Here is a 115,343-nt window from a genome sequence, read left to right as displayed (position 1 = left end):
ATTATTTGGTAGGTGTGCTTGTTTTATTGATATTGATTATGCTGCTTAATCTGGAAAGCGGCTTGGGGCGCATACTTTATCTGGGTGTGATTGTGTTATGTTTGGGCGTACTGGGGCTGGTTTTGGGGACTGTTCTGCTCATGGTACTCACTTTTACTTTTATTCTTTATGCTGCAGTGAAAGCCATTCGGAGCCAGCATCAGTTACCTCATTAAAATGCTACTCTAAGATGTTCAAAAACAAGAAAATGCAAAATAACCATACACAGCTAACTACTTTGTCTAGAGACAAACAAAAACGTGAGACTTCAAGTCTCACGTTTTATCAGCCTATTACAGATTCAGACAGAGGATATACAGGTTTGATTGATTTAAAACACATGCAACCAGTCACGTTTATTATGAAAATCTGCCTGAGGACTACTATGCTGCATTGCGTAGTACTGGTCACCTTGCGAGGTTTTTAAAACAGCAGATAAACCCAGGAATAAGTTTTCCCATTTGAGTTTATGTGTTGCCATAAAATCGGTCAGATCCACACTGACATTGAGACCATAATGGGTACGTTTGAGCTGATTCAGCTCAATATCATCTGCAGCTTGTGGTGGCATATCTTCAGGATAGCGGTATTCTTCAAATTGATAAGCCTGCCAGGCCTGAGAAGGGGAGAGATTAATCTCACGATAAAAATCTTCACCCTGAACCCCAATAAAAATTTCAAAGCAGGTCTGTTCCCACAAGAAATCCTGACGGGGATGTGCAGCTACCATGTCTGGCCACAGGATGTAATGATTCGGATCGCGGATCCAGAAGCCCACATTTAAACTACATGGACCTTGCTGTTCAATGGCAGCAACCAGAGAGATGGCCTGAAAACGGCGATCAAATGCGCTAAGTTCGTAACTTGCCATAAGTCCTGTACTTAGTTAGACAAATGAGCGAAACGAACAAGATTGGACAATTTTTGGTTCTGTTTTGCCGCTTTCTTATAAAGAAGTGCAATTTTACCAATAGTTTGAACCACTTCAGCACCAGTCGCTTCTGAAATTTCAGCAATCAGCGCTGCACGCGCTTCACGATCTTCAGCGACAATTTTAACTTTAATCAGTTCGTGATCGTTTAAAGCACGCGCTAATTCTTCGATGACATTTTCCGTCAGACCTTTGTCACCTAGCATCACGACTGGGTTAAGTGTATGTCCGATTTGACGTAAACGCTTACGTTCCTGAATAGATAAAGCCGCCATGAGAGATAACCTGAATTTTAAAACGGCTTAGTATAGCAAAAGCAAAAAATAAACGCTGTAAATTATCAGGAAATAATCATATTCAATCTGTCCACGGAGAGAGCAAAAGCCTTAGATTTAGATACACATGTATACTGCAAAATAAGTCTTTTTCACGTACAATTAATAATGAGACATTTTTTTATTTAGAGAGTTATGGCTACACGCATTACCAACCAAAAGTTATCTAAAAGTAGTCGTGATTGGATGAGAGAGCATTTAGACGATCCTTATGTGAAAAAGGCACAAAAGGAAGGCTATCGTGCGCGTGCAGCATATAAGCTCTTAGAAATGCAAGAAAAGTATAAAATCATTAAACCTGGTATGACTGTGGTCGACCTGGGCGCAGCGCCAGGCAGCTGGTCACAGATTGCCGGTAAACTTGTTGGCGATAAGGGTTTATTGATTGCATCTGATATTTTACCAATGGATGCTTTACCAGATGTCACTTTTCTGCAAGGTGACTTCCGTGAAGAAGAAGTTTTCCAAAAACTGCTAGAAATTTTAGATGGTCGTACTGTAGACGTTGTAATTTCAGATATGGCCCCCAATACATCAGGTAATAAGGCTGTAGATCAACCGCGTCAGATTTACTTGTGTGAACTTGCACTGGATTTTGCCAATAAGGTGCTAGGCCCTAAAGGTCAATTTGTGGTAAAAGTTTTCCAAGGCTCAGGTTTTGATGAATTCCGTAAGCAAGTGGTTGATAGTTTTGATATTCTGAAAACATCTAAACCCTTGGCATCACGTGCTCGCTCTAAAGAAGTTTTCCTGATCGGGCAGGGACGCAAGAAGGCTTTAAAATAAGTCTACTTGCCAAGTCGTTAAAAATTGTGCATTTTGTACGTTTTCAGATAATTGTAAGTTAATTTACAGCTTAAGTATTAAGGTCACCCTGAACAGGGCATGATCAAATTAGATTGGAATGGGAATAAAGCTTTGAGCGATCTTTTTAAGAATGCCGTATTGTGGCTCGTGATACTGGGTGTGCTGGTGTTAATCTTCAGCAACGTCAGTGACCGCAATCAACCGACTACAATGAACTACTCAGAGTTTGTTGCCGCGGTCAATGCTGGCCAAATTAAACAAGTTGTTATTGACGGCGAAAGAATTCGTGGCGAAAAATCAAACGGTTCAGAGTTTGAAAGTATTCGTCCGGCAGTTCAGGATCCTGAGCTGATGCCAAGCCTCATTAAAAATAATGTTGTGGTCGAAGGTGAAGCACCACAACGTCAAGGCTTGCTCATGCAGTTGCTTATTGCAAGTTTCCCTGTGCTTTTAATCATTTTGTTATTCATGTTCTTTATGCGCAACATGGGTGGCGGTGCAGGTGGTAAAAACGGCCCAATGAGTTTTGGTAAGTCTAAAGCCAAAATGTTGTCTGAAGACCAGATTAAAGTCACTTTCGTCGATGTTGCCGGTTGTGATGAAGCCAAGCAAGAAGTGGTTGAAATTGTCGACTTCCTGAAAGACCCAACCAAATTTAAACGTCTCGGTGCAAGTATTCCACGTGGTGTTTTGATGGTCGGTCCTCCAGGTACAGGTAAAACCTTGCTTGCCAAAGCCATTGCCGGTGAAGCTAAAGTGCCATTCTTTAGTATTTCAGGTTCTGACTTCGTGGAAATGTTTGTGGGTGTTGGTGCATCGCGTGTGCGTGACATGTTCGAACAGGCAAAACGTCATGCACCATGTATCATCTTTATTGATGAGATTGATGCAGTCGGTCGTCACCGTGGTTCAGGTACAGGCGGTGGTCACGATGAACGTGAGCAGACGCTGAACCAGATGCTGGTGGAAATGGACGGCTTTGAAGGCAATGAAGGTATTATCGTGATTGCTGCAACCAACCGTGCAGATGTACTGGATAAAGCATTACTTCGTCCAGGCCGTTTTGACCGTCAAGTTGTGGTTGGTTTGCCAGACATCAAAGGTCGTGAACAAATCCTGAATGTGCATTTGAAAAAACTGCCTTCAGTCACAGGGGTCGACGTTAAAGTACTTGCACGTGGTACACCGGGCTTCTCGGGTGCGCAATTGGCCAACCTAGTGAATGAAGCTGCTTTATTTGCTGCACGCCGTAACAAGAATACTGTCGATATGCATGACTTCGAAGATGCAAAAGACAAACTGTATATGGGGCCTGAGCGTAAGTCGATGGTGCTGCGTGATGAAGAGCGTCGTGCGACGGCTTATCATGAAGCAGGTCATGCGATTGTTGCTGAAAGTTTGCCGGGTACAGACCCTGTGCATAAAGTCACCATTATGCCGCGTGGCTGGGCATTGGGCGTGACCTGGCAGCTACCTGAATTTGACCAAACCAGCCATTATAAAGACAAAATGTTGAATGAACTTTCTATTTTGTTTGGTGGTCGCATTGCAGAAGAAGTCTTCATTAACCAAATGTCGACAGGTGCTTCAAACGACTTCGAACGTGCAACTAAAATGGCACGTGCGATGGTGACCAAATACGGTATGTCTGACAAAATGGGCGTCATGGTCTATGAAGAAGATGCACAGCAATCGTTTATGGGCAGTATTGGTAGCCGCAGTATTTCTGAAACGACCCAGTTAGAAGTCGATCGTGAAATCCGCCGAATTCTGGATGAGCAATATAAAGTCGCACGCGATATCTTGGAAAGTAAAAAAGATATTGCCCATGCGATGGTCAAAGCCTTGATGGAATGGGAAACTATTGATCGTGATCAAATCCGTGACATTATGGAAGGTCGTGAGCCTCAACCGCCAAAAGTCTATGTTGCAGAAAATCCTGTGATTGATGTAACCCCAGATGATGGCCCGTTGACGCCACCGCCATTGCCAGCCAACTAAGTTAAATAAAAAACCACCTTCGGGTGGTTTTTTTATGTCAGTCATTTTTATGATAATTTCCTGAATGCTATATTTAACTCAAAACTAATGGGCAAATGTCTTATCGAGCTTTGCTTTATTTCTCTATCCATAAGACAATATTCGAATTATTGTGAACGAGGATGGAAACATGCAGCTGATGCCTTTACGACCACATGTATGGACATTTGGTGAGTTAAAACTGGACTTATCTCAGCCGCATGTGATGGGAATTCTCAATGTCACCCCCGACTCATTTAGTGATGGTGGTCGGCATAATCAAAAAGAAGATGCAGTTGCACGTGCGCTGGAGATGATGGCTGAAGGTGCGACCGTAATTGATATCGGCGGGGAATCGACCCGTCCGGGTGCTGCTGTGGTAGACGTAGAGGAAGAGATCCGCCGCGTGGTGCCTGTGGTTGAAGCCTTAGCAAAACATGATGTTATTCTCTCGATTGATACTTCACAACCAGAAGTGATTCGTGCAGCGGTTCAGGCCGGAGCGCATATCTGGAATGACGTCCGTGCTTTGACCCGCCCCAATGCTTTAGTAACAGCCGCTGAATTGAATATTCCGGTAATCATTATGCATATGCGTGGTGAGCCGACCACCATGAACAATCTGGATCAATATGAGGATGTCACTACCGAGGTGATTGGCGAACTATCTCAACGTGTGCAGGATGCATTGGATGTAGGAGTAAAAGCCGAAAATATCATGATTGATCCGGGTTTTGGTTTTGCCAAGAATGCCCAGCAAAATCTCAAGCTGCTTCAAGAGTTTTATAAATTGACAGAAATGGGTTATCCGATTTTATCTGCTTTATCACGGAAACGTTTTATTGGGGCTGTTTTAGATGGCGCAGAACCACAGGCGCGTGCGGTGGGGTCGGCAACAGCACATTTGCTCAGTATTCAGCAGGGCGCCTGTATGGTACGGGCACATGATGTGAAAGCGACAGCGGATGCGATTAAAGTCTGGCAAGCCATGCAGATGGCGTAGACATTGATGGCGGGAAAGTAAGCATCTGGCAATGTTGTTTGGCTTTCAGGCAACAATATGCTATATAGGCACGCTTAGATTAAATTGTCATCTTTTAGAGTGCCTGTAATGTTTGCAGATTTACTTCTCCCCATGTTCGATGATGCGTATTATCCCGATATTCTGGTTGCTGAAATCAAACAGCACATCGAACATTTTGCCCAAAAAGTCGCTAAATCAACTTTGTCAGATCAAGAAATTTACCAGCTTGCCCATCTGACCGTTGCTGATATTAATGCCATGAAACCGCAGTTTGAAGATCTGGATTCATCTCTGGATGATACCGCTGCAGATTATATTGCCGAAGCCATGATGATGGTGGTGCAAGAGCACGGGTTGTTCGAGATTGAAATGGAAGAGCTGATTACCAATCGTGAATGGTGATCGATAAAACCCTGCTACTGCAGGGTTTTTTATTATTTGTAGAAATAGTCTTTAAAACTTTTAAAGCGAATCGAGCTGAGTAATTTTTGCTCTTCATGCATGCATTGCTGATAAAGATTCTGGTAATAAGCTTGCAGATTTGACTGGTCCTGAATCGGTTGCGGTGTTTTGGATCTGGACTGTTGATAGGCCCAAAAGGCCAGCTGCCGCAGTTTTTGCAGTTTGATCTGATCAATTGCACTACAAGAACTTTTAAATAAAGGTTCTAAGGTGACAGCGCCAAAAGAGGAAAGCGCTAAAATGATCATGCTGATGATCACCAGCATATCTGAATGAATTACATACAGATTCAGCAATAAAACCAGAAAAATCGGAATTTGCAGATACAGACAGTTCTGCAAACGCTGACTATAGGCTTTGGAGCTGAATTGTGCCTGATATTGTGCATACCAGATATAGGGATAAAGCAGGGCCATTAACATGATCAAGGTGACATTAAAGGCGATCGTGGCATTCTTGAAAAAATAATATTCCAGAAGTACTGAGCTGATGCTACAGGCCACGCAGATTAAAAGAGACAGTAAATTAATCGCGATCACAAACTGGAGATTTTGCAGGGCATTAAATTTGAAGCGGCTATAACGCAGCTTCAGGAAAAAAGCGTCTGGATGGCGTAATTGTAATGTGGCGAGATCGAAGTATTTTAATTCTGACATGAGGATTTCGCGCTAAAAGAATAAAATTCAGGCACAAAAAAACCAGCCTAATGCTGGGTTTTCTATTGCACCATTTTAATAAAGATTAAAATGGTGCCCGAGGCCAGACTCGAACTGGCACGCTTTGTGGGCGGGGGATTTTAAATCCCCTGTGTCTACCGATTTCACCACTCGGGCATGTGCGCAATAATAGAGGACGAAATAAAGCTTGGCAAGCACATTTCTAAATGATTGCTTTCTTTTCAAGCAATTCCGTGGCTTCTCTCTAAAAAATTAGCAGATCAATCTGTTTTTAAGCCCCTTATTAGAAATATTCAAGATGGCTAATCAAAATAATAGAGCGAACTATGAGTTCTCGTCCAGATAACTGTCGACATCCAGATGCTTGATGGTTTTACAGTATTGATGCTCATGTTTCAGCAGTTGGATATATAACTCGGCATAGTGATTTAATTGCTGTTTTAGTTCGGCATGCTGAGGATGATTGTTTGAACAAAAACGTAATTTTAGTCGAAGCATACAGGTCTGTTTATAAGCCCAGAAGCAGATTCTACGTAATTGTTGCAACTGATAATGTTCAGTATTTTGGCTGTTTTCCCGGAACAAGTTTTCCCGATAAAAACGGATAAAGCCAAAGCTGACTCCAAAAAAGAATAAACTCCACATCAGCAGGCTACTTTGTACAAAAAACAGATTTAAGGTTTGTAGTATAATCACCACAGCCATCTTGATTGGGGTATGGCGTAATAACTGATATAGCGAATAAGAAGAATGCTGAACCTGTTGCAGAATTAAGGTGAGACTCAACATCAGGAACAACAGTATCGCCAAAATGGCATAACTTTGCGCCTGAAATTCGCTCACTTGCACAAAAGATTGCTTTATGACGTCACCGAACATCAAACTGACGGGAATAAAAATCATGGCCGCCAAGACCCAGGGAATCAAAAGCTTGGCTTTATCCCAGATCCCACGGATTTTGATCTGGCTATAGAACAGGTAATTGCCTTTAAATGCAGTCGGATACTGTTGTTGAAGTTGCTGCAGCAACAAAGTCACTTGGGTAGTGGGCATCATCCAGAGATTGATTCAGAAATAGACACAGGCACTATAGTCGATTTGACGCAGAATCACAGGACAAATCCATTTTCAGCGCTTATCATTGCTTTAATCACGAAGATTTTAGTTTTTTAGCCACGAATTATGCGAAAATAGCCGATTCAAGATTTATTTTTTTAAGGACAGTTTATGACTGATCAATCTCCTGAGGCGTTAAGCGACATCGAAATTTTAGACATCCTGCAAAGCATGAAAAAGGATGAACTAAATACTGAGGCGAAAGAAGTGATTCGTCAGGGTGGTAAAGCTGGTCGTCAGGAAGCGCATAAAGAAGCGTTAGTGGCATTGAATCAGTCATTTGAAGACAAATTTGTCGAAGCGGTATCTTTGGCTTTGGGCCTGAATACGGCACAAATCAAAAAAATCCGTTATAAAAAAGACCGCGTCCGTATTTTAAAAGCGCGCGGAATTGATTATATGGCGATTGATGGTGCTGAAACTGCACAGGTACTGTCACAAATTGCCCAAGCAATTGTGCGTGAAGACGCGATTGTTACCCATGACCTGCATAATATTTTCCCATTCTGGAAAGAAGGCTGGCCTATGGTGCAGTTCGACAATGCTTACAAGATTCTAGAAGATGATATCCAGATTCACTATCAAGCTGTTTTAGATGCATTGTTAACAGAGATCTAAGCACCTCAATAGATGTAAAAAAGCACCGTTAGGTGCTTTTTTATGATTGAATTTACTGGTTTGAATAAAACAAACTTAAAATAAAACTGATAGGAACGATAAATAGTCGTCCCCATAAAATCAAAGGTATGGCTAAATACTGTCCCCAACTCATGGTTCGGTCATAATGGCCACGGTGACGCTGGTAACCATAAGGGGTAATGATGCAAGCAAAAATCAATAAAATGATCGCTAAAAACAAAAACAGCGGATTTTGTTGTTGAGCAAAAAAGAAATAGATTAAATACAGTCCTGAATAAAAACTAAAACAAGCCAATAGCGCAGAAATGGACATCACTCTATCCTTATGATTTTTATTTTAAAATAGAAGAAGAATCAGATTATTCTGATTCTTCCTGAATTAATGGATTGATTTCAATGATCCGAGTCACCAGCAACTGGTCAATCTTGAAATGATCGACATCGACGACTTCAAATTTATAACCGGCATGAATGACGGTATCGGCAGGACGCGGAATTTTACGCAGCTTGAACATCATAAAACCAGCCAGTGTTTCGTAATTTTCCTCATCTGGCATTGAGTCGATTTCAAGCGCATGTTTCATGTCTTCAATTGGCGTGCTGCCTTCAATCAACCAGGAATTATTGTCACGCTTAATAATTTGCTGATCGGCTTCAATTGGTGTCACCCAGTCGCCCATTACAGTAATCATAATGTCGGAGAGGGTAATTACCCCAACCACCAGCGCATATTCATTAATGACGACGGCAAATTTTTCCTTGGTCGAGCGAAAACGGTCCAGGACTTCCGATAAAGTTAAAGTATCCGGAATGGTCAGGACATTACGGATGGTATTTTCATTTAACTGTAGCAGCGACTGGTTATTCAGAATCCGCACCAGAATATCTTTGGCATCGACATAGCCAATCACACTGTCGATATCATTGCTACACACCAGAAACTTGGAATAGGGATATTCCGCCAGCTTTTGCCGAATACTTTCTTCTGGTTCATTTAGGGTAAAGAACACCACATTCTCACGGGTAGTCATACTCGAAGGTACATTACGCTCTTCCAGCTCGAATACATTTTCAATGAAATGATGTTCCTGTTTTTGCAGTACGCCAGCCTGTGCACCTGCATCCATCACTGCGGAAATATCATCAAAGGTAATATTATCATCACGAATGGTATTCACTTTAAACAGACGGAACAGCATGTTGGCAATAACATTAATGAGCCAGGCCAAAGGCTTACAGACTTTAATGAAAATCTGAATGGGTTCAATGACCGAGACTGCAATCTTTTCTGGCGCAATCATGGCCAAACGTTTCGGCATCAAGTCTGCAAATAGAATAAATAAAGAAGTGACGACAGTGAAGGAAAGTGCAAAGCTAATATTTTCAGCCCAAGGACCCTGGTAAAAGCGGGAAACAAAATTAAAAATATAAGGACGGAAGGCTCCTTCACCTAAAATACCGCCAAGAATGGCGACTGCATTTAAACCGATTTGAGAGGCTGCAAAGAAGTCAGCAGAATTTTCTTGTAGATCTAAAACTTTTTGAGCGCGATGTTCACCCGATTCAGCCAGAATTTTCAGTTTGACTTTACGGGCACCTGCGAGGGCGATTTCTGTTAAAGATAAAAAACCGGCCCCCGCGATGAGTATTAAGATAATCACGATATTTTGTAAGAGGCTCACAAATCCACCTGTGGATGAATAGTATCTTGGGATATTTTTAACACAAAAAAAGGCTTGAGGTGTAAAAACTACCTCTCAAGCCTTCAAAGTATAATCTTAAAAAATAAGAATTTAGAAGAATTTGAGTTTAATAGTGTGAAAATTGAGAATTATTGCTCAGGAATTCACGATTTTCTTCCTCAATCATTTGACGCGCAACATACAAAATCAGCTGACGTAACCAGCGATGTGCAGGGTGATGATGCAATAGAGGGCACCATGCCATTTTGAGTTCAAATTCGGGAATATAAAATGGAGGATCTTTCAGAATTAAATTATGATTCTTGGCTTGCAGGCGTGCGATCCGTGAAGGCAGGGTTGCCACCAGATCGACATTGGAGGCCAATAAACCTGGCATTTGATAATGACGGGTAAAGACCGAGATTTTACGTTTCTGGCCAATACGTTCCAAAGCCTGATCGATCCAGCCTAAACCGGCCTGTTTCTCCGGGTTGACCCCGAAGCCCACACCCATACCGGTTTTAGAGACCCAGATATGCTGTGCATCCAGATAGCTTTTTAAGTTCAGGTTGGTTGCAGCGGGGTGTTTATTGTTTAATAAACAGGAAAAACTGTCACGCCAGACCAGAACCTGATGAAAACTTTGCGGTATTTCATTAAAACGGTTAATCGCCAGATCAACTTTGCCTTGTTCCATGTCACGATAAGACACATCACTCGGGGTTAGAAAGTCCAAGACCACGTTCGGTGCTTCTGAGCGTAAGGCTTTGACCAGCCGAGGAACCAGTGTCGCTTCGGCATAATCCGAGGTCATAATCCGGAAGACACGATTTGACGTATAAGGACGGAACTCGGTACGCGGTTCCAGAATCATGGACAAGTCAGCCAGCGCATCGCGGATACGTGGCTGTAACTCAAGTGCACGTTCTGTTGGTGTCATGCCTTCAGAAGAACGGATCAGGAGAGGATCATTAAATAAATTGCGTAATCGGCGTAAAATATTACTCATGGCAGGCTGGGTAACGCCCAATTGTTCGGCTGCACGGGTGACATTTTTTTCGCGAAGAAGTACATCAAGATAAATTAATAGATTGAGATCGACCCGCTCCAGATTCATAAAAGAAATACCGAGAATAAATACAAGAAATTATGCTGATTATGCCATAACTGCCGGGCTTTGTGTAAAGCGCCGATGAAAAAAAAGCCATGATAAAGCAGATAAAATCTAGGGAATTTATGCAGGTTTAAGCTGAATAATTAACGATTTTATTCGACTGAGTAGAAGCACGGGCTAAGCAAAGATTCAGTATTTTCATGTATGCAGATCAACAGCTCCATAACCAAGCTTTAAACTTTAAAAATACAGGTGTGAGTGCGTGAATAATTGCGTGAAAAGTATGCTATCTTGATAAATGCTTCAGCCTAAGAAATAATTCAAAATCATGATTATTTTTTAATAAAAGTGGATTTGAGCCAAGCCCAGACTTAAGTCTAATGAAGTATTTTTAAGCAGTATGAGTGAAAAACGATCAGTTTTATTTTAGTAAAATATAAAATAAAACAATATCTTATTTTAACATCACAGGATTATACTAAGACTTTCATCTACTCATTTTTTAAATAAATACTGAAGATTCTTGCAGACTATTGGATTAATTTTCATAAGCCCACTAATCTTTAGCTATCCCAACGGACCGGCGAAAATCTAAACAAGTTACTGAGGGTGTGATTTGAACGGTTCGTTGCAGAAAAATCCTAATATTATTACAGGAAAATATCATGACTACATACCAAACAGCGATTGATGCAATCCGCGAATTGAAAGCGAAATTCGGTAACACTTGGGCAGACATCAGTCCTGAAGATGCTGCGCGTATGCAAATCCAAAACCGTTTCAAAACTGGTTTAGACATTGCGAAATATACCGCGGCAATTATGCGTCGTGATATGGCTGCTTATGATGCAGACTCTAGCAAATACACTCAATCATTAGGTTGCTGGCATGGTTTCATCGCACAACAAAAAATGATTGCGAACAAAAAATACTTCGGTACGACTGAACGTCGCTACATTTACCTTTCTGGTTGGATGGTTGCAGCACTTCGTTCAGAATTTGGTCCACTTCCTGACCAATCTATGCACGAAAAAACTTCTGTTCCTGCATTGATCGAAGAAATCTACACATTCTTACGTCAAGCTGACGCGAAAGAATTGAACGACTTGTTCCGTGCACTTAAAAAAGCACAAGAAGCAGGCGACACTGCTAAAGCAGCTGAATTGACTTCACAAATCGACAATTTCCAAACTCACGTTGTGCCAATTATTGCGGACATTGATGCGGGTTTCGGTAACGAAGAAGCGACTTATCTTTTAGCTAAGAAAATGATCGAAGCGGGTGCATGTGCACTACAAATCGAAAACCAGGTGTCTGACGCGAAACAATGTGGTCACCAAGCTGGTAAAGTAACTGTGCCACACGAAGACTTCATCGCGAAAATCCACGCACTTCGCTATGCATTCCTTGAAATGGGTCTTGACGACGGTATCATCGTTGCACGTACTGACTCTGAAGGTGCTGACCTGACTCAAAAAATCCCAGTGGTTAAAGAGCCAGGCGACATCGCTTCTCAATATATCAGCTACTTGGAAACATCTGAAATTGATATCGCTGATGCACAAGAAGATGAAATCCTGATCAAACGTGATGGCAAACTTCACCGTCCTAAACGTCTTGCTTCTGGCTTGTACCAGTTCCGTGAAGGCACGCAAATTGACCGCGTTGTACTTGACTGTGTAACCAGCTTGCAAAATGGTGCGGATCTTCTTTGGATCGAAACTGCGACACCAAACGTTGCTGAAATCGCTCACATGGTAAACCGTGTGAAAGAAACAGTTCCAAATGCGAAACTTGTATACAACAACTCACCTTCATTCAACTGGACGCTTAACTTCCGTCAACAAGCGTATGACCGTTGGGTTGCTGAAGGTAAAGACGTTTCTGCTTACGACCGTGCTAAGTTAATGAGCGCTGAGTACGATGCAACTGAACTGGCTGCTGAAGCTGACGAAAAAGTTCGTACCTTCCAAGCAGATGCTGCGCGTGAAGCGGGTGTGTTCCATCACTTGATCACACTTCCGACTTACCACACAGCTGCACTTTCTACGCATGAACTTGCTCAAGGTTACTTCGGTTCTGAAGGCATGTTGGCTTATGTTGCTGGCGTACAACGTAAAGAAATCCGCGGCGGTATCGCATGTGTTAAACACCAGGCAATGGCTGGTTCTGACATCGGTGATGACCACAAAGAAATCTTCGCTGGTGACAATGCATTGAAAGCTGGTGATGACGCTAAAAACACAATGAACCAGTTCAGTGCTTAATCTGCTGAATTGATTCACCAAAAAACCCTGCATCTGCAGGGTTTTTTATTTGGAAAAATGCTATTAATAAATAGGAAATGGCAACCTCAAGAAAGTATTCAAGTGAGATCATCCATAATTTCTCCATGATTGGTTTTTATCACAGTTATTATGTGTTTAATTCTTGCATTCTACTGCTATGTCACTGAATATTTAGATATAGCTTGCTCGTATTTGGTCTAAATTCATCCCTCTTTAATTAAAAAGTGACTCGGACTTATGCTGTCTAAATTTTTTATCCACCGCCCGATCTTTGCTGGGGTATTGGCGATTGTCGTGATGGCGATTGGCCTGTTCGCAGTGATGAACCTGCCAGTGGAACGTTATCCGGACATTGCCCCGCCACGGATAACGGTGGCAGCAACCTATAGTGGCGCTTCTGCGGAAACTGTGGAAGAAAGCGTGACCCAGGTGCTGGAGCAGCAGATTAAAGGGATTGACCATTTACTGTATTTTAGTTCGAGTAGTGATTCTTCAGGGCGCAGCCGGGTCAGCATCAGCTTTGAAAATGGTACCGACCCCGATACAGCACAGGTTCAGGTACAAAATGCGATTAATGGGGTATTGAACCGTTTACCGGAAGATGTCCAACGCCAGGGCGTTAACGTGTTTAAATCTCTCGGCGATACCCATATGGTGATCAGCCTGTATGATGAGTCCGGCCGCAGTAACAATATTGAACTTTCTGATTACTTGATGACACATCTGGAGCAGGACATTTCCCGGATTGAAGGCATTGGTGAAGTCGATGTTTTTGGTTCTCAATATGCGATGCGGATCTGGCTGGATCCAGGAAAACTCAAACAGTATAAGCTGATGCCAAGCGATGTTCGTGCCGCCATTGAAGCTCAGAATACTCAGGTGGCTGCGGGCGCGATTGGGGATTTGCCGGCAGTGGATGAACAATACCTGAATGCTAAAGTCACCTCGGGTTCCCGTCTAAAAACCGTTGAAGAATTCCAGAATATTATTGTCAAATCGGATCGTGCCGGTAGTTTTATTTATTTAAAAGATATTGCACGGGTCGAACTTGGTGCTGAAAGTTATCAGTCTTATAGCACCAATAATGGTTATCCTTCGGCAGGTCTTGGAATTTCTCTGGCCTCAGGTGCCAATGCCATTGCCACCTCAAACTTGATTAAAGCTGAAGTTGCCCGTATTTCCCAGCAATTACCCGAAGGCTATAAAATTGCCTACCCACGAGACAATACACCCTTTGTACAAGAGTCGATTAAAGAGGTGGTCAAAACCCTGATCGAAGCGATCATTCTGGTTATCATGGTGATGTTCATTTTCTTGCAGAACTGGCGTGCTACTTTGATTCCTACCGTAACGGTGCCGGTGGTGATTTTGGGAACCATGGCGGTGCTTTATGCACTGGGCATGAGTATCAATACCTTAACTTTATTCGCTTTGGTTCTGGCCATTGGTCTATTGGTTGATGATGCGATTGTGGTGGTAGAAAACGTGGAACGGCTGATGCATGAACAGCATTTGTCTGCCAAAGAGGCGGCGTTAGAGTCCATGCAGGAAATTAGTGGGGCATTGGTCGGAATTACCTTAGTTCTAACCGCAGTCTTTATTCCGATGGCGTTCTTTGGCGGTTCTACCGGGGTGATCTACCGACAGTTCTCCATCACTTTGGTTGCGGCCATGTCCTTATCCTTATTGGTGGCCTTGATTCTAACCCCAGCACTGTGTGCGCTCATTCTGAAACCGAATCCAAAACCGGCAAAATGGGCGGCATGGTTTAACCAGAAGCTGGATCATTTAAAGCATCGTTATCTGCATCTTTCCAAAGTCACGATTCAGCATCAGGTCATTTGTTTACTGCTTTTTGCCGGCTTGATCTGTGTCTTTGCACTGTTTTACCGTGCTTTGCCAACCAGTTTTTTGCCGAGTGAAGATCAGGGGATTTTAAGCCTGCAAATCAAAGTGCAGGAAGGTGCTCCGATGAAAAATACCATTCAGGTCGGAGAAGAGGTTCGTAAATATTTTCTGGATCAGGAACAGGCCAATGTCAGCCTGGTGATGATTCGTTATGGCCGCAATTTCTCGGGAACTGGCCAGAATCTGGCCACCGGTTTTGTGGCATTAAAACACTGGAATGAACGTTCCGGTCAGGACAATACCGCACCCGCGATTCGTGAACGGGCTTTGAAGCATTTTCAAAGTAACCCTAATGCACAAATCAACGTATCCATGCCCGCGTCAGTCAATGGTCTGGGACAAACCGATGGTCTGGATTTCTGGATTCGGGATATCAATGGTAATGGCCGGCAGTATCTGGAACAGCAATTTCAGGCACTGGAAGCTCAGGCTGGCAATTATGCAAGCTTTGAAAATCTGGGTAAACGTTCTAATCCTGAAAAAGCCGAACTACGCGTCAATATTGACCAAAAACAGGCCATGGCCAATGGTCTGACCCAAACGGCAATTAACAGCACCTTATCTAGCGCTTGGGGTGGCAGTTATATCAATGACTTTATTGATCGCGGCCGGATTAAACGGGTGATCATGCAGGGCGATGCCGAATTTCGTTCCAAGCCGGAAGATCTGGCACAATGGCATGTCCGTAATGACCAGAATCAAATGGTGCCTTTTAGTAACTTCTCGCAAGTGGACTGGAGTGGTGGTCCGGAAGTGGTCAACCGTTTCATGGGCTATACCGCACTACAGATGGAAGCGGATCGGGCTCAAGGCAGCAGCTCCGGTCAGGCCATGCAGGATGTAGAGGCGCTGATTGCTGAACAGGACGGCGTAGATGTGGTCTGGAGCGGTTTATCCTTTGAAGAAAAACAGTCCAATAATCAGGCCATCTGGCTGTATCTGATTTCGATAGGTTTTATTTTCCTGTGTCTGGCCGCATTGTATGAAAGCTGGAGTATTCCAACGGCGGTAATGTCAGCAATTCCTCTTGGTATTGGCGGCAATATTATTTTCAGTTATTTGGCTGGCTTCCCGAATGATATCTATTTTCAGATTGCCTTGCTGACCACCATTGGCTTGTCCTGTAAGAATGCCATTCTGATTGTGGAATTTGCTTCGCTGGCACAGCAACAGGGCAAATCGGTGGTGGAGGCAGCATTAGAAGGTGCTTCCTTGCGTCTGCGTCCGATCCTGATGACTTCCTTGGCTTTTGGCGCCGGGATTTTACCTCTGGTCTTTGCCACGGGAGCAGGTGCGGTAAGCCGTCAGGAAATTGGTGTCAGTGTATTCGGCGGCGTAATTTTTGGAACCGTGCTGGTGCTAATTTTTATTCCCTTTATGTATGTGATGATTCGAAGTTTAATGGCTAAAAAAGAACCGGTTGATTCATGATCGTGCGCTCAGAAAAACAATCCATAGCCTGACTCAATCCGGCTGTGATGATTTAGATGCACTGAGAGCAGGGGTAATGTTCGGAGGATGATGCTAAAATCCACGCCTTTGCGCTTATAACCATGGACTGCCTATGCCGAAAATTTCAGAAAAAATACAGCATATTCAACAACAGATCCGTTCTGAAAACCATGCTATGGCGATTGGCTTATTAAATGAGCTGAATGTCGCCGATCAGGCCAGTATTTTAAAAGGTTTGAAGTTAGAAGAACAGATCCGGATTTTTCAGGAACTCAAAGAACCGAGCCGGGTATTCGAGTTTATGCCACTCAGCCAACAAGTCAGTCTGGCTGAGCAATTACCGGTCGCACAGATTATTGCGATTTTAAATGCGCTCGATTCGGACAACTTTGTCGATGTTTATAAACGATGTTCTCCACAGCTGCAGCAGCAGCTCATGGCAAAATTGTCCGAAGCGAGTCGGCAAACCCTAAAAGATCTGGCGATTTATCCTGAAGGGACTGCTGGTGCGCTGATGAGCTCCAGTTTTGTTTCTTTGCATCAGGATCTGTCGATTCATGACGCTATCCAAATGTTGCGTGTGGTGGCCGCAGATCAGGAAACCCTGTATCTGATTTATATTGTTGATGAGCAGGACCAGCTGATCGGGGTAGTCTCTTTAAGGCAGATGATTCAGGCCAGTCCTGAAACCAGCATTGCCGAGATCATGCAAAGAGATGTGATTTACGCCAAGATTGGGGATGACCAAGAAGACGTCGCAAAAACTTTAACCTATTATGATTTTATGGCTTTGCCCATTGTCGATGAGCATAAAAAAATTCTTGGAATTGTCACTTATGATGATGCCATGGACATCATGGAAGCCGAAACCACCGAGGATATTTTAAAGTCAGGGGCGGTTGAGCCTTTAACTGAGTTAAGTTTAAAAACTGCGCCTATTTTTACACTGTACCAGAAGCGCGTATCTTGGCTGGTGATTCTGGTCTTTGGCAGTCTATTGTCCGGCATTGGCATTGCACATTATGAAGAGACCATTGCCGCGCATATTGTTCTGGTTTTTTTCCTGCCATTGCTGGTGGGCAGTGGCGGTAATGCCGGCTCGCAGTCGGCGACCTTGATGGTGCGTGCTTTGGCCACCGGTGATGTAGAGTTTAGAGACTGGTTTAGCCTGCTCAGCCGGGAAACCTTGGTGGCGTTGTGTCTGGGTGGCACCATGGCACTGGCTGTCTCGGTGTTGGGTTATGTCCGAGGGGATATCATGGTGGCTGTGGTTCTAGCGATCAGTATGCTCGGCATTGTGCTGATGGGCTGCCTGATTGGCATGAGTCTGCCTTTTATTCTGAACAAGTTTAAGATGGATCCGGCCAGTGCCTCTGCACCTTTGGTGACCTCTATTTGTGATGCCACCGGTGTGATTATTTATCTATTTGTTGCTTCCAAATTATTGTTTTAATTCACAGATTGCTACAACTTTGGTCTCAAAATAATTTATGCTGATGAAAGTCAGCCCTATTTTTGGAATCACATATGCCTGAGCCTGGACAAAAAACAAAACTGAGTCAACAAGAGGTCATTCGTCTGGAACGTGATCTGGCCAAGTTTGCCAACATGATGGATTCAGTGGTACGTATTCCATTTACCAAGCAAGGGGTAGGGGTAGATGCCGCGCTGAGTACGATTCCGGTCGCTGGAGATATCGCCGGCTTTGTATTGACCTGTTATGCCATTCATAAGGCCAAACAGATTGGGGTGCCGAGTGCCAAGCTGAATCCGGTCATGAAACTGGCGGTGATGGATGTGGTGGTTGGATTTATTCCAGTGGCAGGCACCATTTTTGATATTTTTATTCGTCCCAGTCGCAAGGCGCTTGATGTGGTGCATGTTCATATTCGTGAAGAATATCAGATTCACAGTGATCGACATGTGGTACACCCTTTTTTGCATGAAAGCCTGGAACGCAAACAGCAGCAGTCTGTATTTTGGCGCAATCCTGTAGTGGCCTGGATCTGGATTCATATCCCGGATATTTTAGGCGCCTTGTTCCTGATTCTATTTGTTTTTGCGATTGGGTGGGGTGCGATGGCGTTGTATCAGTGGATCAGCGCATAAAGGCCTATATAAATAATGAATAATTGAATCCAATAAAAAAGCCTGCAAGTGCAGGCTTTTTTCAATCAATGAATAGTATTACTTAAGCACAATCAAGCTGTTGTAGTGCAGCAACACGTTGTTCGATGCTTGGATGCGTCTGGAACAAGGCAGCAAGGCTAAAGCCTTCTTCTTTACCCGCAGAAATCGCAAATGCTTTCATTTCTTTCGGCATGGCATCTGGCATTTCAGACTCTGCCTGTAAGCGCAATAATGCTGAAATCATAGCCTGTTTACCTGCCAAGCGCGCACCTGCTTCATCGGCACGATACTCACGCTGACGGGAGAACCACATCACAATCGACGACGCCAGAATACCGAATACGATATCCAGTACGATGGTAATTACAAAATAGGCAATACCCGGTGCTTCACCTTCTTCACGACCAAAAACGTTACGGTCAATAAAATCACCCGCGACACGTGCGAAGAACATGACGAAGGCGTTCACAACACCCTGAATCAGTGCCAGAGTGACCATATCACCATTGGCGACGTGACCAATCTCATGCGCCAATACTGCACGAAGCTCGTCTTTGTTCATACGCTCAAGCAGACCAGTCGATACGGCTACTAAAGCATCGTTTTTATTCCAGCCAGTGGCAAAGGCATTGGATTGATAAGATGGGAAAATACCCACTTCCGGCATTTTAATGCCTGCACGCTGAGAAAGTTGTGCAACTTCATGGAGCAACCAGGCTTCAGCTTGGTTACGAGGTGCATTCGGGTCAATCAGTTCAGTACCCGTGGTCTTTTTCGCCATCCATTTAGACATGAACAGGGAAATCATTGAGCCAACCATACCGAACACGAAACAGATGACCAGCAGGTTGCCTAGATTCAAGCCACCTGCGCCATGGTAACTACCGACACCGAAGAGTGACAAGATAATGCCAGCTACAACCAGTACCGCGAGGTTGGTTAGCAAGAACAAACCAATCCGCATCATTGAGAAATCCTCTTATTACAGAAAAATAATCTGATTATTGAATGTAAATCATTGAAATCAATATGAGGTGAAATCGATAAGATTTCAAGAAAAAAATAGCAATTCGCTACAAAAAGACAGTATGTTTTTTGTCCATATTGAAAGATAGGTCTTTAAAAACAAAGCTGTTTCAAAATTACTCACTTAAATATATTTTTGCAGATGCTGTCGCATTGGCAGTGGCATAAGAACCCATCGGTGCATCAGTGAAGCTACCATCTGCTCGTGCAATGATCTGACGCTGATATTTTGCCGCCTGAACATTGGATGCCGTCGTGGTTTCAGTTGAATAATTGGCAGAGCTGGCAATGACACGACCAGTATCAGAGGAAGCGGTATATGTACCACTGGTGCTGCCCAGTCCCTGTGCGTACAAGTTCTGATAACGGCTGCTGACACGGCGGACATAGTCCTGAGTTTCACGAAAAGGTGGCACACCCTTATATTTGGCCACATTGCCTTCGCCGGCATTATAACCTGCCAGTGCCAAGGTGGTATTGCCATTAAAGCGTTTCAATAACCAGGCCAGATATTTGGCCCCGGCCATAATATTCTGCTGCGGGTCATAGGCATTGCTGACATTAAAACGACGTGCTGTCGCCGGCATGAGTTGCATCAGGCCTTGTGCACCGACTGGAGAGCGAGCCTGTACATTAAAACCGGACTCGGTATGCATCACGGCTTTGATCAGGCCTTCAGAGACACCATAGGTTTGCGCTGCCTGGCGAATAATCGAATCATAAGCATTTTTATTTCTACTATAGCTCGGCAAGACCGAAGCTTCACTGGAACCCCAATTGCTATAACTATGAATATTACTGTCTGGATAATAGGTCTTCTTTTCAACCTGAAGATGGTTATAGCGACTTTTCTTATTGGTTAATAAGGTGCTGCCATTGCTATCGCGCAACTGATAAATGGTTTGACCGGCATAGACCAACTGGCAACAACTCGCCAATAGCACAGCACTGATTCCATGACACCCCAAAACACGCAAATTTATTTTCATTGTTTATATTAGGTAAACACAATCGAGAAAAATTTAATGATGAGTTTAACAAAAAATTACGGAATGAAAAGACTTGTACGCTGCATTTATAAACGAGTTTGTAAGTGCAAGCCATTTTTTACATTTTAGAGTTAGAAAAAAAATATGATTTAATTTAAAACCTTAGGGTTGACAGGTTTAACTAGTTGATTTTTATTAATAATTAAATTGGTTAAAAAGTGATCAATTTAAAGAAAAGCCTTATCTTTTGAGACGAAGAACTTGTCAAGTGCGTTTCAATCCACAAAGTTATCCACAGCTTTTGTGGACAACTGTGGAAAAGTCCAAAAACTAGGCATCTTGCTGATTAATTGAACTGAAACGTTCAATATATCAATCTAAATAAAACATGAAAATGAAACTAATATGACATTTGCATGAAAATAAATTCTTTTGATGCGATGCGGGCCTGAATCGGCTAAAATTGCGCGGTATTTTTATTTATGGGTGAATCTCGTCTATGTACTCGCCAGTTGAGTCCGAACAAGGATTTAATTTCAAACCTGAACTGCCAACAAGCTCAGCCTACTATCGTTTGTTGAAGAAGCTGCGTCGCCAGGTCGGACATGCCATTCGTGACTTCAAAATGATTGAAGAAGGCGATAAGGTCATGGTGTGTATTTCAGGTGGTAAAGACAGTTACACCCTGTTAGATATCATGTTGCAGTTCAAGCGTATCGCACCGATCAACTTTGATGTCGTGGCGGTGAATCTGGATCAGAAACAGCCAGGCTTCCCGGAAGATGTATTACCACGTTATTTAGAAGAAAATAACATTCCGTATTACATTCTGGAAAAAGACACCTACAGCATCACCAAAAAGTTGACCCCGGAAGGTAAGACTTATTGCGCCGTCTGTTCGCGTCTGCGCCGTGGCTCTTTGTATGGCTTTGCCCAGGAAATTGGTGCGACCAAGGTTGCGCTGGGGCATCACCGTGATGATATTCTGGCGACCTTCTTCCTGAACCTGTTCCATGGCGGCAGCTTGAAGGCCATGCCACCAAAACTGTTGTCTTCTGACAAAAAGAACATTCTGATTCGTCCACTGGCTTATGTGGAAGAAAAAGACATCATCAAATATGCAGAAATGCGTCAATTTCCAATTATTCCATGTAATTTATGTGGCTCTCAGGCGAACCTGCAGCGCGCAATTATCAATGACATGTTACGTGATTGGGATAAGGCACATCCAAAACGTCTGCACAGTATTTTTGGTGCATTGCAAAATGTCTCGCCATCACAGCTGGTCGATCGTGAATTGTTTGACTTTGAAGTGCTGGACAGCCAGCGCGAATTTGACTTCAAAGACAGCTGTTCGACTGAAGAAGCGCTGGAAGGCGAGAAACGCCGGATTAATATGGTCAATCTGGGCTTTGCCGCAGAATAATTTCAGCACACAGATATCAGCCTTCGGGTTGATGTCTGTATGAAAAACAAATAAAAATAGAACTACAAAAATTGAACGACGCGTACAAAATTCGTTAGCCTTTGCGCTAATGATCATGATATAACAAAGCACGAGCATAATAGCTTCAACATGATGTCGTCTGGATAGTCGACACAAATGAACAAATAATTTGAGGAAAGATCATGCCTGCTTTTTTAACTGATGATTGGTTTTCAACTGTAGAAACACTTACTGCGCAAGCTGGTGATTTAAACTTGCCACCAGCTTTGGCGAACCTGGCGATTAATTTGGTTGTAGCGGACACTACAGGTAATACTGAACTATCTTTAGATGGTGGAGCAATTAAAAAAGGTTTGTCTTCAAATGCCAAAACGACTTTGAATATGGACGGCGAAACGTTACGTAAAGTTTTTCTGGAGTTTGATATGGCCGCAGCCATGCAGGCATTTATGACCGGTAAAATCAAAGTACAGGGTGATATGTCTCAATTGATGGCACTTCAAACTGCCAAACCGAGTCAGGAACAAAAAGATCTATTCAAGAAAGTACTTGAAAATACGACAGCTTAATTTTGCTGAACATCAGCTGAAATGAGCACAAAAAAAGCTTACCTTTGAGGTAAGCTTTTTTATCGCCGGATAGAATAAAATCCAGCTCATCAGACCTTAGATATTCACCAATTGTGGTGTGGTCTTGATGTGTTCCAGATAAGCACGAATACGGGTTACATATTGTACTGCCTGACGATAGCGGCCGTTATTGGCTTTATTCTGATCCAGATAGGCATAGAGGTTGACCCAGTTATTTGGATTCTTGCCTTGTGACTGAATGCGTTTTTGTAACTGATTCACTGCACCTGGGCCCATATTATAAGCGACCAGTGCAAACCAGTTGCGATCTGGATAAGGAATATGCTCATAGCGGCTCAGCATTTGATCATAATACTTGGCACCACCCTGAATGCTTTGGGCTGGATCGGTACGATTGCTCACACCCATTGCTTTAGCAGTGCTATTGGTCAGCATCATCAAACCGCGAACACCTGTCGGAGAGACTGAGTTCGGTTTCAGATAAGATTCCTGATAACCAATGGCAGCTAATAAATGCCAATCTAGATCATATTGCTGCGCTGTCTGTTTAAAGCTTGCTTTATAGATCGGTAACCGGTTGCTCAAATCACGTTGAATGGCTGTCCAAGATTCCTCTTTCACCACATTCTGATTATAAAATGAAGCAAGCTGCTTGATGGCACCACTTTGTTTGCCTTTACAGATAAAAGCACTAGCAGTCTGGCTCAAGGGATCTGTGGCAGATTTAAATACCAGATTTAAATTGGTATTCAAGCCATTACTCACCAAAATAGACTGATCACCACAGGTGGCGGAGAATGAAGTCAGGCGCTTATTTTCAATTTCACCTAAATCGGTGGTGGTCATGGCCAGATTGGCTTTGCCCTGAGCAACCCATTGCAGTGCAGTGGCATTATTCGGGACAATTTTAAAATCCAGTTTCACATTCAGACTGTTGGCATAGTTGCGCACCAGGTCATAACCGAAGCCATGCAGATGTTGTCCATCCTGAAATACGGTGGTCGGATTTTCGACTGCAACCACGGTCAGCTTATTGCTATTGACCACATGATCAAACTGAAGTGTGGTCTTACTTGCATTGATACTGTGAAAGGGAATAAATGCAGTGCTCAGTACAAGTGCTTTCAAAGGGAGAGAAGAAATTACAGATCGTAGGCAAAGCCTCGACCCAGTGGATGAACTACTGTGCATGTTGTCTCCGCTACAAGTAATTTATGCCCTAAAAATCACAGCCAACATAGCCAGAAATTTTAACAGTTTGATAAATTCAATAAGGGTTGGGCAGTCATGACGTCATTCAAAATGACAAGAGATTTACGCATCATTATGTAGAAAAACTACATAGATTAAAAAGTAAGCATTTCCGGAAGTAGGTGGCATATTAATGATCTAAAAAACGATTGTCAAATTTTGTACACAAATTATTATTAAAAATAATTTTAAGATACTGAAATATAATGTGATTTTTTTTGAATTTTTTCATTGTTTTGAAATGGTAAATAAAATAAGCTGTTTGTAAGTTAATACACTGAAAATTTGATCAGCACGACGTATGAAATCCAACTTAATCACCCGTGGTGGACACGATAAATTGGTGGCAGAACTTAAGAATCTCTGGCATGAAGAGCGTCCGGAAATCACCAGAAAAGTGAACTGGGCAGCGAGTCTCGGCGACCGTTCGGAAAATGCCGATTACCAATATAACAAGCAAATTTTGCGTAAGATTGACCGCCGGGTCAGATACCTAGGCAAGCGTCTTGAAGAGCTAAAAATCATCGATTTTTCTCCAGAGCAGGAAGGCAAGGTCTATTTTGGAGCTTGGGTCGAGATTGAAAATGAAGAAGGCGAGCAGAAAAATTTACGTATTGTCGGAGTCGATGAAATTTATGATCATCATCCGCAGCATATCTCGATCAGTTCGCCCATGGCACGTGCGTTGTTGGGCAAGCAGGTAGATGATGAGGCTGAAGTGCTGACACCTTCTGGAAAGAAACGCTGGTTCATCAATTCAATTCGTTATGAAAAACCAGAAAATTCAGCAAATTAATGGAATTGATTTTATTTTGTGCAATTGATGCAGTGAAAGCATGAAAATATTTGCCAAGCGTGATTTTTGTTTATATCATGTCGGCCATGGAAGCGTGGCAGAGCGGTTTAATGCACCGGTCTTGAAAACCGACGAGGGTGTGAGTCCTCCGTGAGTTCGAATCTCACCGCTTCCGCCAAATTCTAAAAACCCAGTCAATTGACTGGGTTTTTTTATGCCTTTATTTTTATATTCATTATCAAGCTAATTCTGATTCATGTCGTTGCTTTATCTTGAATTAAATACCTCTTGGCATCGTTTAAGTATTAACTTCTTTAAATAAAAATACATTTCAGCTTTTGTTTCGACTGATTTTTAACTGAATGAACAGCTTTTGCTAAAAGTTTTGCTAAATTTTATTGCCAAAAATCCGATTTATTTATATGATGGCGGCCAAGGAAGCGTGGCAGAGCGGTTTAATGCACCGGTCTTGAAAACCGACGAGGGTGTGAGTCCTCCGTGAGTTCGAATCTCACCGCTTCCGCCAAATTCTAAAAACCCCAGTCGAAAGATTGGGGTTTTTCTTTTTAGGCAGCAATGATTCAATACTTTATTCATCAATAACCAGCTCATAGCTTAAAACTTGAAAAATGGACGCATGTGCCAAATATAGAGTCAGAGACATCAACGCGCTATCATATGCCCAAGCATCATATGGATCTCATTATGAAAATTGTCGCAGATGAAAATCTGGCATTTACCGATTATTTCTTTTCTGAATTTGCAGACATTCGTCATTGTCCAGGCCGTAGCTTAATGGCACAGGATGTTCAGGATGCAGATGCATTATTGGTACGCTCAGTGACTCAGGTCAATGAAGCACTGCTACAGAATAGTTCGATCAAGTTTGTAGGCAGTGCCACTATTGGTACAGATCATCTGGATATTGCTGCATTGGAACAGCATGGGATTCAGTGGAGCAATGCAGCCGGCTGTAATGCACAAGCTGTGGCTGAATATGTCATTACCGCATTACTGCATGTACGTCCTGAGTTAGTAGATGCCAATGCAACATTTAGCCTGGGTATAGTCGGTTTGGGTAATGTTGGAACCCGTCTGGCTTATATGGCAAAACTTTTGGGCTGGCGCGTGATTGGCTATGATCCTTTGGTTCAAAGAACGCAGGTTGATCAAGTTGAATTTAATGAATTGTTGCAGCAAGCAGATGCGATTTCGATTCATGTCCCTTTAACTCAAACGGGTCTTTATCCAACTTACCATTTATTCAATACGGCTACATTGGCGCAAATGCAGCCTGATGCAATTCTGATTAATTCTGCACGTGGGCCAGTGATTGAAGAGGCCGCCCTGATCCAGGATCTTAAAGCGACACAACGAACCGTGATTTTAGATGTTTTTGAACACGAACCGGTTATTTCAGCAGAGCTTCTGGATCTGCTGACGCTGGTGACGCCGCATATTGCCGGTTATAGCCTGGAAGGCAAGGCGCGTGGTACTCAAATGAACTATGACGCTTTCTGTCAAACTTTTGCTTTTGCAGCACATAAACAGTTCGAAACCCAGCTTCCGGTCTGCGAGCAGTTTTTCCAAAATCAGGATTTAAAAATGGTGCTAAAGCAATATTTAACGCAAATTTATGATATTGCCCGTGATGATCAAAATATGCGTGCTTGTGTCAAGGATGGCAAAGTGGATCAGCAGGCTTTTGATCATTTAAGAAAAACCTATCCGCTGCGTCGTGAATGGGCTGCACATGGTGGGCCAAAAGCATGAATAGCACTTATCAGCCGACGTGTGACCTGAATGCCATGCGTGCACGTGCCACCTTATATGCACAAATCCGTCAATTTTTTGCTGAGCGGGATGTATTAGAAGTCGAAACACCAATTTTATCTCAAGCCGGTGTGACCGATGTGCATTTGGCTTCAGTACAGGCGCAGCGTCATGTACTGGCTAAAGCACATACGCATTATTTACAGACCTCACCTGAATTTGCCATGAAGCGTTTATTGGCCAGTGGCAGCGGGCCTATTTACCAGATTTGTAAAGTCTTCCGTGATGATGAGCATGGGCGTAAGCACAATAGCGAATTTACCATGCTGGAATGGTATCGTCCGGGCTTTAGCTTAAAAGATTTGATGTTCGAAGTAGCCGATCTGCTTAATGTGACGCTTAAAGCACGTTTTGCTGAAATCCGTCCAACCATTTTGAGCTATAAACATGCCTTTATGGATCGTCTGGATATTAATCCATTGCAAGCGACCTTGCAGGAACTGAAAGACTGCTGTCGCCGTGTCGGTCTAAATCTGGATTTGGGTGAGGATCGGCTCGGCTATATCGACCTGTTATTTTCACATATGGTGGAGCCAAGTCTCGGTTTTGATACCGCAGTATTCCTGACCGATTTTCCGCCTGAAATGGCCTCTCTGGCGAAAACCCGAATCGATGAAGATGGGGAACTGGTCGCTGCACGTTTTGAGTTGTATATCGAAGGTTTAGAATTGGCTAATGCCTATGATGAGCTGATTGATGCCGAAGTTTTGCGCTCACGCTTTGAGGCGGATAATGCAGAGCGGGCCAGACTTGGGCTGCATGTTATGCCTATTGATGAGTATTTACTGGCGGCTTTACCGAATATGCCGGAATGTTCAGGGATTGCTTTGGGAATTGACCGCTTGCTCATGATCGCGACCAATCAGATGAAACTGGAGCAAGTGATTAGTTTCCCGGCGGATATTTCCTGATCGGGATTTGATTTTCCTTAAGCTCTTTAGAGGGCTGGGTCTCTGCACTAAATGATTGAAGCAATAAAAAAGCACCCTCGGGTGCTTTGTCTTTATTCAATAGATACAGTTTGTTGGGCTTTAAGTTCACCCAGTGCCTGAATACGCCGTTCAATCAGCATTTCGCCAATATCCGGGCCTTGAATATCGGCAGGCAGGTCTTGTGCTTTAATGGCACGTACTATCTGCATGGCATCAAGTACATATTGTGCTTGTGGATAGGCACGATCTTCCAGTCCTAAACGGCCACGTGAATCACATTCACAGGCCTGTACAAAAGCTTCGACACGCTCGGGACGACGTAAAACGTCCAGACGCTGCAATAATCGCCATAAAGTACCGGGTTTGAGATTAAATGCCTGATGACATTTCAGATGCTCTTTACATACTGCCAACGCCAGTTGCTTGGTATAGGTCGGTACTTTTAAGCGATCACACAGATCATTGACCGGCTTGATGCCACGTTCTTCATGCATGATATGCCGCGGTAATTCTTCAACCGGGGTTAATGCTTTGCCCAAATCATGCACTAAAACGGCGAAACGTACATCCAGGCTATAGTTTTGACGACACGCCTGCTGCAAGGACATCATGGTGTGAATGCCGCAGTCAATTTCCGGATGATATTCAGGGCGTTGCGGAATACCATATAAGGCATCTATCTCAGGAAATAAGACTTTTAAAGCGCCACATTGACGCAATACTTCAAAATACACATCAGCATGACGTTCTGTTAAGGCACGTGAAGTTTCTTTCCAGACCCGCTCCGGTGTTAATGCATTCAATTCACCGGATTCCGTCAAGCGCTGCATGAGTGCTAAAGTTTCATCCGCAATCACAAAACCTGCACTGGTATAGCGGGCCGCAAAACGGGCAATTCGCAGCACCCGTAATGGATCTTCGACAAAAGCATCGGAAACATGACGCAGCACCCGGTTATTCAAATCTTGCTGACCGCCATAAGGATCATAAATCTGACCGGCATCATCCATCGCCATGGCATTAATGGTCAGGTCACGACGGATCAAATCCTGTTCCAGGGTCACACTGATATCGGTATGAAAGTCAAAACCATGATAACCGGTGCCGGATTTACGTTCGGTACGGGCCAGTGCATATTCTTCTTTTGTTTTGGGGTGTAGGAAAACAGGAAAATCTTTGCCTACGGGCTGATAGCCTAAGTCAAGCATTTGCGCCGGAGTTGCACCAACGACCACATAATCTTTTTCGTGATAGGGGTGTCCGAGCAAATGATCCCGAACTGCACCGCCTACTAAATAAACTTGCATGAAAAAACCTCTATTCTTACAAGCATCATGCTACAGAATAGAGGTTTTCTCAAGTTAAGAAACGAGGCGGATGCGTCGTTATCTTGTCATTGGATTAAAGCGCGTCTTGTTCCGCTTGCTGGATTTCTGCAACGGTAAGTGCAGTCATGTTCACCACGCGACGCGTAGTCGCAGTCGGAGTCAAGATATGTACCGGCTTCGCAGCACCCAACAGAATTGGGCCAATCGTCACGTTGTTGCCTGAAGTTGCTTTCAACAAGTTAAACGAAATGTTGGCAGCATCCAGATTCGGCATGATCAGTAAGTTTGCAGAACCTTTAAAACGTGAGTTCGGGAAGGCAAACTGGCGAATATTTTCATCCAGTGCAGCATCACCGTGCATTTCACCTTCAACTTCTAGCTCAGGCGCGATTTCAGACAGGATGTCATATACCTTACGCATTTTTTGCGCGCTGGCATCATGCTGGTCTGAACCGAAACTTGAGTGAGAAAGCAGGGCAATACGTGGGGTCATACCAAAACGGCGCACTTCTTCAGCAGCCAGAATGGTCATTTCCGCCAGCTGTTCAGCCGTTGGATTGGTGTTGACATAGGTGTCGGCAATGAACAGGTTGCGATCTTCAAGCATCAAGGCATTTAGGGTAAAGAAAGTGTTATGACCTTCTTTTTTGCCAATGATGTTGCTGACGAAGTCCAGATGAATGTCGTAGCTTGAATAAGTACCACAGAGCATGCCATCTGCCATGCCATGTTTGACCAGCATCGATGCAATTAAGGTAGAGCGACGACGCGCTTCACGCTGTGCATATTCAGGCGTTACGCCTTTACGCTGCATGATCTGGTAATAATCGTCTGCAAACAACTCATAATCCGGATTCTTTTCCTGATCAACAATCGTGATATTCACGCCATCTTCAAGACGTAGACCCAATTTTTTGATATTGGCTTCAATCACGGCTGGACGACCGACCAAAATAGGGATCGCCAAACCATCATCGACTGCAATTTGAACGGCGCGAAGTACACGCAGGTCTTCACCTTCCGCATAGGCAATACGCTTAGGATTCGATTTTGCCTGTTCAAAGATCGGTTTCATCACGAATGCCGAGTTATAGACAAACTCAGACAAACGTTGACGATAATGCGAGAAATCTTTAATTGGACGTGTTGCTACACCCGAATCCATGGCTGCTTGTGCCACTGCAGGTGCGATTTCAAGAATCAGGCGCTGATCCAGTGGACCCGGAATCAGGTATTCACGGCCAAATGATGCCGATTTCTCACCATAAGTTGCAGCATCCGCTTCGACGTGTGCCATACGCGCAATTGCATGTACACAGGCAATTTTCATTTCTTCGTTAATCGTGGTTGCACCAACGTCTAATGCCCCACGGAAGATGTACGGGAAGCAAAGTGCGTTATTGACCTGGTTTGGATAGTCAGAACGGCCAGTGGCCATGATCACATCATCACGAACTTCGTGTGCATGTTCAGGCAGAATTTCTGGATCCGGATTCGCCAGCGCGAAAATGATCGGATCTTTGGCCATCACCTTAACCATTTCTTTGGTCAGGATGCCGGCAGCAGAAAGACCAAGGAACATGTCTGCACCCGCGATCACATCACCAAGCTGAGTGGCTTCAATGTCCTGTACATACGCTTTTTTAGATTCATCCAGACCTTCACGATGCGTGGTCAGCAGACCACGTGAATCGGCAACGATGATGTTTTCTTTTTTAGCGCCCAAAGCACACAGCAGATTTAAGCAAGATAGCGCTGCTGCACCCGCACCTGATGCCACAATCTTGATTTCGTCAATTTTTTTGCCATTAATTTGCAGGGCATTCAGTAACGCAGAACCGACAATAATTGAAGTACCGTGCTGATCATCATGGAATACCGGAATATTCATGCGTTCACGCAGTTTTTGCTCGATGTAGAAGCATTCTGGCGCCTTGATATCTTCAAGGTTAATCCCGCCAAAAGTCGGCTCTAAGGATGCGATAATGTCTACAATTTTATCTGGATCATTTTCAGCGATTTCGATATCGAATACATCAACACCGGCGAATTTTTTAAATAATACGCCTTTGCCTTCCATGACTGGTTTAGAAGCCAGAGGACCAATATTACCCAGGCCCAGCACCGCAGTACCGTTGGTCACTACAGCGACCAGATTACCGCGTGCGGTATACAATGCAGCAGTTGAAGGATCGCGTTCAATCTCAAGACATGGTGCAGCTACGCCAGGCGAGTAAGCAAGGGCTAAGTCACGTTGGTTGACCAATTGTTTGCTTGGTGTAACGCTGATTTTCCCCGGGGTAGGAAACTCGTGATAGTAAAGGGCCTGTTGCTTTAAAGATTGTTCGTCCATCAGTCTCTCGATCGTTGTAAAGATTACCCGGTCAGCGGGTAAAAAATTTATTTATGTCCCCGAATATACCATTTGTTCGCCAGTTCGCACAGCCAAAGACGGCCGTTTTTCCAACAATCTTATTGGGGTAGGGTATAAACTTAGACTTGATAAGTATAAGAATCATTGGTCATATTTTGTGTCAAATACGCAGTGGCGTCCTCTTCTGGCAGCGGTTTGGAGAATAAATATCCTTGAGCGATATCACAGTCTAAATCATGTAGATATGCTAACTGCTCTTCAGTCTCGATGCCTTCCGCGACCACGGTCATGCCCATGGCTTTACCCATCGCCACCATGGCACTGACAATGGCTTCCTGTTTGTTTTCACCAATCTTGGACACAAAACTGCGGTCAATTTTTAGGGTATCAATCGGGAAATCAGCAAGATAGGACAGGGATGAATACCCCGTGCCAAAATCATCCAGAGCAATATGGATCTGTCGCTGTTTGATTTCGTTCAGCAGGTTTTTGACTGCTTCCGAATTTTCAATTAAAGACGATTCGGTAATTTCCAGTTCCAGACTGGCACCTGAAATCTGGTTGTCGGCAATGGCCTGATCCAGGTCATCGAGTAACTGACCGCGGCGCAATTGCTGCGCCACGACGTTGACTGATACACAAATATGATTAAAGCCCAGGTTGTTCCATTGGCGAATCTGTTTGGCTGTCTGCTGGATGACCAGACGGCCAATATCTGAAATCAGGCTGGTCTGTTCGGCTAAAGGGATAAACAAGCCGGGTGGAATAATGCCTTTTTCGGGATGATTCCAGCGAATCAAGGCTTCAAAGCCATAAATGCGCTGATCACTGAAATTAATTTTTGGCTGATAATAAACAATCAGCTCATTATTCTGGATGGCTTTACGCAAATCCCGTTCCAGAAAAATCCCCGTTTCTTGTAGACCATCACTTTGATTAGAATAAAAGTGAATGGTATTGCCGCCCAGATTTTTAGCTTCGTTCAGGGCCTGTTCGGCACAGTTGTTTAAATAATCGAGTTGACGACCATGATCTGGATAAAATGCCACGCCCATGGAAAGCGTGATCACATAATCCTGACCGTAAATATTAAATGGAGTGGTAAATGCCTGCGCGATGCGTTCACAGTGTCGCTGTACTGAAGGGCGAATATGTGAAATCTCATAGATAATCGCAAAATCATCACCATTCAGATGCGCCACAAACAAGGCTTCTGCATTGTTCATGCGCAGGCGCTGCGCGACCTGACGTAAAAGTTCATCCCCGCCATTATTGGATAGATATTCATTTAATGGACGGAAGCGATCGATATTCAGGCGAATCACGGCCATCTGCTGAATGGAATCTTTTTGCGAGACCAGATATTGATGCAGCTGATAGTTATAATAGAAACGATTCGGTAAATCGGTCAGTGGGTCATAATTTTCCAGATAAGACAGGCGCTGTTCCTGTAATTTGCGTTCGGTCAGATCCGAGACAATCCCGACATAATGGGTAATCCGGCCTTCATCATCGGTGACGGCATTGATGTGTAACCATAAGGCGGATTGTTTGCCCGACATGAATTTGGCGTATACCTCGCCATCATAGGAGCCAATCTTTTGAAGCTGTTTGATAATACTGGCATGGTTGCTGCGCTGTTCAGCTTTATTTTGTGCAACAAGATCGAATAAAGACTTACCGATGATCTGCTCACGCTCAAAGCCACTCAGGTATTCATAGTGAGGATTGACATCAATATAATACAGTTCAGGATTAAGAATAAAAATCCCTTCCGCGGCCTGTTCCAGTACACTGGCAACCAGTTTTAAACGTTCTTGAGAAATACGTTCCTGCTGAATATCACGACGAATACCCACCATTCGCAAAGGTTTGTTATTTTTAGGATCACGGCTAATCACGCGGCCAATATCATGCACCCAGTTCCAGCTGCCATCACTGAGCAGAATCCGGTAAGTGGCATCATAACGCTCAATCTGGCCACGTAAATGCTGTTTCATGTTGCGCTTAAAATAGTCCAGATCATCGGGGTGAATCAGATGCTCTAATTGCAGATGATGATCTTTGGAATCACGCAGAATTTTTTCATCTTTATGATTGGTTAATGTAATGAGACGGTCTTTGATATTCCAGTCCCATGGGCGAATGCCGGCAATCTCATGGGCAAGATCCAGGTTCTGTTGCTGATTTTTCAAATGATGATTAATCTGTTCAATATCATAGGTACGTTCCCGTACTTTTTGTTCCAGTAATTGATTGTTGAGCTGTAATTGTAATTCAATATCTTTGGATTTATTGACTTCAGTTTGCAGTTGCTGGCACAGCTCATCAGTCCAGGCCACTTGCTGTTCGGCATTTTTAACCAGCAGACTGTTTTCTGCATACAAGCGCGATGTCCGGCGATGAATACGATAACTACTATTGGCACACAGCAGAATGACAATCACCGCAAAATTTAAGGCCAGACCGAAGAAGGGATTGGAAAGGCTGACATGATAAATTTGCGACAATAAAAAAGGGAATAAAGAGGGTAAAAATACCAGGCAGAAATAACTGAGTTTTTGGGTCAGATAAGTCAAGCCAAATGCCTGAGTCACAATCAGGAGCAGAGCAGACAAGGTCAGTGCTTCAATATCTTCGAATGCAGGATTGGCCTGCGGCAAATAGTAATAAATTGTATAAATACCGACAGCAATACAGCTCCCGACGGCAAGACTCTGAATCTGTAACCAGCGATGTGCGCCTTTCAAATCATATTGTTCAGGCTTAAAATAAAGTGTGCTCACCAACCAGCACATACTGACCAGTAGCTCGGTCAGAATAAACCAGGTATTAAAATAGGTATTGGAAGGACGATATTGAAGGTGATAAATACAAAAAATATAAAGGCAAATCACCATTATACTGATTAAAAAATAGCGACTATGGCGAAGTGTGTTCGCAATCTGAGCATGATGCAAATGCTGCTGGATATAGTCGTCTTGCTTATCAACCATGTGATTCAATGCCTGTATTCATCCTAAACGTTTTTCCCTATGTATTGTTCTTATAAAAAAACTCCAGGAAATGTGTAAAATTAACTCATCAATAGTTATTATTCTTTCGTCGAGATTAGAGGTCTTAGGAATAAAAATCAACAAAATTAAAGACAAATTTTTACTGGCCTGATGAACTAGAGATTATAGTTCAAAATTGAAAGGGCCACGACAGGGGCTGTTTCGGTACGTAGTACGCGTTCACCAATACACCAGTTTAGAAAACCTTTTGCATTTGCCGCTGTAATTTCTGCCTCACTGAGACCGCCTTCAGGGCCAATCAGCAGGGCAATATCTAGGGTCGCATCTGCCAGTACATCTGTTTCATCTTTATTGGGGGCCAAAACCAGTTTGGTCTTGGGTAGCTCGGTTTCCAACCATTTTTCAAGTGATATTGGTGCTAAAATTTTAGGCACAATATTCAGTCCACACTGTTCACATGCTGCAATCGCGATCCCTTGCCAGTGATCCAGTTTTTTCTGGTCACGATCATACTTCAAGCGCATTTCACAACGATCCGAAGTCAGCAGCTGAATTTCGGAAACGCCCAATTCCACAGCTTTTTGAATCGCGTAATCCATGCGGTCGCCTTTGCTCATCACCTGACCGAGAAAGGCCTGAAACTTGGGTGTGCGATTGGCCGGATTAAATGTATTGACCGATACTGTGGCTGATTTTTTAGCAACCTCAGTTAAGGTCACTTCATATTCGCCACCCCGTCCATTGAACAGGGTCGCGGCTTCGCCCGCTTGAGCACGTAATACCTTTACCCAATGATGAAAAACGGTTTCCGTTAACTCAACCGTAGTATCAACATTTAAGTCTGCTTCAATAAAAAAACGTGGCATGTAAGGATTACTCTCAGATGGAACAAAACAAGACTGCATTGCTATTTACACCCTCTTTGTGTTGTTCCCAAGGGGAGAAAATGGGTGAAATCAATGCAGCCTAAAAACTTATGCTAGACCTAAGTCTTTTACAAGTTGGCGTGTAGGATCAGTGGTGTTCATGGTGTAGAAGTGCAAGCTTGGTGCACCACCTGCAAGCAGACGCTCACAGAATTTAACCACAACTTCGTGGCCAAAGGCTTTGATGCTGGCAGTATCATCACCATAGGTTGCCAGTTGCTTGCGAATCCAGCGTGGAATCTCGGCACCGGTACCGTCCGCAAAGCGGATCAGGTTGCTGGCATTGGTGATTGGCATAATGCCCGGCGCCACAGGAATATCAATTCCGGCTTTCTGGATGCGCTCTACAAAGTAGAAATAAGCATCTGGATTGAAAAAGAACTGGGTTAATGCTGCATTGGCACCAGCTTGTACTTTTTCAACAAAGTGCTGGATGTCTTGATCAAAGCTTTCTGCCTGAGGATGCATTTCCGGATAAGCTGCGACTTCAATTTTGAAATGATCGCCTGAATATTCACGGATAAAGCGAACCAGATCAGCGGCATAGGGTAATTCACCCAAACCAACCTGACCTGATGGCAAGTCACCGCGGAGGGCAACAATACGGTCAATGCCTTGTGATTTGTACAGATCAAGCAGTTCTGCAATACGCGCTTTGTCATCGCCGATACATGACAGGTGAGGGGCAACCGGTGCACCTTTGCCATTAAAATCGTTGATGGTAGACAGGGTGCGTTCACGAGTTGAACCACCTGCACCATAAGTTACAGAGAAAAATTCTGGATTGAGCAATTGTAGTTCTTGATGAACCACTTTGAGTTTTTCCGCACCCACATCAGTTTTGGTCGGGAAGAATTCAAATGAAATTGGAATCTGTTTAGACATGTTCAAATCCTTTTTATAAATACTTTTTAATTAGTTTTACCTCTCCTAAATCCTCTCTTGCGCTGAGCTTCAAAGCAGTGCTTTAAGCACGCTCAGGAGAGGATTTACCCTCGATGACATACATTTGGTAATGAATGTTCCCTCTCCCTATGGGAGAGGGTTAGGGAGAGGGTGGAGTTTAATTAGTATTTATAAGCATCAGACTTGAATGGACCTTCAACTTGAACGCCTAAGTAATCCGCTTGCTCTTGAGTTAATTGAGTCAGAACACCACCAAAACCTGCAACCATTGCAGCAGCGACTTCTTCGTCTAATTTCTTAGGAAGAAGCTCTACACGAATTTGCGCAGCTTTTTCAGATTCTGGAAGATCAGCAAATTTCTCAGCGAATAAATGCATTTGACCCAATACCTGGTTGGCAAATGAACCATCCATAATACGTGATGGGTGACCAGTCGCATTACCAAGATTCACCAAACGACCTTCAGATAAAAGGATGAGGTAATCGTTTTCATTTTCTGAACGATATACTTGGTGTACTTGTGGCTTCACTTCAACCCACTTGTAACCACGTAAGTAGTTGGTGTCGATTTCAGTATCAAAGTGACCGATGTTACATACCACAGCACCCGCTTTTAGTGAATCAAGCATCGCTGCATCACAAACATGGTAGTTACCAGTTGTTGTTACGATCAGGTCAGTGTTTTGAAGAAGGTCAGTATTTACGTCTTCTTTCTTGCCTGTTTGCACGCCATTTTTGTATGGAGATACAACTTCGTAACCATCCATGCATGCTTGCATCGCACAGATTGGATCAACTTCAGTAACACGTACAATCATGCCTTCTTGACGAAGTGATTGAGCAGAACCTTTACCCACGTCACCGTAACCGATCACAAGCGCACGACGGCCAGATAACAGCATATCTGTACCACGTTTAATTGCGTCGTTAAGTGAGTGACGGCAACCGTATTTGTTGTCGTTTTTAGATTTAGTAACAGAATCGTTTACGTTGATTGCAGGAACTTTCAACGTGCCATCACGAAGCATTTCGTACAGACGTTGAACACCTGTCGTGGTTTCTTCAGTCACACCGTGAATTTTAGCAATCACTTCTGGGTATTTTTCATGAACAAGTAGCGTTAAGTCACCGCCATCGTCAAGAATCATGTTGGCATCCCAAGGCGTGCCATTGACATTGATTTGTTGTTCAAGACACCACATGTATTCTTCTTCAGTTTCGCCTTTCCAAGCAAAAACAGGAATACCCGCAGCAGCAATTGCAGCAGCAGCATGGTCTTGAGTAGAGAAGATGTTACATGAAGTCCAGCGAACTTCGGCGCCCAATTCAACCAGTGTTTCAATAAGAACAGCAGTTTGAATGGTCATGTGGATACAGCCGAGAATTTTCGCGCCTGCAAGTGGTTTAGCAGCAGCATAGCGTTTACGCAGACCCATAAGGGCTGGCATTTCAGCTTCTGCAAGTTTAATTTCTTTACGGCCGTAATCAGCAAGTGAAATATCAGCAACTTTGTAATCTGTAAATGAAGCAGTAACCGCGTTCATCAGGATCTCCTAGGAAAAAATAGATTGGATCGTTCTGTTCGCGGATGCCGTTGTTGATCAGAACGAATGTCTGACCGATGGTCGAGCCTAGCGATTTTACATTTAGTACCTGTAAAACGTCGCAGCATCCCTCGACTAGCGCAGTATTGTACTTGGAAAATGATTTTGTTCCAATCTTAAATTGATTAATATCTGACTAATAAGAAAATTTTGAGAATAAACTATGACTGATGGTTTTGAGTATGCAATCAAAGACTGGGCTGAAATTAAAGATGATTATAAGAATGGCAATTTAATTATCGGGAATGGTTCGAGTATTGCTTTGCATCAAGATTTTAACTTTCGTTCTCTAAAAGAAAAAGCGGAAGAATTAAAGTTATTTGATGAGGATATAGCAAAATTATTTAAAGAATTTGAAACTGATGATTTTGAATTAATTTTACGATTGGTTTGGCATACGAAGCTAGTAAACAAGCATTTGGGAATAATTGATCAAAAAATTGATTCAGCTTACGAAAATATAAAAGAAGCTCTTATTAAAGTGGTGAAGGAAGTTCATTGTGTACATTCTGATATCGCGGATCAATTACCTCAGCTATATCAATTTACAAAACAGTTTAAAACTATAGTCTCCCTTAATTATGATTTAATTCTGTATTGGATTCTTATGTATGGGAATCGGGAAAGAGACGGTCATAAATTTAAAGATTGTTTTCAGGATGGCGGTATCTTTAGCAGTAGTTGGCAAGATATGCGTGAACCGATATATGATCAAAAAGAAGTAACTTTGAGTCTTTATCAACATGGTAGTTTATCTATTTTCAGAGATGCAAAAAATACCGAAACTAAAGTTCAAAGAGGGGATTTTGAGGGTTTGTTAGAAGTTATTACTTCACAATGGGAAGATAATAAAATTCCTTTATTTGTTGCCGAGGGTACGGGAACTAAAAAGCTTGAATCTATAAAAAGTAGTCCCTATTTGAGTACTATTTTCTATGAAGTTCTACCAGATTTAATAACTCAAAAAGCTAATTTAGTCATTTATGGCTGGAGATTAGGCGAGCAGGAATCACATTTGGTAAAGTAGATATTTAAGAACAAACAATCAGGTAAGGTGGCTATTTCTATATTTCAAAATAATCAGGAAGAGTGCCATCGAATTTATAGGCTTATAAAAAATGAAAAAGTAGCTCCAAATATCGAAATAGAATTTTTTGACAGCCAAAGTTCAGGTTGTTGGAATAATCCTTAAATAAAAAGCCCATCATCTGACGGGCTTTTTTTACTTATTTAGCTTCAGCAGCATCTGCTTTTTGAGTCCAGAACTCGGCCTGTTCTTCATTACCATCTACGCCTAAACCATTGGCATAAATAAATGCAAGATCGCGCATCGCTTGAACTTCGCCCCATTCCGCAGCCTGTTTAACTAAAGAGATTGATTTTTCTACATCTTTTTCAATCACATCACCGCGACGGTAAAAACCGGCCAGCTCTAAAGTCGCAGCAGGGTGCTTCTCGATATTGGCCTTACTTAACCAGTAATAGGCTAACTCAAAGTGAGCTTTAGATTCTTCCGGATCTTCTTCAGTCAGTTCTTTGGCATAAACGGTATAACCTTCACCTAACCAGTACATCGCATCAACCAGTCCGCCGTTGGCAGCTTTCAATGCCCATTCTTCAGCCAGAATGATGTCATCATCATGCTCGCTTTGCATATACAGTTCAGCCAATTCAAATTGCGCTTCAGCATTGCCTGCTAAGGCAAGATTGGTCAGGGCAGCAGAGGGAGAAACACGCTGGGTCATATCAACATCTCAAAAATATTATGCGTAGACTAAAGGTTTAAATTAAAAAAGCCAATCCGAAGATCAGCTTTTCAAGTATGAGGGGGTAAATTAGAATTTTAGACCAAGCAAATGATTGCTGAAATCACGGCGATTACCACACAGATTGAGGCGATTACTTTAATTTTACTTTCCAGATAGCTCAGGCTTAAACCAACGACCAATGCTGCAAAAGTTAAACTGCCCAGCCAATAACTGATCATGTTACTGATTGTACCTGCGAACAGGCACAGGATGAGCGCAATCGTTAATATCACCCAGCCAAGAATGCTGGCTATTTTGGTTTTGGGAGCATCTAGCTCTTTAGCAAAGATCTGTTTCTGATGTTTGGACATCGACGCGGCAAGTGCAAACATACCGAGAGAAGTCAAAGCCCAAATCAATAAGAAGAACATCATGCCTGATTCTCCTTGAGCATCACTTTAGATTTTTTAGGCGGCAAGCCTTTATGGTTTTTCACTTTCTTGAATGCAAACCAGAACAGGATCGCGAGCGCCCACATCGCCAGATCAAAAGAAGCAATCATCCACTGACCATGCATGATGCTGTTCCAGATTGCCTGACCGCCGGTCAGGAAGTTCACAATTGGGAGTAGGGCAAATGCTGCTGTTGCAAGCAGGAGCAGCTCTAGCCAGGCCTGACGATTGCTACGAATCATGGCATAAACTAAAGTCAGCAACCAGATGATAAAGAAGCTGCGAATTTCCCAGTTCAAACGCATGTCCATGTCTGCCGGAATAAAACGGTTGGCATAAAAGTAGGCAGCACAGGCAATCGGTAAACCGATAATTGCCGCGATATTAGTCACTTCCACAAGACGATAACCAAAAGATTTATAGCCTTGCTTTTGTTGTTGTGGTGCGCGTTTGACACACCACAGAATCAAACCAGTCGCAATCATGAATGTGCCGACCACACCAGACATGAACAATAACCAGCGTAGAGCCAAGTCCACGCCACGTGCTTCATGCAGTGTGGTAAATACGTTATAAATACCGTTTGCAACCGAGGGTGTTTTCAGTGTGGTTTGATCCGGCTTTAATTCACCCGTCACGCCATTGAAAGCCAGACTCGGATAAACATTGCGATAGGCTACGCTGACCCCATTTAAGGCACGAAGCTCAATTTCAGCTTTGGCGGTATTTGGCTGGATGATGTTAATTGTAGTAACCGGATTGTTTTTCCATTGCTTTTCTGCTGCTGCAAGAATGGGCGCTAAGTCTGCCAATGGCGCAGGGCGGGCAGGTGGCGCATCACCACGTGAACGGCGAGCTTCACCCCGTGCAGACATATCACCACGTTCACCACGACTCTCTCCCTCGCCACGCAGTCGACGCTGGTCACTATCACCGGATTCAGCCTGAACGCTATTGTCCTGAATCAAGCTCTTACGCTGATCTTGCAGAAATGCACCTCGATTTTCATAAATCTGGTTGACACCCCAAGGCATCAGGGTAAACAGCAGCAGTAACAAACCGCTAAAGGTAATCATGATATGGAACGGCAGGGCAAATACCGCCGTTGCATTATGGGCATCCAGCCAGGAGCGCTGACCTTTGCCAGAACGGAAAGTAAAGAAATCCTTAAAAATTTTCTTATGGGTAATGACACCGCTGATAATCGCCACCAGCATGAGCAAGGTTGCAATGCCGATAATCCAGCGCGCCCAGATTCGGGGCAGTCCGTACAGTTCAAAATGAAAACGGTATAAGAATGAACCACCGCGTGTTTCACGGGCTTGCAGCACTTCACCGGTTGCACTGTCAATGGTTAGGCGGGTACCGCCACGACGGGCACGCGGATCTTCACCGGCACCGCGAATATTCAGTATGGTGGTATTCTGGCGTGAGTTAGGCAGCTGAATCGCCCAGCTGCCGGCATCCGGATGATGCTGTTGCAGATAAGCCAATGCGACACGGGTCTGTTCGATTTGGGACTTTTGTGGGACTGACTGATGAAATTCCGGTTTCATCCAGATGCTGATTTCATTCTGGAAAAAACTTAAAGTTCCAGTTAAAAAAATCGCATATAAAAGCCAGCCTAAAATCAGACTGGCCCAGGTATGCAACCATGACATCGACTGGCGTGGCCCTTCCTGTTTTGCATCTACTCTCATCTTAATTTCCTAGGAATTTATAGCTGATATAGAGCAAAACACTGGGAATTACGATTCCGAGCGTTGCCTTGATAGTTTTGTTGACCATAAATACCCAAATAAAGGCTGCGGTATTCAGGCTAAAACCAATCAGGGTGGCTGACATGGCAGCACTGCTTCCTGCATCCATAAACATCTGGGCAATCACGATGGCAGCCAGCGAGGCAAGCATATAACCGCCGACACCAGCCAGAAGAAAGCGATATAAAATCATCCCACGATAAACCAGCAGATTTGCTTTAACTTTATTTTTGCTCGATGGACTCGGTGCAGTAACTGTTTCAGTCGCTATTGCATGCATATTCGGACTACTCATCATCGAAAATTCTATCTATTAAACTTGTTAAGCTATTTCGATGCGAATGATAACAATTATTGTTTATATTTTAAATACGAAACATCAAACTATTTATATGAAAAATAAAAAGAACTATTGGACAGGCTAAAAGGGGGGTATTAAAAAATATAAGCTTTAAAAATAAAAACAGCGGCTCGAAAGCCGCTGTCTAAATATTATCTGTTCAGAATTAGTCTTGCTGAATACCTGCAACCACCCAGTCCTGATTTGAACCTGCTGGTTTAGTGAAATGCCAGATTTCTGCAAACGGTTGTGGCAAGCTGTTCAAGTCTTCGCTTACCGTACCGGTAAAGCGTACGCTGACAATATACTGACCATTGTCAGTCGATGAATCTACCACCATGGCATTCAGATTTGAAAACTCGGCAACATCCTGATCCTGATTGCTCATGATGTCATTACGCATTGACTGATAAAGATCAGGAGTTAGGTAACGCTGAATTTCCGAAATATTGCTTGCCGTATTCATAGACTGAATGTGGTTAAAACGCTGACGTGCGACACGCAAGAACGCGGCAGGTTCAGTACCATCCGGTAACTGGCTACCACTTTGGGTATAAGCCGTGCCGAAAGGCGCCGTATTTACCGGCGCAGAACCAAACGGTGCATTAGTACTTGGCGTTTGACCACCAACATTCTGACCAAAGATATTGCTATTGTCACCACCGCGAGGTGCAGTCGGTGCTTGACCAAAAGGTGCTGTATTACCAGCACCGCTATTTGGTGCAAATGGATTAGAAGCTACTTTTTTTTTTGCGCCCATCTTACGGAAAATGAAGAAGGCAACAGCAGCAGCAAGCAGGATCCAGATCCAGCCTGGAATACCACCTTTTTCCTCTTCTGCTGGAGCCGCCTGAGCTTCAGACGCTGCCACACTTTGATCATCGGCCAATGCATTGGCAGCTACGGCACCAATCGCAGCACCCGCTACACCGGCAGCAACCATACCACCCACACCTGGGCCAGATTTTTGCTGGGTTGCAGCACCGGCAGCTGGCGCTTGTTGAGCAGGCGCAGCTTGACGAGGTTGTTGATAAGATTGGGTAGGCTGTGCAGAACGTTGCATACCGTGACTTTTACCGCCACCGGCACGTTTTGCTTCAGCAGCAAAAGGCGCAACCAATAATACTGCTGTCAAGATACCTGTAATCAAACCGCGCTGTCGAACTTGCATTCATTTTTCCTATGAGAATAAAACCTATTTGTACAGTCTATTTATATAGGCTTTGTGTGGAATTTCAATCAAAAATCTGTATTTTTTTGCGCTTTACTGCAAATTCACTGCCTGATGCTTAATTTAGCTCATCACTTAAAGACATGGCTTCACTCAGGGCTTCATGCAAACGGGCAACAGCAATAATCTGCACGCCTGCAATGGTTTTTTGCGGTGCATTGCCACGCGGCACAATAATGTATTTAAAACCATGCTTGATCGCTTCTTTCAGACGCTCCTGTCCATTTGGCACGGGACGAATTTCACCAGACAGCCCGACTTCCCCAAAAACAGCCAGTTGTTGTGGTAAGGCCTTGCCACGAATACTGGAAGCGCAGGCCAGAAGTACCGCCAGATCGGAGCCGGTTTCTGTAATTTTAAGACCACCAACAATATTGACATACACATCCTGACCTGAGGTTTGTACACCACCATGCCGGTGCATGACGGCCAAGAGCATATTCAGGCGGTTCTGGTCCAGACCCAGCGCGACCCGTCGTGGCTGACCATGCGCATCATCGACCAAAGCCTGTACTTCGACCAGGAGTGGACGCGTGCCTTCACGACTGATCATGACAATCGAGCCCGGAATCGCTTCATCATAACGGCTTAAAAATATTGCAGATGGATTGGACACTTCGCGCAGCCCTTTGTCGGTCATGCCAAACACCCCGAGTTCATTCACCGCGCCAAAACGGTTTTTGACGGCACGGATCATCCGGTAACGTGAATCGGACTGACCTTCAAAATACAGTACACAATCGACCATATGCTCAAGTACGCGTGGGCCTGCCAAGGCGCCTTCTTTGGTGACATGACCGACCAGAAATAAAGAGGTACCGCTGTTTTTGGCAAAACGGGTCAGCAGGGCAGCGGATTCACGAATCTGCGAGACTCCACCTGGAGCCGATTGTAAGGTCTCGGTATACAGGGTTTGAATTGAGTCCAGAATTGCGACGGCAGGACGTTGCTGGGCCAATACTTCACAAATGCGTTCGACACAGGTTTCTGCCATGACCTTGAGCTGATCGGTTGGCAGATCCAGACGCTGGGCACGTAATGCGACCTGAGACAGGGATTCTTCGCCGGTGACATATAAGGCCGGATTTTTGGCAGAGGCCATATGCGTGGCTGTTTGCAGCAAAATGGTTGATTTACCAATGCCGGGATCACCACCGATCAGAACCACTGAACCCGTCACCAGTCCGCCACCCAGAACCCGGTCAAACTCACTGATACCGGTCGGTAAGCGTGTTTCATGAGAGACTGAGACCTGATTTAAGATGGTGATTGTGGATGCCTGACCTGCATATCCACCCGCGATTTTTGGCTGAGCCCGATGTGTAACCGCAGGTGCAATGCTGACCTCAGTCAGGCTGTTCCATTCCCCACATTCCGAACATTGTCCCGACCATTTCGGATGATCTGCACCACATTGTTCACAACGATAGACACTTTTTGCTTTAGCCATATTTTAAGATGAAGCGATTGAAATTGACTGACAGCATAGCGGTGAATGTGATCTAAAACCAAGCCTTTCACCTGAGAAATCATGGTTTTTACGACAAGGCTTGTCGTTTTTATTTGTGCTTATTCGGATGTTGTGTATCAACGCCGTCTATAATGCCCGTCTTGTTATGCTGAAATGGAACAGATCTTGTCACAATTGCTGAAACATATTGATGCGATCGCACGTGAAAAAAACCGTGATGTGCTGTTTGTGCATTTTGAACAGTATGTATACCCAGATCAGGACGCTCACTCGGTTCGGCAAATGTTTATCGGCTGGTTAGAGCAACAGGGTATCCGTTATATACCGTGTTTGGGCATTGAGCCCACAGTCCGCAGTGACGTGTATTCGGGCAGTCTATATCTGGATGTACCTTTTGACCTGCAGCATAAAACTTATCAAAAACTGAGCGAGTACTTGGAAGATGATCAGGGCAATATGAAAATTGAAGGCATTCAGTTTTTTGTTTTATCTTTAGGACTGGCACTTGAACTCGAATCTGACGGCAAATTACCAGAATGGGGCGGTTTACGCTCATAGAACATGAATATTGGATTTGAATTTCGAATAATTAGTAATAAAAAGCCACAATTGATGTGGCTTTTTATTCTCTTGGTTCGGGATTTAAGCAATAAGGTAGTTAATAAAGTTCACCAGATTTACGCCTTGCGATGAAGTCTTTCGATTCCTTGGCAATCACGCCAGACAATAACAGCAATGCAATCAGGTTGGGAACCGCCATCAGACCATTAAAGGTATCGGCAAATAACCAGACCAGATCCAGTGTCGCGATACAGCCGACAAAAACCGATGCAATATAAATAATACGATAGGGTAGAACGAACTTTTCGCCGAGCAAGTAAGTGGCACATTTTTCGCCGTAGTAGCTCCAGCCTAAAATCGTGGAATAAGCAAAGAAAATAATTCCGAAGGTGACGACCCAGCCACCGACACCGGGCAGGAGTTTGTCGAAGACGCCAATCGTCAGTACTGCACCGGTCTGATCGCCAAATGAATTACCGGCCATGATGTAGCCCATGACCAGAACAATACCAGTAATTGAACAGACAATAATGGTGTCAATAAAAGTACCGGTCATAGAGACCAGACCCTGACGGGCAGGATGGTCGGTTTTTGCTGCTGCGGCTGCAATCGGCGCAGAGCCCATGCCGGCTTCATTCGAGAATACCCCACGTGCTACACCATAACGAATCGCCGCACCAATCGCACCGCCTACTGCAGCTTCACCGGTAAAAGCATAGGTGAAGATCATTTTTAGTGCAGGCGCTACCAGTTCTAAATTGTTGAGAATAATGACCAGACCACCAGCCACATAGCCTACCGCCATGATTGGAACAATCACCGAAGATGCCTTGGAAATCGATTTAATCCCGCCCAGAATCACCAGTGCTGAAAAGGCAGTAATGATAATACCGGTCATCCAGGTTTCGATCCCCAAACTGTTTTCAACTGCCAGTGCAACAGTATTGGACTGCACTGAACTGCCGATCCCAAAAGAGGCCAGTGTCCCGAACAAGGCAAAAATCAGCGCCAGCCATTTCCATTTCAGGCCACGTTCGATGTAGTACATCGGACCACCCGACATTTCACCTTTTTCATTTTTAATTCGGTATTTGACTGCAAGGACACCTTCGCCGTATTTAGTCGCCATACCAAACAGGGCAGTCATCCACATCCAGAACACCGCACCCGGACCACCCAGCACACAGGCGGTGGCTACGCCGGCAATATTACCGGTACCAATCGTGGCAGACAGTGCAGTCATCAGTGAAGCGAACTGGGAAATATCACCTGAGTGCTCGGGATGCTTGCCAAAGACCTGTTTGAAGGCCAGTGGCAACATACGGAATTGCCAGAACAATAAGCGGAAAGTGAGGAATATCCCGGTGCCGACAATCAGTACCAGCATATAAGGGCCCCAGACCCAGCCGCTTAAAGTCTCCATTAAACTTTGTAAATTTTGCATAAAATTCTTCTTATTGATCCATGTCTATGTAATTCGAGATATTGATTAAAAAGCAATTATTGTGCCATCAGTATTCATCCTGAATACTTAAAATGGCGGAATTGTGTTCTAGTTTTTACATGGTTTTGCTGCTTTGACAAGAAGTTTCTTGAATCTCGGGCGTCGAAAAAATAAGCGTTAAGCTGGCGCGAGTGAGATATAAGAAAAATAAATGAACTTTACAGTTTAGGCAGAAAATACAAATGATGTGATTTTTCTTTTTGTATTCAGGCTTTTTTACGTTAATTTGTCGCGAGTAAAACTCGAAGTTGAAATCAATAATGTCAGAAAAATATAACAGTTCATCGGCAGAGCACGGTGAGTTACAGCGAAGTTTATCCAATCGGCATCTACAGCTTATTGCCATTGGTGGCGCCATCGGAACCGGCCTGTTTATGGGTTCGGGCAAGACCATCAGTCTCGCAGGTCCTTCTATTCTGGTGATCTATATGATCATCGGTTTTATGGTATTTCTGGTAATGCGTGCACTCGGTGAGTTGTTGCTCTCGAATTTGCAATATAAATCATTCATTGATTTTGCCACGGATCTGATCGGGCCTTGGGCCGGATACTTTGTTGGCTGGACCTACTGGCTGTGCTGGATCACTATCGGGATCGCAGATCTATCCGCGATTATTTATTACCTGCAATTCTTCAATAATGGCTTGCCCTTTAGTCCTGAAGAAGGAGTGATGATCAGCGTTGCCGCGATTGTGTTTATCATGGGTTTGAACCTGGTCACGGTCAAACTGTTTGGTGAAATGGAATTCTGGTTTGCTCTGGTCAAGATTATCGCGATTGTGGTGCTGATTGCCGTTGGCCTGTGGATGGTCTTTACCGGGTTTACCTCGGATGCCGGCACAGTTGCGTCATTTAGTCATATCTGGTCACATGGCGGTATCTTCCCGACTGGAGCGATGGGCTTCCTGGCCGGGTTCCAGATTGCGATTTTTGCCTTCGTGGGTGTAGAGCTGGTGGGTACGACCGCAGCTGAAACCAAAGATCCGGAAAAGAACCTGCCGAAAGCAGTGAACTCGATTCCGATCCGTATCATTATTTTCTATGTACTGGCACTTTTGATTGTGATGTCGGTAACGCCATGGAATCAGATTGATCCAAATATCTCGCCCTTTGTGAACCTGTTTAGTCAGGCTGGTATTGCCGCAGCTGCGATCATCATGAACCTGGTGGTGTTGTCCTCGGTGATGTCATCGATGAACAGTGGGGTATTCTCGACCAGTCGTATGCTGTTCGGTCTGTCGCGTGAAGAGCAGGCACCACTTGCCTTTGGTCGCTTAAACCGTCGTGCAGTTCCGGCAAATGCCTTGTATTTCTCTGCGGTATGTTTGTTGCTGGGTGCAGCACTACAGTATTTCGTTCCAGATACCGTCCGCGCTTTCACTTTAGCAACGACTTTATCCACGATTCTGTTTATCTGTGTCTGGATCATCATTATCTGGAGCTATATCGTGTACTACAAAACACGTCCAGAATTGCATGCCAAATCGACCTTTAAGTTGCCGGGCGGTCTGGTGACCTGCTGGATTGTGATCGTATTCTTCCTGAGCATGATCGTGGTGTTGGCGCTGGAAGACGATACCCGTCAAGCACTGATGGTCAGCCCGATCTGGTTTATCCTTCTGGTTATTGGCTATTTCGGTTTCTATAAACAGAAACATAAATAAACCTTATCAATAAAAACGTCAGCGATCTGCTGGCGTTTTTTTATCGCTAAAGATAATCTCTAGGCTTTAGCGCTTTGGTCATGGTGATCATCGCGTTATACTTCATCGAAACACTATTCAATTAGGTGGTCAGATGCATCAAGTCATTTGCTACATCAGTATCTTGGCGACAAGTCTTGTTCTTGCAGCTTGTGGGCAGTCAGGTGCGTTGCACTTGCCGAATGATCCAGATTACGACAAGCGTGCCAAGTATTTGTTATATAAAAATACCGAAGCTGAATCCAAAGCCTCCGATGAAGAACGAGATGCCCCTGTGCAACAACAGTTTGCTGCGCCTGAAGCATCAGATTCAACGACTACACCTTAACGCTTTCAAAGAAAGGATACCTTCATGAGTTTCACCCGCATTAATGGGGTATTGCACGCTGAGCAATGTTCATTACAACAGCTCGCAGAGCAATTTGGCACACCTCTCTATGTTTATTCCAAAGCCACCTTGGAAAAGCATTTTTTAGATATGGACCGTGCTTTTAACTTTATCGATCATCAAATCTGTTTCGCGGTAAAGTCCAACTCCAATCTTGCGGTATTGAATGTATTGGCCAAACAGGGGGCCGGTTTTGATATTGTGACCGGCGGTGAATTGGCACGTGTACTGAAAGCCGGTGGTGATGCCGCAAAAATTGTATTTTCGGGTCTGGGTAAAACTGAAGCAGATATTAAAAAAGCCTTAGAAGTGGGCATTGCCTGCTTTAATGTGGAATCTCATGCCGAGCTGGATCGTATTCAAAAGGTTGCGGCTGAATTGAATGTTAAAGCGCCGATTTCATTGCGCGTGAATCCGGACGTCGATGCCAAAACCCATCCTTATATTTCAACCGGTCTAAAAGAAAATAAATTCGGTATTCCATCTGATAGCGTATTTGCAACCTATCAATATGCGGCGTCACTGGCCAATCTGGATGTGGTCGGGATTGACTGTCATATCGGTTCACAGCTCACCGAAACCCAGCCTTTTGTTGATGCGCTGGATCGTGTCATTGTCATGATTGACCAGCTCAAAGAAATGGGTATCCACCTCAAACACATCGATATTGGTGGTGGTCTGGGGGTGACTTATAAAGATGAAACCCCGCCATCGGTTGAAGAATATGCCAATGCGCTACGTCCAGCATTAGAAAAATTGGGCCTGAAAGTGTATATGGAGCCGGGGCGTAGTATTTCTGCCAATGCGGGTGTATTGCTGACCAAAGTCGATCTGCTCAAACCGACCAATCATCGTAATTTTGCCATCATTGATGCGGCGATGAACGACCTGATTCGTCCGGCTTTATATGAAGCATGGATGGACATTCAGCCAGTGACGCCGCGTAATGATGCTGAAACTAAAGAATGGGATGTGGTAGGTGCGATCTGTGAAACCGGTGATTTCCTCGGTAAAGAGCGTGAATTGGCAATCAAAGAAAATGATGTACTGGCAGTCTTGGGCGCAGGTGCCTACGGTTTTGTGATGAGCTCAAACTACAACAGTCGCGGCCGTGCGGCTGAAGTGATGGTTGATGCAGATCAGGCACATCTGATTCGTGAACGTGAGACGATTGAATCACTCTGGGAACGTGAGCGTTTATTGCCTTAAGGACTAAATCGAGATGTTATTAGAATTTACCAAGATGCATGGTCTGGGCAATGACTTTATGGTGGTTGATCTGATCAGCCAGCGCGCTTATTTGGATCCGGTCACCATTCAGCGCTTGGCCAATCGTAACTTTGGTATTGGTTTTGATCAGCTGCTGGTGGTTGAACCACCAGACGTACCGAGTGCAGATTTTAAATATCGGATTTTTAATGCCGATGGTTCGGAAGTAGAACAATGTGGCAATGGCGTGCGCTGTTTTGCCAAGTTTGTACATGACCGTCAGTTGACCAGCAAAACCAAAATCAAGGTACAGACGAAGTCTGGTATTGTTGAACCGGAATTGGGTGCCAATGGCTGGGTGCGGGTCAATATGGGCTATCCGAAATTCCTGCCACAGGACATTCCATTTTTGGCCGATGCACCGGAAAGCCTGTATGACATTGAGCTTGCTAGCGGTGAAAAGCTGAGCATTGATGTGGTGAATATGGGTAATCCACATGCGGTGACGATTGTACCGGATGTGATTGCTGCCGATGTGGCACGTATTGGCCCACAAGTTGAAGCGCATGCGCGTTTCCCGGCACGGGTCAATGCTGGCTTTATGCAGATCATTGATGAAAAACATGCGCGTTTGCGTGTGTATGAACGTGGGGTCGGCGAGACTTTGGCCTGTGGTACAGGTGCCTGTGCCGCAGCCATTTCCGGTATGCGCCGTGGTCTGCTGTCGAGCAAGGTTGAAATCGAGCTGGCAGGTGGCAAGTTGCAGATCGAGTGGAAAGAAGGCGATGTGGTCTGGATGACCGGACCAACGGCGACCGTGTATGAAGGGCGTCTGGATTTGCGTTATTTTCAGGGTTAATCGGCATTAAGTTTTAAAAAAGCACCGTGCTCAGAACGGTGCTTTTTTTATGTTAGGATGAAACTGAAATTTAATATGCATGATTATGCCTTCATGAATCAGCTTGTATTTTTACCGGGTGCATCTGGCAGCCAAGGTTTTTGGCAGCCGTTAAGGGCAGCATTAACCGAATATCCAGATCAGCAGGTCATTGCCTATCCAGGATTTGATGGGGTGACGCCAAATGTAGCCATTCAAAACCTGTATGATTTGCAAGAACTAGTAAATAGGCAGATTCAGGATGACTCCATTCTGATTGCCCAGTCGATGGGCGGTGTACTGGCAGTTGGGTTAGCGCTTAAGCATCCGCAAAAAGTCAAAGGGCTGGTATTGTTGGCGACATCAGGCGGTTTAAATTTGAAGAGATTTCACTGTGCCGACTGGCGAACAGATTATCGTGAACAGTTTAAAGCAGTACCGAACTGGTTTGTACAAGATCACACTGAATTTAATCCTGATCAGCTCGCCGGTCTTGAAATTCCCATTTTGCTAATTTGGGCAGATCATGATCCTCTAAGCACGATTCAAGTAGGACAATACTTAGAAAAAATATTTAAACATGCAAAACTGCATATCATCCAAGGCGGAAATCATTTCTTTGCCCACACTCATGCAGATCAGGTGGCAGCACTGATTCAAGATTATCTGGAGCAACTTTAAATGGAGCAGGCAGTGACTGTGCCCCCTCAACTTTTGCTCAATATGTGGCTGAAAGAACGTGAAATCCAGAACCAGTCTAAACATACCTTGCAGGCCTATGCTCGTGATGTCTCGGATTTTTTAGAATTTTGCCAGCGTGAGCAGCTCAATTTAAACGATGTAGAAGCCACAGACCTGCGCCAGTTTCTGGCTGAAAAAGTTGAACAGCATCAGCTCAGTCCCAGCAGTCTGCAACGTATGCTTTCAGCCATTCGCCAGTTTATGAAATGGGCCGAGCAGGCTCAGCATATGGCTTTTAATCCGGCGGATGATTTTCAATTAAAACGTCAATCGCGTCCTTTGCCGGGCATGGTAGATATTGAAACCGTCAACCAGATTATTGATCAGCCTGCGCCCGAAAATGAAATACAGCAGCAAATGTGGCTCCGGGACAAAGCGATTTTGGAATTGCTTTACTCTAGTGGTCTACGTTTGGCAGAACTGCAAAGCCTGAGAATTAAAGATATTGATTTCAACCGGCAGTTGTTACGCATTACTGGTAAAGGCAATAAAACCCGGATTGTGCCTTTTGGCTCCAAGGCCAAAGACAGCGTGATGGCCTGGTTGCAGATTTATCCACGCTGGAATGGTGATTTTGTGCCGGAGGCGAATGTATTTATTACCCAGAAAGGCAATCCGCTCGGTGCACGGCAAATTGAAAATCGGGTCAAGTTTCAGGCGCAGCGCGCAGGCGTGAATGTAGATTTACATCCACATCTATTGAGACATTGCTTTGCCAGTCATATGTTGTCGAATAGCCGGGACTTACGCGCGGTGCAGGAAATGCTGGGACACAGTAATTTAACCACCACGCAAATTTATACTCATGTCGATTTTGATCATCTGGCCCAGATTTATGATCAAGCCCATCCACGTGCACAGCATAAAGAAGATTGATCATGTGCCAAGTGTTATAGAATAAAAATCATGAAAATTGTATTTTTGGCACAAAACTTTCATATATAAACCTTAAAATGGAATTGAACTGAACATTGGCGTTCGGGTAAGCATTTCACTATTGTCTTATTCGTTAAATGCGCCATTTCAGGTATAACAATAAATAGTATTTAATATTTAAAATGAAATATTGCTGAGCAGCGTCTCAGCATTTGACCGATGGGAGGTGACATGGACACACTGGTAATTGCAGATATAGAGCAAAAATATGCACAGTTAAGTGAAGCTCAAAAAGAAATTTTTGCAGGTTATGGTCTGCGACAAATCAAACATTTTGTGGACATTAGCTTACCCAATCTTGAAGCGACCTTACCTGAAGGCGCCATCATTCAAGGGATTAATGCTGATGGGAAAGTTCAGGCATTTAATGCGGCGACTGGACAATACTATTTATGGATTTCTGACTTGCAATGGCAATTGTCGAATCGTGCGACCCAGGCAGTCGATTTAAAAGAAGATGCGATTGCAATTTGGCAAATTTTTAAATTGTCAGACTATGAATTGGTGGATTTAAGCCATGTCCATCGTGATTTTTTAGCACATGAAACTGAGTAAATTCTGAAGTATCCCCACAGCATAAAAATAAGACTCAGTCCTGTGGTTTGGCTTTGCTCAAGAGGAAAAGGTGGTCTGCTATAGGCAGCCTTTCCTTATGGTAGAACTTACCATCTATGCGCTTGTAGCACAGGTTATGGTTTAAGCAAGCTACGATTATTCAAATCTTAAATTAAGAACATAGCTTCGTTATCTAAAATCAGTTTGTCTATAAATCTTCTAAAGGTAGCTGGAAACTCTGTTTAATAATCTGACTCGGTAAATCTGTTTTGACACTGGTAATACCATTTTTTTTGGTCAGATGGGTTGACTGGAATTTACGGTAACTTTCCAGATCAGGCACCACGACTTTCAACATGGCATCACTTTCCCCCAAAATAATGTAGCACTCCATTACTTGCGGCAATTCTTTCATGGCCTCAATAAAGGTGTCAATGGTTTCAGCATCTTGACCGACCAGCCAAATCCGTGAAAACAAAATCAGCTGAAAGCCAATTTTCTGTTGATCGACAATGGTGGTGTAATTTTGAATCACGCCTGCATCTTCCAGTAATTTGACCCGCCGCAAACAGGAGGAAGGTGAAAGTCCAATTTCCCGCGCCAGATCATTATTCTGAATACGGCCATTGGCTTGTAAGTGTCGAATGATATTTTTATCAATTCGATCAAGTTTTACTCGCACAGACTTGGTGGATATTTTCATAAATTAGAATAATATTCGAAAAATAAGACTTATTATAAAATAAATTGAAAGCCAATTTTGTAAAAAATCGCAGATACTTGTTTCACTTTCTGGAGTTTGAAAGGAAAAGGAAATGTCTGTATTTGTACTCTTTGCACTGACCGTGCTTCCCCTGATTTTTACGCCTGGACCCGATATGTTATTTATCCTGTCTCAAGTGATGGGTAAAGATGCAAAAGCAGGCATGAAGGCAACCTTAGGGGTATGTTGCGGTTATCTGGTGCATTCTATTCTTGTGGCACTCGGGATTGCGGCTATTATTGTTTCTTTTCCGGTGCTGTTTGAAACGATTCGCTGGCTCGGAATTGCTTATCTGCTGTATCTGGCCTTTGGCCTGTTCAAGTCAGTATTCAGTAAAAATGTGCTGAACATTGAGAAAAAGACGTCAGCCAATCCGATTCAAAAAGGTTTTTTTACTGCGTTATTAAACCCGAAAGGCATGCTGATTTATTTTGCGATTTTGCCGCAGTTTATTGATAAATCGGCCAATACTGTCAGTCAAGGTTTGATTCTGTCCTTTATTTTTATTGGTCTGATTTTTGTGGTGTATTGTGGCTTAAGTATTTTGTTCAGCAAAATCAGCCAGAAAACCCAGATTGATGAACGTAAACAAAAATGGGTAGACGGAACTTCTGGTGGTTTATTGGCGCTTGCAGCAAGCTGGCTCATCATCAATTAAGCCCGATTCAAAAAAGCATACTTTTCACAGTATGCTTTTTTTATAGTTAAAAGCACTTGAAAAAGAGATGACTTTTCCAGCATATCTATAAGTGAGCGGGTTGCTTATTCAGTCAATTGGTCTTTTTAGTGGGCCAAATCCGTTTCAAAGAAGATTTCTGTCTAAAATGACAAATATGATTGTGGGTTCATCCTGCCAGTTTTGCTGCCAACTACTTTCATTTTATTTTGCGTACAGCTTTTCAATCAGAACTATTGATGTGACTAATCAAATAAAAAAATAATATAAATCAATGCTTAAATTTTAAGTAAATGTTTATACATTTCATTGTAATAAATGGATAACAATTAATTGTGAACGCATCGTTCAGGTAAATTTACGCATTTTTACAGCTCTTTGTTGAATTGTGACTTGACCGAAATGCCGTACACATTGCAAGATAGGGCACCTAAAAAAATTTAAGTGAAGAGTTACACTAACTTTTCTCAACATTTACATTTGCTAAAACAGCCGAGGATTACATGAAGGCTCTTGTTGCTGTAAAACGTGTGGTTGATGCCAACGTTAAAGTTCGTGTTAAACCGGACAACAGTGGTGTTGACTTAACCAACGTTAAAATGTCAATTAACCCATTCTGTGAAATCGCAGTGGAAGAAGCGGTTCGTTTAAAAGAAAAAGGAACTGTTTCAGAAATCATTGTTGTTTCTATTGGTCCTAAAGAAGCGCAAGAACAGATCCGTTCTGCAATGGCGCTTGGTGCTGACCGCGGTATTCTGGTTGAAGCTGATGACAGCCAGCTCGGTGCGCTAGAAATTGCTAAAATCCTGAAAGGTGTTGTTGAAGCTGAACAACCACAATTAATCCTTCTAGGTAAGCAAGCCATTGATGACGACTCTAATCAGGTTGGTCAGATGCTTGGCGCTCTAATGGGTGCGGGCCAAGGTACATTTGCTTCTGAAGTGAAAGTAGATGGCGACAAAGTACAAGTAACACGTGAAGTAGACGGTGGTTTACAAACTGTTGAACTTGCACTTCCAGCCATTATTACCACTGACTTGCGTTTGAACGAGCCACGTTATGCAGCGCTTCCAAACATCATGAAAGCGCGTAAAAAACCGCTTGATAACAAGTCGCCTGCAGATTTTGGTGTAACGACCACAACTAAACTGAAAACAGTAAAAGTTGAATCACCTGCAGAGCGTAAAGCTGGCGTACAAGTGAAGTCTGTAGACGAGCTTGTAGAAAAATTGAAAAACGAAGCGAAAGTGATCTAATACAGAAGGATAAAAATCATGAGTATTTTAGTTATCGCTGAGCACGACAACAAAGCATTAAACGCTGCTACTTTAAACGTTGTTGCTGCGGCGCAAAAAATCGGTGGTGATATCACTGTATTGGTTGCTGGTTCTGGCGCTCAAGCAGTTGCTGATCAAGCAGCGAAAGTTGCGGGTGTAAGCAAAGTCGTACTTGCTGATGATGCTGCTTATGCAAACCAGCTGGCTGAAAACGTAGCGAAACTGGTTGCTGAATTAGGCAAAGGTTATAGCCATATTCTTGCTGCTTCGACTACCACTGGTAAAAACATTTTACCACGTGCAGCTGCGCTTCTTGATGTGAGCATGATTACGGACATCATCGCAGTCGATGGTCCTAAAACATTCAAGCGTCCGATCTATGCAGGCAACGCGATTGCAACTGTAGAGTCAGGCGAAAATGTCGTACTGGCAACTGTTCGTGGTACAGCATTTGATGCTGTTGCTGCTGAAGGCGGTTCTGCCTCTGTAGAAGCTGCGACTGTTGCTGGCGATGCAGGCATTTCTAAGTTTATCAACGAAGAAATCGTAAAGTCTGAGCGTCCTGAATTAACAGCTGCTCGCATCGTGGTGTCTGGTGGTCGTGGTGTGGGTTCTGGTGAGAACTATCACGCGATCCTTGATCCATTGGCGGACAAGCTTGGTGCTGCACAAGGTGCATCACGTGCTGCAGTAGATGCTGGCTTCGTTCCTAACGATATGCAGGTTGGTCAAACCGGTAAAATCGTTGCACCTGACCTGTACATCGCTGTCGGTATTTCTGGTGCAATTCAGCATTTGGCCGGTATGAAAGAATCTAAAGTGATCGTTGCGATCAACAAAGATGAAGAAGCGCCAATCAATGCAGTGGCTGACTACTGGTTAGTTGGTGACTTGAACACTGTTATTCCTGAATTGGTTTCTAAAATCTAATTCCTGAATACAGTTTAAAACGCCTCTTAGTCTCTGTACCAAGAGGCGTTTTTTATTGGAAAATTTTTAAAGATACTCGGCAGTCGAAACTAGAGTATGTGATTTGGATGAAAAGTGATAAAATCCTGCTTTGCTTTTTCTCCTGTTTTGATCATGTCCTTTTCCAGAACCGCTCATATCCTGTTTATTAGTTTCCTGCTGATTGCGCTCTATGTGAGTATTTGTGTGCATACTGCGTTGAATGCACCGCTGTCAGTAACCCAGTATTTATTCAGTGAGTCGGGCGCTTTTGAAGTGCTTAGTCCTTGGCTATGGTACTTGCTGGCCATGCTGTGTCTGCTAAATACTGAAATTAAACTGAATACCCGGATATTTACCGCTGCTGCTGCGATATTGTTGGGCTTCAGGGAAATGGACTTTCATAAGCGACTGTTTGACGACAGCTTTATTAAAACCAATTTCTATCGCAGTGCTGAAATTCCGCTCATGGACAAGCTGCTGGGCTTTATTTTATTGCTCGGGATTATTTTTGTCTTTATGGTACTGGCAAAAAAATTGGTAAACACCATACGCAGCATGAAAGATTCTTTGAATATTGCGCATTTTTTTATCTTCCTGACCATTGCCTGTGGCGGACTGAGCAAGGTTCTGGATCGCACGACGTCAACCCTCAGGGAGGAATTCAATATTCAGCTCATACCACATACCCAGGTCATGATCATGACCATTGAGGAAGGGGTGGAGATGCTATTGCCGATTCTATTGATTGTGGCGGTGCTGACTTATCGCAAGGTACTGAATCAAGCGCATTAAAAGACAGATTAAATCTAAGGAAGATGCCTATTTGTGTGTGCATCTTTTTTTTGCACTGCTGTTTTTATGTATATTTCGGGTGCGAAAAAATATGGATGTGGTGCACTTGTTTTTGACGCTGAAATAACAGGAAAATGACCACTAAAATGAAGATAATTAAGAAGGTTAAGCTGAATATTTCGACACAAAAATACAAGTGTTTATGCTATAATTTAGGGCTGTATTTTAGTTTTTAACTCAGTCGTTTGAGTTAATGATTTTGCTAGTTTTACGACATATAAATACAAGCCGAAACTGGCTTGTAGAATAAGGAGTATGCATGAGCGTATCGGAAATTAGACCGATTGCCATTGAGGATGAACTTAAAAGCTCATATCTCGATTATGCGATGAGCGTGATTGTGTCACGTGCATTGCCCGATGTACGAGATGGTTTAAAACCTGTTCATCGTCGTGTGCTTTTCGCAATGCACGAATTAGGCAATGACTATAACAAAGCTTATAAAAAGTCTGCACGTGTCGTCGGTGACGTGATCGGTAAATATCACCCGCATGGTGACTCTGCCGTATACGAAACCATTGTACGTATGGCACAAGATTTCAGTTTGCGTTACCAGTTGGTCGATGGTCAGGGTAACTTTGGTTCGGTCGATGGCGACAGCGCAGCAGCGATGCGTTATACCGAAGTGCGTATGCGTAAACTGACCCACGAACTCTTGGCGGATCTTGAAAAAGATACCGTCGAGTGGGAAGACAACTACGATGGCTCTGAGCGTATTCCTCAGGTGATGCCCACCCGTGTACCGAACTTACTGGTTAATGGTGTAACCGGTATTGCGGTGGGTATGGCGACCAATATGGCGCCGCATAACATGACTGAAGTTGTGAATGCGTGTCTGGCCTATGCCAATGATCCCCAGATCAGCATCGAAGGGTTGATGGAACACATTTCTGGTCCGGACTTCCCGACAGGTGGTATTATTTACGGTAAATCGGGCATCGTGGATGCCTACCGTACCGGTAAAGGCCGTTTACACATCCGTGGCAAGTATCACTTCGAAGAAGATCCAAAGAATGGCCGTACCACGATCGTGTTTACGGAAATTCCATATCAGGTCAATAAAGCAAAAACCATTGAGCGTATTGCTGAACTGGTTAAAGAGAAAAAACTGGAAGGTATTTCCGAGCTGCGTGACGAGTCGGACAAAGACGGTATGCGTATCGCGATTGACTTGAAACGTGGCGAAAACGCCGAAGTAATCGTGAACAACCTGTTCCAGAACACGCAACTTGAAAACTCTTTCAGCATCAACATGGTCTGCCTGGATAATGGCCAGCCTAAACTGATGAACCTGAAAGATATTATTGCAGCGTTTATCCGTCACCGTCAGGAAGTGGTAACGCGCCGTACCATGTTCGAATTACGCAAAGCGCGTGAACGTGGTCATATCTTGGAAGGTTTAACCGTTGCTCTGGCGAATATTGATGCCATCATCGAAACTATCAAGAGTTCTGCAAACCCGGCTGAAGCACGTGAGCGTTTGCAGGCAGGTGAGTGGACAGGTGGCGGTGTATTGGCATTGCTAGAAAAAGCTGGCTCAGTTTCTGTACGTCCGGATGAGATTGAAGGTGAAGACCCAAGTCGTCCGTTTGGTCTGGATGGCGATATTTATCGTCTGTCACCCACCCAAGTCAATGCGATTATGGAACTGCGTCTGCATCGTTTAACCGGTCTTGAACAAGACAAGTTACATGCTGAATATAGTGAAATTCTGGCGCAAATTGCTGAACTGACTGCAATTTTAAATGACTTTAATCTGTTGATGAACGTAATTCGTGAAGAATTGGCTTTGATTCTTCAGCAATATGGTGATGCACGTAAAACCTCGATTGTTGAATCACGTATCGATTTCTCTCGTGAAGATCTGATTCCTGAAGAGCAAATGGTGCTGACGGTTTCAAAAACAGGTTATGCGAAAACTCAACCATTGTCTGACTACGCCGCACAGCGTCGTGGTGGTCGTGGCAAGTCTGCAACCAGCATGAAAGAAGACGATTACATTCAACATCTGATTGTGACGTCAAGTCATGCGACGGTACTTTGCTTTACCAACGTTGGTAAAGTCTATCGTCTGAAAGTGTATGAAGTGCCACAAGCATCACGTGGTGCCAAAGGTCGCCCAATGGTGAACTTGTTGCCATTAGACGAAAACGAGACCATTACCGCAATTTTACCGGTGATTGATGCACCGAAGAAATTCAAAGAACGTCTGGCGGACTTCAAAGCCTTCGTAAAAGCCAATGCTGTACAACTGCAAAGCAATGAAGTGATTAATGGTCACTTTACGGCACTTGAAGCGGCACTTGCTGAATCTGAAGAGGGTGCGGATGATATTTCTGATGCACTTCGTGTTCAATTGAAAGAGCTAGGTTTAGAACTTTCAACGACCGATCTTGATGATGACATCATCAATGATTTTGCACAGCAGGCTGAAGCGGTTCGTAAAAACTTCTATGTGTTTATGGCGACTGAATACGGTACGATTAAACGTGTAGAACTTGAACAGTTCTCGAATGTGCGTTCAAACGGTTTACGTGCGATTGAACTGAATGGCGATGACACTTTAATTGGTGTTGCGATTACTGACGGCGAACAGCAAATCATGTTGTTCTCGAACGAAGGTAAAGCCATTCGCTTCGCAGAGACTGATGTACGTTCAATGGGTCGTTCAGCCAAAGGTGTGCGCGGTATGCGCGTGACCATCGGTGCAGCAGCCTTGCTGGAAGAAAGCGAAGAAACTGAGATTGAGTCTGATGATGAAGATGCTGCAGATTCAGCATTGATCAGCCGGATTGTGTCTTTAGTCGTTGTCCCTGAAACTGGTGAAGTATTGTGTGCTTCTGAAAATGGTTATGGTAAACGTACCCCGGTGGATGACTTCCCGACCAAGAAACGTGGCGGTAAGGGTGTGATTGCACTCAAGACCTCAGAACGTAATGGTCAGTTGGTCGGTGCAGTAGCGATTGATGCATCTAAAGAGCTGATGTTAATTTCCGATGGCGGTACTTTGGTTCGTACCCGTGCCTCTGAAGTGGCTCAAACCGGTCGTAATGCACAAGGTGTTCGTCTGATCCGTCTCGGTAATGAAGAGTTACTGGTTGGTGTGGTTTCAGTTGAAGCTGTTGAAGAAGATGAGTTTGTTGAAGCGATTGAAGGTGAAGAATCTTTAGTAGCAGAAACAGATGTAGCGACTGAAACAGATGCAGTAGCTGAACATGTTGAAAAAGATGGTGAAAACTCAGTAGAAGAATAAGTGTTCTATTGATAAAAAGGGCGCTTCGGCGTCCTTTTTTATAAATCTTGACTGAATGAAGGTAAGCGATGAAAACCCAATCAATGTTGTTAGCGGCAGCAGTTGCATTAAGTGGCTGTAACTCAATGGACAATATCCCAAACCCAAGTCCTGAGCAGGAACAGGCAGCACAGCTGGCCTATGAGGATTTGCGTGATGGGAAGTATGACGAGTTTCTGGATCAGCTAGAGCCGCAATTGCAAACACAGTTTAAGGACAACGAAAAGCTGATGAAACGCTTTTCACGTTCAATTCCGAAAGGTGAGTACAAGTCTAAAACTTTAATGACCAAGCAGATTGAAGAAGCAACCAACCAGCCTGGCCAATATAAGATCAGCTATGAAATTGCCTATCCAAATAATCTGGTGCAGTATGATGTCAGTTTCGACCAGCCGAATGGTAGCAACAAGATTCGTAATTTTAATATTCAGGTCTTTGGCGAATCTTAATCCATAAGTTGATGGCAGCATAAATCCAATGCTTTATCTGCTTTGACTCACTTGAATCAAACGTCGATAAGCCAAGAAAAAACATAAACTGCCTATCAGCCCCAGATATATCAGTTTAGGCAAAATCAGTGCGGTCGGTACACCCATCTGATTCAGTTGAATAAACATCTGCACCATTTGGGTAGAAGGCAGTATCTCAGCGATCACTTGCATCCAGATGGGCATAGCTGCATGTGGCCAGGCAGCACCGGATAAAAAAAATAGAGGGATAGAAGTAAAAACAATTACATGTCCAGCGCGTTCCGGCATATCCAGAAAACTGGCAAATAGGCAGGTGATTCCAATCACAGTATAAACGAAAACCGGCACAGCCAGCAGCATGCCGAATAGGTTACCCCCTCGCGGATAATCAAATAACCAAAAGGTAAATCCAAATAAATAAAAACAACCCAGACAGCCAATGCTCAATATCGCTAAACATAGCCCAATCAACGCATTTGAGTTTAACTGCACTTTTCTTTCGCGGTACACCAGAATCAGCATAGTCAAACCTAAAAAAATGGTCTGATGAATGATGAGAGGGGCGACCGCAGGAAAGACATAACTGCCATAGCCGGAGAGCGGATTAAACAATGGAATCTGATGCACTGATAGGGCAGGAGAAAAATCTGAAACCTGGCCAAAACGTTCAGCATAGTCTGCCAAGGTCTGCTCAAGAGAGGTCGCTAAACCGATCCCCATCTGTTTGGTGACTAAAAAATTGGCAGCACTTAAGTACAGTCCTATTCCACCCGTTTCACCATGCCTTAACGTTTGCGATAAATTGTCCGGTAGCAGCAAAATCCCATCCGCTTGTTGCGATTCAACCCATGTTTTGGCTTCGGCGAAATTGCTGGTAATCGCCTTGATTTCAACATTCGGGCTTTGACGGACTTGGCCAATAATCCGCGCGCTCAAGTGACTTTGTTCTGCATCAACAATAATAATCGGTAAGGCTTCGGCTTGCTGTGCCTGATAAGCAAAGGGATAAAAGAAGCTATAAAACACCACTGATAAAATCAGCGTGGTAAAGATAGCGCCGTGGCTGGCAATATCTTTAAAGCTGCGCAGATAATAAAACCAAAGGGATTTCATCAGGCCGCTCCTTTGGCTATTTTCTTGAGAAAAATATAGGCTAGCAGTGCGTACACCACCACATAGGCCAGCAAGATCCATACAGCTTGCAGTGAGATCTGCACTGGACTGCCAATTATCCATTGTTCAGTTTGTAATTTGGCATAAGGAGTAAAGGGGATAATATTGGCCCAAAACTGGGTGAATAGGGGCGCATTATTTAAGGGTAAAGTCACCCCGGCAAAGCTTAACGATGATCCACCATATACAGCAATCAAGCCGAAAGATTTACTTAAATCTTGGGTGGCCAGCACCACCGCAGCGCTTAAAAATGCATAGGCGCTATACAGCAGCAATTGTGCCAATAAAATCAGACCAAGCGAACCGGCAACAAACCAGCCGCGAATTTCAATCATCCAAAACATCCACGCCCAAGTCCATAGACTAAAAATAGCCACATAGACCAGATTTTTAGACACTAAAGCCATCCAGATGGATGAGTTGCTAATCCAGCTTGTTAAGGTCTGCCGCTTCAGTTCCTGACCGACGGAAAATGCCACACAACAACACAGCAGTAAATGCAGAACTGCGAGAATGACATAAGGTTCTAGATATAATTCATAATTCAATTGCGGATTATACAAAGGTGAGATCTTGATCTGTGGTATCGGTGCTTGGATATAGGGCAGTCGATTCACCAGATAGTGCTGTTCAGTAAACTCAGCTAGGGCTTGTAAGGTACTCACCAGCATGGCTGAAGAAATTGTATTGCCGATACTGAAATAACTCTGGTTAAAGGCAATGCTAATTTCTGCATCCTGAGCACGAACAAAACGTTGTTCGGCACCATTTGGAATATGGATATAACCCCAAATTTTATTTTCATTCAGTAGGTGTTCAACTTCAGCGACTTGCTGGGATACCGTTTCAATTTTAAGGGTATGATTGAGCGAGACATGTTGATAGATGCTTCGGCTGAGCGCACTTCGGTCTTGATCAATAATGGCAATGGGTAAATGAGTAGGCTTGCCCTGCGCAAACATGCTGCTGAATAAAATAATTACCAGAGCAGGTGCCAGCGTAACCAGGCACAGATCCCATTTTTCTCGGAGCAAATAGCGTAGTTCGCGCCATATACCCAGCCACATTAGGGTGTCTCTTTAAGTTTAAATAATACGCTCATACCGACTTTCAGTTCAGGCATGGTTTGTGTCGGTAGCAAATGCAGTTTAAAACTTCTGACATCATAGCCGTCAGTTTGGCGGGTGGTTTTAATGGTGGCAAATTCACCTTCAGCGCTAATACTTTTGATCTGAAAACTGGCTGTTTGATCCAAGGCTGGAATATAACCTTGAATGCTTTCTAATTTTTGAAATGGAGCATACTGGTCTTCGCGAATATTCAGGCTTACCCACATCTTCTCTTCAATCAGGCTGACCACGGGCACTGCGGTTGCGACCAACTCAGATATTTTGCCATAAGTTTTAGACACTATTCCATTGACGGGGGCCAGCAATTCGGTTTCTGCTTCTAGCGCATTGGCTTCGTTTAGAGCAGCCTGGGCAATGTCTACTTGTGCATCGGCTGAACTCTTTTGCTGCGGGGTGCTGCCCCGCTTGGCACGTGCATATTGCTGATAGGCGGCCTCAGTCATTTCTAGCGCAGATTGACTGGCTGCATACAGTTCATCACGGCGCTGACGTGAAATCACACCTTCCTTAAATAGATTTTCCCCACGCTGATAAGATACTGTGGCGAGATTTTGCTGTGCTTTTAGCGATTGCCAGTTGGCATACAGACTCGCGACATTTTCTTCCTGCGAGCCACGTTCAGCTGTGGACTGTAAGGCCAAAGCCGATTGTAAAGCTGCTGTAGCTTGCTGTTTTTTGGCTGCAATTTCCGGGCTATTTAAGCGAACCAGAACATCGCCTTTTTTAACTCGCTGACCTTCTTCCACATAGATTTCTTCAATCCGGCTCGGTACTTTGGTGGCCACCTGAATCGTTTCAGCCTCGACACGACCTTGCAATTCAATCGGCGTTGGTTGATAGCTTTTCCATAATCCAAAAATAATCACGGCCAGCAGAATAGGCAGCAATGCCAGCAGTAGATATTTTTTCTTTTTGGAGATTTCAGGAGGCTGCTCATCGGTCGAGGTCGTCGCGTGATTTTCCTCTAGCGTTGCTGATTGGGTCTGTGGAGCGGGAGAGCTTTCTGTTTCGGTAGATGAAACCGCTTCATTCACAGGATCATTGGGTTTTTGATCGTCGTTCATGTTCGGCTCCATTAGCGAATATAGTGGGTATTGGTGTGTTGAATATAATTGGGAAATTCTGCAATCGAGCCATGGCTTTGTAACAGGGTGGCCAGTGACATCACATATTTATAGGCATTCAATGCAGTTTCGGCTCGTAGCCCGCTAAGCATGTTTTGGGCATCAATGACCTGTGTTGCTGTTCCGATATCCTCTTTAAAGGACAGCTCTTGAATGCGTAAATTTTCCTGCGCAGCTTTTAGATTTTGTTCCAACAAAGCATGACTTTGCTGTGCACTCAAGGCTTCGCTATAAGATTTATAAATCAGGTTTTCAATCTCTTGCTGGGTGCGTGAGGTGAGCAGTTCTGTGGCATAGCGTTTGAGCTCGGCCGCCTGAATATTTTTGTTTTTATCAATCCCTGAAAACAGGTTATAGCGTGCGGCAACACCGACAATCCAGTTTTGATTCTGATCCAGACTATATTCACCAAAAGCAAAGACATTGGGTTTTTTTGCTGCTTGCTGAGCTTTGACATTGGCTTGTGCTAATTGGGTATCTAGCTGCATTTTTTGAATCAGCGCAGAGTTTTGACTAAAGGTTTTCAGTAGTTGATTTAAAGCCTGTGGCTCGGTCTGATTGACAAATAAAGGTGTCGACAGTTCAGTGATACTGCTTTGTTGCAGCAGATTATTCAGTTGAAATAGACTGGCATTTAAATTGGTTTGCATATTTTGCTGACTGCGCTCGGCATTATTACGCGCCACTTCAAACTGCATGCGCTGGCCTTTGCTAATAAAACCTTGCTGTTCCATTTTTAAGGCATTGCGATAATGCTGTTGCATGGCATTCAGATTAAATACTGCTGCTGCATGGAGTTGCTTTTGCAGTTGCACATTAAAATAACTTTGAATCAGTTCGAAACGCTGCGTGTCTTGTTGCTGTTGATTACTGAGCTGACTGCGACCGACCTGAAGATTGGCAATCTCCTTGGCGCTATGAGTCAAACCACCGGTATAAAGCGGCATCATCATGGACACGGTAGGACGAATCACTTGATCTTCGAGTACGACCTTGGAGGTATCGGGAATTAAGCCTACACCGTCATGAATCGGTTGTTGTAAACCTTCTTTTAAAGGATTGGCAATATTCTCAGCTAAATTAAACTCATCAATTTTATTATTTAAGCCATTGGTGAGAGATTGCTCCAGGTTGTTTTTAAGAGCATCCAAAGGAATATCTAATTCATTATGAAAGGCATAAGCACGCACATTCAGATCGACACGTGGTAATCCCAAACCTTTTACCGCTTCAGCTTCAAGTTTTGAGGCTTGTTCCAAGCTTTGATAGGCCTGACTGCTATAAGAAGACTGCAATAACTGTTTTTCGGCGTCTTGAAAACTCAAAGTCTGGGCGTATAGACCCTGGCTATTCAACCATAGACCTGACAATAATCCACACCCCAAAAATAATTTACTTTTATAGTTCGTCATATTCATGTAAGCAGATGGCCAAAGTGAAGAATAAGTTGATTTGTGTACATTATAAATCAGTGGTTTGCAGCTCAGTAAGGGGCATGGTTGTAGTATTGTTTATTTTACATCTGTCTAGCATTAAGGACGCTTGCGCGTCCTGACTAACTTAGGGCGGTTCTTTTGAAATTTTCATCATTCATGCAAAAATCTAAACAATCTTTTAAAACCCCTACGGCTCTATAAATATGCTCCGGTTTATCCAGATAAATTTGTCCATTATTTAACACTTCTAGACCCGCTCTATTTAATTCAAGTTTATGTCTCTCATCAATGGGAACAATAAATTGAACAGTAGGACGTTTTCGGTTCACATCATAGCGGAATAACCATCTATTATTTTTACTTTGATACAGAATGGAATAATAGCTCTCCGTATCTTTTCCGGTGAGTTCATGGTCTGGAAAAAGTTCATGGATAATATTTTGTAAGCTTTGTTCATCTACCGTTGTAACAATTCTTTGATTCTGAGGATTTATAATGTTTTGTTGAAGATTTGAGGGAGTCGGTTCTTCTGAAACTTCATCAGTCCTTAATTCAGTTTGTTGCTCAATGGGTTGTGCTGTAATGATGGTGGGTGCAGATAAGCCTTTTAAAACCGTATCGCTAATTGCACGTTCGACTGCTTGTTTAACGAAGGGTTGAATTGATTCAAGGAATTTTGTATTGAGCTGTCTTGGAATATTGGCTTGCTGAGCAACATAACGTACAAAATCAATATCGACTTCATTAATTGATTTTTTGATTACCGCTTTAAACTGTTGGATATACTGATTCTCTTCGGCAAAAAATCGTAATTTTTCTACATGGAAATTATCATGTTTGAATTCTGCTAATTGAGTCAGTTCTTCGGCTTGATGTTTAGTGAAATCAACAACCAGAAAAGGTTTTTCATCCATAATATTTGGATTAATGAGGTCAGTGAAAAAACGCCATTCACGTCCATTGGTAATGACGCCAATGGTCACTCCCAGAGTAGAGTTAAAATATCGGGAGAGTTGTGGTGCGTGATTTGTTAAATTACTTGCATAAGATTTGGCTTCAATAAACATAACCGGTTGACCATTACAATATAGGGCGTAGTCAACGCGCTCTGTTGATTTGACACCAGGAAAGTCAGCGGCAAACTCTGCCAGTACTTTCGTTGGATCATAAGGACTGAAGCCTAAAATATCCAGAAGTGGCAATATAAGTGCTTGTTTGGTGGTTTCTTCAGTTGAGCAATGCGCACCGACACGTTTAACATGCTCAATATGTAATTTGAGGCGATTAATAAAGTTATCCATTTTTTCCCTACTTATAATTTTTCAGATTATTTTTTAATCATTGTGAGTTCATCATAATAGTTTTATTTTTAAACTCAAACATTTAATAAAAATAGGCATAATAAGTTTAATTAATCCTATAAATGGTCAACTTATCTTGTGAATCTACATTGATTTTTTGACTGTAATTACAGTTCGAGATTGAAATAATTTTGTGCAAGACCTTGCCAGATATGGTTAAATGCCATCATTTTATTGTGTCTCACATAGATAAGGAAAACTCATGCGCGCGTACAACTTCTGTGCTGGTCCTGCTGCATTACCGACTACCGTACTTGAAAAAGCTCAAGCTGAAATGCTTGACTGGCATGGCAAAGGTCTTTCGATCATGGAAATGAGCCACCGTAGTTCCGACTATGTGGCCGTGGCTGAAAAAGCGGAAGCAGACCTACGCAAACTCATGAATATTCCCGAGAACTACAAAGTATTGTTCTTGCAGGGTGGCGCATCCTTACAATTTTCGGCAATTCCATTGAACTTGCTGGGTAAAAATAACAAAGCGGACTATATCCATACCGGAATCTGGTCTGAAAAGGCATTGAAAGAAGCGCAACGCTATGGCGATATCAATGTCGTAGAAGCAGGTATCAAAATTGATGCTAAACACGCGATTAGTGCGCAAAGCGAATGGAAGCTGTCTGCCGATGCCGCCTATGTGCACTATGCAGACAACGAAACTATTGGTGGTCTGCAGTTTGCCTCTATTCCTGAAACAGATAAGCCCCTTGTTTGTGACTATTCGTCAAGCATTTTATCTGCGCCACTTGATGTATCAAAATTTGGTGTGATCTATGCAGGTGCGCAAAAGAATATCGGCCCAGCGGGTTTAACCCTGGTGATTATTCGTGAAGATTTACTGGATCAAGCCAAAGCTGAAATTCCAAGTATTTTAAAATACTCAGATCAAGCCAAAAATGGTTCTATGGTAAATACGCCATCGACTTATGCATGGTACTTGTCTGGTCTGGTATTTGAATGGTTGCTGGAAAATGGTGGTGTAGAGGCCATGCATAAAGTGAACCTGGAAAAAGCCAATCTGCTTTATGGTTATATCGATCAAAGCGATTTTTATGCCAATCCAATCTTCAAAGAAAATCGTTCAATCATGAATGTGCCATTTACTTTGGCCAATGCAGATCTCGAAAAAAAATTCCTGAAAGAAGCAGAAGCCCAACATTTATTGAATCTTGCGGGTCACCGTTCTGTCGGTGGTATGCGTGCCAGTATTTATAATGCAGTGCCATTAGAGGGCGTACAAGCCTTGGTGAATTTTATGGATGACTTTGCAAAACGCAATGGTTAATCCCTGAAATAAAAAAACCCAGCATAGGCTGGGTTTTTTTATGCATTCGGTTATGTCAGGGAATTTAAAAAATAAAAGTATGCAGGGTGAAGCCGCAGATCAGCATTCCCAACATGAAAAAAAGGCATGACATCATATCAATATTATAGCGAGAGCTAAGATGATGCTCGACCTGGTCTAATGTTTCTTCTTGCACGATTTTCATAGATATTTATTGTCCGATCTATTTATCGTTAATACTATTTGTTGTGAGTATTTTTATCATAAAAAATTGATTAAATAAAGTACATTCTTGATTAAAGTTCATAAATTTTCATTTTATTTAAATATCAGCTTTGGATTTGTCTGAACTTATTCGTATGCGAAATCAAAGTCTTATTTTTACAAGATTTTTAGGATTCGATTGCATGTATAAAATGAATTCATGTGAATTTAACAATGTGGATAACTCGATTTTTTAAATGATTTAAATAGGTTATTAAGCTAGAAAAAATGGGTAAAAAATAATCAAAAAAATAAAATTAAAAACAGAAAATACGGATTAAAAAAAGAAGATCCCCATCAAAAAGAAGATCTTCTTTGTTTATTTTAACTTAAGCTGATTTTCTATAAATATTGGCCTGAATCCACAGATTTCCACGAATATATTGACCAATCTGGAAATTTTTATGCTGCTCATTCCGCGTTGCAATCCGGATCAAGGTGGCTGGTTGACCTTCATCATGAATCAGTGTGACATCATACAGGGTATAGTCCTGATCCATAAACTGCATGGCAGTTTTACCGACAATATTGCCCTGAAACCAGGCTTCATCTTCCTGGCCCATGGTTTCACCATAAAGATAAGCCACCATTTTAGAGAAATCTACAGTAACAGGTGCTTTATCTTCTTCTGACTGTGGCTGCCAGGCATCAATCTGTTCCTGCAAATTATCGGGTGCCACGCCTTGGTTGGCTGCCAGAATATCATTCAAGGCACGGTGATGCTTGATCGAAGCCGGATCATCCACCACCAGATGTTCATGGTCAGCCACTGCTTCAAGCTCATAGGCCCAAGCATTCAGATTCACCACATAGGACTGGTCTTTTTCATAATGCGGATGATTGACGCTATACAGACTATCGAAAGCATAAATAATATTGTTGGCACCCAGATTCAGACGTAATACCGCCTGAGTATTGGATTTGCAGGAAATAATTCGATCGATGGTCGCTTTGACCTGATAAGGACTGTCAAAGCAGGGGAATGCAGTTTTTACGGCCTGTGGCTTATTATTTTCTATGGCGATCACTTGGCTCAATTGCACCGCAGCTTTACTCGGCCCCTGAATCAGCCAGGTATTTTCATCCATATCACATTCTTGTGTGCAAATGCCCATCGGCATAATAGGCGCATCAAGAGCTTTGCCTAACCACTGTGGCACATCTGTACCTGGATTCTCGGTGAGTAATGTCCAGTGTTCGACGTGACTACCGAAATTCTGATCATCAATGGTGATGATCTCTGGGCTATTCTGATTTTTCATATGCACAATTGATCTTGGATGACTTATTTATAGTTAATCGAGGGTCATTACGATTTTTCAAGTCAATCGAATGAATTTTCAAATTAAATGCAGTCAATTTTTTTTCTAGACTGAATCACAGTTACGGCTCAAATCAAATAGATTCAAAAAAACATGAGCGACAGCAGCGATGAAAATGCAACGATTTAATCATCAACCTGATCCTCTCAATTTGCTAGAATACCCAGGATTTATACCTTAATGGGAAACCCTGTGTTGCCATTCAAACTTTGGGTCGATGCTGATGCATTACCCCGTATTTTAAGAGATGTGATTATCCGTGCGTCGGATCGCTATCAGTTGGAAGTGACTTTTGTGGCCAATCAGTCGGTGGGCATTACGCCTTCAGTCCGGATTAATTCAATTCAGGTGATGAGTGGCGCTGATGCTGCAGATAAAGAGATTATTCTGCGCATGAAAGAGCATGATATTGTCATGACCCAAGATATTCCCTTGGCGGCAGAAGTGATTGAAAAGGGTGGGATTGCCATTCATCCACGCGGTGAAGTGTATACCACGGCCAATGTCAAAGCGCGTTTACATCTAAGAGACTTTATGGATAGTTTGCGTGGTGCCGGTGTACAAACGGGTGGGCCACCTCCGATTTCAGAGCGGGATAAGCGTGAATTTTCAAGCGCACTGGATCAAACCATTCAAAAACAAAAACGTAAAACATCTGCACTTTAAGAGCAATCGCGCATGCCAACACACACCAATATGGTTGTGACCTATCTTTTATTGGTTTTTATCTGGGCCACTACACCGCTAGCCATTGTCTGGAGTGTAAGCGATCTGCATCCGCTCTGGGCACTGGCTCTGCGATTTTTTCTGGCATTGCCTTTTGCATTTATCTTGTTGTGGCTGTTTAAAACCCGTTTTCCTGTCGATTCTCTCTCGATGCACAGTTATCTGGCTGGAGCTTGCAGTTTTATTGGCTCGCAGATTTTTACCTATCTGGCCACGGATTATCTCAGCTCAGGCATTATTGCGCTGATGTTTGGTCTGGCACCTATTATTACCGGATTGATTGGCCGTTTCGTGTTTCAGCTCAAGCTCTATCCTTCACAGTGGTGCGGGATGGCGATTGCCCTGACTGGTTTGGCAGTGATTTGTCTCGGTGGTAAAGACCAGCACATTCAGCCAATCGGCATTGGTCTGATGTTACTGAGTGTGTTTATTTATTGTGTTTCGATGTTCTGGGTCAAAAAAGTCAATGCACCCTTACAACCGATGGCGCAAGCGGCAGGTTCCATTGCAGTTTCAGCAGTCATGGCGTGTGCCATGTTGCCATTTATCTGGCAATTTGTGCCAACCCAAATGCCTCAGGCAAAATCACTGATCGGGCTAGGATATGCCGTGGTGATGGCTTCGCTGATTGCCATGTTCTGTTATTTTAAACTGGTACAGAAAATCAGGGCGACCACCTTGTCTTTGACGACGGTATTGACTCCAATGCTTGCTTTATTCGTAGGTGTGCTTTTGAATGGTGAAAGCTTGTCGGGTGAGGCCTTAATCGGTGTCGGTATTTTGTTGACGGGTTTATTGTTGTATTTTTCCAGAGAAATTAAAGCGAGCTATGCAGCTCGCCTTCCATCCAGTATTCACAATGACTAAATCAGTGATTTAAGCAAAGTTGGCTTTGACACATTCACCGAGTTTGACGCGGTCTTGTGGGTGCATGGTAATGAAATAAGCACCGGTCCGGAATTTGCTATTTTCTTCTTCACGACTGTAGGCCACCTGGGCGGTTGCCGCAATATGGAAGAAATTTTCCGGGTGGCTTAAAGTCACGTGCAGATAGGTGCCTTCAGTGATGGGGCGGTCACTAAAGAAACTAAAACCGGTTTCCGAAAAGTTCACCTGCTCTGGTACAGGTAACATGCTTTGTACAATTGCGTCATACAAAGAACCGGTAATAAGGTTTAATTTTTGGTTGAATAAGGATAAGATTCGAGCAATTTGTTGATCTTTTTCAGATAATTGTTCTAATTCGTAGTTAACCGCATGATCAAATTGATCTAGCTCTGCAAGTAGTAGAAAATAGCGGGGCAAGACAAAGTTAGAGTCATAAGGATCATTTAAGGCAACATCATCGGAAATAATCTGATAATTAATTCGTAAGGCAGCATCGATGCGAGACATAACGCGTCTTTCCGTGTATCCATTTGGATGCTGTACATTTTCCATAATTTATTACCTCGGACTAGATGGTTATGTTTAAACCAATCTCGCTGTATATAGGGTTGAAATATACTCGCGCACGGCGTAGTAACCACTTCATTTCTTTTATTGCATTGGTCTCAATGATCGGTCTCACGCTCGGTGTAGCAGTCCTCATTACAGTTTTGTCTGTGATGAATGGGTTTGACCGAGAGTTGAAAAATCGTGTCTTGGGAATGATACCTCAAGCTACTGTTTCTTCAACGCAAATTCTAACAAATTGGCCCGAACTTGCAAAGCAGATTGAGCAGCATGAGCATGTCCAGGGGGTCGCACCATTTACCCAATTACAGGGCATGCTGACGGCACAGGGACAGGTTGCCGGGATTATGGTCAGCGGGATTGAACCCGAGTATGAGAAAAAAGTATCCATTATACAAAACCATATGGTCGAGGGCAGTATTGATAGCCTGAAAAAAGGTGAATTTGGTATTGTTCTGGGCAAGCAGATGACCGATGCCATGGGGGTCGGTTTAAACGATAATATTACCCTGGTATTGCCAGAGGCGACCCCTTCACCAGCAGGTGTGGTGCCTCGTTTCAAGCGCTTTAAAGTGGTGGGAATTTTCAGTATTGGTGCTGAAGTCGACTCGATGATGGGATATATCGCTTTAAATGATGCTTCAACTTTGTTGCGTCTACCAGATGGTGCACAAGGCGTGCGTTTAAAACTGGATGATATTTTTGTCGCACCGCAAGTGTCTCAGGAAATCGTGCGGGATTTACCAGCCAACTTCTACGCATCTGACTGGACTTATACCCATGGTAATCTGTTCAGCGCGATCCAGATGGAAAAAGCCATGGTCAGCTTGTTATTATTCCTGATTGTGCTGGTAGCGGCATTTAATATCGTTTCATCACTGGTGATGGTGGTGACGGATAAAAAATCGGACATTGCGATTTTACGGACTTTGGGTGCTTCGCCTGCCACCATTACCAAAATCTTTATGGTGCAAGGCACGGTGATTGGGGTGATTGGGACATGTGCCGGCGCAATCCTCGGGATTATTGCAGCGACCAGTATCAGTAGCTTTATCGGCTGGTTAAACAATACTTTGGGTCTGAATATGTTTGATGCCTATTTTATCAATTATCTACCTTCTTATTTACGCTGGCAGGATGTCTTGGTGATTGTCGGCTTGTCATTGGCCTTAAGTTTTGTCGCGACGATTTACCCCGCTTTACGTGCAGCAAAAATTCAACCGGCAGAGGCTTTGCGTTATGAGTAATCTGATTTTAGATGCCCAGAATATTCACAAATCCTTTACCGATGGCAAAGCCACCGTCGATGTGATTCGAGGCTTGTCGCTGCAGGTCAAAGCAGGTGAGTTTGTCTCGATTGTCGGTTCGAGTGGTTCTGGTAAAAGTACCTTATTGCATGTTTTGGGTGGACTGGATCGACCAACATCAGGGCAAGTGATGGTCAATGGTCGCCGTTTCGATACCTTGTCCGAAGCAGAGCGTGGCTATGTGCGCAATGAGCATTTGGGTTTTGTGTATCAGTTTCATCATCTGTTGCCAGAATTTACGGCACTGGAAAATGTAGCCATGCCCCTGATGCTCCGCGATAATGTGAAGTTTAAAGAAGCCAAACAGCAGGCTGAATACTTGCTGGAGCGGGTTGGTCTTTCGCATCGTCTGACACATAAGCCAGGTGAATTATCTGGAGGTGAGCGCCAACGTGTGGCCTTAGCGCGTGCAGTGGTGGGCAAACCTAAACTGATGATGGCGGATGAACCGACCGGAAATCTGGATCGTAAGACTGCAGCAAAGATTTTTGAACTGCTCACCGAATTGCAACGTGAATTCAATATGGCGATGCTGATTGTGACGCATGATGAACAACTGGCACATGCTGCAGACCGAATTTTACATATGCAGGATGGTCTTTGGGTCACATCCTAAATCAAGAGAATATTCGCATTTGATTGAAGCTCACTCCGGTGGGCTTTATTATTGGGTGAAATAATAACCATAAAGAATAAGATCCAATGTTGCAGTGGCTGTGTATCGGCTGGATTTTAGGCCTGGCCTGTATGGGGAAAAGTTTTCTGTCTGTTCAACTGGGCAGCACGGTCGTTCTAATCGCGGTATTACTGTGGTATCTGGGTTGCCGTAAATTAAAGCACATTTTCAACACACCATTACGCAATTTGGTCATGACTGGTTCAAGCCTGCTGTTAGGATTATTTCTAGGCCATGGCTATGCCAATCTGCAACTGTCTGAACGCTTGTCGACGCGTGAACATGAAGTCTCCGAAAAACAGATTGTGGTGCATATCAAAGACCTGAATAAACTTGGTGAGCAGAATATCCAGCAAGCTCTGCATGTGCTCAGCCCTGATGGCAGTACAGTTAAATGGATGGGCTTTTTGCCTGTCCAAGAACCCGTGACTCAATCCAGTTTGATAAATGCGCAGATAAAGCAGCACCTCCTTGAACTTGGACGATATTACTTAATTCAAGGCCAAATCCGACCTCATCATAGTTATGCCACCCCCGGATCTTTTGACGCTGAAAAGTGGGCATTACAGCAAAATATCATGGCCGGTTTCCGAATCAAGAGCATTCAGGAGTTACAACCGCAACAACTTTATGCGCTTGGTCATGGCAAATATTTACGCCAGCAGCAAAATTTAAGTCCGCGAATTTTACTTTGGGTAGAGCGGCAGCGACTGGCATTAAGAGAATTCGTAGCCAGGCAACCCGTACAGCATAAAGGTTTGTTATTGGCCTTATTAAGCGGTGATGAAAGCCTGTTAGATCCGGCGACAGAGCGACAATTCCAGCGTTTTGGTATGAGCCATTTATTAGCCATTTCCGGGCCGCACGTTCTGATCTTTGCCTTGATGGTCTGTGGTACTTTGCAATATCTGATTTCAAGATTTATGCCGCATATTTATCTGAAATGGCCAAGGCAGTATTTTTTGAGCCTGCCTTTTTTACTATGTGTCTTGCTGTACTGCGCCTTTGTGGGCTTTGAAATTCCAGCGCTACGCACTTTATTGATCTGCGTGATTGTGACCTTTACCTTGTTGCTCAGGCAAAATGTGCAAGCTTTAAAATTACTGATTCTGAGTGCTGCCTTATTATTGCTCTTTGATCCTTTCAGTATTTTGTCGGCTGCATTCTGGCTGTCTTATGGGGCCTGTTTTGTTTTGCTGCGAATCTATCAGACCATTCAGCAGCAACCGCGTCAGATAGAACAAACCTTATTACAACGGCTATATTTTGCGTTGAAAGTGCTGCTGGAATCACAATGGAAAATCTTTCTGGCACTATTTCCCTTGATGATGCTGTTTTTTAAGCAGATCGCCTGGATTACCCCATTCAGTAACCTGGTCGCGATTCCATGGATTGGGCTGCTAATAGTTCCAGTCGATATTCTGGCGGCTTTGTTGTTTTTTATTTCAGAGCCACTTTCCAGTGTGGTATTTCAATTGAATAATGTTTTCATTCACATGCTGCTGGCATTTCTGGATCTGCTTGATCGGCTGTTTGCTCCACAACTGATTCCGGTGGCGATGAATGTCTGGATGATTGCGCTGTGTATTCTGGCCTTAATGATTGTATTTTTACCGCGTGGCCTATTGCCCAAAAGCTGGACGGCGCTTGCCTGTGTGCCACTGTGTATTCCTCAGCTCAATCAGCATGCATTTCAGCTCTCTATTCTGGATGTGGGGCAGGGACAAGCAATTTTTCTTCGGGATGGAGCACGCAGTATGATGATCGATATGGGTGGCTATTATGATGAAGAAAAATTCAGTATCGGTCGACAGGTGATTCTGCCATTTCTGTCTGTGCAAGGTGTGGGTAAGCTGGATCAACTGATTTTAACCCATCTGGATCAAGATCATAGTGGCGCTTATCACAGTATTAAACATCAATTGAAAATTAAAGAGGTATCGTCCAATCAGATTCCTGAAATAGCGCACTCCTCCCGTTTTCAGTTCTGTCATCAAGGTCAGCAGTGGCAATGGTCTGAAGATATTCAGTTTAAAATTCTGGCACCTCGGCAGCAGCAGTTAAATACAGCCCATTTCAATAAAAATGAACGGTCTTGTGTGGTATATCTGCAAGTTAAAAATGCCGGGCCTTATCAAAATTTTTTACTCATGGGCGATGCGGGTTGGGAGACTGAGTATCAGCTGCTCCAAGATTATCCTGAGCTTAAAGTTGATGTGCTGGTGCTTGGACATCATGGCAGTCAGCACAGCTCAGCCTATCAGTTTTTAGAAGTTTTACAGCCTAAACTGGCAATTGTTTCGGCAGGGAAATTTAACCGTTATGGCCATCCGAGCCAATTGACTCAGCAGCGGCTCAAAGCCCTCAATATTCCGTTACTGAATACGGCAGAGCAGGGTAGTCTGCACTTTCAGCAACAAGACTCAAAACTGGTACTTTCAGCCGAACGACATCAATGGCAATGGTTATATCGTCAGCCTTTAAGTCGCTGATTCTAAAGCGGGCGAAGCTTCATGTAATTCCTGAGTTCTTAACGCATTTACTTTGCCTAAAGCCTGTTCATGCTCCAGTGTATAAAGATTGCCCAAGCCCTGATGTGCATTAAAGCGTTTATAGCTCCAGTGATAATGTTCAGGATGGCGACGGATTAAATTTTCAATACTATTGATAATGACTTGCGTGCCCTGATTGGCATTGCCACTATAAATTTTTTCGTCGATCGCTTCGATAAAGATATCAAAACCATCTTCAGTATTACGCAGGGCATATAAAAACAGAGCACGGGCTTTGGTCTTTTGAATCAGCTTGGCACTTAAATTACTGGTGGCCAAAGGCACGCCAAAATACGGAATATACTCACCACCCACATTGGGCGTATGATCTGGCAAAATCACGGTGGTGCCGCCTTGTTTTAAGGCCTTAAAGATCTGACGGACACCGGATTCATCGGTCGGTACCAGATGTGCCTGTTCACGGCTACGGGCAGCCCGTACAAATTGATCCGCAGTCTGATTTTTTACAGGTTTGTACATAATGGTCATGGCGGTAAACTGGGCAACATAGGCATTCATAATTTCCCAGGTACCAAAATGCGGCACAATTAACACCAGACCTTTATTCTGTGCCAGTGCCTCATGAAGGAGATCTTCGCCAATAACGCGATGCACACGTTTGATATTTTTTTGATTGCTTGAGCCCCAAATGGTAAAGAACTCGAAATATGACATTAATTCATTGCGAACCGCGGCACGGTTAATACGTTCACGTTCATTATCAGACAGTTCAGAGAGACTGATTTCTAGGTTCAGGCGAATGACTTCCGAGGTTTTCGTGACTTTGAAACTGTTTACAATAAAGGCCAGGATGCGAGCCATCCATCGAGAAACTGGAAGCGGTTGGCGGCTAATGTATTTGAGTAAACCGTAAGCTGAATTCCGTGAGTCCTGTTTCGTCATTGATTTCGTCTAAGTACAATAAAAAGAGAACAAAATTTATTATAGGCGAAAACGTTTTGTTTAGACAGAATTACCCGATTCAGTGTATATAATGGGTTCAATATAAATCAATTTATTGGATTATTTATGTCCGATTGGCCACCAAAACCTGAAAATCAAATACAAAATACACAACAGCCAGTTCAACCGACTGGTCCGGAGTGGAAATTGCTGGAAAAAGCGGTTTTAGCTTCGGTTGAAGAGCAGCGTCGTGCGCGCCGTTGGGGAATTTTCTTTAAATTCCTGACTTTTGCTTATCTGCTTGTGGTGATTTTGGCACTCGGCAAGAGCTGTAGTTCAGTTTCCTCAGATGCCAACGCTGGCGCAGGTGCTCATATTGCCGTCGTCGATATTATTGGTACGATTGCTGCCGACAAGCAGAGTGTCAACAGTAGCAATACGATTAAATCGCTGAAAAAAGCTTTTGAAAATAAACAGAGTAAAGCCGTAGTGCTGAATGTCAACTCGCCGGGTGGTTCACCGGTACAGTCCGATGAAATCTGGCAAGAAATTCAGTATTTGAAAAAGCAGTATCCCGAGAAAAAACTCTATGCAGTGATCGGTGATACCGGTGCTTCAGGTGCTTATTATATCGCTTCTGCTGCGGATGAGATCATTGTCAATCCATCGAGTTTAGTCGGTTCGATTGGTGTGATCATGCCAAATTATGGCGTGAGTAATTTGCTGCAAAAGCTTGGTGTTGAAGATCGCACCATGACTTCAGGTGACAATAAAGCCTTGCTGTCGATGACTCAACCAGTCGATCCTGCACAAAAAGCCCATGTACAAGGTGTCTTGGATAATGTGCATAGTCACTTTATTAATGCGGTAAAACAGGGGCGTGGTAATAAACTGAAATCAACCGATCCTGCGATTTTCTCTGGTTTGTTCTGGACCGGTGATCAGGCGGTGAAACTAGGAATCGCAGATCGGATCGGAAGTTTAAATACCTTGAAGCGCGAACTGAAAACTGAAAGAGCCTTGAATTATACCATTGAATATAGTCCATTTGAGTCCGTATTGGGTCGCATGGGCTCATCGATTGGTGACGGAATTGCCACTTCAGTTGCGCAGAAACTTCAGTCAGAAAACAGTACGACATTGCAATGAAACCATTGATTCATTTCGCGCACGCCAATGGCGTGCCATCGAAAGTCTATCAAAAGCTGTTTGATGGACTGCAAGATGATTACGATATTATCTATGTGCCGCTCTTAGGGCCTGATAAACGTTATCCAGTGGATAACCATTGGAAAAGCCTGACTCAGCAAGTGATTGACAGTATTGTGCGTCAGTCAAAAGGTCGACCGGTGATTGGTTTGGGACATTCTCTAGGATCAGTATTAACTTTCCAGGCTACCTTGCAGCGTCCCGAACTGTTTTCGCAGATGATCATGCTGGACCCGCCGATGATTATGGGTAAAGAAGCCTTTGCCTTGCATCTTGCGAAAACTTTGCGCTTAAAAGCTTTGGACAGAATGTCTCCGGCAGGTCTGTCCAAGCGCCGTCGTGATCATTGGGATTCACGTGAACAGGCAGCAGCGTTGTTGCGTCCTAAAGGTTTTTATCAAGACTTTGATGCCGATTGCTTCCAGGCCTATATTGAGCATGCTTTGCAAGATGATCCGATTCGGGGCGGAGTAGAACTCACCATCCCTAAAAAGGATGAAGTGGCCGTGTTTAGAACCAATCCCTCACTGTGGTGGTTGCCTCAGGCGAAACCGAAAGTTCCGGTACATTTGGTCGTGGCTGAGCAAGGTCCATTTCTGGCCCGCAAGTTCCCGCAGCAGGTCGAAAAGAAATTTGGTATTCCTTTTACCGTGGTAGAGGGAGGACATATGTTTCCATTGGAACAACCCGATCAGGTAGCGGACTTAGTAAAGCAATTGATTCAGCAACAATCTGTTTGAATCATTAAAAAGAGAATATAAAAAACGCATCCGAGGATGCGTTTTTTATATTTAAATGATGTTAAAACTTGCAGAATTGAACAGGTTCTTGCATTTTCTCGTTTCGATATAGCACACCGTCTTCAGTGTGTTGAATGGTACCGCTACAAATCCATTCCACGACTTGAGGATAGATTACATGTTCAAGGCTATGCACACGCATTGCCAAACTTTCTACCGTATCGTGGTGAGAAACCTTGAGAACACCTTGAGCAAGCGCTTGGCCTGCGTCAAGTTCAGCCGTGACATAATGCACCGTACAGCCGTGCAGAACATCACCGGTATTGAGTACACGCTGATGGGTATGCATGCCTTTGTAATAAGGCAATAGAGAAGGGTGAATGTTCAACATTTTCCCTTCCCAGGCTTTTACAAATTTTTCACTTAAAATTCGCATAAAGCCGGCAAGTACCACCAGATCCGCATCCCAGTCCAGCAGTTGCTGATGCATCACATCATCAAACGCTTCTCGGTTTGGATATTGCCTGTGTTCAATAACTGCAGTGTGAATTCCTGCTTGTTGCGCACGCGTTAAAGCAAAGGCTTCAGGTTTATTGGAAATCACGCCGACAATTTGCCCTGAAAGATTGGCATCAATCAAGGCTTGTAGATTTGATCCGCTACCTGAAACAAGTACAGCAATTTTAATCATGCGGAATTATGCGAAGATCACACGAATTTTTTCGTCTGCACCTGCAACCGATTCAGCATTGTCTTGAATCTGACCCATTGCCCATGCTTTTTCGCCAAGCTGGTTGAGTAATTCAACAGTTTTGTCTGCATCAGCTGCATCAACAACCAGCACCATGCCGACGCCACAGTTGAAAGTACGATACATTTCAAATTGTTCTACGCCGCCTTCACGTTGTAGAAGTTTGAATAGCTCAGGCCATTCCCAAGAAGATTCATTTACCAACGCTTGAGCACCGTTTGGAAGTACGCGAGGTAAGTTACCTGGTAAACCACCACCGGTGATGTGTGCCATCGCATGGACATCAACGTGTTTTAACAGTTCAAGAATTGGTTTTACATAAATGCGTGTTGGTTCCATTGCAACATCTGCAAGTGGGCGGCCATCGACGATTTGATTCAGGTCAACGTTTTTCACGTCCAGGATTTTACGAAGCAGTGAGTAGCCGTTTGAGTGCGCACCTGAAGAAGCTACACCAATTAAAACGTCACCCGCTTTGACTTTAGAGCCATCAATAATTTTACTTTGCTCAACAACACCGACACAGAAACCTGCAAGATCGTAATCTTCGCCTTCATACATGCCTGGCATTTCAGCAGTTTCACCGCCAACTAATGCACAGCCAGCAAGTTCACAACCAGCGCCAATACCAGTGACTACATTTGCAGCAACATCAACATTTAAGTGACCAGTTGCATAATAATCAAGGAAGAACAGTGGTTCAGCACCACAGACAAGAAGGTCATTCACGCACATTGCAACCAGGTCTTGACCAATTGTGTCATGACGGTTCAAATTCAGTGCCAGACGTAATTTTGTACCAACACCATCTGTGCCAGATACGAGAACAGGTTCTTCATAACCTTTAGGAATTTTACAAAGTGCACCAAAGCCACCTAGACCGCCCATAACTTCGGGACGTGAGGTACGCTTAGCGACAGATTTGATACGATCGACTAACGCGTCGCCCGCCTCAATGTCGACACCTGCATCTTTGTAGCTTAAACCAGTGTTTGGGGTAGAAGTTGAGTTGCTCATAATGAAGTCTCCGCATTCGCGGGTGCGATTATAACCTGAATATGTAAAACTCTTATGGTATTTGTGGCCTAAAATGCTATCTTTATTAAAATATTTTAATTTTTAGAATGATTAATAGAGAAAAGGCAAGATTCTATGGTCGATCGTACTTTACGGCGCATTCTTATACTTGCTGGTATAGCATTGATACTTTGGGTTTTATATCTGCTTAAACCAGTTGTGGTTCCTTTTGTTGCAGCTTTTCTAATTGCTTATTTATTTAGCCCACTGGTCGATGTTTTGCACCGCATTGGGCTGGCTCGATGGCTCTCGATCAGTATCGTATTTATCGGGATTGGGATCGTGGTTACATTGGTGATGTGGTATCTGGTGCCACTAGTCTGGCAGCAGCTGATGTATGCGCGTGATAGCATTCCGGCCGGGATTCACTGGATCAATTACACGTTCCTACCTTGGCTTTCCGATAGCTTTAATCTGGTTCCGATGGAGATCGATACTGACCAGATTTCCTCAGTAGTAATGGACTATGTCCAGACCAATTATAGTGCTGACAGTATTCAGGCAATGCTGCTGAAACTGGCACAATCTGGTCTGAACTTTATCCAGATTGGTGGCACGATTGTCCTGATTCCGATTATTGCCTTTTATTTCTTGCTGGATTGGGATCGTATGCTGGACAGCTTACGCCGCCTGATTCCCCGTCCTTATGAAAAAACAACCTTAACTATTGTGAGTGAATGTCATAGTGTGTTAGGTGCCTTTGTCAAAGGTCAGTTCCTGGTCATGGTTCTGCTGGGCGTAGTCTATGCAGTGGGACTGCAACTGATTGGCCTAGAGATTGGCTTGATCATTGGGATGATTGCCGGATTGTGCAGTATCATTCCGTATCTTGGTTTTGCGGTTGGAATTATTGCCGCAGTCATTGCAACCTTTTTCCAATTTGGAATCGACTGGTGGCAACTGGTATTGGTCGGGATTGTCTTTATGGTCGGGCAGGCCGTCGAAGGCTATATTCTGCAACCGTTCTTGCTAGGTGATAAAATCGGTCTTTCTCCTGTAGCTGTAGTGTTTGCAGTTCTGGCAGGTGCACAACTGGCCGGTTTCTTGGGCATGCTGATTGCCTTACCGGTGGCAGCCGTGATTGTGGTACTACTGCGGCATGTACGCGAGTACTATGAACACACAACATTTTATGGAGATCGGGCCATTGTGATGCAAGATGCCTCTACCGGTTCAATCAATATCGAAACAGCAGACTTAGATGTTGATATTGAAATGAAAAAGCCAGAGAAAAAACCGCTGCAAGCAGAGGAGAACTCAAGTAAAATTCATGACCCCCATGGTAAAGACTCATAAGGCCAAAAAATCATATGCGTCAATTGCAGTTAGATATAGAACCTCAGCTTGATGCCCGAATCAGTGATTTTTCAGGGCCAGGTTGGGGGCATGTGATTGATGCAGTGCGTCAATTGCATGCAGGCTTAATCAGCCGTTTTTATGTCTATGGTGGGGCGGGAACAGGCAAAAGTCATTTATTGTCAGCCATCTGTGACTCTTATCTTGAAGTAGGGAAATCTGCGATTCAGGTATCTTTACTTGAGCTTCTAGATGCCCCGACCGAGGCAATTACCTCGCTGGATCGTTTTGATCTGGTCGCACTCGATGATATTGAAGCGATTAGTGGTGTGCCGCATTGGCAGCGCGCAGTCTTTCATCTGATTAATTATAATAATGAAGGTGGCGGACAGTTGGTATTTTCTTCACGCTTTGCGCCGATTGAACTTAAGCTTGAGTTACCAGATCTACAGTCACGCTTAACACAAGCGGTGAGTACCCGTGTGCCGAGTGGTAGTCTCTATGCTGATCGTTATGCGCTGGTTTCATCCGTACTAGATCGTCGGGGGATTCATTTAGATCCTCAAATTTTTGACTATTTACTGAGTCATGGGCCACATCAAACTTCGGTACTTCTTCAGAGATTAGAGCAAATTATTCAACTGCTTAAGGGAGAAAAACTGAAGGTCAGCAATGCCAATCTGCGACAGATTTATGCCTTGATTGACGAATATCGGTAAATCATAAAAATTCTTGAGTAATTACTCAGTCTATGCCACAGTAAGGCAAAATAATTCACAGTTGCAAGGATTCTGCAACTTTAGAAGAAAAAGAAAGAAATAAAAATTAAGGAGAAGGTTATGCTCAAGAAGAGCATAGGCATGGCTTTGCTGTGTATGGCAGGGCAGGCGTATAGTGCAGATATTATTGTAACCACGACAGAAGATATTGAAAAAGATGACAAGGAATGTTCACTTCGAGAAGCCGTTGAATATATTAACCGGGGCTTAGCCAAAGAAGGTTTTATGGGATGTGGTGGAGAAAATTCATCCAGTACCATTATTTTAAAAGAAAAAAATACTTATGTGCTCAATAAGCATATAGCAATCAAAAAATCTCTAAGCATTCGGTCTGTAGCTGATAGCGATGAAGAATTCAGTACAACTGAAAAAACACTGGGTCTGCATAATGCCCATATTCAAATGCAAGGAACTGACAATCTATTTCGCCTTAACAGCACAGATACACTAGTTCAGCTTAACTTAAAAGAACTAGACCTCGAAGGCTGTGGCAAAGTCAGTTGTGCTGAACAAGGTGGTCTGATTCATAATAAAGGCCAAGTGGTGGTTGAATATAGCCGTTTATTTAATGGTGCAGCCAATTTGGGTGGGGCAATTTATAATACGGGACAATTTGGTCAGAGCTTTCTCAGTCGTGTTGAAATTAAAAATAGCCTGATTGAAAATAACAAAGCACAACGAGGTGGCATTTTATATAGCGAGTTGCCCGCTTTCCTTATCAGGCAAAGTGTCCTTAAAAATAACCAGACCTTAAATAACTCGGCGGCCAATATTTATAGCGCCGGGCAGTTTGCTGACACAGAGAATCTTCAAAACATTAGTGCCGAAGTATTAAGTAGTACCCTATTAAAAAATAAGGGGACACTCATTAATGTCATGGACGGGATGGGATTAAATAACCTAACGATCGTTGATAATGCTGATACTGCTTTACGTATGAATGCCCCGGCTGGCAGGGCTTATGTGGCAAATAGTATTATTTTAAGAAATGGTGCACAGGACTGCCAAATTGAAAACGGCGATAAAACCCTGATTCAAAACAATCTGCTGACTGTGTCCTGCGGTACAGGGGATGCTGTTGCTCCAAATGAGCTTTGGAATGGTACACAAATCTTAGCCGAAGCTTCAAATAAGAGTGAAGGTGTTTGTCAAACCTTGAGTGAAAATAGCACAGCCATACTTTGTCCATACAGCGTTGCTAAAGGGCAATTTCTTGGTTATATGCGTCCACGTATTTTATTAAGTCATAATCAGGTCAGCGACTCATCTATTGTAAATAGAGGTACAGCGCTTAATCTTGCAGCCCCGACAGTGGCATGTGAAGCTGCTGACCAGCGTGGTATCAACCGTTTAATGGATAATCTGTTCTGTGACCGTGGTGCGATTGAAATCACTGTGCCAACCTCAGGGAGTCTGGTTGGACAAGACCTGTTAAAAGGTGAAATTGCCAAATTTTCAATTGAATCCTTTTTGGGTGATAGTGATTTAATTCCAAAAGAACAATGCAATGTCATGGTTGGTCAACAGCTGACAGGTGAGCCTTGGCAAGATGGATGTTTGAAAGTTGTGCAAACTAAAACAGAGTCCAAAGGTAAAACACGCATCGATATTCATGGCAATGTGGTGTATACCCCAGATTCGACTTGGCATGGGGCAGATATCTTCGAGCTGCAAGTGGTAACCACATCCACGCGATTTAATAAAAGTAAACCTTATCTGACCATTACCACTCAAATCGTGCAGGAGCCAAAAAATGAAATGGAAGACAAATCAGTCAAAACTTCAGGTGGTGCATGGGGCTTTGGTGGGCTACTGATTTTAATTGGGTTAATGGGTTTGCGCCGTGAATTAAAAGATTAAGGAAAAATCATGAAAAATTATAAAAAAGGACTGCTTGCGGCCATGATTTTATCTGCCATGAGTTTGATGGCAGCCGAAGATAAAACCATCTATGTCACCACTTTGGTGGATGAAGACGGAGAGAACAGTAATGCCTGCTCTTTGCGAGAAGCGATTAAAACTGCAAAATTAGATAAATCCTATGGCGGATGTAACGTCGGCCGTACGCTTCGGCTGGATGGTTCAGCCCCAGACGTGATTCAGCTTGAAGCGGGTGAATACAAATTAGACAGCGAACTTGTCATTGAGTCCGCGCTCAAAATTTATGGAAAAACGCCCTTTAGTTATACCAGTCGTAGTCCGATTACGAATTTATACCCAACCCGTGATGCTTTAAAAACCACGATTTCAGGTCAGGGAAAAACCCGTCTCTTTAACAGTATGGCCAGTCAATCCAGTCTGGAAGTCTATCATCTCATTTTAAAAGATGGTTATGCGGCAAAAAATACACAGGATAAGGGCAATGGCGGTACCTTTTATGTGGCGGGCCCCTTAAGCATTAATAGCAGTGAAATCGTAAATTCCCGGGCAGATGCAGAAGGGGGGGCTATTTATACGGTGGCGATGAATACCGAAAGGAGTGTGATCATCCAGGATTCGCTGCTTCACCAAAATAAGGCAAGTTCATATGGTAGTGTGCTGGCTATGGATTGCCAGGGGAATTTAGGGACGACTCAAACCAATGTAAAAGTTAGTTCTAGTAGTATTGTTAAAAATGGGTCAGAAAATACGGCCAGCATTCTTGATTTTTGTGGTTATGCAACCGTAGAGTTGAATAATTCTACCATTGCCAAAAATACTGCGAGTCAGACAGGGCATATTTTGCGTATGACCAATCAAGCCAATCGCCCTCTCAGTGCCTTTTCCAGTTTAACTGCCTTAAGTAATACTATTGTTGAGAATGCAGCTCAATCTACTTTATTTTATGACAAAACAGGTTCTAAATATTTCTATTTTAATGTTTTAGCATTTAATCAGGGCTTATCTTGTGAATATGCCTTAAATCAGGGGAATCCGACTAAGGAGCAAAGCGTCGTATTTACTACTGTTAAAAATGCCATACAAACCACTGGACTATCACGTTGTGTATTGCCAGAGTTAGATGCGGATGAAACTTCAAACAATCTTGACATTTCTAACAGCACGATAAACAACTTATTAACAGCTTATATTGAGCCTGCAATTGATAACCGTTTTCTAGGCATGTATTACCCACGTGATAATGGAACAGCTACAGATTTGGTAGATGTGGGGGTAAGTGGCTGTGCTGAACAGGATCAACGTGGCATTGATCGGGTGGTGGGATCTACTCTTACCTTAAATCCAGATGCAAAAAATAGCTGTGAAATCGGTTCAATCGAAATCCGACGTCTGACCGCAGCAGATATCACAGATCTGAAAAATAGCAGCTTGGTCGATTTGAATAATTTTTATCAGGACAATATAACTGACATCAAAAGTATTATTGCAAATAAGAATACGCCAGCAGAGGAAATACCTGGTTTAAAGGAAGAGTTAAAAGAATACGAAGATTTACTTAAATATACCAAGCAATATCAGCAATACCGTGCAATTTATGTCAATCCCTTTGTGCTGGCCATGCCTCAGGAAACCTTGATGGGCAATACGGTTCAAACCAAAGTCTTGAATGCACAAAATTATGATATTAGTGTTAAGTCTTTAGGAGTAGGTGAGTTAATTGGTACCGGTAGTTCGACCAGTGTGAAGGGTGATCCGAATGACCCCAATCTTAAGTGTGAATGGAAGCCTGATCTCAACCGGATCATGATGTATCGTACCGATGGGAAAATGACCAAGGCAACAGATATGGAATTCTGTAGCTATACTCTCAAAGATAAGGCCACGGGGATCAGCAGTGCTGGAATTTTAAAAGCAGCTTTTAACAATATTGCACCGATTGCCAAGAGTGATGAATATTGGATTAGCCCAGAGAATAATCTGACAGTGACTGTGAATCCACTTGAAAATGATAGTGATGATGGTGATGGGCCTCTACCTTCAGGAAAGTCGGCTTTTTATCAGGATAAAGAGGGAAAAGAGATTCCAATTCGTATTGTGAAGATTCCTGCCGGAGTTTCTCTTAATGCAGAGCGACAAGGCCCTTGTCCTGATACTTATCAGCGCGAGACCTGCTATGGTGGAAAACTGACATTTAGTGTGAGAAATAACTTAAGCCAGGCAGATTACAGCATGCAGTATACGATTTTTGATGCAGATGAAAAAATGTCTGAAACAGCAACGATCCTGCTACGAAATACGGTAAAAAATGCCAATACGTCATCAAGTGGTGGTGGCTCATTCGGAATTTGGGGACTATTCGGATTATTGGGGCTGGTCGCTTATCGCCGTCTAAGAAAATAAAACCTAATTGGAAAATTCAAAAGCCTCCATTTGGAAGAATGCTGATCAGTTAAGGAGTTTAGAAATAGACGCTTTAACTTTTTAGTGGTTCACGATGGAGTCTTAAGGTTTTAAATCAAATATTTGTCATATCATTTGTGACTTTGGTTTTGCTCAAATGAGAAGCGGAGTTTCACAAGGAAGGCATCTTGCGGAGCAATACACCTCATGCATCCAACAGTTGCGGATGACTTTTCCACCTGGCAAATATGATCATGAATTTAAAAAAGAAAATGCCAGTCAATTGTTTAACTGACTGGCATTATCTATTTGGAGGCTTTTTATATGGGTCGCTTAATGCGAGCTAGAGGGTGGTTGAGTCGTTTGCTGGTATTTGAGGATGTACTCTTCCCGAATGGCAAGTCGTTCTTCAGGTTTGGCATTTTGCATGCGTAAGCCAAGTTCTCGACGTTCCTGACTGCTCATCATTTGCCAAGTCTCACGCATTCTTTGTTTTTCAACCTCAGGAAGCTGGGTAAACCAGTCCATACGCTGCTGTAAGCTGACGCTCTGCTGTTCTGGAATTTCCTTGAGGGACTGATAGCGTTTAATAAGTGCCAACTGTTCGGAATCAGAAAGACTATCCCAGGTATCGGAAACCTGAGTATTTGCATCTTTAGAAAAGATCCAAAAACGTTCAAATCCTGCAAAACTGGTTTGCAGAAAACTGAATGCACAAAAAGCAATTGCCAATCTTTTAGCTGCCATGTGGAACTTTGTCCTCACCTAGAACCATTAGCATTTCTAAATCTTCAAGCATTTGTGGGGACAGTTTCGGTACTGACACCATTTGGGTTTGCGGCTCATTGTGGCTAGAAATATTGGGTAATACTACAACACCTGCAATTGCTGCTGCCAAGGCAAAACCTGACATTTTTAAAAATGCAAAACGTGAATGTTTAGAATCCTGAATTTCTTCAAGAACATGGTGCATGACAACAGGTTTGTGTTTATGTTGTTGTGCCAGTCCATCGAGTTTGGAAGTTACTTGTTTTAAGAAATCATCTTGATTCATTCGGATGACCCTCCCAGATATGGATTTAAATGTGCCAAAGAGGTACGTAAGCCTTGAATAGCACGGTGATAATGAGTTTTTACACTGCCTTCTGAGCAGTCCATAATTTGTGCGGTGGTATGCGTATCAAATCCTTCCCAAGCTCTCAGCATAAATGCCTGCTGCTGACGTACAGGTAGTTTGGCAATAGCTTCCTGGATTTCTTCAGCTGTCACTGCCTGATCCAGAAAGTCCAAAGGCGTCGGTGTAGCTTCGTCCACGATATCCTCAAGTTCAATTTCGTCATCATCCAGACTGACTTTCTTAAAAAATGAAAACATCTGACCACGCCGTGCTTCTTTACGACGCCAATCCTGTAATTTGTTGTTCAGAATTGTATAAAATAGGGGATACCATTCTTCAGTACTTTTTTCCGCATAGGATTTATGTAAGGAAATGAAAGCTTCCTGAACCAGATCCATGGCAATACCATGATGACCTTGAGTTGCACTTTCCATCATCACCAAGGCGCGTCCAGTCACATCTTGCATAAAATTCTTCAGACGTGCTTCAGCCGTACTCTTCAGAATACTTACATCGTGTGATTGCAACTGTTTTGGTGCTAAATCCATAGAGATGGAAAATCCTGTCATTGGACACCCACCATGATTCCCAAGTTCATAATCATATAACGTTGGGAATTATGGTTTGGTTGACAATTAAGTTTATTATTTTTGTAGTGTAATCTATTTTATAAACGGGCAGGGCCGAATTAAAACACTGTAACCTAAATCCCTAATTAGATACGTTGACGTACCATTTCAAAGAAACAGATCGATCCTGCAATCGCAACATTTAAGGATTCCTGACCACCCGGCTGCGGAATACTGACAGCTTCTGCGTGTTGCATTGCATAATCAGAAACGCCTTGACCTTCATTGCCCAAGATCCATACGCAAGGTTTACCTAAATCTTTTGAGTACAGACTTTCGGCACGATGTGAGCTGGTGACGTATACAGGAATTTGAAATTGCTCAAGAATTTGTTCAAGTGCAATATTTTCAAAAGTTTGCAGCGTGAAGTGTGCGCCCATACCGGCACGTAATACTCGTGGTGACCAGAGTGATGCAGAACCTTTGGTGCAGACAATCTGTTCAATACCGGCTGCTGCTGCAGAGCGAAGCAGGGTACCAACATTACCCGGATCCTGTACATTTTCCAGAATTAAAGTGTCGGCTTTAAAATCCAGTGCATAATTTGCTGTCGGTAAAGTGACCACAGCTAAACAGGCTAAAGACGTTCCTAAGGTGCTTAAATCTTTGTATAAAGATTCGCTTAAAACAAAGACCATCCCTGTGTATTTTGCGAGAATTTTCTCGAAATCAGGATGCGAAAGTGCATGTTCAGTGGTAAAAATCGAATCAATTTTACGGTTTTCATGCAGCCAGGCGAGAGACAGATGCGTGCCTTCCAGCACAGTTTGCCCCTGTTTTTTACGATAGGTGTTTTGTTCAATCAAACCACGTAAGTGTTTAATTTTTGGATTGTCTTTTGAATCAAGAAAAAAAGTTGGCATGGGAGATATAATCCACGGTAGCCGATTCAATATCGGCTACCGCTATAAAAAATTAGTTATGATAGCTGGTCACAAGATCAACTTCGTTTTTAGAACCGATAATCACTGGCACACGTTGATGTAGATCGGTTGGTTCGATCTCCAGAATACGGACACGGCCTGTGGTGGATGCGCCGCCAGCCTGCTCCATGAGCATACTCATTGGGTTGGCTTCATACATTAAACGCAGACGACCAGCTTTAGCCGGATCTTTAAAGTCGTATGGATACATGAAGATACCGCTACGACAAAGAATACGGTGAATATCGCCCACCATACAGGCAACCCAGCGCATATTGAAATCTTTTTCACGAGGACCGGTTTTGCCTGCCAATAATTCATCGATATAACGTTGTACTGGTGCTTCCCAGTGGCGTTGATTCGAGGCATTGATCGCATATTCTTTGGTATCTGCAGCGACTTGAATCGCTTCAGAAGTTAGTAGGAATTCTTGAGTTTCCGGGTCAAAGGTAAAGAACACTACGCCTGCACCGACAGTCAATGCCATCATGGTCGATGGACCATACAGTACATAACCTGCAGCCACTTGATTGACACCGGCTTGCATAAAGTCTTCGGCCTGAGTCACGGCATTTTTCGCAGGAAGAATCGAGAAAATCGTACCCACACACATATTGATATCGATATTACTTGAACCATCGAGTGGGTCGAACAAGACCAGAAATTGACCATTTTCTTGTGCAGGGGTGAATTCATCCAGTTCTTCTGAGGCCAAACCACCGACATTCGGGTGTTGCTGTAAAGCATCAATCAGATAATCATTGGAAATGACATCCAGTTTCTTTTGCTCTTCGCCTTGAACATTTTCATGCTGTGCACTTCCCAATACACCCGCTAAAGCACCTTTTTGCAGCAACAGATCGATGTCCTTGCAAGTGTTTGCAATCGTTTCAATAACTTGTGCAAGTTCAGGTGTGAGATTCCCGCTTTGTTGCTGTAAAAACTGGGATAGGGTGCGGTATGACATAAGGGAAAACTCCAAGACTTAAATCGGGAAAAAATGATCAAAACGATATGCGGCTATATTTTAGATGAGAACGTACTAAAAGAAAAATTAAACTGGATTATTTGTATCGATTTTGCCCTTGCAACTCCTGTGGAAAGTGCTATGTTGAAGGCAAGGGAAAATTGAGAATAGGAGCACAGATATGACAACATTAAAGTTTGATGCGACTCCAACGCCAAGTGAAGGCATTACTTTAGATGATATCTCTGAAGACAAGATGAAAGAAGCCTGGCGGGATTATGAAGCAAAACCAGAGTACAAACAATTCAATAAACACGACCTGATTGAATCGATGCAAGCAGTTGAACCAGGCCAGACCGTAGAATAAACAGATTTGTTCATTCAACCCAATAAAAAGCACTCAATCATGAGTGCTTTTTATTTGATACGCCAGCATTGAAAGTTATTTCAACAATGGTGGTACCGCTTCATAATTAATTTCAACACGGCGGTTTTCTTTCCAGGCATTTTCATCATGACCTGGATTGATTGGCATTTCCTTACCATAGCTGACGGCTTCTAATTGAGCAGCATTTACACCAGTAGTCACCAGGAAGCTTTCTACGGCTTTGGCACGACGCTCACCAAGCGCCATGTTGTATTCACGGGTACCACGTTCATCGGTGTGACCGGTGAGTGCGACACGTGAATTAGCATTGGCCATCAGGAACTGTGCATGTGCTTGTAGGGTACGAAGATCTTCATTGCTGAGTTCAGTACTGTCATAGTCAAAATGTACGACACGTTTTGCCAAGAAAGCCTTGTTTTCCGCAGTGACACCTTTTGCAGAGGCACCCGCCATGTTTTGTGCATTTAATGCAGCATCTTCACTTAGACCTTGCGTATCCACTGTGGTTGAGCTGGTTGTATCTAAGCCGCCGGTTTGAACTTCAGCGGCAGGTTTACGGCTCGCACAACCTGTCATGACGACAGCTGCTGCTAAAAGTGGTAAGGCAAATAATTTTACTTTGTTCATCTTCATCTCCATGAAGTTTGATTATGGGGTAAAAGGTTTATACAGATACCAATGTTATTTTGGTGCCCAAGCCGGTTCACGGACTTCGCCCGTTTCACTTGGCAAGTTCATACGGAAACGACCATCTAGTGACATGATCGACAGAAGTCCGCGCGCGCCTTCACGTGTGGCATACACCACCATCTGGCCATTTGGCGAGAAACTTGGTGATTCGTCTAGAGTTGTTGGCGTCAGAATATTATTTACACCAGAGTTCATGTCTTGAACGGCAACCCGATAGTTACTGCCGCTTGGACGATGAACCAATGCAAGTTTCTTGCCATCTGCGCTCAGCGTACCACGTGCATTAAATGCACCACGGAAGGTCAGACGTTTATTGCTACTTGAAGCGAGATCATGGCGATAAATCTGTGGAGATCCACCACGATCAGAAGTAAAGATAAAGGATTTTCCATCTGGAGCATAACGTGCTTCGGTATCGATCGCACTGTCATTGGTCATACGTTGTAATTGACGTGTTTCCAGATTCATCTGGTAGATTTCCGGATTGCCATGCATGGATGCAGTAAACAGCATGCTCTTGCCATCTGGAGAGAAACTTGGTGCGCCATTTAAGCCACGGAAACTGGCCAGTTTTTCGCGTTGTCCTGTGGCCAGATCCTGTACATAAATTGCCGGACGTTTGGTTTCAAACGAGACATAAGCAATTTTTTTGGCATCCGGTGTCCAGGCTGGAGAAAGAATCGGATCACGCGAAGTCAAAATTGTTTTTGGCTGTTCGCCATCGGTATCGGCAATTTGCAAGGTATAACGTTGTTCTGGTGTTGCTGGATTACGCAGTACATAAGCAATACGTCCAGTAAAATCACCTGGAATGCCAGTTAATGCCTGATAGATGGCATCACTGATCATATGCGCTGCCTGACGGGTACGTGAGGCTGGAACAGTTAGTAATTCATTTAATAGATATTGTTTTTTTTCGATATCGTATAACTGATACTGGATTTCAAAAGAACCATCCGCTGTGGTTTTTGATGAACCGGTCACGACATAGGGAACGCCAGCGGATGCCCAAGCTTCTGCATTCGGGTTATTTAATGTGGCAGTCGCAGGCAGGTTTTTTGAAGCACTGGTAAATCTGCCTGAACGATTCAAGTCATTTTCAACAATAGGATAGATGCTCTGATCCTGACTGAATGGCACAATGGCGATTTTAGGTGCTGCCTCAGGTGCCTTGGTAATTTCCAGATGCAACTGGGCATAGGACTGAGTTGCCAATACAGGACTTAAAGCGCCAATGATTGCGAGGCAGAGTAGGTGTTTGCGAGTCTTTTCCATCATTCGTTATTTACTCAAATCAACGGATTTATTGTATAGGTAGCTTGGGCTACATCATCGCATGGATTTAATAGAATAAAACCAGAATTTTATGACCAAACTGTTATGACACTGTGAAAAATGAATATTATTTAATCATATTAAAGTGAAGTTTAGCTGAAAAAATCAAAGCCATCACCTCAATAATGTGTGATGGCTTGGTTTTTATTGTGCGGTAAAGGTTGATGTAAAACTTCGTGCTTCTCGGCGTGCATCTGGATCTGAAGGCATCGGATACGGCGCAGCAGCCCGCACCGCAGCTTCTACGCTGGCTTTCATGTCTGCATCACTTGAGTTCACGATGACAGAAACCACACCCCCATTATCATTCAAGGTTACTCGTGCATTTGCAGTTTTACCGGATGAACCTACTGGGGTATCCCAAGCGCGTTTAATTTTATTGGTAAAATCGCGTTTTGCAGTAGACGCAATCCGTTTTGATTCCGCTTTTTTCTGTGCAGCTTCTTCAGCAGCCTGTTTGGCGGCTGAAGCTTTGGCCTCTGCATCAGCTCTGGCTTTTGCTTCGGCATCTGCTTTGCGCTTGGCGTCTGCATCCGCTTTTGCCTTAGCGTCGGCATCTGCCTTGCGTTTGGCATCAGCGTCGGCTTTTGCTTTAGCAGCCGCATCCGCTTTGGCTTTCGCATCAGTGTCCGTTTTGCGTTTTGCCGCTGCATCATTTTTAGCCTTAGCCGCTGCATCGGCTTTAGCTTTCGCATCCGCATCTGCTTTACGTTTCGCCGCTGCATCATTATTGGCTTTTGCTGCCGCATCTGCCTTTGCTTTAGCAGCAGCTTCAGCCTTACGTTTGGCATCAGCCTCTGCTTTGGCTTTCGCAGCGGCATCGGCTTTTTGCTTGGCAGCTAAGTCAGCTTTTTTCTGTGCTTCCAGTTTGGCTTTTTGAGCAGCATCGGCTTTGCGTTGTGCATTCAGTTCAGCTTGGCGTGCAGCTTCGGCTTCCGCCTTGGATTTTTGCGCTGCATCGGCTTTAGCTTTGGCTGCTGCCTGTTTGGCCTGTTCAGCGGCTTCGGCTCGTTTCGCGGCTTCGGCTCGTTTCGCTGCTTCCGCTGCTTGCTGCGCAGCCTTGGCTTGTGCTGCCTCTGCCGCTTTTAGCTCCTGCTGCGCTTTTTGTGTATCGACTTTTGGCGGAGGTGGAGTCACAGGTACAGCAGGGGCAGCAGTTGGAATGACAGGAGCCGGTTCTATACTGGGTTCAGCAGTTTGGGTAATTTCTTCTGCGACATTTTCATGTGCAGTTTCCTCAAATTCGGTTTCTTCGCGAGTCACCGGTTTAAGGTCTTCTGGCTTGATCAGAACGGTTTTGATCTGTTTTGGCGGTTCAGGGGGATTACTCATGCCCAGATAAAGTAAGCCCACCAAAGCCACTGCATGGATGCCGAGCGTAAATCCAATCGCAATTGCTTTTTTTTGAAAGGGCGGTTTCTGATAATTTTTCATACTTTATTCTAGGGGTTTGGTCAGTAAACCGACTTGAGAAAGGCCAGCATCCTGCAGGCTGGACATCAAGGCCATGACATCGCCATATGGACGGGTATTATGGCCATTGATCACGACATTGAGCACCTTGTTTTCATTTTGCGCCTGGGTTTGGGCATCAACAAGCGTACGGGTTAATTCTTCTAGTGTGACTGGGCCGGTCGCCTGATTTTTATATTCTAGATAATATGAACCATCTTCTTTAAGTGTGACAATCCTCGGGGTATCCTTGGAATCGATCGGTAATCCGTTGGCCTGAGGCAAGTCAACCTTGATGCCGCTGGTAATCATCGGGGCGGTGACCATAAAGATTACCAGCAGTACCAGCATGACATCGATATACGGCACCACATTCATGTCACTTTTTAGTGGCTTTTTAATACGCTGAAAGCGTCCTGAACCTTGAATCGCCATTAGTCTTTGTCCTGAGTTATGCCCACGGACTGACGTTGTAGCAGTGCCACCATTTCTTCGGCAAACAGGGCGCGATCAGAGTAAACGGTTTCACCTTTGGCCGTGAAATGGTTAAAGGCCAACACCGCTGGAATAGCTGCGAACAGGCCAATGGCAGTTGCAATCAGGGCTTCAGCAATACCAGGTGCAACCGTCGCCAGCGTCACCTGATCGACATCTGCCAGGCCAATAAAAGCGTTCATGATGCCCCAGACGGTACCGAACAGACCAACATAAGGTGCAACCGAACCAATACTGGCCAAAGCACCGAGTCCTTGCTCCAGATGACCTTGATCACGGCTCAAGCCGACACGCAGAATACGCTCTGTTCCTTCAATGGACTGGGCAGTCGGTGCATGGCGTTTTTTCAGTTTCAGGAACTCACCCAGACCCTGATAGAAAATATCTTCAAGGCCAGTGCGTTTAGAGTTGAGCTGGGCATTGTTATACAGGGTATTCAGTTCAGCGCCAGACCAGAATATTTTCTGGAAATGTTCATCATCGGCCTGGGCTTTTTTATAACTCATATAGAGTCTGGCAATCAGATACCAGCTATATATTGAGGCTAACAGAAGAGAAAGCATCACCAGTTGTACGACAGGGCTTGCTTGTAAAATAAGATCTGAAACTTGAAGAGATGATTCTAACTGAGTCGCCATAGTTGTTACGTGTGCCAATAAATTTTTTAGTCTTGTTCCAATTCTTTTTGAATTAGTTCGCGTATTTCATCCGGGAGTCGACGTGGTCGCATCTCTGCACTGATACATGCCAACTCAACCTCACCCGATGCAAGCATGATTTCACCACGATAAATATTTTGTTGCAATACAAATGATGAAGCTTTACATGAAATCACACGTGCAGTAACAGTAATTAAATCATCCATCAAGATGGGGCGCATATATTTGACATTAATTTTGTGTACCACAAAATTATATTCTGCCTGTTGCCAGTAATGACTGACTCCGGCAGCACGCAACCATTCGGTACGGGTACGTTCCATATAGCGAATGTGGTTAGCATGGTAGACAATACCACCTAGATCAGTATCTTCAATATATACGCGGATATTGAATTCAAAATGATTCGCCATAGTTTTGTTCCATGCAGATGTTCGAAATTTTTGCTTGTTTTTTGGAGAGAGGAAAATCCTTGAATTTGCCGGATTCCTGTCCAAAGTCAAGCAATTTAGCGGGACAAAGTTTAGCATTTTGAGTTTTGAGACCAATGGCACAAGATGTCAAATCTGGCTAGAAATAGTCAAGAGGAAGCGCAGAGCACCTGATAGCTCATTTATAAAACAGCAGAAGATGATGAAATGCGCGAGCTCATCAACTCGCGCATTTTTATAGCAGGCAATTAACCTTTATTGTTCTGTTTCCAGTTGGCCTGAACCTGTTCAGCCACTTTTGGATAATCTAGAATAAAGCGCACATGACTTTCGACACCGGTTTTTAAGGTCGCATCATCGACAATGAAGTTCGGATTATGGTTTGGCGCGGCTTTAGCCGGATCTTGATCGGCCGGCGTGGCACCGACAAAGACAAACAGGGATGGCATGAGCTGGCCATAGTAAGCAAAGTCTTCACTCGCACTGGCATTATTATCCAAGACATGCAATTTATCTTCACCGTGGACTTTGGCCAGGGTCGGTTGCATCAGCTTGGTCAAAGTTTTGTCATTGGTGGTGACCGGGGCATAAGGCGCAATTTCGACTTTCACCTTGACATCGTTGGCTGCTGCATTGTGTTCTAGCATCTTCGGTAAGTCTTTTAAAATGCCTTGACGAACGTCTTCACTATTGGAGCGAATAGTCCCGACCATATTGACCTGATCTGGAATCACGTTACCGGTGGTACCACCCTGAATGCTACCAATACTGACCACGCCCATTCCTTTGGTCAGATCCGCTTTACGGCTGATCAAACTTTGCAGATTGGTGACCATCTGGGCAGAGGCATAAATTGGATCTTTTCCTGCCCAAGGCATCGAACCATGAACCTGACTTCCATTGACCTGGATGCGTAAATGATCGGCACTGTTTAAAATGGCACCATCTTTGTAGAAGATATTGCCACTTGGCATACCGGCCATGACATGCATACCGAAAATGACTTCAGGTTTTGGATTTTTCAGGGCGCCGTCCGCAATCATTTTACGCGAACCAATCTGATCGCCTTGGGTAAAGTTATCAATATCTGCACCACCTTCTTCGGCTGGCTGGAACACAAATACCACCGTTCCTGCAATTTTATCTTTGTTGGCGGCCAGAACTTTGGCTGCACCCAGTAACATGGCGGTATGCGCATCATGACCACAGGCATGCATCACATAAGATTCTTTGCCCTGATAAATGGCTTTTTGTTTGCTGGCGAATGATACCGGTGCAGTTTCCTTAATTGGTAATGCATCCATATCTGCACGCAATGCCATGACCGGGCCGGGTTTACCACCTTTTAGTACACCGATCACACCCGTTTTGGCATAACCTTTTCGTACTTCAATCCCATAGGATTTTAATTCTTTTTGAACCAGTTCCGAGGTTTTAAATTCCATATTCCCCAGCTCAGGATATTGATGAATATGCTGGCGTAATTTTATGGTGTGCGCTTCAGCCGTTTGTACAGAATCATCAATCCAGTCGGCCAGACTGAGTTGGCTACAGAAAAGAAGAGGAAGACAAAGGGAAATCTGCTTATACATATTCATACTTGGGGGAGAACCTTAAGAAATTGAAATGGTTAAAGTGATTCTCTAGGATTGCATATTGATTTAAATTTGACCAAAACTCTCTAAGTATTGTGATAATACCTTTAAGGTATATTGCTTGTTAGACCTTGTTCTAAAAGAGCTTTATGAATGCTTTTACATTGTAAAATTATGTACCCTTATTTATTTTCTATATGCTAAAGGTATCAAAATTATCAATAAGGCAAAATAAAAACAAATATCGAAAATAGATCAGGACAAGATTCCGCGACAATTATTAACGCAACCTTTGGGTGAAAATGATGAGTTCTGGATTACGCCGGGTCTGGATGAAGACTTGGACGAAGCCATGCGTAAATCCACCCGTGAAGCAATTCGTTTTCTAGTCAATGAATATGGCATTTCTGAAGAAATTGCCTATGCCTACTTAAGTGCTGCCACTGACTTTGAAGTGTCACAAGTGGTCGATAAAACCAAAGGTATTCATGCGATGATTCGTAAAGCGGACTTTAAGGAGTTTAAGAAAGAAGAGAATTAATTTCTTTATATTAGTTTTTAGTTTTGTGCTTTTGCCAACTGATTAGACATGGTCAGTTGGCTTTTTCTTTTGTAATACTTTGAAAATCTTTAGAATGGGATGATTGAAAATTGATTTTAAATATTAAGGGGTAAGGTGTGGCAGAGCAGAATAATAATGCAGTGATGATTTCAATTGCCATGGACAGTGCCACAGCAGCCTTTTGATCAAACGGCAAGTGTTGTAGAGAATCCAAATAGAAAGATGGAGCTTGATCTCAATCATTCGACAGATACGACAGCAATTTCATCATTTACTTTATCTGTCATTATTGCGCTTATTTTAGGTAGTTTCGCAACTTGGCTTGCTTATTGGTATGGACGTAAGAGTTTTCAACTCACAGAACTATCTTTTAAAGTAGTAAGTGAAGATATTAAAGAAGCAGCAGAATCTCATAGAAATATGACTAAACAACTTATAGAAAGTCAAGAAAATTTAAAAAGAGTTGAATTACAAGAAGAATTTTATAGAGGTTGGAAACTTAAGTTAATAGACGATCTTGCTGTATTGAAACCATTAGTGCATAAATACATTACATTGTTAGGCTCTGTAGCTTTAGTACTAAATGATGTGAAAGACTGGTTCAAAAATAATGAATACGAAGATATGCGTTCAGAATTAAAGAGTTTAGAAGATGATATATTCCCTTTAATAGCTCGTATTAGTACTCATTTAAAAATGTTCGTAGAGGAAGATCATGAATTAGTATCTGAATGGGACGAATTTGAGCGTTATCTCACTCAGCTACAAATCATGTGTATTACCGCGGTAATTGATAAAGAAGGTATTGCTGATAGTTTCAAAGCTCTAAACATTGTAGTAGATTCTCTTATTCAAAATTTGAAATCTATATTCAATAAAAAAGCAGCCTAAGCTGCTTTTTGAATCACTTTTCTTTTGGCTCAGGTGGTGTCAATCCAAACTGTAAATAGGCCATATTGGTGGCAATACGGCCACGTGCAGTACGCATCACATAACCTTGCTGAATCAAATATGGTTCAATCACATCTTCCAGCGTACCAGAATCTTCTGCCATGGCAGCAGCCAACGCTTCAACACCAGCAGGGCCACCATCAAAACGTTCTAATAACATCGATAGATAACGGCGGTCTAAAGTATCTAAACCATCTTTATCGACTTTGAGCATGTCCAAAGCACGTTGTGCCATATCCTGATTAATTTCACCAGTGCCTTTGACCTGAGCATAGTCACGTACACGACGCAATAAGCGGTTGGCAATACGTGGTGTGCCTCGTGAACGACGGGCAATTTCTTTTGCGCCATCACCAGTCATGGGTACATCCATCAAATTGGCTGAACGTTTGACAATGTGGGTCAAATCTTCAACTGAATAAAATTCTAAACGCTGTACGATGCCGAAACGGTCACGCAAAGGAGAGGTAAGCAGACCTGCACGTGTGGTTGCTGCAACCAAGGTAAAGGGTGGCAAATCCAGTTTGATTGATCGTGCAGCAGGCCCTTCGCCAATCATGATGTCGAGCTGGTAGTCTTCCATCGCTGGATAGAGAATTTCTTCAATCACCGGTGAAAGACGGTGGATCTCATCAATGAACAGGACATCACCTTCTTCCAGATTGGTCAGCATGGCGGCCAAATCACCGGCACGTTCTAGCACCGGACCTGAAGTCGACTTAAGATTACCGCCCATTTCGCGGGCAATAATATTCGCCAGCGTGGTTTTACCCAGGCCGGGCGGGCCAAAAATCAATGTATGATCCAGTGCTTCTTCACGACCACGCGCTGCGCCAATAAAGATTTCCATTTGCTCTCGAACCACCGGCTGACCAATATAGTCATCGAGTGAGGTTGGACGGATGGCACGATCAAAATGATCTTCTGGTTTTTCAGAACCACTGATGAGACGGTCTTGCATATCTTTTGAGTTAATCTCTATGGTTTATTTGAGGTGAATAAAGTCATAGCCTCAAAATGCTTTAACAATTCGTATGCCATTGTGCAGGCATGCTCTTACTTTTGACAGGGCAAAAGTAACAAAACCCTTTGCAAAAATAATGGCACATCCTATGCCATATTTCTGCGGCAGCATCCATGCTGCCTTCTCATCTTCATTTTGCAGCGAATATTTAAATCAGTATTAACGATTCATCGACTTTAATGCAGCGCGGATAATGTCGCTGGCTTCAGTGTAATCTGCTTTAACCGCATTAATCAGTTTTTGTGCTTCAGCAGGTTTATAACCCAAAGACTGTAATGCAGCTTCTGCTTCAGCCACGGCTGAATTACCCATAAACTGAATCTGTGGTGTAGTTGAATTGCTTGGCGCAGCACCTGAAGCCATGGCTTTAAAGCGGTCACGTAATTCAATCATTAAACGTTCAGCGGTTTTTTTACCGACACCGGGAACTTTGACCAAGGTATTCACATCTTCATTTTCAACGGTATGAATCAGCATTTCCACACTTAAAGTTGAAAGAATACCCAAGGCCATTTTGGGGCCAACGCCGTTGACTTTTAACAGGGTGCGGAAAATGGTTTTTTCCTGAGCATTGATAAAGCCATACAGCAACTGTGCATCTTCACGCACGGCCAGATAGGTCCAGAGTGTGACTTGTTGTCCTTTTTGCAGCTGGCAGAAAGTCGTCAGCGGCGTATCAATTTCATAACCGACGCCATTTACATTTAACAGTACGGTGGGTGCTTCTAAAGCCAGTACTTCACCAATCAGACATCCAATCATCTTTTATCATCACTAAATTCAGTTTTGCTGCATAGTAGTCAGCATTTTCCGGAAAGGCAAAATCTGCCGCTGTAAAATAGATGATTTTATTACAATCATCCTCCCATACAGCAGAATATTTTATAACAATCCGGCTTTATTGCCTTGTAATTCCTGCGACAGGTTATAAGCCTGATGATCAGAAAATTTCGAAACAATATCCAGCACCTGCATGATATTGTCATAATGGCTGGCGCTAAAATTCGCCCCTGAACGTTGCAGAATCGACATCAAGCGCTGTTCTTTAAAACTCAGGTTTTTATGCGGCGTTGTTAAGGGAATAAAGGCATCCAGAATATTTTGCAAACATTGATGCGCGATAATTTCCAGTCCTGCTTTTTGCGGATGCTCAAAAATTTTATCCCGTGCCAGTTCTTTGGCGCGATTAATCCCGATTTCAATGTCCGCAGTACAATATTGCAATAAAGTACCTTGTAACTGACCCGATAAAATCTGGTCATGATGACGGGCAAAAGCCGTTGTCACTTCATCGACCAGACGTTTCATGACCCGACCACGCAAGGCGGCAATTTTTTGCTGCCAGGTGGTATTGCTCATGGCGATTTCAGAAGGAATACCATAATCACCGAGCAGATTTAAAAAGACCGGCTCAACTTCGTCATAACTGAGCATATTCAGGCTAATACCATCTTCAAGGTCAATCAGGGCATAACAGATATCATCAGCCGCTTCGAGCAGATAGGTCAGTGGATGACGGCAGTAATGATATTCAGCTAACTGAATCAGTCCGAGTTGTTCTGCAATCTGCTTTAAAATCTCTTTCTCGGCCTGATAGCAGCCAAACTTGGCCCGATTGCTGGCAGGTAAATCGACTTGAGATGCCATGGTTTTTGACAGCCACGGATATTTTAAATAAGCCCCTAACGTGGCATAAGTCAAACGCATGCCGCCATCATTGGGATGGTAATCGATTTTGGTCAACAGGCGTAGACCTTGGGCATTGCCTTCAAACTGACGTACATCGGCTTCTTGTTCAGGACTGAGATCTTTTAAAAAATCGGTATGCGATGCATCGTCGAACCATTCTCGAATGGCATATTCACCGGCATGGCCAAAAGGGGGATTACCAATATCATGTGCCAGACAGGCAGCCTGAATAATGGCACCGACATCGGCCGGGGAAATCCAGGGCGGTAACTGATCTTTTATTTTCTCTGCGGCCAGCATCCCGAGTGAACGCCCAATACAGGACACTTCAAGTGAATGTGTGAGTCGTGTATGAATACCATCGTGCTGGGTTAAAGGGTGAACCTGAGTTTTACGGTTCAGCTGGCGGAAACTTTGTGAAAAAATAATACGGTCATAATCTTTGTGGAACGGGCTACGTGCCAGTTCAGTACTTTGCTTTTTACTACCAATCCGAACTGTCGAAAGCAGCTCTAACCAACGCATTTGAGTCATTTATCATTATTCAATTCTTTGCTAAGTGCATCATGCCAAAAAAGTAGCAACAGCACTAGAGTGCTGCGACATGAATTGTCGGAACAAACAAAACTCTGTGGAAATTTCAGCTGAACAATCGCTATAAAAAAACAGGTCATATTGACCTGTTTTTATCTCATGATAGAAGTGGACTAAAGCAAATCTTCACCACTGATCTTGGCTTCCTGGATGTCTTTATAGACCCCCATGCAAATGACGAACAAAATCATCGTCGCCACCAATGGCCAAAAAAGTACATATAGGGTCATAAATTGACTACTCATCTGAAATCTCCTTATTTACTTTTCTCAGATACCTGGTGAAATTCAATCACCATCTTATTGATTTGTTTAAAATCAAATCGTTCTTTGCTATTCATTAAAGTCAGTACTGTACAGACAATGGCGCTGCTGCCGTAGGCGGTCAGGGAACTCAATAGCGTGCCATAATCACGCAGGAAGCCGATGGTCCATGGAAGGAAGCCGATACTGGCCAGAATACCGACCACCAGGCCGACTTTCTTGCCAAAGAAGCCAAAGCTCATCAGACCCAGTACCACACCAATACCGATGGTGGCCATAAGCTCAAAACTGAGTGCGATCAGACCCTGAATTGGCAGCCATTCAAATCGAACCACCAGAAAGCTTAAAAATGCGATACCGACAGACCAGTTAAAGGCACGGGCATTGACCTTGTCCCAGTACAGGCTGGCAATCACCGGGAATACGATGGCACCCCAGAGTGCACCGACGAAAATCAGCATCGCTAGAATGTCGAATTTAAGCGTGGCAATTAAAATACCGAGCATGGTGGCTACAATCATGGTCATCCGGCCAATAAACAGCATTTTCTTCGGATCAGGACGATTTTTAGCAATCTGTTTGCCATAAATATCGGTCATTACGATGGCAGACAGGGCAGATAAATCCGAATCCGCCGTTGACGAAAGCGCGCCAATCACCATGACAAAGAGTAAGGCCACCATAAATGGAGACAGATACGTTGCTGCCATTTGTGGAATCAGGTTGTTCAGGTTGCCATCAATCGGCTGAATCCCGGCAAATAGCGCCAATAATCCGAGCATTCCCAAACCGACGACAATCGCGGCATAACCGATGGTTGCAGTAATGAAGCTGGGTTTGATCAAGTCTTTACGCACTGCAAACAGGCGTTGGGCGATGGTCTGGTTACCAATCGCATAAGCCAGTACCGCCACAAAAAATGGTGCACCCTGTTCTAAAAATGCGGTTTTCGAAAAGAAATCCAGTTGTTCCGGTTGCAGATTATGCATGCCGGTCTGGAACAGTGAAGGGCCGCCCAGGGTGAAAAATAGCGTCGGAATAATGATCACTGCCGCCACAATCATGGCGACCAGTTGCCCAAAGTCGGTAAATACCGAGGAGCGGAAACCGGACCATAAAGTATAGGACAGGACGCCAATTCCGGTAATCAAGACCCCATGGATAAAGCTGAGGGGAGACAGAATTTCAACCAGCGCACCTGCTGCGGTAAAGTTTACCATCAGACTGATCACGCTCCCGACAATGTTGGAGCCTGCCAGAATCATCTGGCTCTGGTTACCATGCCGTGCATGCATGATTTCTGCCAAAGTGTGTGCATTGGGTGCCAGGTCGCGGAAACGTTTGCCGAATGGGTAGATAAATAAAATCATCAGTGCACCCCACAAACCATAGTGTAAGGCACCGGAAACACCGTATTTATATCCGGACGAAGCTGCTGCATAAAATGAAGCGGCCCAGATCCAGGTGGCGGTCATACTGGCCGCAGACATTCCAAATCCGATGGAGCCATTCGAGACCATATATCCATCGACATTTTCATTTTTTTGCTTAATGCGTAACGACAATAGAAAGGTGATGCCATAGAAAAGCACCATCAATAGTACAGTTGCTGTACTAGTGAATTGAAACATACATACTCCTTAAGCGGGTCACCTTTTGTTTTTGAAAATTAAATCATTGGCAACAGATTAAGGCTCTAGATTAGACAGAGCAGTGAAGCTACAGAAAATAAAAAAACCAGCGTCTGAATATCAATTGGATATTCATATCTGCAGCAGAAAAGAGGATGATTCATGCGTCCTGAATGTGGACATTTCCTCAGCAATTGGCGTAGAGGTTAACATAAAATCATCAAATTTACTGATGAAGTCATTAATTATGTAGATTCTTTGCTGATATAAGGCTATTTTTGATTTCAACATCTTATCAAATATAGATTTGTTGTTTCTATATTTTTATAGGAATTACAGGTATTTATTGCATGGTTTTTTATTAGAATAAAGATGGATATCAGTCAGAAAATGAAAAAGTAACAAAATTTTAATATTGCTTATTTTCTTCATTATGAGTAGTGATTTTTTTAATAATAGCCTAAAAACTTTCATTAATTCATGTCTGATGATGCTTATATATTCTGAATTTTTGCATAAGAATAGAGACCGAGAATCAGTTTGAATTTAAGCTGTATATTTTCAATTGATTAGCTTGAAAATAACCTATTTCATAGAGGTAAAATAAGAAATTTTTAAATAAATTTGCTAAGTCAATATATTAATAACAAGAGGCTTAATATCCTGGAAATCCATTTACTAAAGTAGATCTATTGATTTTAATTCTCACTCTTTATTAGAAACTATGGTGGGGTCTTATATGTGAGATTTAGGTATCTTTGAATAGAGTTCATATATTAAGATGAGTGATCGGAATAATCTGGGCTACCGGATATTACTGGAAGTCGATTGAAGCAGGCGATATAGTTTGCTCATACAGACAGGCTCGAAAAGGGAGAACAGCGGGGCAGAGTCTTAAATCCTGCAATGGAGCCCGGAATGGGGATAGCTGGATACAAAATTATTTCAGTAGTGCAACTCGCCGACAGAGAGATGAGCTAAAAAATGAACTCGACTGTTTCAGTCTATCCCGAGAAGCTTTAGTCTATCCTTAATAAGTTTTTTATAACGGCTCAAGAATAAGTTCTGTACGCATTTTAAGTGGTCTTGCTGTTGAAAAATAATACAATTTTCTTAAGTGAAATTATTGTTAATCGGTTTTGATTTTTCTTTAACAAATTGTGTTAATCTACGCGACTACATTCAATTTTCCTGCCTGAAAATAAACACAATATTTTAAAAATACAGAATATTTCAGCCGTAGTTTTCGTATTTGCCATCTAGCCGATTTCCTTATTTCACAGTAGAATATGCGCTCTCTCAAGTCACATTGTGGCATGGTTGTTCAGACCATCCCGTGGAGCCAAAATCAGCATGTTTATCGTTGCCGGTGCACCCGCACATTCTTCTTTTAAGAAAACTCAACTATTATCGCGTTTGACGTCAATTAGTTCTGTTCAATCAATTGAAAGTCAATGGGTCTACCTCTTTGACCAAGCGCTCAGCGAGCAACAACAGCAATCAGCTTTACAGCTTCTCAACGATGGGCAATCTTTTGAATTGCACCAGGCTGCAAGTGATGAAATCCAAATTTTAGTGACACCGCGTGTCGGCACCATCTCGCCTTGGTCTTCTAAAGCTACAGACATTTTCAAAAACTGTAATACGCCGGTTCATCGTCTTGAGCGCGGCGTTTTATTTACGTTGAAGGGTCTAAAAGACGTATCAAATGAAGTTCAACAGATTTTGCATGACCGTATGACTGAAAGCGTATTCAATGCGATTGAAGAGGCTGCGGTACTGTTTGTTGAAACAGCACCAAAACCACTGAACTCGATTGATATTCTGGGTGAAGGTAAAGAAGCACTGGTTAAGGCCAATAATGAATTTGGTTTTGCATTGTCGATGGAAGAAATTGATTACCTGACTGAAGCGTTTATCAAGCTGGGTCGTAATCCAAATGACATCGAACTGATGATGTTTGCACAGGCAAACTCTGAGCATTGCCGTCATAAAATCTTCGGTTCTGAATGGACCATTGATGGTGAAGTTCAGCCATTGTCATTGTTCCAGATGATCAAGAATACTTATAAAGAATCACCTACAGATGTATTGTCGGCTTATAAAGACAATGCTTCGGTGATTGTCGGTTCGGATACCCAGCGTTTTTATCCAACCAAAGAAGACAATGGCCAGCAGGTTTATAAATATAAGAGTCAAGCCGCGCATATCTTGATGAAAGTGGAAACTCACAACCATCCGACAGCGATTGCACCATTTGCCGGTGCTGCGACAGGTTCGGGCGGTGAAATCCGTGATGAAGGTGCGACCGGTCGTGGTGGTAAGCCTAAAGCAGGTTTAACCGGCTTTACAGTATCTAACCTGAACATTCCGGGCTTTGAACAGCCTTGGGAAGAAAACTATGGCAAGCCATCGCGTATGGCATCGCCGCTACAAATCATGATTGAAGGCCCATTGGGTGGCGCTGCGTTTAACAACGAATTTGGTCGTCCTGCCTTAAATGGTTACTTCCGTACCTTTGAACAAAACATCAATGGCGATGTTAAAGGTTTCCATAAGCCAATCATGATTGCCGGTGGTTATGGCAACATCCGTCCAGATCACGTTGAAAAAGATCCAATCTTGCCGGGCGATTTATTGATCGTGCTCGGTGGCCCTGCCATGCTGATCGGTCTCGGCGGTGGTGCAGCATCTTCTGTAGACAGCGGTAAACTCGGCGAAAACCTGGATTTCGCTTCGGTACAACGTGAAAACCCGGAAATGGAACGCCGTTGTCAGGAAGTGATTGATACTTGCTGGCGCATGGAAGACCAGAACCCGATCGTGTCTGTACATGATGTGGGTGCAGGTGGTGTATCGAATGCCATGCCTGAACTGGTGAATGACCATGAACTCGGTGCGGTGCTGGATCTGCGTAAGATTCCATCGCTTGAGCCGGGCATGTCGCCTATGGAGATCTGGTCAAATGAAGCGCAAGAGCGTTATGTACTGGCGATTCGTCCATCTTCTTTAGAATTATTTGAATCGATCTGTGCGCGTGAACGTTGTCCGTTTGCGGTACTCGGTGAAGCAACTGAAGCGCGTCACTTAACCGTTGAAGATCCGTTATTTGGCAACAAGCCAGTGGATATGCCAATGCAGGTAATGCTTGGTGGTACACCGCGTATGAGCCGTTCATATGAAACCATTGAACGCAAAGGCGATGATTTCGACGCGGCTAAAGTCACAGATCTGAAAGATGCGATTTATCGTGTTTTGAAAAACCCGACAGTGGCTTCTAAATCATTCCTGATCAGTATTGGTGACCGTTCGATTACTGGTATGGTGGCACGTGATCAAATGGTCGGTCGCTGGCAGGTTCCGGTGGCGGATGCTGCGGTAACAACGACAAGCCTAGTAGGCTACACCGGTGAAGCGATGGCGATGGGTGAACGTCCACCAGTCGCATTGCTCAATCCTGCTGCATCGGCACGTTTATCAGTGGCTGAATCAATCTCGAACATCATGTCTGCGAAGATTGAAAAAATCAGCGACATTAAATTGTCTGCAAACTGGATGGCTGCTGCCGGTCAACCGGGCGAAGATCAAGCGCTATTCGAAGGTGTAAAAGCCATCGGTATGGAAATGTGTCCAGCACTGGGTATCGCAATTCCAGTCGGTAAAGACTCATTGTCAATGCGTACCACCTGGAATGATGAAGGCGAAGACAAATCAGTGACTTCTCCAATGTCAGGCGTGATTACTGCATTTGCACCAGTCACTGATGTTCGTAAAACGTTAACACCTGAGCTTAAAAACCTTGAGTCTGTACTGGTTCGTATTGACTTGTCGAAAGGTCAGTTCCGTCTAGGTGGTTCGATTCTGGCGCAGGTGTATAAAGCAATCGGTTCTGTGACGCCTGATGTCGACAGCTTCGATGACTTCAAAGCATTTTTCGCATTGGTTCAAGACTGGAACAACCGTGGTCTGATCAAGGCATATCATGACATCGGTGATGGTGGTTTATTGGCGACTGTTGCAGAAATGATGTTCGCATCACGTTTGGGTGTAGCACTAGAAGATCAATCAACTGCAAGCCTGTTTGCAGAAGAAATCGGTGCAGTGCTTCAAATTAGCAAAGCAGATTGGGCAGCATTAGAAGCTGAAGTTGCAGCATCTACCCTGAAAGATGCAATTGCAGTGGTTGGTACTGTAAATACTACTGACCAATTGTCTGTAAATGGTCTGGTACTTGAACGGGCTGACCTGCAAGTGGCATGGACTGAAGTATCCCACCAAATCCAGCGCCTACGTGACAACGTAGAAACTGCGGATCAGGAATTTGCTCTTATCACTGACAAATCTCATGCAGGTATCATTGCGAAACCGACATTTGATTTGAATGAAGCGATTGAAGCACCGTATATTAATTTACGTCGTCCGAACATGGCGATTCTGCGTGAGCAGGGTGTCAATGGTCATATCGAAATGGCAGCAGCATTTGATAAAGTCGGCTTCAATACCGTTGACGTACATATGAGTGACTTGCTGGCAGGTCGTATCAGCCTGGATGATTTTGAAGGCTTAGTGACTTGTGGCGGCTTCTCTTACGGTGACGTGATGGGCGCTGGCGGCGGCTGGGCAAAATCAGTATTGTTCAATACTAAACTGCGTGACCAGTTTGAGAAATTCTTTAACCGTCAGGAAACCTTCTCGCTGGGTATCTGTAACGGCTGTCAAATGTTGTCTCAGTTGGCTCCGCTGATTCCGGGTGCTGATGCTTGGCCACGTTTCCACCGCAATACTTCTGAAGTGTTTGAAGCACGTGCGGTGAATGTTCGTGTGGAAAAATCAAACTCTGTATTGCTTCAGGGCATGGAAGGTTCGATTCTGCCGATCGCTGTAGCACATGGTGAAGGTCGTGCGGTTGCAACTGCGGAAAACTTTGCTGCGCTCAACGCATCGAATCAGGTGGTTCTGCGTTATGTAGATAGCTTGGGGAATGCAACACAACATTATCCATTGAACCCGAACGGCTCACCGGAAGGTATTACCGGTGTAACCTCTCAAGACGGTCGTGCAACAATTATGATGCCGCACCCTGAACGTAACTTCCGTGCGATTCAGCATTCTTGGAAACCAGAAGACTGGGATCAAGATGGTGCTTGGTTACGTATGTTCCGTAATGCACGTAAGTTCATTGGTTAATCGGTTTTAGATTAAAAAAGGGTTGCGTCAGCAGCCCTTTTTTTATGTATGTTTCGGAGTTAACATCGTTTAAATAATTCAAATAAGTAACCAGTTTAAATCATGAAAATATTTACATATTTTATCTTTGCATTATTGTGTTTTAGTGCAGATTATAACTTTGCAGATGGTGCATATTTAAAAATAGAAATAACGGCAATAACCATTTTAGGACTCGTTTCCTATAGTCTGGTTTATTTGACTCTCTTCGAAAAAATGTCGGATGAGCTGTATAGTCCACATTTAAAAATCATCTTGTGTTTAGCTTTGCATTTGATCGCTGTTGCGATCTTTTATATGAAATATCGTAAACACTACAGATCTACTAAATCATGAAAATATATTGAGATTCAGGATAGATGTTGAGCTTTTTGACAATGATGATGCATATAAAATAAAGAGGTACCTCATGCCAAGAATATTTATCAGATTCTCAAGGTGCATTTTACTTATTTCACTATTCACATTGGCGGGGTGTGATACATACATGTGGCGAGCTAATATCAAGCATTTAGATGAAATAAAACAAAGTGGTTATTTGCCGAAACTCAATCGTGATCGCGATATCGAAGGCCCTGATGTGAATCAAAACGGAATTCGTGATGATATTGATCTCTATATTGAAAAGAATTTTATAAATATGGAACAAAGACAGGCGGTAAAACAATTGGCTATGGTTCTGCAAGAGAGCTTATTACTCGATACTTCTCAGCAATACCCGCTACGAAAAATTGCATTTGAAAAATCGCGCGCGATAGGCTGCATTTACGAGCGTTTTTCTCAAGATACTTTGTACAAACCATCCAATGTCGTTCAGCATGTCATTGCAGTCACCACAAACACAAAACAGCGCTTTAAGGCGTATTTAGCTTTTAGTAAAGCGATGGATGGTAAAAGTATCACACTTCCAAATGAGAACTTATGTAATGAATAATTCAGGCTTACAGCAAAGTCACTTCTCATGTGGAAATATCAGAAAATTACTAATCATTAATTTTCTTAATTTTTCAATAAATAACATTTAAAAATATTAACTTAATTATACTTTATGGAAAAATAATTTAAAAATATCTATAATTACTTAATTCGTATCCACCTTGGGGTGGATTTTTGCTTTTTAAGCATTCTGATTTTTTAATTTAACTTCTCCCACTGAACTTGGTTTAGATTTTGCTTTCATATTGTATATAAAGTGCTATGGTATGTTTTATGCACAACTTTATTGCACTATAAAAGAAAGATGGAATAGATCAGTTCAGTATCAATTCTCAAGTATGAGGTGATGACATGGCTAAAACACTTAGAATAATGGATAAGGCGGCAATGCGTCAGAAAGGTTGGATGTTGTTTGCTATTGTCGTAGGACTACAAATATTGTTTGTTGTGGGCAGTTATTTACTTCAAGGCTCTTAATTATCTGATTTAAAAAACCACCGTTGAGGTGGTTTTTTCATAAATTGTTAGACTTACTTTTTTATAAGAATATTCGTTACTTTGAAGGATGAGGGATATATTCCGTAAGGTAACCAAAATCCTTCGTCAGACTGATAGAATGTCTATATCCCACAGGCTGACAGGTGACATCCATGTCGATGGTCAATTAAATATGATTGATGGAATAGTTAGATTATAAGTTGAACCTGCTTCAATACCGCCTTTAACGTATTTTCATAATCAAAAGATGCATTGGTACTGTCCTGATAACGCCAAGCCACATAACCATCTGGACGAACCAGCACCGCACCTGATTCATGAACTTCAGACTTGGCATTCCAAGTACCATAGACATCACGATACTCACGTGAACCAATCTGAATTACATCTAAATAAGGTAAATCTAGAGTCTCGGCAGCCAATCTCCAGCCTTTACCTGATAAACCTGTCAGTAAGGTAAAACGGCCTTTACCGCTAATATCCAAAGTGGATTGCTTTTGGCCTTTGCTATTGATTAGCCAGGTATGTGGAACTTTGGCACCTGGACGAGTCGTGGCTTGCAGATAAAGCTGTTCATCTTTTTCAAAGATCTCGGGCTCAGCTTCATTCATTACCGCATTTGAGCTATAGCGCTGATTCAGTTCAACACCTTGGGCATTAAATTCAAAATGCTTAATTTCAAGTGCTTCAAATAACTTTTTACGAATTTTGGCACCTTGCTCATCTTCAGCGAAAATACGTTCCAGCATTTGTTTTTGCGTAGTGATGCCTTGGTCAAAACCAAAGACTTCTTTTAAATGCTTATAGTCAAAACGGGATTGGTTGGCACGTGCGACAATCTGCTTGCCTACAGGCGCACGTTCAGACGTATATGAATCGAGGAGAGAAGGTGCGGCCCAACCTTTGATTGCATAGGCGAGTTTCCAGCCAAGGTTAAACGCATCCTGCATACAGGTATTTGAACCTAAACCGCTTGAAGGCGGGTGACGGTGTACAGCATCACCACCACAGAACACGCGGCCTTTAGAATATTCAGTTGCCCAAGTCTGGTTTACATACCAGTAGGACAGTTTTTGGATTTCAACATCTTCCACTTCAGCGCCAACAAATGTATTCAGACGCGATCGAACCTGTTCTTCAGTCACTTGTGGCTCGCCTTTGGAAATGTCAAAGCCCCAGCCCATAATCCATTCATTCCAAGGCGTAATGGCACGTAGCAAGCCCATGCCGAGATCACCAAAGCTGGCTTCAGGATTGACGATCCATTGCAGAATGGCAGGGCGGTGCTGAATATATTTGCTTAAATCGGCTTTAAAAGTCACATAGACTGTACCCGCACGCGCCATCACACCTTCGAGTGGTAGCTCAAGTTGCTCAACCACTTTTGAGCGTGCGCCATCCATACCAATCAGATATTTGGCTCTTAAACTAAATTCTGTGTTGGTAATCCGGTTCAGGAAAGTAGCGGTGACACCATCTTCATCCTGAACATGCGATAAATATTCAGTATTGAAGTTATAGATTGCACCGCGCTCCCCGGCATTCTTGACCAGTAAGGCTTCCATTTTCGGCTGAATCAAATCCACCAATGGACATGGACTGCCTTTGATATAGTCGCCATGACGTTCATCACCTGTGCCCCAAGCGCTTAAACGGGCAATTTCTTCACCGACCAGACTGGTGGTAATCAGGCTTTCGCCCATGTGTTCCCACGGTGTCGCAATTTCTTTGACTTGTTCTTCAATGCCTAAATCACGTAATACTTCCATGGCACGCTGATTGGTAATATGCGCACGCGGACTATTGGCCAGCCAGTTAAACTGTGTGAAGAGTTGAACTTTGACCCCATAATTTGCCAGTGCTAAACCTAAGGTCGACCCTGCAGGTCCTGTGCCAATCACCAATACGTCAGTATCGTAATGCTGTGTCATACATGACTCCATGTGTCTGTCTGAAGAACAAGATTTGAATATATTTACAATCCAGTGTAGTGAAATTCAGGCAATACAATAGGAGTATTCATATAAACTATAGGTCTATTGAGATTCTTACTACTTTCTCGTTTGGCAGCTTAAAATGCCTGAGAATATGCGGCTGAGTTTATGGAACTTCGACATTTACGTGCTTTTTTAACAGTAGCTCAGGAACAGAGTTTTACCAAAGCAGCAGATAAGCTGTTCACGGCGCAGCCTTCTTTAAGTCAGCAGATTAAGGATCTGGAGCAGGAAGTCGGTGTAATGCTGTTTGAACGTTCATCCCGGCAAATCAAACTGACCGATGAGGGGCAAGCTTTTCTGATTCATGCTGAACAGGCGCTTGAAAGTGCCAAACTGGCAGTTGCCGCGGCGCGTCAGGTGGCGCAGCAGAAAAATAACCAGATCCATATTGGCTTTTTAAATGTTGCAGAACTGAAAGTGATGCCAAATATTCTGGCCAAACTGAAGCAGAATATTCCTGATTTAAAAATACATCTGCATAGTCTGACCTGTATGGAGCAGATTCAACGCCTGAAAAATGCCGAGTTGGATTTAAGCTTTACCCGCTATTGTCTGCAACATCCCGATTTTGACAATATTCATTTAATGAATGAACAGATTTATCTGGTGGCAGCCGAGCATTTACATCCCACAGATCGGCCATTGAAGTTACAAGAATTGAAAAATCATCAGTTGATTATGTGTGAGCAAAATGCCTCGCCCGTCTTTTATGCGCAGTTGAATCACCTGATGTCTTTTGAACAATTGCAGCATGACCAAATGCTGTGGGTTACCAATGTGTTGCAACATATTAACCTGATCAATATGGGCATGGGTTTTAGCTTCGTCCCGGAATATCTGCTGCGTTTTTTAAATGAGCATGTGAAAATCGTGCAAACAGATCAAGTCCTGCCACAATTAGGACTTTATGCAACATTTAACAAGAATTCTCATAATTCCGCATTGAATATTATTACCCAGGCACTGGACAATAGATCTTAAATAAGCCATTGAAAAGGTTGAAGGGAAACATGCTAAAACTCATTTATTATGTACCAGATGAACATCT

Annotated in this window: 100 protein-coding genes, 3 tRNA genes and 2 pseudogenes (2 of these 105 running past the window's edge); 52 read left to right on the top strand and 53 right to left on the bottom strand. The window is 43.4% G+C overall.

Going from position 1 to position 115,343, the window contains the following annotated elements; genetic code table 11:
- On the top strand, positions 1 to 215 hold the 3' portion of the coding sequence (locus tag CWI32_RS06035) for a hypothetical protein (protein WP_005169862.1). It extends 10 nt beyond the left edge of the window; only the last 215 of its 225 coding nucleotides appear in the window; its start codon lies off the left edge, out of view; its stop codon occupies positions 213 to 215.
- 155 nt (positions 216 to 370) lie between these two features.
- Here the strand turns inward: CWI32_RS06035 and CWI32_RS06030 are convergent, their stop codons facing one another.
- Both CWI32_RS06030 and yhbY read right to left on the bottom strand, forming a co-directional pair.
- The gene (locus tag CWI32_RS06030; protein ID WP_005169863.1) at positions 371 to 910 is read right to left on the bottom strand and encodes a DOMON-like domain-containing protein; all 540 of its coding nucleotides are present in this window, start codon (positions 908 to 910) and stop codon (positions 371 to 373) included.
- Positions 911 to 921: 11 nt separating this feature from the next.
- Positions 922 to 1,245 (bottom strand): ribosome assembly RNA-binding protein YhbY, encoded by a 324-nt coding sequence (gene yhbY / locus CWI32_RS06025; protein ID WP_005097716.1) that lies wholly within the window; start codon positions 1,243 to 1,245, stop codon positions 922 to 924.
- A 195-nt stretch (positions 1,246 to 1,440) separates the two neighbouring features.
- On the opposite strand from yhbY, the gene rlmE reads away from it, so the two are divergent.
- The 4 genes from rlmE to CWI32_RS06005 all read left to right on the top strand — a co-directional run bounded on the left by rlmE (position 1,441) and on the right by CWI32_RS06005 (position 5,557).
- Positions 1,441 to 2,091: a 23S rRNA (uridine(2552)-2'-O)-methyltransferase RlmE gene (gene rlmE / locus CWI32_RS06020; RefSeq protein WP_005097715.1), complete on the top strand. Its 651-nt coding sequence runs from the start codon at positions 1,441 to 1,443 to the stop codon at positions 2,089 to 2,091.
- A 132-nt stretch (positions 2,092 to 2,223) separates the two neighbouring features.
- Complete coding sequence (gene ftsH / locus CWI32_RS06015; protein WP_034608943.1) at positions 2,224 to 4,113, top strand: ATP-dependent zinc metalloprotease FtsH; 1,890 nt, start codon at positions 2,224 to 2,226, stop codon at positions 4,111 to 4,113.
- A gap of 169 nt (positions 4,114 to 4,282) precedes the next feature.
- Positions 4,283 to 5,134, top strand: coding sequence for a dihydropteroate synthase (gene folP / locus CWI32_RS06010; protein WP_005097712.1), 852 nt, complete (start codon positions 4,283 to 4,285; stop codon positions 5,132 to 5,134).
- 108 nt (positions 5,135 to 5,242) lie between these two features.
- Positions 5,243 to 5,557, top strand: a complete 315-nt coding sequence (locus CWI32_RS06005) for a DUF5713 family protein (RefSeq protein ID WP_074383398.1) — start codon at positions 5,243 to 5,245, stop codon at positions 5,555 to 5,557.
- Between the two features lie 32 nt (positions 5,558 to 5,589).
- Here CWI32_RS06005 and CWI32_RS06000 read toward each other — a convergent pair whose 3' ends face one another.
- The 3 genes from CWI32_RS06000 to CWI32_RS05990 form a co-directional block, all read right to left on the bottom strand.
- A complete protein-coding gene (locus CWI32_RS06000; protein WP_100329093.1) occupies positions 5,590 to 6,273 on the bottom strand; it encodes a hypothetical protein in 684 nt (227 codons plus the stop codon).
- A 91-nt stretch (positions 6,274 to 6,364) separates the two neighbouring features.
- Positions 6,365 to 6,450 (bottom strand) — tRNA-Leu (locus CWI32_RS05995).
- 168 nt (positions 6,451 to 6,618) lie between these two features.
- The gene (locus CWI32_RS05990; RefSeq protein WP_100534866.1) at positions 6,619 to 7,347 is read right to left on the bottom strand and encodes a hypothetical protein; all 729 of its coding nucleotides are present in this window, start codon (positions 7,345 to 7,347) and stop codon (positions 6,619 to 6,621) included.
- Between the two features lie 174 nt (positions 7,348 to 7,521).
- On the opposite strand from CWI32_RS05990, the gene CWI32_RS05985 reads away from it, so the two are divergent.
- The gene (locus tag CWI32_RS05985) at positions 7,522 to 8,028 is read left to right on the top strand and encodes a hypothetical protein (RefSeq protein WP_100534865.1); all 507 of its coding nucleotides are present in this window, start codon (positions 7,522 to 7,524) and stop codon (positions 8,026 to 8,028) included.
- Between the two features lie 52 nt (positions 8,029 to 8,080).
- Here the strand turns inward: CWI32_RS05985 and CWI32_RS05980 are convergent, their stop codons facing one another.
- The 3 genes from CWI32_RS05980 to CWI32_RS05970 form a co-directional block, all read right to left on the bottom strand.
- Positions 8,081 to 8,362, bottom strand: coding sequence for a hypothetical protein (locus CWI32_RS05980; protein ID WP_005097706.1), 282 nt, complete (start codon positions 8,360 to 8,362; stop codon positions 8,081 to 8,083).
- A gap of 46 nt (positions 8,363 to 8,408) precedes the next feature.
- Positions 8,409 to 9,731: a polyamine export protein PaeA gene (gene paeA, locus CWI32_RS05975; protein WP_005097704.1), complete on the bottom strand. Its 1,323-nt coding sequence runs from the start codon at positions 9,729 to 9,731 to the stop codon at positions 8,409 to 8,411.
- A gap of 127 nt (positions 9,732 to 9,858) precedes the next feature.
- Positions 9,859 to 10,848 carry a LysR family transcriptional regulator gene (locus CWI32_RS05970; protein ID WP_005097703.1) on the bottom strand — a complete coding sequence of 330 codons (990 nt, stop codon included), beginning with the start codon at positions 10,846 to 10,848 and terminating at the stop codon, positions 9,859 to 9,861.
- Between the two features lie 662 nt (positions 10,849 to 11,510).
- Between CWI32_RS05970 and CWI32_RS05965 the strand changes: the two genes are divergently transcribed.
- The 4 genes from CWI32_RS05965 to CWI32_RS05950 all read left to right on the top strand — a co-directional run bounded on the left by CWI32_RS05965 (position 11,511) and on the right by CWI32_RS05950 (position 18,602).
- The gene (locus tag CWI32_RS05965) at positions 11,511 to 13,112 is read left to right on the top strand and encodes an isocitrate lyase (protein WP_005169883.1); all 1,602 of its coding nucleotides are present in this window, start codon (positions 11,511 to 11,513) and stop codon (positions 13,110 to 13,112) included.
- Between the two features lie 258 nt (positions 13,113 to 13,370).
- Positions 13,371 to 16,472 carry a multidrug efflux RND transporter permease subunit gene (locus tag CWI32_RS05960; RefSeq protein WP_100534864.1) on the top strand — a complete coding sequence of 1,034 codons (3,102 nt, stop codon included), beginning with the start codon at positions 13,371 to 13,373 and terminating at the stop codon, positions 16,470 to 16,472.
- A gap of 133 nt (positions 16,473 to 16,605) precedes the next feature.
- Positions 16,606 to 17,946 (top strand): magnesium transporter, encoded by a 1,341-nt coding sequence (gene mgtE / locus CWI32_RS05955; protein ID WP_005097697.1) that lies wholly within the window; start codon positions 16,606 to 16,608, stop codon positions 17,944 to 17,946.
- Positions 17,947 to 18,020: 74 nt separating this feature from the next.
- Entirely contained in the window at positions 18,021 to 18,602 is a 582-nt protein-coding gene (locus tag CWI32_RS05950; protein ID WP_100534863.1) for a DUF4112 domain-containing protein, read from the top strand.
- A gap of 82 nt (positions 18,603 to 18,684) precedes the next feature.
- On the opposite strand, the gene htpX is transcribed toward CWI32_RS05950, so the two are convergent.
- Together htpX and CWI32_RS05940 are read right to left on the bottom strand one after the other, a co-directional pair.
- Positions 18,685 to 19,590, bottom strand: a complete 906-nt coding sequence (gene htpX, locus CWI32_RS05945) for a protease HtpX (protein ID WP_005097694.1) — start codon at positions 19,588 to 19,590, stop codon at positions 18,685 to 18,687.
- Between the two features lie 175 nt (positions 19,591 to 19,765).
- Positions 19,766 to 20,638 (bottom strand): lytic transglycosylase domain-containing protein, encoded by an 873-nt coding sequence (locus CWI32_RS05940; RefSeq protein WP_005097692.1) that lies wholly within the window; start codon positions 20,636 to 20,638, stop codon positions 19,766 to 19,768.
- Positions 20,639 to 21,137: 499 nt separating this feature from the next.
- Between CWI32_RS05940 and ttcA the strand changes: the two genes are divergently transcribed.
- Both ttcA and CWI32_RS05930 read left to right on the top strand, forming a co-directional pair.
- Positions 21,138 to 22,064 (top strand): tRNA 2-thiocytidine(32) synthetase TtcA, encoded by a 927-nt coding sequence (ttcA, locus tag CWI32_RS05935; protein ID WP_005097691.1) that lies wholly within the window; start codon positions 21,138 to 21,140, stop codon positions 22,062 to 22,064.
- A 203-nt stretch (positions 22,065 to 22,267) separates the two neighbouring features.
- On the top strand, positions 22,268 to 22,654 hold the full coding sequence (locus tag CWI32_RS05930; protein ID WP_004280536.1) for an SCP2 sterol-binding domain-containing protein: 387 nt from the start codon (positions 22,268 to 22,270) through the stop codon (positions 22,652 to 22,654).
- 96 nt (positions 22,655 to 22,750) lie between these two features.
- Here the strand turns inward: CWI32_RS05930 and CWI32_RS05925 are convergent, their stop codons facing one another.
- The gene (locus CWI32_RS05925) at positions 22,751 to 23,866 is read right to left on the bottom strand and encodes an MltF family protein (RefSeq protein WP_005097690.1); all 1,116 of its coding nucleotides are present in this window, start codon (positions 23,864 to 23,866) and stop codon (positions 22,751 to 22,753) included.
- A 361-nt stretch (positions 23,867 to 24,227) separates the two neighbouring features.
- Here CWI32_RS05925 and greB point away from each other — a divergent pair, with 361 nt between their 5' ends.
- The 5 genes from greB (at position 24,228) to epmA (ending at position 27,466) form a co-directional block, all read left to right on the top strand.
- Positions 24,228 to 24,722 carry a transcription elongation factor GreB gene (gene greB, locus CWI32_RS05920; protein WP_005097688.1) on the top strand — a complete coding sequence of 165 codons (495 nt, stop codon included), beginning with the start codon at positions 24,228 to 24,230 and terminating at the stop codon, positions 24,720 to 24,722.
- A gap of 88 nt (positions 24,723 to 24,810) precedes the next feature.
- Positions 24,811 to 24,900 (top strand) — tRNA-Ser (locus CWI32_RS05915).
- Between the two features lie 258 nt (positions 24,901 to 25,158).
- A tRNA-Ser gene (locus CWI32_RS05910) sits at positions 25,159 to 25,248 on the top strand.
- Positions 25,249 to 25,427: 179 nt separating this feature from the next.
- Positions 25,428 to 26,495 (top strand): 4-phosphoerythronate dehydrogenase, encoded by a 1,068-nt coding sequence (locus CWI32_RS05905; protein WP_100534862.1) that lies wholly within the window; start codon positions 25,428 to 25,430, stop codon positions 26,493 to 26,495.
- Entirely contained in the window at positions 26,492 to 27,466 is a 975-nt protein-coding gene (epmA, locus tag CWI32_RS05900) for an EF-P lysine aminoacylase EpmA (protein WP_005169915.1), read from the top strand. The genes CWI32_RS05905 and epmA overlap by 4 nt, the downstream gene beginning before the upstream one ends.
- Positions 27,467 to 27,558: 92 nt before the next feature.
- Here the strand turns inward: epmA and CWI32_RS05895 are convergent, their stop codons facing one another.
- The 6 genes from CWI32_RS05895 to ahcY form a co-directional block, all read right to left on the bottom strand.
- Positions 27,559 to 28,794: a multifunctional CCA addition/repair protein gene (locus tag CWI32_RS05895; protein WP_074383390.1), complete on the bottom strand. Its 1,236-nt coding sequence runs from the start codon at positions 28,792 to 28,794 to the stop codon at positions 27,559 to 27,561.
- 94 nt (positions 28,795 to 28,888) lie between these two features.
- On the bottom strand, positions 28,889 to 31,168 hold the full coding sequence (locus CWI32_RS05890; RefSeq protein ID WP_005097682.1) for an NADP-dependent malic enzyme: 2,280 nt from the start codon (positions 31,166 to 31,168) through the stop codon (positions 28,889 to 28,891).
- 140 nt (positions 31,169 to 31,308) lie between these two features.
- Entirely contained in the window at positions 31,309 to 34,185 is a 2,877-nt protein-coding gene (locus CWI32_RS05885) for a putative bifunctional diguanylate cyclase/phosphodiesterase (protein ID WP_100534861.1), read from the bottom strand.
- A gap of 176 nt (positions 34,186 to 34,361) precedes the next feature.
- Positions 34,362 to 35,072 carry a 16S rRNA (uracil(1498)-N(3))-methyltransferase gene (locus CWI32_RS05880; protein ID WP_100534860.1) on the bottom strand — a complete coding sequence of 237 codons (711 nt, stop codon included), beginning with the start codon at positions 35,070 to 35,072 and terminating at the stop codon, positions 34,362 to 34,364.
- Between the two features lie 108 nt (positions 35,073 to 35,180).
- Positions 35,181 to 36,017 (bottom strand): methylenetetrahydrofolate reductase [NAD(P)H], encoded by an 837-nt coding sequence (gene metF / locus CWI32_RS05875; protein WP_005097677.1) that lies wholly within the window; start codon positions 36,015 to 36,017, stop codon positions 35,181 to 35,183.
- Positions 36,018 to 36,199: 182 nt separating this feature from the next.
- Positions 36,200 to 37,582, bottom strand: coding sequence for an adenosylhomocysteinase (gene ahcY, locus CWI32_RS05870; protein WP_100534859.1), 1,383 nt, complete (start codon positions 37,580 to 37,582; stop codon positions 36,200 to 36,202).
- Between the two features lie 223 nt (positions 37,583 to 37,805).
- On the opposite strand from ahcY, the pseudogene CWI32_RS05865 reads away from it, so the two are divergent.
- A pseudogene (locus CWI32_RS05865) lies at positions 37,806 to 38,834 on the top strand (DUF4917 family protein).
- Positions 38,835 to 38,868: 34 nt separating this feature from the next.
- Here the strand turns inward: CWI32_RS05865 and CWI32_RS05860 are convergent.
- From CWI32_RS05860 to radA, 6 genes are all read right to left on the bottom strand, one after another.
- Positions 38,869 to 39,387, bottom strand: coding sequence for a tetratricopeptide repeat protein (locus CWI32_RS05860; protein WP_100534858.1), 519 nt, complete (start codon positions 39,385 to 39,387; stop codon positions 38,869 to 38,871).
- Between the two features lie 98 nt (positions 39,388 to 39,485).
- The gene (locus CWI32_RS05855; protein ID WP_100534857.1) at positions 39,486 to 39,824 is read right to left on the bottom strand and encodes a DUF3325 domain-containing protein; all 339 of its coding nucleotides are present in this window, start codon (positions 39,822 to 39,824) and stop codon (positions 39,486 to 39,488) included.
- On the bottom strand, positions 39,821 to 41,542 hold the full coding sequence (locus tag CWI32_RS05850) for a PepSY-associated TM helix domain-containing protein (protein ID WP_100534856.1): 1,722 nt from the start codon (positions 41,540 to 41,542) through the stop codon (positions 39,821 to 39,823). The genes CWI32_RS05855 and CWI32_RS05850 overlap by 4 nt, the downstream gene beginning before the upstream one ends.
- A 1-nt stretch (position 41,543) precedes the next feature.
- Positions 41,544 to 41,900, bottom strand: a complete 357-nt coding sequence (locus tag CWI32_RS05845; protein ID WP_034608454.1) for a hypothetical protein — start codon at positions 41,898 to 41,900, stop codon at positions 41,544 to 41,546.
- Positions 41,901 to 42,108: 208 nt separating this feature from the next.
- Entirely contained in the window at positions 42,109 to 43,113 is a 1,005-nt protein-coding gene (locus tag CWI32_RS05840) for a Tim44 domain-containing protein (RefSeq protein ID WP_005169956.1), read from the bottom strand.
- Between the two features lie 118 nt (positions 43,114 to 43,231).
- Positions 43,232 to 44,623 (bottom strand): DNA repair protein RadA, encoded by a 1,392-nt coding sequence (gene radA, locus CWI32_RS05835; protein ID WP_005097669.1) that lies wholly within the window; start codon positions 44,621 to 44,623, stop codon positions 43,232 to 43,234.
- A gap of 174 nt (positions 44,624 to 44,797) precedes the next feature.
- Between radA and CWI32_RS05830 the strand changes: the two genes are divergently transcribed.
- Positions 44,798 to 45,202 carry a hypothetical protein gene (locus CWI32_RS05830; RefSeq protein WP_005169959.1) on the top strand — a complete coding sequence of 135 codons (405 nt, stop codon included), beginning with the start codon at positions 44,798 to 44,800 and terminating at the stop codon, positions 45,200 to 45,202.
- 100 nt (positions 45,203 to 45,302) lie between these two features.
- Here CWI32_RS05830 and CWI32_RS05825 read toward each other — a convergent pair whose 3' ends face one another.
- Complete coding sequence (locus CWI32_RS05825; RefSeq protein ID WP_005097666.1) at positions 45,303 to 46,649, bottom strand: alanine/glycine:cation symporter family protein; 1,347 nt, start codon at positions 46,647 to 46,649, stop codon at positions 45,303 to 45,305.
- A 320-nt stretch (positions 46,650 to 46,969) separates the two neighbouring features.
- Between CWI32_RS05825 and CWI32_RS05820 the strand changes: the two genes are divergently transcribed.
- The 7 genes from CWI32_RS05820 (at position 46,970) to CWI32_RS05790 (ending at position 53,118) form a co-directional block, all read left to right on the top strand.
- Positions 46,970 to 48,373 (top strand): amino acid permease, encoded by a 1,404-nt coding sequence (locus CWI32_RS05820; RefSeq protein ID WP_005097664.1) that lies wholly within the window; start codon positions 46,970 to 46,972, stop codon positions 48,371 to 48,373.
- Positions 48,374 to 48,506: 133 nt separating this feature from the next.
- Positions 48,507 to 48,740 carry an LPS translocon maturation chaperone LptM gene (gene lptM / locus CWI32_RS05815; RefSeq protein WP_005097662.1) on the top strand — a complete coding sequence of 78 codons (234 nt, stop codon included), beginning with the start codon at positions 48,507 to 48,509 and terminating at the stop codon, positions 48,738 to 48,740.
- A gap of 24 nt (positions 48,741 to 48,764) precedes the next feature.
- Entirely contained in the window at positions 48,765 to 50,009 is a 1,245-nt protein-coding gene (lysA, locus tag CWI32_RS05810) for a diaminopimelate decarboxylase (RefSeq protein ID WP_005097661.1), read from the top strand.
- Between the two features lie 13 nt (positions 50,010 to 50,022).
- Positions 50,023 to 50,868 carry a diaminopimelate epimerase gene (dapF, locus tag CWI32_RS05805; RefSeq protein ID WP_100534855.1) on the top strand — a complete coding sequence of 282 codons (846 nt, stop codon included), beginning with the start codon at positions 50,023 to 50,025 and terminating at the stop codon, positions 50,866 to 50,868.
- A 93-nt stretch (positions 50,869 to 50,961) separates the two neighbouring features.
- On the top strand, positions 50,962 to 51,567 hold the full coding sequence (locus tag CWI32_RS05800; RefSeq protein WP_167381265.1) for an alpha/beta fold hydrolase: 606 nt from the start codon (positions 50,962 to 50,964) through the stop codon (positions 51,565 to 51,567).
- Entirely contained in the window at positions 51,568 to 52,503 is a 936-nt protein-coding gene (gene xerA / locus CWI32_RS05795) for a site-specific tyrosine recombinase/integron integrase (RefSeq protein ID WP_100534853.1), read from the top strand.
- 231 nt (positions 52,504 to 52,734) lie between these two features.
- Positions 52,735 to 53,118, top strand: coding sequence for a hypothetical protein (locus tag CWI32_RS05790; protein ID WP_100534933.1), 384 nt, complete (start codon positions 52,735 to 52,737; stop codon positions 53,116 to 53,118).
- Positions 53,119 to 53,326: 208 nt separating this feature from the next.
- Here the strand turns inward: CWI32_RS05790 and CWI32_RS05785 are convergent, their stop codons facing one another.
- The gene (locus CWI32_RS05785; RefSeq protein WP_004645712.1) at positions 53,327 to 53,821 is read right to left on the bottom strand and encodes an Lrp/AsnC family transcriptional regulator; all 495 of its coding nucleotides are present in this window, start codon (positions 53,819 to 53,821) and stop codon (positions 53,327 to 53,329) included.
- A 112-nt stretch (positions 53,822 to 53,933) separates the two neighbouring features.
- Between CWI32_RS05785 and CWI32_RS05780 the strand changes: the two genes are divergently transcribed.
- The 6 genes from CWI32_RS05780 (at position 53,934) to CWI32_RS05755 (ending at position 61,378) form a co-directional block, all read left to right on the top strand.
- The gene (locus CWI32_RS05780; RefSeq protein WP_100534852.1) at positions 53,934 to 54,539 is read left to right on the top strand and encodes a LysE family translocator; all 606 of its coding nucleotides are present in this window, start codon (positions 53,934 to 53,936) and stop codon (positions 54,537 to 54,539) included.
- Positions 54,540 to 55,060: 521 nt separating this feature from the next.
- On the top strand, positions 55,061 to 55,813 hold the full coding sequence (locus CWI32_RS05775; RefSeq protein ID WP_005097655.1) for an electron transfer flavoprotein subunit beta/FixA family protein: 753 nt from the start codon (positions 55,061 to 55,063) through the stop codon (positions 55,811 to 55,813).
- An 18-nt stretch (positions 55,814 to 55,831) separates the two neighbouring features.
- Entirely contained in the window at positions 55,832 to 56,764 is a 933-nt protein-coding gene (locus tag CWI32_RS05770) for an FAD-binding protein (protein ID WP_074383378.1), read from the top strand.
- Positions 56,765 to 56,917: 153 nt separating this feature from the next.
- Positions 56,918 to 57,577, top strand: coding sequence for a hypothetical protein (locus tag CWI32_RS05765; protein WP_100355612.1), 660 nt, complete (start codon positions 56,918 to 56,920; stop codon positions 57,575 to 57,577).
- 319 nt (positions 57,578 to 57,896) lie between these two features.
- Positions 57,897 to 60,890: a DNA gyrase subunit A gene (gene gyrA / locus CWI32_RS05760; protein ID WP_100534851.1), complete on the top strand. Its 2,994-nt coding sequence runs from the start codon at positions 57,897 to 57,899 to the stop codon at positions 60,888 to 60,890.
- A gap of 68 nt (positions 60,891 to 60,958) precedes the next feature.
- The gene (locus tag CWI32_RS05755; RefSeq protein WP_005169984.1) at positions 60,959 to 61,378 is read left to right on the top strand and encodes an outer membrane protein assembly factor BamD; all 420 of its coding nucleotides are present in this window, start codon (positions 60,959 to 60,961) and stop codon (positions 61,376 to 61,378) included.
- A 33-nt stretch (positions 61,379 to 61,411) separates the two neighbouring features.
- Here the strand turns inward: CWI32_RS05755 and CWI32_RS05750 are convergent, their stop codons facing one another.
- From CWI32_RS05750 to CWI32_RS05730, 5 genes are all read right to left on the bottom strand, one after another.
- Positions 61,412 to 62,512 (bottom strand): ABC transporter permease, encoded by a 1,101-nt coding sequence (locus CWI32_RS05750; protein WP_100534850.1) that lies wholly within the window; start codon positions 62,510 to 62,512, stop codon positions 61,412 to 61,414.
- On the bottom strand, positions 62,512 to 63,639 hold the full coding sequence (locus tag CWI32_RS05745) for an ABC transporter permease (RefSeq protein WP_100534849.1): 1,128 nt from the start codon (positions 63,637 to 63,639) through the stop codon (positions 62,512 to 62,514). The genes CWI32_RS05750 and CWI32_RS05745 overlap by 1 nt, the downstream gene beginning before the upstream one ends.
- Entirely contained in the window at positions 63,639 to 64,766 is a 1,128-nt protein-coding gene (locus tag CWI32_RS05740; RefSeq protein ID WP_100534848.1) for an HlyD family secretion protein, read from the bottom strand. The genes CWI32_RS05745 and CWI32_RS05740 overlap by 1 nt, the downstream gene beginning before the upstream one ends.
- Positions 64,767 to 64,777: 11 nt before the next feature.
- Positions 64,778 to 66,244 carry a TolC family protein gene (locus CWI32_RS05735; protein WP_100534847.1) on the bottom strand — a complete coding sequence of 489 codons (1,467 nt, stop codon included), beginning with the start codon at positions 66,242 to 66,244 and terminating at the stop codon, positions 64,778 to 64,780.
- 137 nt (positions 66,245 to 66,381) lie between these two features.
- Positions 66,382 to 67,563, bottom strand: coding sequence for a type I restriction endonuclease (locus CWI32_RS05730; protein WP_100534846.1), 1,182 nt, complete (start codon positions 67,561 to 67,563; stop codon positions 66,382 to 66,384).
- 262 nt (positions 67,564 to 67,825) lie between these two features.
- Between CWI32_RS05730 and serC the strand changes: the two genes are divergently transcribed.
- Positions 67,826 to 68,905 (top strand): 3-phosphoserine/phosphohydroxythreonine transaminase, encoded by a 1,080-nt coding sequence (gene serC, locus CWI32_RS05725; protein ID WP_100534845.1) that lies wholly within the window; start codon positions 67,826 to 67,828, stop codon positions 68,903 to 68,905.
- A 593-nt stretch (positions 68,906 to 69,498) separates the two neighbouring features.
- On the opposite strand, the gene CWI32_RS05720 is transcribed toward serC, so the two are convergent.
- Positions 69,499 to 70,431 carry a hypothetical protein gene (locus CWI32_RS05720; RefSeq protein ID WP_100534844.1) on the bottom strand — a complete coding sequence of 311 codons (933 nt, stop codon included), beginning with the start codon at positions 70,429 to 70,431 and terminating at the stop codon, positions 69,499 to 69,501.
- A gap of 240 nt (positions 70,432 to 70,671) precedes the next feature.
- Here CWI32_RS05720 and CWI32_RS05715 point away from each other — a divergent pair, with 240 nt between their 5' ends.
- The gene (locus CWI32_RS05715) at positions 70,672 to 71,157 is read left to right on the top strand and encodes a YaiI/YqxD family protein (RefSeq protein WP_005097638.1); all 486 of its coding nucleotides are present in this window, start codon (positions 70,672 to 70,674) and stop codon (positions 71,155 to 71,157) included.
- Between the two features lie 12 nt (positions 71,158 to 71,169).
- Entirely contained in the window at positions 71,170 to 72,084 is a 915-nt protein-coding gene (locus CWI32_RS05710; protein WP_100534843.1) for a DMT family transporter, read from the top strand.
- 9 nt (positions 72,085 to 72,093) lie between these two features.
- On the opposite strand, the gene CWI32_RS05705 is transcribed toward CWI32_RS05710, so the two are convergent.
- Positions 72,094 to 72,657 (bottom strand): PilZ domain-containing protein, encoded by a 564-nt coding sequence (locus CWI32_RS05705; RefSeq protein WP_005097634.1) that lies wholly within the window; start codon positions 72,655 to 72,657, stop codon positions 72,094 to 72,096.
- A gap of 26 nt (positions 72,658 to 72,683) precedes the next feature.
- Here CWI32_RS05705 and CWI32_RS05700 point away from each other — a divergent pair, with 26 nt between their 5' ends.
- From CWI32_RS05700 to CWI32_RS05690, 3 genes are all read left to right on the top strand, one after another.
- Entirely contained in the window at positions 72,684 to 73,919 is a 1,236-nt protein-coding gene (locus tag CWI32_RS05700) for a lipoprotein-releasing ABC transporter permease subunit (protein ID WP_005097633.1), read from the top strand.
- A complete protein-coding gene (gene lolD, locus CWI32_RS05695; protein WP_005170024.1) occupies positions 73,912 to 74,595 on the top strand; it encodes a lipoprotein-releasing ABC transporter ATP-binding protein LolD in 684 nt (227 codons plus the stop codon). The genes CWI32_RS05700 and lolD overlap by 8 nt, the downstream gene beginning before the upstream one ends.
- Positions 74,596 to 74,681: 86 nt before the next feature.
- Positions 74,682 to 77,147 carry a DNA internalization-related competence protein ComEC/Rec2 gene (locus tag CWI32_RS05690; protein WP_100534842.1) on the top strand — a complete coding sequence of 822 codons (2,466 nt, stop codon included), beginning with the start codon at positions 74,682 to 74,684 and terminating at the stop codon, positions 77,145 to 77,147.
- On the opposite strand, the gene CWI32_RS05685 is transcribed toward CWI32_RS05690, so the two are convergent.
- Positions 77,136 to 78,110 (bottom strand): lysophospholipid acyltransferase family protein, encoded by a 975-nt coding sequence (locus CWI32_RS05685; protein ID WP_005170027.1) that lies wholly within the window; start codon positions 78,108 to 78,110, stop codon positions 77,136 to 77,138. The genes CWI32_RS05690 and CWI32_RS05685 overlap by 12 nt on opposite strands.
- A gap of 126 nt (positions 78,111 to 78,236) precedes the next feature.
- Between CWI32_RS05685 and sppA the strand changes: the two genes are divergently transcribed.
- Positions 78,237 to 79,259, top strand: coding sequence for a signal peptide peptidase SppA (sppA, locus tag CWI32_RS05680; RefSeq protein WP_100534841.1), 1,023 nt, complete (start codon positions 78,237 to 78,239; stop codon positions 79,257 to 79,259).
- Positions 79,256 to 80,059, top strand: a complete 804-nt coding sequence (locus CWI32_RS05675; RefSeq protein WP_005170030.1) for an alpha/beta fold hydrolase — start codon at positions 79,256 to 79,258, stop codon at positions 80,057 to 80,059. Before sppA ends, CWI32_RS05675 begins: the two co-directional genes overlap by 4 nt.
- Before the next feature lie 61 nt (positions 80,060 to 80,120).
- On the opposite strand, the gene purN is transcribed toward CWI32_RS05675, so the two are convergent.
- Both purN and purM read right to left on the bottom strand, forming a co-directional pair.
- Entirely contained in the window at positions 80,121 to 80,750 is a 630-nt protein-coding gene (purN, locus tag CWI32_RS05670) for a phosphoribosylglycinamide formyltransferase (RefSeq protein WP_100357839.1), read from the bottom strand.
- Between the two features lie 6 nt (positions 80,751 to 80,756).
- Positions 80,757 to 81,827: a phosphoribosylformylglycinamidine cyclo-ligase gene (gene purM / locus CWI32_RS05665; RefSeq protein WP_005106398.1), complete on the bottom strand. Its 1,071-nt coding sequence runs from the start codon at positions 81,825 to 81,827 to the stop codon at positions 80,757 to 80,759.
- Positions 81,828 to 81,962: 135 nt separating this feature from the next.
- On the opposite strand from purM, the gene cxpE reads away from it, so the two are divergent.
- The 4 genes from cxpE (at position 81,963) to CWI32_RS05645 (ending at position 88,243) form a co-directional block, all read left to right on the top strand.
- On the top strand, positions 81,963 to 83,183 hold the full coding sequence (gene cxpE / locus CWI32_RS05660) for a chloramphenicol efflux transporter CxpE (protein ID WP_100534840.1): 1,221 nt from the start codon (positions 81,963 to 81,965) through the stop codon (positions 83,181 to 83,183).
- A 14-nt stretch (positions 83,184 to 83,197) separates the two neighbouring features.
- A complete protein-coding gene (gene hda / locus CWI32_RS05655; protein WP_005097624.1) occupies positions 83,198 to 83,902 on the top strand; it encodes a DnaA regulatory inactivator Hda in 705 nt (234 codons plus the stop codon).
- A gap of 120 nt (positions 83,903 to 84,022) precedes the next feature.
- The gene (gene rbtA, locus CWI32_RS05650) at positions 84,023 to 85,822 is read left to right on the top strand and encodes a rhombotarget A (protein WP_100534839.1); all 1,800 of its coding nucleotides are present in this window, start codon (positions 84,023 to 84,025) and stop codon (positions 85,820 to 85,822) included.
- Positions 85,823 to 85,831: 9 nt separating this feature from the next.
- Entirely contained in the window at positions 85,832 to 88,243 is a 2,412-nt protein-coding gene (locus CWI32_RS05645) for a CSLREA domain-containing protein (RefSeq protein WP_100534838.1), read from the top strand.
- Between the two features lie 333 nt (positions 88,244 to 88,576).
- Here CWI32_RS05645 and CWI32_RS05640 read toward each other — a convergent pair whose 3' ends face one another.
- The 5 genes from CWI32_RS05640 to CWI32_RS05615 all read right to left on the bottom strand — a co-directional run bounded on the left by CWI32_RS05640 (position 88,577) and on the right by CWI32_RS05615 (position 91,879).
- Positions 88,577 to 88,990 carry a DUF3106 domain-containing protein gene (locus tag CWI32_RS05640; RefSeq protein ID WP_005097618.1) on the bottom strand — a complete coding sequence of 138 codons (414 nt, stop codon included), beginning with the start codon at positions 88,988 to 88,990 and terminating at the stop codon, positions 88,577 to 88,579.
- The gene (locus CWI32_RS05635) at positions 88,980 to 89,297 is read right to left on the bottom strand and encodes a hypothetical protein (RefSeq protein ID WP_005097616.1); all 318 of its coding nucleotides are present in this window, start codon (positions 89,295 to 89,297) and stop codon (positions 88,980 to 88,982) included. Before CWI32_RS05635 ends, CWI32_RS05640 begins: the two co-directional genes overlap by 11 nt.
- The gene (locus CWI32_RS05630) at positions 89,294 to 89,908 is read right to left on the bottom strand and encodes an RNA polymerase sigma factor (protein WP_005097615.1); all 615 of its coding nucleotides are present in this window, start codon (positions 89,906 to 89,908) and stop codon (positions 89,294 to 89,296) included. The genes CWI32_RS05635 and CWI32_RS05630 overlap by 4 nt, the downstream gene beginning before the upstream one ends.
- A 167-nt stretch (positions 89,909 to 90,075) precedes the next feature.
- A complete protein-coding gene (locus CWI32_RS05620) occupies positions 90,076 to 90,852 on the bottom strand; it encodes a TrmH family RNA methyltransferase (RefSeq protein WP_005097613.1) in 777 nt (258 codons plus the stop codon).
- A gap of 52 nt (positions 90,853 to 90,904) precedes the next feature.
- Complete coding sequence (locus tag CWI32_RS05615) at positions 90,905 to 91,879, bottom strand: class 1 fructose-bisphosphatase (RefSeq protein ID WP_005097611.1); 975 nt, start codon at positions 91,877 to 91,879, stop codon at positions 90,905 to 90,907.
- A gap of 181 nt (positions 91,880 to 92,060) precedes the next feature.
- Between CWI32_RS05615 and CWI32_RS05610 the strand changes: the two genes are divergently transcribed.
- Entirely contained in the window at positions 92,061 to 92,246 is a 186-nt protein-coding gene (locus CWI32_RS05610) for an NF038105 family protein (RefSeq protein ID WP_005097610.1), read from the top strand.
- A 75-nt stretch (positions 92,247 to 92,321) separates the two neighbouring features.
- Here CWI32_RS05610 and pal read toward each other — a convergent pair whose 3' ends face one another.
- From pal to CWI32_RS05575, 7 genes are all read right to left on the bottom strand, one after another.
- A complete protein-coding gene (gene pal, locus CWI32_RS05605) occupies positions 92,322 to 92,894 on the bottom strand; it encodes a peptidoglycan-associated lipoprotein Pal (protein WP_005097609.1) in 573 nt (190 codons plus the stop codon).
- 54 nt (positions 92,895 to 92,948) lie between these two features.
- On the bottom strand, positions 92,949 to 94,232 hold the full coding sequence (tolB, locus tag CWI32_RS05600) for a Tol-Pal system beta propeller repeat protein TolB (protein ID WP_171255748.1): 1,284 nt from the start codon (positions 94,230 to 94,232) through the stop codon (positions 92,949 to 92,951).
- Positions 94,233 to 94,436: 204 nt separating this feature from the next.
- Positions 94,437 to 95,726, bottom strand: coding sequence for a cell envelope integrity protein TolA (gene tolA, locus CWI32_RS05595; RefSeq protein WP_100534837.1), 1,290 nt, complete (start codon positions 95,724 to 95,726; stop codon positions 94,437 to 94,439).
- A gap of 3 nt (positions 95,727 to 95,729) precedes the next feature.
- Positions 95,730 to 96,179 carry a protein TolR gene (gene tolR, locus CWI32_RS05590; RefSeq protein WP_100534836.1) on the bottom strand — a complete coding sequence of 150 codons (450 nt, stop codon included), beginning with the start codon at positions 96,177 to 96,179 and terminating at the stop codon, positions 95,730 to 95,732.
- Entirely contained in the window at positions 96,179 to 96,877 is a 699-nt protein-coding gene (gene tolQ / locus CWI32_RS05585; protein WP_004279111.1) for a protein TolQ, read from the bottom strand. The genes tolR and tolQ overlap by 1 nt, the downstream gene beginning before the upstream one ends.
- Positions 96,878 to 96,903: 26 nt before the next feature.
- Positions 96,904 to 97,311 (bottom strand): tol-pal system-associated acyl-CoA thioesterase, encoded by a 408-nt coding sequence (gene ybgC / locus CWI32_RS05580; RefSeq protein WP_004731733.1) that lies wholly within the window; start codon positions 97,309 to 97,311, stop codon positions 96,904 to 96,906.
- A 266-nt stretch (positions 97,312 to 97,577) separates the two neighbouring features.
- A complete protein-coding gene (locus tag CWI32_RS05575) occupies positions 97,578 to 98,921 on the bottom strand; it encodes an amidohydrolase (protein WP_167381270.1) in 1,344 nt (447 codons plus the stop codon).
- Positions 98,922 to 99,171: 250 nt separating this feature from the next.
- On the opposite strand from CWI32_RS05575, the pseudogene CWI32_RS05570 reads away from it, so the two are divergent.
- Both CWI32_RS05570 and CWI32_RS05565 read left to right on the top strand, forming a co-directional pair.
- A pseudogene (locus CWI32_RS05570) lies at positions 99,172 to 99,465 on the top strand (acetamidase/formamidase family protein); the annotation flags it as partial.
- 174 nt (positions 99,466 to 99,639) lie between these two features.
- Positions 99,640 to 100,377, top strand: a complete 738-nt coding sequence (locus tag CWI32_RS05565) for a hypothetical protein (RefSeq protein ID WP_228127725.1) — start codon at positions 99,640 to 99,642, stop codon at positions 100,375 to 100,377.
- A gap of 13 nt (positions 100,378 to 100,390) precedes the next feature.
- Here the strand turns inward: CWI32_RS05565 and ruvB are convergent, their stop codons facing one another.
- From ruvB to CWI32_RS05545, 5 genes are all read right to left on the bottom strand, one after another.
- Positions 100,391 to 101,398 (bottom strand): Holliday junction branch migration DNA helicase RuvB, encoded by a 1,008-nt coding sequence (gene ruvB, locus CWI32_RS05560; RefSeq protein WP_005097600.1) that lies wholly within the window; start codon positions 101,396 to 101,398, stop codon positions 100,391 to 100,393.
- Positions 101,399 to 101,620: 222 nt separating this feature from the next.
- The gene (ruvA, locus tag CWI32_RS05555) at positions 101,621 to 102,223 is read right to left on the bottom strand and encodes a Holliday junction branch migration protein RuvA (protein ID WP_100534835.1); all 603 of its coding nucleotides are present in this window, start codon (positions 102,221 to 102,223) and stop codon (positions 101,621 to 101,623) included.
- Between the two features lie 120 nt (positions 102,224 to 102,343).
- Positions 102,344 to 103,684 (bottom strand): deoxyguanosinetriphosphate triphosphohydrolase, encoded by a 1,341-nt coding sequence (locus CWI32_RS05550; protein WP_005097598.1) that lies wholly within the window; start codon positions 103,682 to 103,684, stop codon positions 102,344 to 102,346.
- A gap of 173 nt (positions 103,685 to 103,857) precedes the next feature.
- Entirely contained in the window at positions 103,858 to 103,989 is a 132-nt protein-coding gene (locus CWI32_RS15240) for a putative transporter small subunit (RefSeq protein WP_005097597.1), read from the bottom strand.
- An 11-nt stretch (positions 103,990 to 104,000) separates the two neighbouring features.
- A complete protein-coding gene (locus CWI32_RS05545) occupies positions 104,001 to 105,638 on the bottom strand; it encodes a sodium:solute symporter family transporter (RefSeq protein WP_005170049.1) in 1,638 nt (545 codons plus the stop codon).
- A 1,353-nt stretch (positions 105,639 to 106,991) separates the two neighbouring features.
- Here CWI32_RS05545 and purL point away from each other — a divergent pair.
- The 3 genes from purL to CWI32_RS15340 all read left to right on the top strand — a co-directional run bounded on the left by purL (position 106,992) and on the right by CWI32_RS15340 (position 112,277).
- Entirely contained in the window at positions 106,992 to 110,825 is a 3,834-nt protein-coding gene (purL, locus tag CWI32_RS05540; protein WP_100534834.1) for a phosphoribosylformylglycinamidine synthase, read from the top strand.
- A gap of 526 nt (positions 110,826 to 111,351) precedes the next feature.
- The gene (locus tag CWI32_RS05535; RefSeq protein ID WP_051064989.1) at positions 111,352 to 111,798 is read left to right on the top strand and encodes a hypothetical protein; all 447 of its coding nucleotides are present in this window, start codon (positions 111,352 to 111,354) and stop codon (positions 111,796 to 111,798) included.
- A gap of 353 nt (positions 111,799 to 112,151) precedes the next feature.
- On the top strand, positions 112,152 to 112,277 hold the full coding sequence (locus CWI32_RS15340; protein WP_252146096.1) for a KGW motif small protein: 126 nt from the start codon (positions 112,152 to 112,154) through the stop codon (positions 112,275 to 112,277).
- A gap of 209 nt (positions 112,278 to 112,486) precedes the next feature.
- Here CWI32_RS15340 and CWI32_RS05530 read toward each other — a convergent pair whose 3' ends face one another.
- On the bottom strand, positions 112,487 to 114,229 hold the full coding sequence (locus CWI32_RS05530; protein ID WP_100534833.1) for an FAD-dependent monooxygenase: 1,743 nt from the start codon (positions 114,227 to 114,229) through the stop codon (positions 112,487 to 112,489).
- A 171-nt stretch (positions 114,230 to 114,400) separates the two neighbouring features.
- Here CWI32_RS05530 and CWI32_RS05525 point away from each other — a divergent pair, with 171 nt between their 5' ends.
- Entirely contained in the window at positions 114,401 to 115,276 is an 876-nt protein-coding gene (locus CWI32_RS05525; RefSeq protein ID WP_100534832.1) for a LysR substrate-binding domain-containing protein, read from the top strand.
- 29 nt (positions 115,277 to 115,305) lie between these two features.
- A protein-coding gene (locus tag CWI32_RS05520; protein ID WP_005097590.1) for a YqfO family protein crosses the window boundary here: on the top strand, positions 115,306 to 115,343 show its 5' end (the start). The gene runs 280 nt beyond the window's last position; only the first 38 of its 318 coding nucleotides appear in the window; the start codon lies at positions 115,306 to 115,308; its stop codon lies beyond the right edge, outside the window.

This window comes from Acinetobacter pseudolwoffii (genome assembly GCF_002803605.1).
In the GTDB taxonomy this organism is placed as follows: Bacteria; Pseudomonadota; Gammaproteobacteria; order Pseudomonadales; family Moraxellaceae; genus Acinetobacter; species Acinetobacter pseudolwoffii.
This window is presented reverse-complemented; position numbering and strand designations above follow the sequence as displayed.

What these genes read in the sequence shown, in the direction of transcription:
- CWI32_RS06030 (WP_005169863.1), bottom strand. Translation starts at nt 910, where the DNA reads ATGGCAAGTTACGAACTTAGCGCATTTGATCGCCGTTTTCAGGCCATC.
- yhbY (WP_005097716.1), bottom strand. Translation starts at nt 1,245, where the DNA reads ATGGCGGCTTTATCTATTCAGGAACGTAAGCGTTTACGTCAAATCGGA.
- rlmE (WP_005097715.1), top strand. Translation starts at nt 1,441, where the DNA reads ATGGCTACACGCATTACCAACCAAAAGTTATCTAAAAGTAGTCGTGAT.
- folP (WP_005097712.1), top strand. Translation starts at nt 4,283, where the DNA reads ATGCAGCTGATGCCTTTACGACCACATGTATGGACATTTGGTGAGTTA.
- CWI32_RS06005 (WP_074383398.1), top strand. Translation starts at nt 5,243, where the DNA reads ATGTTTGCAGATTTACTTCTCCCCATGTTCGATGATGCGTATTATCCC.
- CWI32_RS06000 (WP_100329093.1), bottom strand. Translation starts at nt 6,273, where the DNA reads ATGTCAGAATTAAAATACTTCGATCTCGCCACATTACAATTACGCCAT.
- CWI32_RS05990 (WP_100534866.1), bottom strand. Translation starts at nt 7,347, where the DNA reads ATGCCCACTACCCAAGTGACTTTGTTGCTGCAGCAACTTCAACAACAG.
- CWI32_RS05985 (WP_100534865.1), top strand. Translation starts at nt 7,522, where the DNA reads ATGACTGATCAATCTCCTGAGGCGTTAAGCGACATCGAAATTTTAGAC.
- CWI32_RS05980 (WP_005097706.1), bottom strand. Translation starts at nt 8,362, where the DNA reads ATGTCCATTTCTGCGCTATTGGCTTGTTTTAGTTTTTATTCAGGACTG.
- CWI32_RS05970 (WP_005097703.1), bottom strand. Translation starts at nt 10,848, where the DNA reads ATGAATCTGGAGCGGGTCGATCTCAATCTATTAATTTATCTTGATGTA.
- CWI32_RS05965 (WP_005169883.1), top strand. Translation starts at nt 11,511, where the DNA reads ATGACTACATACCAAACAGCGATTGATGCAATCCGCGAATTGAAAGCG.
- CWI32_RS05960 (WP_100534864.1), top strand. Translation starts at nt 13,371, where the DNA reads ATGCTGTCTAAATTTTTTATCCACCGCCCGATCTTTGCTGGGGTATTG.
- mgtE (WP_005097697.1), top strand. Translation starts at nt 16,606, where the DNA reads ATGCCGAAAATTTCAGAAAAAATACAGCATATTCAACAACAGATCCGT.
- CWI32_RS05950 (WP_100534863.1), top strand. Translation starts at nt 18,021, where the DNA reads ATGCCTGAGCCTGGACAAAAAACAAAACTGAGTCAACAAGAGGTCATT.
- htpX (WP_005097694.1), bottom strand. Translation starts at nt 19,590, where the DNA reads ATGATGCGGATTGGTTTGTTCTTGCTAACCAACCTCGCGGTACTGGTT.
- CWI32_RS05940 (WP_005097692.1), bottom strand. Translation starts at nt 20,638, where the DNA reads ATGAAAATAAATTTGCGTGTTTTGGGGTGTCATGGAATCAGTGCTGTG.
- ttcA (WP_005097691.1), top strand. Translation starts at nt 21,138, where the DNA reads ATGTACTCGCCAGTTGAGTCCGAACAAGGATTTAATTTCAAACCTGAA.
- CWI32_RS05930 (WP_004280536.1), top strand. Translation starts at nt 22,268, where the DNA reads ATGCCTGCTTTTTTAACTGATGATTGGTTTTCAACTGTAGAAACACTT.
- CWI32_RS05925 (WP_005097690.1), bottom strand. Translation starts at nt 23,866, where the DNA reads ATGCACAGTAGTTCATCCACTGGGTCGAGGCTTTGCCTACGATCTGTA.
- greB (WP_005097688.1), top strand. Translation starts at nt 24,228, where the DNA reads ATGAAATCCAACTTAATCACCCGTGGTGGACACGATAAATTGGTGGCA.
- CWI32_RS05905 (WP_100534862.1), top strand. Translation starts at nt 25,428, where the DNA reads ATGAAAATTGTCGCAGATGAAAATCTGGCATTTACCGATTATTTCTTT.
- epmA (WP_005169915.1), top strand. Translation starts at nt 26,492, where the DNA reads ATGAATAGCACTTATCAGCCGACGTGTGACCTGAATGCCATGCGTGCA.
- CWI32_RS05895 (WP_074383390.1), bottom strand. Translation starts at nt 28,794, where the DNA reads ATGCAAGTTTATTTAGTAGGCGGTGCAGTTCGGGATCATTTGCTCGGA.
- CWI32_RS05890 (WP_005097682.1), bottom strand. Translation starts at nt 31,168, where the DNA reads ATGGACGAACAATCTTTAAAGCAACAGGCCCTTTACTATCACGAGTTT.
- CWI32_RS05885 (WP_100534861.1), bottom strand. Translation starts at nt 34,185, where the DNA reads ATGGTTGATAAGCAAGACGACTATATCCAGCAGCATTTGCATCATGCT.
- CWI32_RS05880 (WP_100534860.1), bottom strand. Translation starts at nt 35,072, where the DNA reads ATGCCACGTTTTTTTATTGAAGCAGACTTAAATGTTGATACTACGGTT.
- metF (WP_005097677.1), bottom strand. Translation starts at nt 36,017, where the DNA reads ATGTCTAAACAGATTCCAATTTCATTTGAATTCTTCCCGACCAAAACT.
- ahcY (WP_100534859.1), bottom strand. Translation starts at nt 37,582, where the DNA reads ATGAACGCGGTTACTGCTTCATTTACAGATTACAAAGTTGCTGATATT.
- CWI32_RS05860 (WP_100534858.1), bottom strand. Translation starts at nt 39,387, where the DNA reads ATGACCCAGCGTGTTTCTCCCTCTGCTGCCCTGACCAATCTTGCCTTA.
- CWI32_RS05855 (WP_100534857.1), bottom strand. Translation starts at nt 39,824, where the DNA reads ATGATGTTCTTCTTATTGATTTGGGCTTTGACTTCTCTCGGTATGTTT.
- CWI32_RS05850 (WP_100534856.1), bottom strand. Translation starts at nt 41,542, where the DNA reads ATGAGAGTAGATGCAAAACAGGAAGGGCCACGCCAGTCGATGTCATGG.
- CWI32_RS05845 (WP_034608454.1), bottom strand. Translation starts at nt 41,900, where the DNA reads ATGATGAGTAGTCCGAATATGCATGCAATAGCGACTGAAACAGTTACT.
- CWI32_RS05840 (WP_005169956.1), bottom strand. Translation starts at nt 43,113, where the DNA reads ATGCAAGTTCGACAGCGCGGTTTGATTACAGGTATCTTGACAGCAGTA.
- radA (WP_005097669.1), bottom strand. Translation starts at nt 44,623, where the DNA reads ATGGCTAAAGCAAAAAGTGTCTATCGTTGTGAACAATGTGGTGCAGAT.
- CWI32_RS05830 (WP_005169959.1), top strand. Translation starts at nt 44,798, where the DNA reads ATGGAACAGATCTTGTCACAATTGCTGAAACATATTGATGCGATCGCA.
- CWI32_RS05825 (WP_005097666.1), bottom strand. Translation starts at nt 46,649, where the DNA reads ATGCAAAATTTACAAAGTTTAATGGAGACTTTAAGCGGCTGGGTCTGG.
- CWI32_RS05820 (WP_005097664.1), top strand. Translation starts at nt 46,970, where the DNA reads ATGTCAGAAAAATATAACAGTTCATCGGCAGAGCACGGTGAGTTACAG.
- lptM (WP_005097662.1), top strand. Translation starts at nt 48,507, where the DNA reads ATGCATCAAGTCATTTGCTACATCAGTATCTTGGCGACAAGTCTTGTT.
- lysA (WP_005097661.1), top strand. Translation starts at nt 48,765, where the DNA reads ATGAGTTTCACCCGCATTAATGGGGTATTGCACGCTGAGCAATGTTCA.
- dapF (WP_100534855.1), top strand. Translation starts at nt 50,023, where the DNA reads ATGTTATTAGAATTTACCAAGATGCATGGTCTGGGCAATGACTTTATG.
- CWI32_RS05800 (WP_167381265.1), top strand. Translation starts at nt 50,962, where the DNA reads ATGAATCAGCTTGTATTTTTACCGGGTGCATCTGGCAGCCAAGGTTTT.
- xerA (WP_100534853.1), top strand. Translation starts at nt 51,568, where the DNA reads ATGGAGCAGGCAGTGACTGTGCCCCCTCAACTTTTGCTCAATATGTGG.
- CWI32_RS05790 (WP_100534933.1), top strand. Translation starts at nt 52,735, where the DNA reads ATGGACACACTGGTAATTGCAGATATAGAGCAAAAATATGCACAGTTA.
- CWI32_RS05785 (WP_004645712.1), bottom strand. Translation starts at nt 53,821, where the DNA reads ATGAAAATATCCACCAAGTCTGTGCGAGTAAAACTTGATCGAATTGAT.
- CWI32_RS05780 (WP_100534852.1), top strand. Translation starts at nt 53,934, where the DNA reads ATGTCTGTATTTGTACTCTTTGCACTGACCGTGCTTCCCCTGATTTTT.
- CWI32_RS05775 (WP_005097655.1), top strand. Translation starts at nt 55,061, where the DNA reads ATGAAGGCTCTTGTTGCTGTAAAACGTGTGGTTGATGCCAACGTTAAA.
- CWI32_RS05770 (WP_074383378.1), top strand. Translation starts at nt 55,832, where the DNA reads ATGAGTATTTTAGTTATCGCTGAGCACGACAACAAAGCATTAAACGCT.
- CWI32_RS05765 (WP_100355612.1), top strand. Translation starts at nt 56,918, where the DNA reads ATGTCCTTTTCCAGAACCGCTCATATCCTGTTTATTAGTTTCCTGCTG.
- gyrA (WP_100534851.1), top strand. Translation starts at nt 57,897, where the DNA reads ATGAGCGTATCGGAAATTAGACCGATTGCCATTGAGGATGAACTTAAA.
- CWI32_RS05755 (WP_005169984.1), top strand. Translation starts at nt 60,959, where the DNA reads ATGAAAACCCAATCAATGTTGTTAGCGGCAGCAGTTGCATTAAGTGGC.
- CWI32_RS05750 (WP_100534850.1), bottom strand. Translation starts at nt 62,512, where the DNA reads ATGAAATCCCTTTGGTTTTATTATCTGCGCAGCTTTAAAGATATTGCC.
- CWI32_RS05745 (WP_100534849.1), bottom strand. Translation starts at nt 63,639, where the DNA reads ATGTGGCTGGGTATATGGCGCGAACTACGCTATTTGCTCCGAGAAAAA.
- CWI32_RS05740 (WP_100534848.1), bottom strand. Translation starts at nt 64,766, where the DNA reads ATGAACGACGATCAAAAACCCAATGATCCTGTGAATGAAGCGGTTTCA.
- CWI32_RS05735 (WP_100534847.1), bottom strand. Translation starts at nt 66,244, where the DNA reads ATGAATATGACGAACTATAAAAGTAAATTATTTTTGGGGTGTGGATTA.
- CWI32_RS05730 (WP_100534846.1), bottom strand. Translation starts at nt 67,563, where the DNA reads ATGGATAACTTTATTAATCGCCTCAAATTACATATTGAGCATGTTAAA.
- serC (WP_100534845.1), top strand. Translation starts at nt 67,826, where the DNA reads ATGCGCGCGTACAACTTCTGTGCTGGTCCTGCTGCATTACCGACTACC.
- CWI32_RS05720 (WP_100534844.1), bottom strand. Translation starts at nt 70,431, where the DNA reads ATGAAAAATCAGAATAGCCCAGAGATCATCACCATTGATGATCAGAAT.
- CWI32_RS05715 (WP_005097638.1), top strand. Translation starts at nt 70,672, where the DNA reads ATGGGAAACCCTGTGTTGCCATTCAAACTTTGGGTCGATGCTGATGCA.
- CWI32_RS05710 (WP_100534843.1), top strand. Translation starts at nt 71,170, where the DNA reads ATGCCAACACACACCAATATGGTTGTGACCTATCTTTTATTGGTTTTT.
- CWI32_RS05705 (WP_005097634.1), bottom strand. Translation starts at nt 72,657, where the DNA reads ATGGAAAATGTACAGCATCCAAATGGATACACGGAAAGACGCGTTATG.
- CWI32_RS05700 (WP_005097633.1), top strand. Translation starts at nt 72,684, where the DNA reads ATGTTTAAACCAATCTCGCTGTATATAGGGTTGAAATATACTCGCGCA.
- lolD (WP_005170024.1), top strand. Translation starts at nt 73,912, where the DNA reads ATGAGTAATCTGATTTTAGATGCCCAGAATATTCACAAATCCTTTACC.
- CWI32_RS05690 (WP_100534842.1), top strand. Translation starts at nt 74,682, where the DNA reads ATGTTGCAGTGGCTGTGTATCGGCTGGATTTTAGGCCTGGCCTGTATG.
- CWI32_RS05685 (WP_005170027.1), bottom strand. Translation starts at nt 78,110, where the DNA reads ATGACGAAACAGGACTCACGGAATTCAGCTTACGGTTTACTCAAATAC.
- sppA (WP_100534841.1), top strand. Translation starts at nt 78,237, where the DNA reads ATGTCCGATTGGCCACCAAAACCTGAAAATCAAATACAAAATACACAA.
- CWI32_RS05675 (WP_005170030.1), top strand. Translation starts at nt 79,256, where the DNA reads ATGAAACCATTGATTCATTTCGCGCACGCCAATGGCGTGCCATCGAAA.
- purN (WP_100357839.1), bottom strand. Translation starts at nt 80,750, where the DNA reads ATGATTAAAATTGCTGTACTTGTTTCAGGTAGCGGATCAAATCTACAA.
- purM (WP_005106398.1), bottom strand. Translation starts at nt 81,827, where the DNA reads ATGAGCAACTCAACTTCTACCCCAAACACTGGTTTAAGCTACAAAGAT.
- cxpE (WP_100534840.1), top strand. Translation starts at nt 81,963, where the DNA reads ATGGTCGATCGTACTTTACGGCGCATTCTTATACTTGCTGGTATAGCA.
- hda (WP_005097624.1), top strand. Translation starts at nt 83,198, where the DNA reads ATGCGTCAATTGCAGTTAGATATAGAACCTCAGCTTGATGCCCGAATC.
- rbtA (WP_100534839.1), top strand. Translation starts at nt 84,023, where the DNA reads ATGCTCAAGAAGAGCATAGGCATGGCTTTGCTGTGTATGGCAGGGCAG.
- CWI32_RS05645 (WP_100534838.1), top strand. Translation starts at nt 85,832, where the DNA reads ATGAAAAATTATAAAAAAGGACTGCTTGCGGCCATGATTTTATCTGCC.
- CWI32_RS05640 (WP_005097618.1), bottom strand. Translation starts at nt 88,990, where the DNA reads ATGGCAGCTAAAAGATTGGCAATTGCTTTTTGTGCATTCAGTTTTCTG.
- CWI32_RS05635 (WP_005097616.1), bottom strand. Translation starts at nt 89,297, where the DNA reads ATGAATCAAGATGATTTCTTAAAACAAGTAACTTCCAAACTCGATGGA.
- CWI32_RS05630 (WP_005097615.1), bottom strand. Translation starts at nt 89,908, where the DNA reads ATGGATTTAGCACCAAAACAGTTGCAATCACACGATGTAAGTATTCTG.
- CWI32_RS05620 (WP_005097613.1), bottom strand. Translation starts at nt 90,852, where the DNA reads ATGCCAACTTTTTTTCTTGATTCAAAAGACAATCCAAAAATTAAACAC.
- CWI32_RS05615 (WP_005097611.1), bottom strand. Translation starts at nt 91,879, where the DNA reads ATGTCATACCGCACCCTATCCCAGTTTTTACAGCAACAAAGCGGGAAT.
- CWI32_RS05610 (WP_005097610.1), top strand. Translation starts at nt 92,061, where the DNA reads ATGACAACATTAAAGTTTGATGCGACTCCAACGCCAAGTGAAGGCATT.
- pal (WP_005097609.1), bottom strand. Translation starts at nt 92,894, where the DNA reads ATGAACAAAGTAAAATTATTTGCCTTACCACTTTTAGCAGCAGCTGTC.
- tolB (WP_171255748.1), bottom strand. Translation starts at nt 94,232, where the DNA reads ATGGAAAAGACTCGCAAACACCTACTCTGCCTCGCAATCATTGGCGCT.
- tolA (WP_100534837.1), bottom strand. Translation starts at nt 95,726, where the DNA reads ATGAAAAATTATCAGAAACCGCCCTTTCAAAAAAAAGCAATTGCGATT.
- tolR (WP_100534836.1), bottom strand. Translation starts at nt 96,179, where the DNA reads ATGGCGATTCAAGGTTCAGGACGCTTTCAGCGTATTAAAAAGCCACTA.
- tolQ (WP_004279111.1), bottom strand. Translation starts at nt 96,877, where the DNA reads ATGGCGACTCAGTTAGAATCATCTCTTCAAGTTTCAGATCTTATTTTA.
- ybgC (WP_004731733.1), bottom strand. Translation starts at nt 97,311, where the DNA reads ATGGCGAATCATTTTGAATTCAATATCCGCGTATATATTGAAGATACT.
- CWI32_RS05575 (WP_167381270.1), bottom strand. Translation starts at nt 98,921, where the DNA reads ATGTATAAGCAGATTTCCCTTTGTCTTCCTCTTCTTTTCTGTAGCCAA.
- ruvB (WP_005097600.1), bottom strand. Translation starts at nt 101,398, where the DNA reads ATGCAAGACCGTCTCATCAGTGGTTCTGAAAAACCAGAAGATCATTTT.
- ruvA (WP_100534835.1), bottom strand. Translation starts at nt 102,223, where the DNA reads ATGATTGGATGTCTGATTGGTGAAGTACTGGCTTTAGAAGCACCCACC.
- CWI32_RS05550 (WP_005097598.1), bottom strand. Translation starts at nt 103,684, where the DNA reads ATGACTCAAATGCGTTGGTTAGAGCTGCTTTCGACAGTTCGGATTGGT.
- CWI32_RS15240 (WP_005097597.1), bottom strand. Translation starts at nt 103,989, where the DNA reads ATGAGTAGTCAATTTATGACCCTATATGTACTTTTTTGGCCATTGGTG.
- CWI32_RS05545 (WP_005170049.1), bottom strand. Translation starts at nt 105,638, where the DNA reads ATGTTTCAATTCACTAGTACAGCAACTGTACTATTGATGGTGCTTTTC.
- purL (WP_100534834.1), top strand. Translation starts at nt 106,992, where the DNA reads ATGTTTATCGTTGCCGGTGCACCCGCACATTCTTCTTTTAAGAAAACT.
- CWI32_RS05535 (WP_051064989.1), top strand. Translation starts at nt 111,352, where the DNA reads ATGTGGCGAGCTAATATCAAGCATTTAGATGAAATAAAACAAAGTGGT.
- CWI32_RS15340 (WP_252146096.1), top strand. Translation starts at nt 112,152, where the DNA reads ATGGCTAAAACACTTAGAATAATGGATAAGGCGGCAATGCGTCAGAAA.
- CWI32_RS05530 (WP_100534833.1), bottom strand. Translation starts at nt 114,229, where the DNA reads ATGACACAGCATTACGATACTGACGTATTGGTGATTGGCACAGGACCT.
- CWI32_RS05525 (WP_100534832.1), top strand. Translation starts at nt 114,401, where the DNA reads ATGGAACTTCGACATTTACGTGCTTTTTTAACAGTAGCTCAGGAACAG.